Origin of the sequence: Paraburkholderia sp. RL17-373-BIF-A (assembly GCF_046030175.1) — a bacterium.
Lineage (GTDB): Bacteria > Pseudomonadota > Gammaproteobacteria > Burkholderiales > Burkholderiaceae > Paraburkholderia.
Genome location: NZ_JARESO010000014.1, coordinates 57326 through 172226 on the forward strand (window position 1 = coordinate 57326; position 114901 = coordinate 172226).

Below are 114901 nucleotides of genomic sequence, written 5' to 3' on the forward strand. Positions count from 1 at the left end.
GTCCGCTGCCCGTGCAGCGTCGCCACACGTGACTCGCGCCGGCCTCCGCACTCGCTAGTTTGCGCTGGCGCAGCATCCCGCGCATCGGACGCCGGCGGCCCGCCACGCGTCCGCTATACTCGCCGACCCTGAAGTTATCCGCGGCCCGCCGCGGTCTGGAAAGAAAATCATGTCGACAATTCCCGCCTGCCCGCAGTGCGCGATGGAAAACACCTACCCGGACGGCGACAACTACGTCTGCCCCGATTGCGCGCATGAATGGCCGGCGAACGCCGCCGTGTCCGCCGACGACGCCGACGAGCCCGTGGTCAAGGACGCCAACGGCAACCCGCTGGCCGATGGCGATGCAGTCGTGCTGATCAAGGACCTGAAAGTGAAAGGCTCGTCGATCACGCTGAAAATGGGCACCAAGGTAAAGAGCATTCGCCTTGTCGGCGGCGATCATGAAGTGGACTGCAAGATGGACGCCGGCAACTTCATGTTGAAGGCCGCATATCTGAAGAAGGTCTGAGTCTGAACGAACGGCGCTGGCCGGCACGGGCAGCACTCACGAGGAGCGACAGCCATGCTTTCCCACGTTTTCATCGGCATCAGTGATTTCGAGCGTGCCTGCGGCTTTTACGACGTGCTGATGGATACGCTCGATCTGCGGCTCAAGTTCCGCGATCCCGACGCATGCTGGTCCGGCTGGATGGCGGCAGATGCGCCGCGCCCGCTGTTCGTGATCGGCAAGCCTTACGACGGTCAACCAGCGTCGGCCGGCAACGGTCAGATGATCGCCCTGCTCGCCGCCGATCGCGCCACGGTCGATCGCGCGCACGCCGCGGCGCTCGCTCACGGCGGCACGTGCGGGGGGCCGCCGGGTTTGCGTCCGCAGTATCACGCGAACTACTACGGCGCTTACTTTCGCGATCCGGACGGCAACAAGCTCTGCGTGTGCTGTCATGAGCCGCAGACCTCCACCGTTGCAACCGGCACTTAAGCGCCCGGAAAGCGCAACTCGAAACGCACCACGCCCGGCGCCGGACACACCACGCGCGCCGTGCCGCCATGCAGATGCATGATCGCCTTGACGATCGCGAGGCCCAGACCGCTCGATTCGGTGAACGCGCTGCGTGCCGCGTCTGCGCGATAGAAACGATCGAACAGACGGCCTAGTTGCTCGTCGGGAATCGGCGCGCCGTCGTTTTCGACCACCACGGTGGCGCCCGCTTCGTCCTGCGTGCCACGCAGACGCACCACCGTATCGCTCGCGCCGTAACGCACGGCATTGACGACCAGGTTGTTGATCGCGCGGCGGCACAGCATCGGATTGACCGATGCCACGCCTGCGGCCTCGACCACGAAGCGCATGCCGCGTTCATCGGCGAGACCTTCGAAATAGTCTGCGATCCTGACGAGTTCCTCGCGCAGATCGACCCGTTCACGCTCCACTGAAAGCGCCGCATGGTCCGCGTGCGCGAGAAACAGAATGTTTTCCGCGATATGGCTCAGGCGGCTCAGCTCCTCGAGATTCGATTCGAGCACCTGCTGATATTCGTCGGGCTCGCGGGTCCGGGCCAGCGTCACTTGCGTCTGCCCGATCAACGCGCCGACCGGTGTGCGGATCTCGTGCGCCAGATCGGCGGAGAACTGCGAGAGCCGTTGATAACCGTCGGCGAGACGGTCGAGCATGGCGTTGAACGCGTGCGTGAGCTGGCGCAATTCGAGCGGCGCCGCCTCGCTGTCGAGCCGCACGGACAGGCTCGTGGGACTGATCTGCGCGGCGCGCGTGGCAATCTCCCGAACCGGGCGCAACGCGCGGCGCAGCACGTACCAGGCAAGCAGCGTCGCGGCCAGCATGCCGATCAGCGTGGCCAGCACGATGCGGTTGCGGTACGCAGCCAGCATGCGCACTTCCTCCGTCATCGGGTGGCCGGCGATCACTTCGACTTCGGTGCCGTCCTCGCGCGCTTTGGCGGTGGCGATCGCCCAATGCACCGGCACACCGTTGCCCAGCTGTGTCTGGCGAATGTCGGCAAAGGTCGGCAAGCGGTCCTCTACACCGGCTTGCAGCGCGGGCACCGCCACGCCCGCCGGGTTCACGTCGATGAACGGCGCCTCGCCCGGACGGCGAAACAGCAGCACGTCCTGTTCCGCGCCGAGCATGGTCTCGAACAGCAGCGGCCGGCTCTTCAATTCGCTCACTGAATAGAGATCGCGCACGATGCGGCTGAAGTGCTCGACGCGGGCGGTCAGCACCACGTCCGCGCGGCGTTGCAACGACACTTCCGCGGAGTGATAGAAATACGCGCCGAGCGTGCCGATCACCACGCACGCGATCGCCGCGAACAGCACCGTGGTGCGAGCCGTGAGCGAGCGCCCGGTCCAGAATTTCATGAGCTGTCGCCGAACGTGTAGCCGATGCTGCGCACCGTATGAATCAGCTTTTTTTCGAACGGATGGTCGATCTTGGCGCGCAGCCGCTTGATGGCCACGTCGACCACGTTGGTGTCGCTGTCGAAATTCATGTCCCACACTTCGGAGGCGATCTGTGTGCGCGACAGCGCTTCGCCCTGGCGGCGCACCAGCAGATGCAACAGCATGAATTCCTTGTTGGTGAGCGGAATCTCCACGCCTTCGCGCGTCACCTTGCGGCGCAGCACGTCGAGCTTGAGGTCGGCGATTTCGAATACGTCGCTTTCGCGGATCACGCCGCGGCGCAGCAGTGTGCGGATACGCAGCACCAGCTCCGTAAATGAAAACGGCTTGACGAGATAATCGTCCGCACCGAGTTCGAGGCCGCGAATACGGTCGCTGACGTGATCGCGCGCGGTCAGGAAAATCACTGGCAAATCGCGCCGCGCGCGCAGCGCGCGCATGATTTCCCAACCGTCGATACCGGGCAGCATCACGTCCAGCACCACGAGGTCGTAAGCATTTTCGAGCGCCATGTGCAGGCCGTCCGTGCCGGTGCGCGCGAGATCGACCGCATAGCCGCTCTCGCGTAAACCCTTCTTCAGGTAGTCGCCGGTTTTCGGATCGTCTTCGATGACGAGGATGCTCATGGTGCTCGGTGCTCCGATTCGGACGTCCGCTCAGCGGTTCGTTCTGGCGCTCGCTGAAACGCTGAAATGCTGGACGTGGATATGCCGGCCATTTTACGTGGCTGCCGCGCGCCATTCATGACGTTTTTGTCATCTGCCTGTCACTCGCCGGAGCCGGTCCCGGGTCTAATCTGCCCCCATCCGTCACCACCTGGAGCTGATTCATGAAGATCGTTTCCGCGCACGCGTTGCGCGCCTTCGCCGCCCCCGCGCTCGTTGCCGCTGCTTTGCTCGCCGCCGGGCCGGCTGCCCAAGCCCAGAACGCCATGCCTACCGGCGTGCGCGGCACGGTGACGTCGCTGTCGGGCGATCTGCTCAAGGTCCACACGCGCGACGGCAAGGATGTCGACGTGAAGCTCGCCAAGGACACGCCGATTCGCGGCGTCGTGCTCGCCAATGTGAACGACATCAAGCCGGACAGCTATGTCGGCACCGCCGCGATTCCGCAAGCGGACGGCACGCTGAAGGCGCTCGAAGTGCACGTGTTCCCGGCCAGCATGCGCGGCTCGGGCGAAGGCCACCGTCCGTGGGATCTCGGCGGCAACAGCTCGATGACCAACGGCACCGTGGGTTCGCTCGTGGTCAGCAACGGCCGCACGATCACCGTGAAGTACAAGGACGGTGAAAAGAAAATCGTGATTCCGCAAGACGTGCCTATCGTCGCGCTGGAACCGGGTGACCGTTCGCTGCTGGTGCCGGGCGCGAAAGTCGTGCTGTTTGCACACAAGGAAGCCGACGGCTCGATGGCCGCCAACTTCATCTCCGCGGGCGAGCATGGCGTGACGCCGCCGATGTAATACGGCGTTGCCAGCTTTTCTGTTTGCTTGAACAGCCGCGTTCTTCAATGGCGCGGCTTTCCACTTCCTGTTCGCCTCGCGACCCTTGCACCATGCCCGAACCGCAAACGCGCCTGCTCGTTCACCCGCTCGTCGTGCGAATCACGCACTGGATCAACGCATTCGCGATGGTCTGCATGGTGATGAGCGGCTGGGCCATCTATAACGCGTCGCCGTTTTTCCCGTTCAGATTTCCGCTGTGGGCGACCGTCGGCGGATGGCTGGGCGGCTCGATCGCGTGGCATTTCGCGGCGATGTGGCTGCTTTGCGCGAATGGGCTGCTGTATCTTGCGTATGGCATCGGGCGCGGGCATTTCCGGCGCAAGCTGTTGCCGGTTCATCCGCGCGACGTGGTGCATGATGCGAGCCTCGCGCTACGCTTCAAGCTTCCGCACGATACCGGCAGATATAACGCGGTGCAACGTGCGCTATATCTGCTCGTGTTATGTCTTGGTGTGTTGCTGGTGGCGTCGGGCCTGTCCATCTGGAAGCCGGTGCAATTCTCCTGGCTTACCGCACTATTCGGCGGCTTCGACTTCGCACGGCGTGTGCATTTCATCGCGATGGCAGGTGTAGTCGGTTTCGTGGTCGTGCATCTGGCGCTGGTGCTGCTCGTGCCGCGCACGTTGCTGCCGATGCTGACAGGGCGCGCACGGCATTCGGCGCATGAAGGGAGCCAGGCATGAGCGCATCCAAACCCAACGACGACGCGCGCCGGTCCCGCATCGTACTTGCCGATCATCAGCCGCAAATCGAACGGCTGCAACGACGCCTGTTCCTGCGCTCGTCGCTCTCCATCGGCGCATTGGCAATGCTCTCGGGCTGCAACATGCAGGACGGCGATTCGGTCGACAAGGTGCTGTGGGCCATGTCGCGCTGGAACGATCGCGTGCAGGCGTGGCTGTTCGACCGCAACAAGCTCGCACCGACCTATTCGGCACGCGAAATCACCGACCCGTTCCCGTTCAATGCGTTTTATCCGGAGTTCGACGCGCCGGACATCGACGGCTCGACGTATCAACTGGAAGTGTCGGGGCTCGTGTCGGATAAGCGCAGCTGGAATCTCGATCAGCTACGCGCATTGCCGCAGGCTTCGCAGATCACGCGCCACATCTGCATTGAAGGATGGAGCGCGATCGGACAATGGCGCGGCGTGCCGTTTCGCACGTTTCTGGAGCGCATCGGCGCCGATCTGAACGCGCGCTATGTCGGCTTCAAATGCGCGGACCGCTATTACTCCAGCCTCGATATGGCAACGGCCTTGCATCCACAGACGCAGCTCACGCTCGACTTCCGCAACGAGCCGCTACCGGCCAAATACGGCTACCCGCTGAAGCTGCGCGTGCCGACCAAGCTCGGTTTCAAGAATCCCAAGCACATCGCGGCGATCTTCGTGACCAACACGAATCCCGGCGGCTATTGGGAAGACCAGGGGTACAACTGGTTCAGCGGTTTGTAACCTGTAGCGCGGCCCGCTTGCCCGATCACACTGCGGTGACGTAACGCGCCACCGCCTTGACCACGCGCGGCGGCGGTGCATCGTAGACGGCGCGCATGCGCTTCACTTCGTCGACCGGGCTCAGCCCGAACAGACGCTTGAACTCGCGGCTGAACTGCGACGCGCTTTCATAACCGACGCGCGCCGCGGCCGCGCCCGCATTCAACCCATCCTGCACCATCAACAAACGCGCGTGATGCAAGCGCGTGGTCTTCACGTATTGCATCGGCGAAGTGGAGGTGACCGCTTTGAACTGGGCATGAAACACGGCGAGGCTCATGCCCGCTTCGGACGCGAGCGTATCGACGTCCAGTACGCCGTGGTAATCGGCATGAATTCGCCGCAGCGCTTTGGCAATGCGGCCGAAATGATTCTGATGCGTGAGCGCCGCGCGAATCGCGTCGCCCTGCTCGCCAGTCAGCACGCGATAGCAGATTTCGCGCACCACGCCGGGCGCGAGAATGCGCGCGTCGAGCGGCGACGCCAGCGCGTCCATCAGACGTTGCACCGCATTGCATAGCGCCGGGTCGAGCGGCGTCGAATAGATGCCGACGGGTTCGTGCTGCGCGGCGCCGTGCGTTTCATTCAGCGCCATCAACAATTCGGCCACCATGGTCAGATCGACGCGCACCGAGATGGCGAGGAACGGCTCTTCCGGGCTCGCCTCGGTCTCGCATTCGAATGGCAAGGGCACTGAGAGGACCAGGTACTGCTGCGCGTCGTACTGGAACACCTGATCGCCAAGAAAGCCGCGCTTGCGGCCCTGGCAGACGATCACGATGCTCGGCTCGTACATAACCGGCATACGCGGCATGGGACTATTCGCGCGCATCAGGTTGACGCCTTCGAGACTCGTGCGCGTGAGGCCCGGGGTGGGTGCGAGCGCATCGAATAATTCGACCACGCGCTGCTGGGCGGGATCGACCGAGACGGGTTCAGCGGAACGGGTTGACATGACGGTATAGTGACGTGCGAGAGAATAATGCTTGAAATTTATCACCAAACGACCTATCGCGCTCCTCACCAGGAGTTTTAGGCAAATCTTCAAGACATTCAGGTATTCCCGGGCTCCCTCCCCGCTCCTATCATGGGAACCCTGCCGGATCATCCTTTTCCGCGCTGCGCCGGGCTCGGTTGCCAATTCCAGTTTGACGAATTTGCCAGCCACCGCCCGCGCCGTGATCCCGGTTCATAACGAGGTTGGCCACATCGGCGATTTGCGTCGCCCATCGCTGGCGCCTTGCGACTTCACCCTCTTTGCTGGAGCTACCCATGAGCACGACTTATGCCTATGCAGCGACCGACGCTACCGCGCCTCTCGCCCCGTTCGAAATCCAGCGCCGCGAACTGCGCGCCCATGACGTGCAGATGGAAGTTCTGTTTTGCGGTGTGTGCCATTCCGATTTGCATCAGGCACGCAACGAATGGAAGAACACGGTGTTTCCGGTTGTGCCGGGCCATGAAATCGTCGGCCGCGTGACCGCGGTCGGGCCGAACGTGACGAAATACAAGGCGGGCGATGTGGTCGGCGTCGGCTGTCTGGTCGATTCGTGCCGCACGTGTGCGAGTTGCAAGGAAGATCTCGAACAGTATTGCGAGAACGGTTTTGTCGGCACGTATAACGGTGTCGACCGGGTTGATGGTCAGATCACTTACGGTGGCTATTCCACGCAGCTCGTCGTCGATGAAGCGTTCACGCTGCGTGTGCCGGAGAATCTCGATCCTGCTGGTGTGGCGCCGTTGCTGTGCGCGGGTATCACGACGTATTCGCCGCTGCGGACCTGGGGTGCCGGTCCTGGCAAGAAGGTCGGCATTGTTGGCCTTGGCGGGCTCGGGCATATGGGGGTGAAGCTCGCACGTGCGATGGGTGCGCATGTTGTGTTGTTCACTACGTCACCGTCGAAGATCGAAGATGCGAAGCGGTTGGGTGCGCATGAGGTGGTGATTTCGAAGAATGCCGAAGAAATGGAAGCACATTTGAATAGCTTCGATTTCATTCTGAATACCGTTGCTGCTCAGCATGATTTGAATCCGTTTTTGAATCTGCTCAAGCGGGATGGGACTATGACGCTGGTTGGTGCGCCGGAGCATGATCATCCGTCGCCGCAAGTGTTTAATCTGATTTTCAAGCGTCGCCGGCTGGCTGGGTCGCTGATCGGTGGGATTGCTGAGACGCAGGAGATGTTGGACTTCTGCGGCGAACACGGGATTACTTCCGATATTGAGGTGATTCCTATGCAGGGGATTAATGAGGCTTATGAACGGATGCTGAAGAGTGATGTTAAGTATCGGTTTGTGGTTGATTTGGATTCCTTGCGGAAGTGAGTCGGTTTTTTTTAGGCTTGCGCCGTGGGTTTTTTTTGGCCTGCGGCGTGGGGCTTTTTTGTAGTCGTTTTTTCTGACTGTGTGCTTTGGGTGTTGGCCTTTCCTTGAAATCACGGTGGTCTATTAGCGTTGCCCCTGTGCGGGGCGGCACCTACTTTCTTTGCTGCCGCAAAGAAAGTAGGCAAAGAAAGCGGCTTCACACCGCCAATTCTTAAGCGGGTCCCTCGCGCAGTCGCGGCAGTGGTGCATCTGGAATCTGTGCCCTCGCACACTCAGCCCCGGTGACAAGGCCGTCATTCTTCCGGCGGCGCTACGCGCGCCCCACGGTACTTCATTAACCCACCGGCCTTTTTCGGCGTGTCGCCGAGGCGAGGCCCCCACCACGCACAGACGAAATCATTTGTTTTAACCAGACCCTTCCGGCGAGCGCGGAGCGCGAGGCGGGAAGTATGACTGCCGTGTCACTGTGGCGGAATGTGCGAGACGACAGATTCCAGATGCACCACTGCCGTGACTGCGCGAGGGATCCGCTTCTGAGCTGGCGGTGTGAAGCCGCTTTCTTTGCCTACTTTCTTTGCGGCGGCAAAGAAAGTAGGTGCCGCCCCGCACAGGGGCAACGCTAATAGACCACCGTGATTTCAAGGAAAGGCCAACACAAAAAAACCCCACAATCCGCCGCGCAGGCAACAGCAATAGCAAGGCAAAACCCTAAACCCTCGACGGGAGCATGAACCGTGATTGACAGAATAACTGCAATGCGCACATTCATCCGAATCGTGGACACCAACAGCTTCACCCGCGCAGCGGAATCATTGAACATTCCCCGCGCCACGGCGACCACCATCGTTCAGAATCTGGAAGCGCTATTAGGCACCGTCCTCCTCGCCCGCACAACGCGGCGCCTAAGCGTCACGCCCGAAGGCGCGGCCTACTACGAACGCTGCGCGCAAATCCTCGCCGACATCGACGAAATGGAAGCCAGCATCCGTCACGCCACGGATAACCTGACCGGCCGTCTACGTATCGAAATGCCAGGGGCCGTGGCCAGCGCCATCATCCTGCCGGCCCTGGACGACTTCCACACGCGCTACCCTAACCTCGATCTCACCATCGGCATCAGCAACCGCACCGTCGATCTGATCACCGAAGCCATCGACTGCAGCATCCAGCTCGGCGAATTGCCGGATTCGAATCTGGTCGCGCGTCAACTCGGCACCCTCGAGCACGTGACCTGCGCGAGTCCGGCCTACCTGGCCCGCTACGGCACGCCCGCGGACCTCGACGATTTGCGTGGACACGTGGCCGTCAATTGCATGTCGCCGCATAACGGCCGCGAAGTGGACTTCGATTTCGAGGTGGACGGCGAAGCGCAAAACGTCAAGGTAAAAGGATTCGTCAAGGTCAGCGACGAACAGGCCTATCTCACCTGCGGCCTGCAAGGCCTCGGCTTGATCCAGCCCGCACGGATCGCCGCGCAACCGTATCTCGACTCGGGACTATTGCGCGAAGTCATGCCGCAATGGAAGCCCGTGCCGATGCCGGTTTCGGTGGCCTATGTGAAGAATCGCCGCGTGTCGCCGCGCGTGCGCGCGTTCGTGGACTGGCTGGCGGAGTTGTTCGAGAAAGCGGAGCACGTCGATCAGGATCTCTCGCGTGTCCGTCAATTGCTGCGCGGCCTGCATCCCGCCTGAGGCGGGTTGCGGGCACGCAGGCAGCGCGGTAGAAAACCGCGTCAATTAGGTAACTTGACCGGCATCGGCCGCGTCAACAGATCAACATAGAAGTTAAAAAAGTTCGGATTGTCGAAGCGTTTCACCACCGTCATCTTCTGCAATCCCGCCGACGGCGAACTCGTATAACCGGTAGCCTTGCCGTCATTCGCACCGAAGCTCATATCCACGTCCACCCACTCGTCCACGGTCTGCGTGGCGAACGAAGGATGCATCAGATACGCGAGCGTCAGCGTGTCCCAGATGTTCGTCGTGTAGTTCGGGTTGGTCTCGAAGCCATTCTTGCCGTCGAAACCATAACCGTTCAAAGTCTTGAACAATTGCGTGATGATGGTCTGCTTCGTCGGGTCGTGCGCGACACGCTCGTACAACGCCCTGTCCATCTTCACGGTGTCCGTCACATCGAGCGGAACCACCACCTGTTTGATCGGCAAACGCAACACGGCCTTCGCCGCTTCCGGATCGAACCACCAATTGAACTCGGCTGTCGGCGTGGTGTTGCCCGGCACGTCGATCGCACCGCCCATGTAAATGATCTGCTTGATTAGCGGCACGATCTCGGGATGTTGACGCGTAGCGAGCGCAATGTTGGTCAGCGGGCCGATCGCGAGAATCGTCACCTCGCCGGGATACTGCTTCACCGAGTCGACGATGAAATCCACCGCGCTCCTGCTCTGCACCTTGGTGTGTGTCGCGAAACCGTCGGGCGGCGCAACGAGATCGCTATCGGATTTCGGCTCGGGTGTATTCCATGCGCCGAGATAACCGTCGCCGCCGGGGAATTGCTTCTGCTCGGCCTGAATGGTGGCGAAATCGTGAGACAGAGCATAGTTGGCGCCGGCATATACGCCGATCTGATTTTCAACGCCCAGACGTTCAACCGATTTCAACGCATCCGCTACGCCCTGCTTCAACCATTGATTGCCGGAAACCACCGTAATACCGAGCACCTTCAATGAGCCTTGCGCCTGCAATTGCGCGGCCATGACGCCGAGTTGGCCATCGTCGCTCAGTGTGTTGTAGTCGCTGTCGATAATCACCTTCGGCGGGTTCTGCGCATTGATCTCGCTACCACCACACGCCGAGAGTGCCGTGACGGTCGCCACGCTTGCCACACACGTCAATGCCACGAGAAGTCGCTTCACTGATGTCTCCTTTTTTATAGCGCTGTGCCGCGCGAAGGAGGCTCATCATAGACGTAATCCAGATGAAATCAAATCGTCATGTCGAATGGATAATTCACGGAATCAGTTTGCGGCGAATGGTGGAACGCATGCGCGTCGAATGACGCGCATGGCGATTGAATGACGAAGCGCGCCTACGGCTGATGAGCCTGCTGTGCTGAACCCGGACACGCCGGATCCTTGCCCCAATGACCGTCACATACGCGCCAGCGGCACAACTGGTCTTCGAAGAAACCTCGCTGCCCGCACTCTTTCACGCGCTCAGCCAGCTTGGCGTTCCCAGGCGTGGCGGATGCACTGACCTTGGTCGCCGCGTTACCGCCAGCCGCCGGTTTGGCATCCGCGGGTTTGGTCCGCGCAACGAGCGCGGCCAATAGATCGGCATCCGAATCATCTTTCGAAGCATTAGCGCTCGCGCGCGTCTTCTTCGACTGAGCGACCTCGGTCGGCGCGCTCGCATGGCGATTGCTGGCCGTGGCGCTTTCCTTCTTGCCGTGGACCGCGCTCTCGTGCTTGTCCTTGCTGGCCACAGCCGTTGCGCTTTTGCCGTGCCTCGCCGCCGGCACCGTGGCCGCGGAAGCAGCCGTTGCGGATGCAACCGGCGCGGGTGCGCTGCTCGACTCCGCGCCGTCGGCGAGCGCGCGCGACAGCCGGCTGCCGTCGCTGGCGGGCGCCGTAGCGGACGCCGCGGCGGCTTTGCTGTCGCTATCGTCGGCAACGATCGTCGCCGCTTGCGAGGAAGCGGGAGCCGGCGCCTCAGCTTTGGCGACGACCTGTGGCGCGGCGCTCGCGGCAACCGCCGCCGCGGCAGTCTTCTCTCCACTGGCCGGCGCGGCCGCTGCCAGCGACTCGCTCTGCGTACGCTGTTGCATATGCCAGGCACCCCAGCCGCCGGCTGCGATTACGAGCAAGGCGACCAATAGAAGCGGCGCTTTCGACCGGCGTGGTTTTTCCGTAGGCGGCGCAACGCGGCCTTCGAGGTTCGCAAGAATTCGCGAACCATTGCCATCAGCGCCTTTAGCCTTATCGGATAACAGGCTAGGCGGGGCTTTGGAATTCGAACTTTCCGGCGCACTCATTCACTGTCTCATTGAATCCTGGATTATTTCGCCGTGATAATACGTTCCGGCTCGTCTCCGAGCAGGCCTGATTCTAAGAGCAAGCATTACAAAATACAATTGTTTCCAATTTCCGGGGTCGCCTTTGATTGCCGTAGCACTTCTCGCCTATTTCGCCATCGCCGTTGTGATCGCTGCAATGCTGCTATTGCCGACGGTACGCGCCTCTTTATTAGGTGCGGCGCTCACTATTCACGGCCGTGTTATGCGTGGAGCATCGCGCGGCGCTTCGCGCGCTCGCGGTCAATTAGCACGCTCGGCAAAAATTTCGCAATCGACGGCAGTCGATATGCAAAAGTTACTGGTAAAGCGGCGCTTGCTGATTTTTACCACGACAGGTATTCTTGCGACGCCTCCATTGGTGGCATTGGCTTTACGCGGCCGGCAATTATTCCAATTCGATGACACTGCACGGGTTCCGGACGAGAAAATTGCTGCGTTATTGAACGGCGAACAGCTCGTGCCCCCGCCGCCGTTGCCGCCGGAGGTATTCGCAACGCAGGAAGTCGAGCAGATCCGGCCCGCGCTTAAAGACGCGAGCCGCGACTGGAATTTGCTCGATGCCGATTTCAGAACGCGTTTATTGCTCGTGTACAAAATCATGCACGAGCAATACGGGTATGAAATGGCTTTGCTGGAAGGTTATCGCAGCCCGGAGCGGCAAAACCGGCTGGCGCAAATGGGGGGCAACGTCACCAATGCCGCAGCGTTTCAAAGCTATCACCAATACGGTCTCGCCGCGGACAATGCCTTTTTGCGCGACGGCAAGCTCGTCATTTCAGAAAAAGATCCTTGGGCCATGCGAGGTTATCAGTTATACGGGCAGACAGCCGAACAGGTCGGTCTGACGTGGGGTGGCCGTTGGAAAATGATGGATCTCGGGCACGTCGAATATCACAAACCCGGCTTCGTCCTCGGGCGCGGTCATTAAGGCCGAATGGGTAAAACCGGGTAATAAAGAGGTTGACATGGGGCGTTCAATCAATTTTTCTGGCAAAAAGCGGCAATGCCGCACGCATAACGGCATTGCTCCGCTCACTGTCGCCATGGCCGGCTATTGCCGATTTAACAATTCGGCCGCATTCGCTTTCGCCTGAATATGCTTTCGTTTTATTTCAAACGGCGTACGCGCGCCATGCTGCCTGCCACACCACGCGCCACAACACTCATCATCAAGACCTGAACGGCTTATGCGACGCATTCTCAACGTGTTGACCCACACACGCACGCTCTCGATCATCGGCCTGCTCGCGCTCGCTGCTGTCTTATTCATCGGCGCCGATACCTTGCAGATCGACCTGATGTGGCCGGCGATCGTGCTCGGCGCCGTGATCGCGCTGTGGCTGCTGGTGTGGATCGTGCGCCGCCTGCGCGCGCGCCGCGCGAACCGCAAGCTCGGTGAGATGCTCGAGCAGCAGGCGGAGAAGCAGGCCGAAGCCGGTCCCGCGCCTACGCCCGCGCGCCAGGCCGAACTCGACGTGCTGCGCACGCGCCTCGTCGATGCGGTGAAGACCATCAAGACCTCGAAGATCGGCCAGGTCTCGGGCGGTTCGGCGCTGTACGAGTTGCCCTGGTACATCGTGATCGGCAACCCCGCTGCGGGCAAGAGCAGCGCGGTGCTGAATTCAGGCTTGCAGTTCCCCTTCGCGGACAAGAACAACGCGGTGATCCACGGCATTGGCGGCACGCGTAACTGCGACTGGTTCTTCACGACCGAAGGCATTCTGCTCGACACCGCCGGCCGCTATTCCGTGCATGAAGAAGACCGCACCGAATGGCTCGGCTTTCTCGGCCTGCTCAAACGTTTCCGGCCTAAGGCGCCGATCAACGGCATCATCGTCACGGCGAGCATTGCGGAACTGACCAACAACAAGCCCGAATTCGCAATCAATCTCGCGAAGAACCTGCGCCAGCGCGTGCAGGAGTTGACCGAAAAGCTCGAAGTGTTCGCGCCGGTGTATGTGATGTTCACCAAGGCCGACCTGATTACCGGCTTCACCGAATTCTTCAGCGGCAGCGAGCGCCACGAATACGACCGCGTATGGGGCGCCACCCTGCCCTACGAGCCGGATGAAAAGCGCGACGTGGTCGGCCTCTTCGACGAACACTTCGAAGAGCTGTACGACGGCCTGAAAGAGATCAGTGTCGCGCAAATGTCGATCAATCGCGGCAACAAACTCTCGCCGGGCCAACTGAGCTTTCCGCTCGAATTTTCGACCATCAAGCCCGCGTTGCGCGCGTTTCTCGCCACGCTGTTCGAGACCAACCCGTTCCAGTACAAGCCGATTTTCCGCGGCTTCTATTTCACCAGCGCCTTGCAGGAAGGCGAAACCAATAGCGCCGCGGCCACGCGCATCGCCAACCGTTTCGGCCTGAGTTCCGATAGCCTGCCCAAGCCGCATAGCGCGTTTTCGAAGAACGGCTTCTTCCTGCGCGACCTGTTTTCGAAGGTGATCTTCGCCGACCGGCAAACGGTCAAGCAATTCGCGAGCCCCGCCAAGACGCGCATGCGCTATGCGACCTTCTTCGGCTTCGTCGCGGTGCTCGCGTTGGCGCTCGGCGGCTGGACCTGGTCGACGGTCAACAACCAGCAGCTCACGGCGAACGTGCAGGCCGATCTCGACAATGTCGTGCGTTTGCAGCAGAACCGCAACGACCTGCAATCGCGCCTGCAGGCCATGGACGTGCTGGAGGACCGCATCGACCAACTCGAACAGTTCCGCCGCGACCGGCCGCTCGCGGTGTCGCTCGGGCTCTATCAAGGCGATCGCCTCGAACAGCGCCTGCTCACCGAGTACTACAACGGCGTGCGTCAGATCCTGCTCGATCCGGTCTCGCAGAATCTCGCGTCGTTCCTGAAAGACGTCAACGCGCATCCCGATCAGCTCGCGCCGTTGAACCGCGCGCCGGACGCCGCCGCAATTCCTGTCTCCACGCACTCGGCGATGAGCGCGAACAGCCAGGGCGGCCTGTATAGCGACGCCTCGCCGACCAACGTCGAAGACGCGTACAACGCGCTCAAGACCTACCTGATGCTGAGCGACAAGCGTCATGTGGAAACGGCTCACCTCACCGATCAGGTCGCCCGCTTCTGGCGCGGCTGGCTCGAAACGAATCGCGGCAACATGCCTCGTGACGAGATGATCCGCAGCGCCGAACGCATGATCACGTTCTACCTGTCGCGCGTTTCCGACGACGACTGGCCGATGATCGACCAGAACCTCGGCCTTGTCGATCAGACGCGTGAGAACCTGCGCCGCGTGGTGCGCGGCATGCCGGCCCGTCAGCGCGTCTACGAGGAAATCAAGGCGCGTGCGTCGACCCGTTTCGCGCCGATGACGATCGCGCGCATTGTCGGCGAAAACAATACGGCGCTGGTGGCGGGCAGCTATGCGATCCCTGGCACCTTCACGCGTGAGGCGTGGTTCCAGTACGTGCAACCCGCCATTCGCGACGCCGCCACGAAAGAGTTGCAGGCGAAGGACTGGGTGCTCAACACGTCCGCGCACGACGACCTGACGCTCGAAGGCAGCCCCGAGCAGATCCAGAAAGCGCTCGTCGCAATGTACAAGACCGAGTACGCGATGCACTGGCAGAAGTTCATGCAAGGCATTGCGGTGCAGAGTTTCGGCAGCTTCGGCCAGGCCGTGGACGCGATGAACCGTCTGGGCGATCCGCAGGACTCGCCGATCCGCAAGGTGCTCGAAACCGCGTACGACCAGACTTCATGGGACAACCCGTCGCTCTTCAACGCGAACCTGAAGCGCGCGCAAACGGGCGTGACGAGCTGGTTCAAGAACTGGTTCTCGCGTGCGCCGACCGGCCAGCTCAACGCGAACATCGACATCAACGGCAATCCGGTCGAAGTGCCGATGGGTCCGATCGGCCAGGAGTTCTCGGCGCTGGGCCGTATCGTCGTGAGCGGCGACAACGGCTCGATGCTCAAGGGCTATATGGAGACGCTGTCGAAAGTCCGCACGCGCTTTAACGTGATCAAGAATCAGGGCGATCCGGGACCGGGCGCGCGCCAGCTGATGCAGCAGACGCTCGACGGCAGCGGCTCCGAACTCGCCGATTCGCTGAAGTACGTCGACGAACAGATGCTTACGGGCCTCACCGACTCGCAGCGCAAAGCCCTGCGTCCGCTGCTCGTGCGTCCGTTGATGGCGGCGTATGCGGTGGTGATCCAGCCGGCCAGCGTCGAAGTCAACAAGGTGTGGAATGCGCAGGTGTATCAGAGCTTCCAGGGCTCGCTCGCGAACAAGTATCCGTTTGCCAGCGACGCGAAGGTCGAAGCCGGCGCCGGCGAAATCGCCCAGGTGTTCGGCCCGGACGGCGCGATCGCCAAGTTCGTCGGCACCACGCTCGGGCCGCTCGCGGTGCGCCGTGGCGACACACTGACGGCTCGCACGTGGGGCGATATGGGTCTCGCGCTCACGCCTGACTTCACCAACGGCTTCGCGCGCTGGGTAGCGCCGCTTGCAGGCGGCGCGGCCGGCGCAGCGGCCGGTCAAGGCTCGGCTGAACCGCAGACCGTGTTCCAGATCCTGCCGCAGCCGAGCAGCGGCACGACGGAATACACGCTGGCGATCGACGGTCAGCAGATGCGCTACCGCAATACACCGCCGCAGTGGACCAACTTCGTGTGGCCGAATCCGTCGGGTTCGCCGGGCGCGACACTGAGCGCCACGACCTTCGACGGCCGCACGCTGCAACTGGTCAACGAACCGGGCCGCTACGGTCTGGAGAAACTGATCAACTCGGCGCAACGCAAGCGTCGTCCGGACGGCACGTTCGATCTGTCGTGGACGCAAGGCAGCGTGACGGTGGCGGTCAGCATGCGCATCATCAGCACGTCGCAGGCGTCGAGCGCCAGCAGCGATGCGCCGCAACAGCAGAGCCTGCGCGGCTTGCGGCTGCCGTCCTCGGTGGCGGATGTGAGCGCGGCGGCCAATTCGGTCAATGCGACCGCCGCGGGTGCGCCGGGCTCCCTGCCCGCCGCCGCGCCGGCAACGCCCGCGGCACGGCCGGCTACGGCCGCCACCGCGGTTTCGAATACAGGGGGTGCGCAATGACGCAAACCGTGCAGGCGCAAATCGCCTACTTCGGCAAGATCCCGTCGCGCGGCGACTTCGTGAAGAGCGCGCATAACCCGCAATTGCTGGCCACGCTAGACCGCTGGATCGCCGAAGCAATGGAACTGCTCACCGACGATCCGCGCTGGAAGATCGTCTACGAAAATGCCAAGCCGATGCACTTCGCGTTCCTCGGTTCGCGCAGCAAGCTGGCGATCGCCGGGCATATGATGGCGAGCCACGATCAGTCGTCGCGGCGCTTTCCGTTTCTTGCCGCGACCGCGCTCGAAGTCGAAAAGCCGCTGACGTTCCTCGCGCACAGTCCGCTCGCCTTCGCGCGCCTCTGGTCGCGCGTCGCGGCGCAAATGAAGCCGCTACTCGGCGCCAGCGAACCGCCCGGCGCGCTGCAGGCGCTCGGCGAGACGCAGGTTCCCATCGAGATCGGCGCCGGTCCGGGCAATCCGCACGACGGCACCTTCAACGACTTCGTCGAACACCAGACACTCTCCGGGCTCGAACAGATGCTGCTCGCGAGCGGCCATCCGGTGCGTCTGCGTGGCGCGATGCTGGCGCTCGGCTCACTGCTGCGTCCGGTGATGCAAAGCGGCTCGTCGCACCTTGAACGCGGACTGACCTTGCCGCTGCCGAACGATCCGTTCTACCGCAGCCTCGTTGCCGCGTTCTGGCTCGAACTAATTGCGCCGTTCGTCGCGCAGGCGGATTTCGAGCTGGCGATTTTCATCGGCACGATTGCCGAGCGCGAGCGGCTCATCATCGGCTTTAACGGCGCCTCGGCCAAGACGCTGCACAGCGTGGTCGATCCGCAGTCGTACGCGGCGCACAACATCGATATCGACGATCCCGAGTGGATCGACGAACACGCACAAAACGATCATGGCATCAGCAAGCTCGTCAGTTACCTCGATCAACCGCAACTGTCGCTGCGCGTCAGCATCGACACGTTCCGCGAAGCATTCACGGGAGCGTGACACGATGCTGAATCTCTCCATTCGCACGTCCGTGCTGCTCGCCGGTCTTCTGCTGAGCGCCCTCGCGCATGCCGACAACGACGGTCCGGCTCGCGTCACGCCGGTCGACAACAGCGGCATTTCGATTCACACCACGATGCTGCCGCCGGCTTCGTCGGCGCCGGTGGGCAATGCTGGCCCTGCGGTGAATACGGCGGGACTCGCGAGCGGCACGACCGGCTCCGGCACCGGCGCGATTACCGCGGCGCCGCCGCCCGCCAACGCGACGCCGGGCCAGGTCGTGGTCGGCGGCAAGGTGCCGGACGAAGCGACCAAGGCGGCCGTGCTTGCGCGCTTGCGCGACACGTACGGCGCGGCCAACGTGGTCGATCAGATCGAAGTCGCCGATGTGGCCACACCGCCGAACTGGTCCGCGAACGTGCAAAAGTTGATCGGCCCGCAGTTGAAGCAGATCAGCAAGGGCCAGTTGAAAATCGACGGCACACAGATCGACATGAAGGGCGAAGTGCACAACGAATCGCAGCGCCAGCAGCTCGCGAGCGACATGGCGAATGCGCTGAACCCGACTTACACGATCAAGAACGGCCTGCGCGTGAGCGCTTCCGAACAAGGCCTGCTCGATCAGACGCTCGCGAATCGCACGATCGAATTCGAAACCGGCAGCGCGACGCTCACACCGCAAGGCCGCGCGATTCTCGATCAGATGGCCGCCGCGATGGGGAAAATGACGACCAAAACCGTCGCGATCATCGGGCACACTGACAACTCGGGCAACCGCACGTCGAATATCGCGCTGAGCCAGGCGCGCGCGGATGCGGTGAAGGGTTATCTGGTCGCGAAAGGCATCCCGCCGCAACAGATGACGACGACGGGCGTCGGCCCGGATCAGCCGATCGCGTCGAACGACACGACCGATGGACGGGCACGGAATCGGCGTATCGAGTTTCGTGCGGGATCTTGAGTTAGCGCCAGCGTGGCGGTGTGCGTGAAGAAAAACCTGGCTTCGATAGATAACCGAAGGCAGGCTTTTTTGTTTGCTGCGTTGAAGGCTTTGTTCAGCTGTTCTCTTCCGGCTTCACGCCCAGCAACTCGCGAATATGCGCGAGCGATCCGTCGTCTTTCACCACGGTCGATAGCCATTGATGCAGTGGCATATCCGCTGCCTCCGCCGCTTTGTCGGCGAAATACGCGGCAGGGTTATGCGGCTCCGTCGCGCGAAAGAACTTGGCCACCGCACGCAACTGCGCGACGGCCTGCGCACGGCTCTGGATTCCTGCAATCGGGCTCGTCGGCATGGTCGTCAACACAGGTTCCTCGCGTTGCGGTGCGGTCTTGAAAGTAGGCTCGGCACGTTCGACTTCGTTGGGCGCGGGCGTTTTCGCGGGCGGCGGCGCTTCGGCGTTCACGCCCAGTTCGCGTGCAAAGCGCTCGGCCAGGCGGTAGACGCTTTCGTACGCGTCCTTCGCCTGACGGAAACTCGGCGCGGAGTCGGCGGCGCGCCGGTCCAGCTCCTGTTCGAGTGCGAGCATGGCCGCTTCGAACGCTTTCAGATCTAGCAGCAGCGCCGAGTAAAACGCCGGCGGCGTAGCGCGCTTCGACGCCTCGATTTGTTCGATCGACGGCTTGCCGCGCGCGATATCGTCGGCGTGATCCGGATCGCGCTTGACCGCTTGCGCGACGTGCGTGGCCACGTCCCAATCGATCGTGCTGTACGCATTGCCTTGCGACGACGTGAGCGGCATGGCGCGCAGCAGATCGCCGGTGCGGCCGACCAGCCACGCGACGTTGCCGAGACGATACTCGGTGTCGTCGCCTTCCGGCAGCGGATGCACGTGATCCCAGTAGCGCTCGCAAAGCCCTGTCAACAGCGCGTAGCCCTGCGAAAGACCATTGATGCCCTCGTCGATCGCGAGTGCTTCAGTGAGCCACACGGCGAGGCGCAAATCCTTGGTCTGCGTTTGCAGCAGACTGCCCGAACGCTCGACCACAAAAGGCCAATCGGCCTCCTTGATCTCCGTGACCCATTCGCCCTGATCCAGCGACGGGTCTTCGAAACGGCGCGCGTGCTGAATCGCATCGAAATCCGCTGAAAACAGCAGATCTTCGCCACAAGGCGAGGTTTCGCTGAGCGGAGCCAGCAACGTGTTCAGATTGATCGGCATGAAAGAAAGCAATAAGTATCCGGTACGGCATTAAAACAGATTGGGCGTCCGTTCACACCACCGTGTAGTCGAATTCGCCCGCCTCGCTCGCGCGCACGGCAATGCGTTCGATCGCCGCGCCGTTCGCCACACGCTCCAGCACCTGCTGCGCGATTTCGGGCAATAGCGTGCCGTTCAGAATGTGATCGACGTTGCGCGCGCCGGAGTCCACCTCGGTGCAACGCGCGAGCACCGCATCGACCAGCGACTCGTCCCACTCGAACACCGCCTTGTGATTCGCCTCGATGCGGCGGCGAATCCGATCGAGCTTCAACTCGATGATTTCGGCGAGCACGTCGTCGGAAATCGGATAGTACGGCACCACTTTCATGCGGCCGAGAAATGCCGGTTTGAACGCTTTGTACAGTTGCGGACGCAAGGTCTCCGCGAGTTCGTCGGCGTCGGGCAACTCTTCCGCGCTCTTGTTCAGGCAGGCCTGCATCACCGCCTGCGAGCCGACGTTCGAAGTGAGAATGATCAGCGTGTTGCGGAAATCGATCTCGCGGCCTTCGGCGTCGTCCATCGTGCCCTTGTCGAACACCTGGAAGAACATTTCGAGCACATCGGGGTGCGCCTTTTCGACTTCGTCGAGCAGCACCACGGAATACGGATTGCGGCGTACCGCTTCGGTGAGCACGCCGCCCTCGCCGTAACCGACATAGCCCGGCGGGGAGCCTTTCAGGCCGGATACGCTGTGCGCTTCCTGATACTCGCTCATGTTGATCGTGACCATCTTGCGTTCGCCGCCGTACAGCACGTCGGCCAGCGCGAGCGCGGTTTCGGTCTTGCCGACGCCCGACGGTCCGACGAACATGAACACGCCGCGCGGTTTGTTCGGGTCTTCGAGATTCGCACTCGCGGTGCGCACGCGCTGCGCGATCGCGTCGAGCGCGTGGTCCTGGCCGATCACGCGCGCGGCCAGCAACGGTTGCAGGTTCAGCACGGTCTGGATTTCGTCCTTGACCATGCGGCCAAGCGGAATGCCGGTCCACGAAGCGACGATTTCGGCAACCACGTGACCGTCGACCTGCAACGGCACCATCGGTTGGCCGCCTTGCAAGGCGTGCAATTCGGCTACGCGCGTGCCGAGCGTTTCGCGTGCCTGCTGTGCCTTGTCGGCTTGTGCAGGGTCAGCGCTGCTCACGCGCGCCGCGTCGATGTCCGCGCGCAAGCCGACGATCTCCGTCACCAACGCACGTTCCTTGTCGTAGCGCGCTTCGTCTTCGGCGAGATCCTTAAGGTCTTCTTCACGCAGACCGCGCAATTCGGCGAGCCGTTCGTCGTGCAGCGCGCCGCTCGCCACTTCGCGTTCCAGCGCGGCGATTTCAGCGTCGATACGTTCCAGGCGCTTCTTCGTGTCGTCGATTGCTGCGGGTGTCGAACTGTGCGCGAGCGCGACTTTCGCACAAGCGGTGTCGAGCACGCTGATCGCTTTGTCCGGCAGTTGCCGGCCGCTGATGTAGCGATGCGACAGACGCACCGCTTCCGTGATCGCATCGTCGAGCACGCGCACGTTGAAGTGCTTTTCCATCAACGCGGCCATGCCGCGCAGCATGGCCGCGGCGAGCGTCTCGCTCGGCTCCTCGATCTTCACGACCTGGAAACGCCGCGCGAGCGCAGCGTCTTTCTCGAAGTACTTCTTGTACTCGCTCCATGTCGTGGCCGCGATGGTGCGCAATTCGCCACGCGCCAACGCCGGCTTCAGCAGATTGGCCGCATCGTTCTGCCCCGCTTGGCCACCAGCGCCGATGATGGTGTGCGCTTCGTCGATAAAGAGAATGATCGGATGCGGACTCTTCTTCACCTCGTCGATCACGTTCTTCAGGCGGTTTTCGAACTCGCCTTTCACGCTCGCGCCGGCTTGCAGCAAACCCATGTCGAGCACGTGCAGCGCTACGCCTTTGAGCGGCGCGGGCACGTCGTCGACGGCAATGCGCAGCGCGAGACCTTCGACCACCGCCGTTTTACCGACGCCCGCTTCGCCTGTCATGATCGGGTTGTTCTGGCGGCGGCGCATCAGAATGTCGATGGTCTGGCGAATCTCACCCTCGCGGCCGATCACCGGATCGATCTTGCCTTCACGCGCGCGCTGCGTGAGGTTGCTCGTGTACGTGTCGAGCGCGGGCGTTTTCGACGGCGCGCCGGGCGCGGTATCGGTCGGCGTCCCATCGTCCGCGCCGCTTTCCGCGCTTTGCGTCTCATTGCTGCGCTCGACTTCGCGCGAACCCGCGGTCAACTCATCGAACTTGTGCTTCAGGTCGGTCACGCGCACTTCGCGCAGCAACGGCGACATGCGCTCGGCGAATTGCGCGAGATCCGGCGCGGTCAGCAGCGCCAGCAACAGGTGCCCTGAACGGATCCGCCCGATCTGCGAATCGAGCGACGCAATCAGCCACGCCTGTTCGAGCAACTCGATCAGATGCTTCGAAAATACCGGCGTGCGCGTATTGCCGGTTTTCAAACGCTGCAACTCGCGCTCGAGATCCGCGCGCAATGCGTGCATGTCGATCCTGCTCGCGCGCAGCACCAGCGCGACGTCGCTCGTGGGTTCGTCCAGCAGCGCCAGCACCAGATGCTCGAGGTCGACCTCGTAGTGACCGCGTGCAAGACAATTGTTCGCCGCCAGCAAAGCCGCCTGCCGGCAGGTCGGGTTCAGTTTGGCGATCAGGGTATTGAGGGACGTGCTCATGTCGTGCGGTCCGGGTCCGGGTTCTGTCGTTATGGTCAGTGAATCACGTGCAATTCGTAGCGGGCATCCGCGCGGTCACGGTCGGCTTCCTTCGTGCAGAGGAACGCGTCCCAGCCGAGGCGCGCGCCCTTGCTCAACAGGCTCGGTCCGACGGCCTCGCGGCGCAGCACCAGCGACACCTCGTATTCGAGCGTAGCGCCGGCCAGCAGCGTGAGCATGCGTTCGAGCGCCACGGCGCGATCGGCGCCCGGTAAAAACGCTTCATAGTCGGCCTTGTCGAGCGGTCCGATCACGAGACGCGCGCGCATGTCGCGTTGCCAGACGCGCTCGCCCGCCAGCGCGGTCGCGCCGAGCGTCGCGTTAACGCTGCCGAGCAAGGTCAACTGATCGCGTGGCACGTCGTACCATTTGCCGATGAACTGCTCGACGCGCACCGGCACCTTGAAGTACTCCGACAGCGTGCGTTGCAAATAAGCCGCCGATACCGGCCGATGCCGCGCAGCCAGCGCGTAACCGGCAATCGCCTCGTCGAATAGCGCGCCGTCGCCGCTTTGCAGGCTGTTGCGTGTGTCGTCGTCGGAGACGCCGGCGAGCGCGAGCAGCAAAGGCAAATAGCGTTCGTCGCGATCCAGCTCGTAGTGAAACGGTAAGCGGTATTTCTTCCACGCCGCGTAGAACAGCGCCGTCGCACGATTCGAAAACACGTCGAAAAACTCACGCGCGGCGCGATCCCGCTTGATCTGCTCACGCGCGATGATCTGCTCGGTGTAATGCAGCGGCAATGCGCCCTGCCCGCCGAGCAAACCGAAAAAAGCCGGTGTGATATCGACCTTGTCGAGCGAGCCGTTTTCGAGCGCCACCGTGCGTTGTGCTTTTTCCTTCAGCGCCGCGCCCGCGTCGTCGTAAGACTGCGCGCCGTGAATCTCGCTCGGCGGAAACGACATCGACAGCGAATTGCGAAAGGCAATACGCCGCGCGACGATTTCGCCGGGACGTCCGGTGTGGGTTGGCGATTGCTGCGCGAACCACTTCTCGAGAATCCGCACCGCCTGAAAAAACTCGAAGCGATGCGGCTCGTCGAGAAGCTGCTCGACTACGCCAGGATCGATTCGCCGCTGCGCGGTTTGCATCGCAGAATCTCCTCGCCAGTGCGCTTCGACACGACGACCAGTTGCACAAAGCTGTTCAGATGCACGTACAGCCCAAAAAACGTGTCGATCACGCGCACGAACGACGCGAGACTCGTGCCGACGAAATGCTCTTCGTCGATCGTCAAACGAATCTCAATGCCGCGCACGAACGTGGCGAACGGTTTGCCCGGCAGCCATTGCACGGCGGCGCGCTGCTCGATGCCGACCAGGCCGTCGATATGCCGCGCGGACACCGCCGTGCGCCGCAAGTCGTAGAGCACGAGCATTTCCTTGAGCGCCGACAAGCCGCTATTCGCGAGCGATACGTGATTCAACGCCAGATGCGAGATCAGCCGCCAATGCGCGGCGCGTCCGCGCTCGAAGCGCACGCTCGGCGTGGGCCGGCGCAGCATCGAGATGCTGCCGGTCAGTGAGCCGCCTTCGAGAAACAGATCGCCGCCTTCGAGTCCCACCGCGAGGCCCGCGGGCAAATCGCGATTGGTACACGTCAGATCGAGACTCAAGGTATCGGTTTGCGGCGCGGCCGGTTCGAAGTCAATATCGACGATCGAGATTTCAGTCTCGTAGCCGGGGCTTTTCTGCGCGACCCAATCATTGCGCCGTGCGAACCAATAGTGACCCGCACGCGCCGCTTCGCCGTGATGCAATGAATAGAACGGCCGGAATTCAATCACCGATTCTTCATGCGCCTGTTGCCTGACGAGTTTCACCGAATCGATCGAATAGACTTCGTAGGCAAACGCGCGGCGCGCTTCGGCGATCACCGGATACGAAATCGCCTGATGGCTGATACGGATCGGCTCGCCGTGCTGTTCGAACAGATTCACCACCGGCGTGCAAAACAGGCGGAAATGATGCGCGGCCAGTGAATCCAGCAGCCGCGCAATGTGCGAGTCGCTGCGCACTTCCTTCAACACGACATGCAGCGTCAAACGCTGGCAGCGGCCGCTTGCGCGTGTCATCGCCGCCAGATCGAAGTCGGCGAAATTGAATTTCTCGGGAAACGCGAAGTATTCGGTCAGCAACCGGTACGCCGGGTGCGATTTGGCCGGATAGTCGATCAGCGCGTCTTCTTCGTCGAAACCGGCTTGCACGACCGGCGATTCGCGTAATTGCTTCCACACGCCGCGACGGTCGGCTTCCACGTAAGTGGCCATTCCGTTGATGAACAGACAATCCGCCACGGCCGCGATAAAAGACTGCTCGCCGTGCAGATGCGTGCGCAGTGTCCCGACTTTCAGCGCGGAGAGATCGAGTTGCGCCGCCGTCGATTCAAAGGTGATCGACACGATCGCCGTGGCATTGCCCGGCAGTACGGTGGCACTCGGCGCCATCGCCACCGACGTGTATTTCGCCTCCGAGATGCGGATCGGCGCCAGCGTCACGTCGTAGGCGGTACGGAAACGGCATTGCACGCCGCGAATGGGCCGCGACTTGAGTTCGGTGCCGCGTTCGACCCGAACCGGTTCGGTCAGATGACTCAGTGCGGCGGACGTGCCCAACTGCGCAATCGAGCACGACGGAAACGGCCGCAGGTAGTGCGGATACAGCACTTCCAGCAGCGCCTCGGTGAATTCGGGGTAATCGTCGTCGAGTTTCTTGTTGATGCGCGCGCCGAGCAACGCGAACGATTCGATCATCCGCTCGACGTGCGGGTCTTCGCAGTGCTCGCCGGACATGGCCAGACGCGCCGCGATCTTCGGGTAGCGCTCGGCGAAGTCGCGCGAATAGCGCCGCAGAAATGACAACTCGCGCTCGTAATACGGCAGCAATTCTTCCATCGATCTATCCCCGGACCTGAAGCCTCTCCGCCCAAACGATCGCCACCGTTGCGCGTAACGGCTGCGGCAAAGCGGTACACAAAGCAACTGCTAGACAACGCCGCTACGCGAATGCAGCGGTTGAAAATTCTGCTACTACAGCTTCGCGCGTGCGCGCGTCACCGAGTATTGCAACGTGGAAGGCTGCAGCATCGCATCGAAACTCACCGGTTCTTCCGCCGGATGGACCACCAGCAGCGCCTGAATCGAAAAGTTCAACGCATTGGTGGATTGTTCGTTCAATTCGAGCGTGACCGCCACCTGCTGCAAGCGCGGCTCGTGCCGCGCGATGGCCTGTTGAATCGATTTGCAGATGAAGGTGCGGTCGTAATGGCTTGCGAGGCTCAGGCCCGCGAAATCATTCAGACCGTACGTGAGCACCGAGCGCTGGCATTCCGGCAGCGCCGCCAATTCGTGTTCAGTCAGCGCAATGCGCGTATTCAGGATCGCCTCGACGTCGCGCGCGACCGTGCTCTTCAATTCATCCAACGACAATTGCCGCATCGCCGGGGAAGCCGGCAGATGCGGTTCGTCGTCGAACAGCTTGTCGAGAAAGCTGGGTTCGAAGCGTTTCATCAGCGTCCGAAGAAACGGATCGATGCAAGGCACACACCGTGAGCGACAACCCTTTCGAGCCCCGCGCGCCGTGTGCACCCGTGCATCAGACCGCGTACGTCTTGTCGTTCTTCGTCAGGCTCCACGCGCCTTGCGCGTTGCCGCCCTGGTTGCCGCCGATCTTCTGCTGCGTGTACTTCCACTGCACGGCGGCGTACTTCAGCGAGAACTGTTCGGTCGGCAGACCTTCGCCCACCACGCTCGGCGTCACGCTCGAAATAATCACGTACTTGAGTTTGACTTCCAGGTACTTGATGCGATTGCCTTCGCCATCCGAACGCATGAAGTCGATCGTGACTTCGTCGAACGTCGTGCCGCCGGACGCGTGTTGGTAGATCAGCGGGCTGACCACGTCGATGTCTTTCGTGAACTGCATGTCGGCATGTTCGCAGCGCTCGGAGGTGTGACCACCTGCCGTCGAGGCGGTTGCCGAACGCGGTTGCGTGATCGAGTGGCTCCACGAATCGATTTCGATCCAGCCGGCGTGATCCTTATCGGCGGACTCGCCCTTGATCGCCGGATTGCCGAATTTTAAATAGATATCCTTCATAACTCATCGACTCCCCAAAGAGGTGGTTTTAACAGCCAACCCGGGCGGCCAGCGCGGGTTAGCTGACTTGCTTTATGAATTAGCCGGTTTCGGCAGGTCAGCGACAAGTCGCAAAGAGATCGACAGCTCGTCCAGTTGAAAGTGCGGGCGCAGGAATGCGACCGAACGATACGCACCAGGCTTGCCCGGAATCTCCGAGACCTGTATCGATGCCTCGCGCAGCGGGAACTGCGCCTTCTGCTCCTGCGTCGCGTTGTCGTCCAGCAGCACGTACTGCGAGATCCAACGGTTCAGGAATACTTCGACGTTCTGTGCCGATGCGAAGCTGCCGATCTTGTCGCGCATCATCGCCTTCAGGTAATGCGCGACGCGCGATACCGAGAAGATGTACTGCAATTGCGCGGACAACACTGCGTTGGCATTCGCGCTGTCGGTGCTGTATTTCTTGGGTTTCTGCACCGATTGCGCGGCGAAAAACGCGGCGTAGTCCGAGTTCTTGCAGTGCACGAGCGGAATGAAACCGAGGTCGCTCAGTTCCTTTTCGCGGCGGTCGGTAATCGCGATTTCAGTCGGGCATTTCAGCGCGACTTCGCCGTCGTCGGTCTTGAACGTGTGGGTGGGCAGATCTTCCACCAGACCACCGCCTTCCACGCCGCGAATCGCCGCGCACCAGCCGAAGTCGTCGAATGCCGCTGTCAGGCGTGCAGCGAATGCCCATGCCGCGTTACACCACAGGTATTTGCTGTGGTCCGTGCCGTCCACGTCTTCGACGAAGTTGAAACCCTCGGCCGTGGCGCCGTCTTTCGGATTGAACGGCAGGCGGCCCAGAAAACGCGGCAGCGTGAGACCGACGTAGCGCGAATCTTCGGCGTCGCGGAACGACTTCCACTTCGCGTATTCGACCGTGTCGAACACCTTGCCGAGATCGCGCGGCTTGCCGAGATCGGCAAAGGTTTCAAGGCCCATCAATTCGGGCGACGCCGACGCGATGAACGGCGCATGCGCGGCCGCCGCGACGTGTGACATCTGCTCGATGAAGTACATGTCTTCGGGCTGGCGCGTCACTTCGAAGTCGCCGATGATCGTGCCGAACGGCGAGCCGCCGAACGTGCCGAATTCTTCTTCGTAGATCTTCTTGAAGAGCGCGCTCTGATCGAATTCGATCGCCGTCTTGAAGTCGCGCACCAGGTCGCGCTTGGGCGCATGCAGCGCCTTGATCTTGACCGTTGCGCCGGTATTGCTTTCCTTGCACAGATAGTCCAGACCGCGCCACGTGCTTTCCATGCGCTGGAATTGCGGCGCGTGCATCACCGCGCTCAACTGCGCGGAGATCAGACGGTCGAGTTCGGCAACGCGTGCGTCGATGGTAGCCGACAGGTTGTCGGACACCACCACGGTGCCGTCGAGCACCTGATGCACGAGTTCGCCGATCAGGTCTTTCGCGCGCGCGTGCTCGGAATCGGACTTCGCCACGCGGCTTTTCTCGACGATTTCGTCGAGCAGCGTGGATTCCGTACCGCTTTGCGCGGTAGCGAGTTGGGCTGCTGCCGTTTGCTGATTCATCTCACACCCCGTGCTTATTCGCCCTGCTTGTCGTGGTCCGGCGCGCCGCCGTGCTGGTCCGCCGCGTTGCTCTGGTCTTTCGCCAGCGTTTGCAACTGCTGCGTGTTGTTGAGCACTTCGCTCAGCAGGTCTTCGAGTTTGTCGTTGCCGGCCAGCTTGTTGCGCAGATCGGCGAGCTTCGAGCGCGCTTCGAGCAGGCGCCGCAGCGGTTCGATTTGCGCGACCACTTCGTCCGGATTGAAATCGGCCATCGACTTGAAGCGCAGGTCGACGGCGAATTTGCCGCCGGCTTCGCTCAGACGGTTTTCCACCTGAAACGCGGCGCGCGGCTCGATCGCCTTCATCACGTCGTCGAAATTATCGCGGTCGATATTGACGAACTTGCGATCGCGCAGCTTCGGCTGCTCGACTTCAGACTGCCCCGCCAGATCGGCGACCACGCCGACGACGAACGGCAACTCCTTCACCTCGATCGCATCGCCGCGCTCGACCTCATAGGTCAATTGAACGCGGGGCGGCCGCACTTTTTGCAAGCGTTTTTGAATGCTTTCTTTCTTCGCCATCGTCGGCTCCCGGTGCTGATGGATCAGGCGTGTGGATCAGCGCAGCGCGCTGAACGGATCGGACGCGCCGCCGCTTTGCGCGGCTTTGGCGGGTGCGGCAGGCGCTGCCGGCGCGGCGGGAGCAGCCGGCGTGGCGGCGGGCGCCGCGGCGCTGGTGGTGGTCGTGGTGGCTTCCGGTGCATCCACGGCCTTGCCCTTGGCGACGTGACGAATCACGCGCTTCTTCTTCACCGCCTGCTTGTCGCTCGGGTCGGGCGGGAACAGCGTGGCTTCGCCGAGCGTGTCGCGCAGCTGCTTGGCGAGCGCTTGCGCGTCCGACTTCGCATCACCCGCGAGCGACGCGTCCTGACGCAATTCGCCGAGCGATTGCGTGGCGACGCGCAGGCCGGCCACCGCCAGCACGCTCTTTGCCTGACGATCGGTCTGGTCGCGTTGCAGCGCTTCTTGCGCGGCAACGATAGCCTGGCCGTAATGACCTTGTGTGAACTGGATCTGCGCAATACGCGACCACGGTTCTTCACGCGTCGGATCGGATTTGGAAAGTTGCTGATAAAGCGCGATAGCGCGATCCTGATCACCGCCCTTTGCGACGGTATCGGCATCCGCAAGTTGCTTATTAAAAGCCTCCGGTGTGCTCGCCACGTTGCCCTGTGTCGCGCAACCGGCCATCACGCCGCATGCCAACACAACCCCAGATAGTTTTACTAACAGACGCTCATTCATCGTTTTTCACCGACGTGCGAATTTTCTAATTCAAGGAGAAACCGGAGTTTTGCTTTGCTTCAAGTGCGCGGGTATAGTACAGGCCAATTTTCGATAATTCAACTTTCGTGTGAAGAAGGATTGCACGAAAAAAATGCATGTGGATCATTTAAACGAAACAAGCAGAAATTGTTTCCTGATGCAATAGCGGTGATGCGGGTGCCGGAAAAAATTTCCACTCGCCGCTCGCAAACACAGGAGCACCGGTAGTTGCATGCGCTTTGCATAAAGCGGCATTACGCGGCATAGCGTGGCTGCAAATTTGCCGGATTGAATTCGTTATTGGTGTTTTGACGGGGGACGGCGCCGAGCCGGTCGATGTATATGAATTCGCGTGTTATTCGCTATGCATCGCTATTGATTGCCCATGCCTCTGCCTGCGCGCTGCTGGGTGGCTGCGCGGCCGGCGTGACGGTGCTGGGAGCCGCTGCCAACGCGGCTTTGCAGGCGAGCGGCCTCGGCAAGCCGGACCTGCCGGATGCCCAGAAACCGCCGCGCAATGTCGGCCTTACCTTATATGCCGCGCCGAATCTGAATGCCGCGAATGACAAACGGCCATTGGCGCTGGTGGTACGGCTTTACACCCTGAAAGACCCGACTTCATTCCAGCAGGCGCCATTCGACGCATTTACCGATCCGGCCAAGGAAAAAACCACACTGGGCGGCGATTTGCTGGGCGTGCGTGAAGTAACACTGATCCCGGGCCAGCGCTACGTTGTTACCGAAAAAGTCTCGCGTGAAGCGCAGGCATTCGGTATCGTCGCGCTATTCCGTGATCCGGCGATGCAGCGCTGGAAATTCGCCTTCGACCCGGCGAAGTCGGAGAAATCCGGCATAATGATCGGCCTGCATAACTGTGCAATGACGGTGACCAACGGCACTGTGATCCCGCCAGAACAGGGATTGCCCGCGCAACCGCTGAATATGCTTTCTTCGGTAAGCTGCGGATAAAGATGCCGGTCAAATACGATTTAACAGTTTTTAGAGAATTAACAATGCGGCGCTCGAATCGGTTATCTCCGGGTGCGCCACACGCTGAACGCATATAACAGGTTTGAGATGAGTTATTCCGCAAAAGTGCTCTGGGGGGAAGGCCTGTTTCTAAGGCCGCAGCATTTTCAGCGTCAGGACGCCTATCATGAGGCGCGCCTGTTCGAATCGATCCAGGCGATCCAGCCGTACAACTGGGGCGTGCGTTCGGCGCGCTTCGACCGCGACGCGCTCGGCAGCAATGTGCTGCGTGTGAGCGAACTCTCGCTGGTGTTCCCCGACGGCGCGCTCTATTCCGCGCCGCAAGCCGACGACCTGCCGCCGCCCATCGCGCTGGATACGCTGCCCGACGGCATCAACGAATTCACGTTTTATCTCGCGCTGCATCCGCTGCGCGAAACCGGCGCGAACTACGCGCAGGACAGCAACGCCGGTTTCGTGTCGCGTTACGTCAGCGAGCAGACGCCGGTGGCCGATCATTTCACCGACGCCGCCGAAGCCGACATCACCTTCCTGAAGACCAGCGTCAAACTCATCGCGCACAGCGAGCCGCGCGACCAGTTGTTGTCGGTGCCGCTCGTGCGCGTGCGCCGCACGGCCACCTCGGGCTTCGAGATCGACGACAACTTCGTGCCGCCCTGCCTCGCCATCGACGCATCGCCGATCCTGCATCAGCGCCTGCGCCAACTGATCGACGCACTACAGGCCAAGGTCAATGCGCTGTACGGTTTTCACCGCGAGCCGACCAAGAACATCATCGAGTTCCGCTCCGGCGACATCGCTTCGTTCTGGCTGCTGCATACCGCGAGCGCGGCGTTCGCTTCGCTCGCGCATCTGTACCAGCATTCGGCGCTGCACCCCGAACGTCTGTTCCAGGAACTGCTGCGCCTTGCCGGCCAGTTGATGACGTTTTCAAAGGGCTATGCGCTGTCCGACTTGCCGGCTTACCGGCACGACGATCCGGGCCCCGGCTTCGCGCGCCTCGACACGATCCTGCGCGATCTGCTCGAAACCGTGATCTCCACGCGCTACTTCGCGATCGCGCTCGAGGAAGTGCGCCCGTCGTTCCATGCGGGCCGCCTCGACTCGGGCAAGATCGACGACAAGACCATGTTCTATATCGCGGTGTCGGCGGACATGCCGACCGCCGAACTCGTGGAAGCCGTGCCCGCGCGCTTCAAGGTCGGCGCGCCGGACGACGTCGACAAGCTGGTGCTCTCGGCCATGCCGGGCGTGCGGCTCGTCTACACGCCGCAGGTGCCGCCCGCCATTCCGGTTCGTCCGGGTGCGTGCTACTTCTCGTTCGAAGCGCGCGGCGCGCTGTACGACCGTATGTTGCAGGCCCAATCGGCAATGATCTACGCGCCATCGGGCATCAACGATCTTCAACTCGAACTGATCGCCGTCACATCATGAGCTACGCGCCATCCCTCTTTGGCGGCAGCACGCCTACCGCCACGCCCGCACCGATCACGGAGCCGAGCTATCAGGTCCGCTCGCTGCTCGATCTCTTGTACGACGGCTTCTTCATGCTGTTCCTGTTGAAGAACGGTCGCGAACCCGGCGACGCGCAGGAATTCAGCCAGCGCATCCAGCAGTTCCTCGGCGACTTCGAACGCGGCGCGAAGAAGCTTAATGCGTCGGCCGAAGATGTCTACGCATCGAAGTTTGCGTTCTGCGCGGCTATCGACGAATCGGTGTTGTCGTCCACCTTCAGGATCCGCACGGAGTGGGAGCGCCGGCCGCTGCAACTCGTGCTGTTCGGCGAGCAACTGGCGGGCGAGAAATTCTTCCAGTATCTCGAGGAGTGCCGCGCCCAAGGCGCGGCGCGTTTGCAGTCGCTCGAGGTATTTCACATGTGCCTGCTGCTCGGTTATCAGGGCAAGTATCTGCTCGAAGGACCGGAGAAGCTCGCGTATCTGACCGCGCGCATCGGCGACGAAATCGCGCATCTGAAGGGCAAGCGCGCGCAGTTCGCGCCGCATTGGCCGCTGCCCGATCAGGTCGCGCATCGTCTGAAACGCGAGGTGCCGTTGTGGTCGATCGGCGCGGTGTTCGCACTGGTTGGATTGCTGGCTTATCTCGGCCTCAATACCTATCTGCGCGATCAGACCTTGCGCTCGCTCGCGCCGTATTCGCAGGTGGTCAAACTCGGGCCGCAGTCGGCTACGTTGACGATTTCGTTGCCTTAGAGCCGCGTCGATCCATAGGCACTTTGTGGCCCGCCATCGCGCGGGCTTTTCTTCGTCCTCGACGGCCTGGATATGCACATGGAATCGGCCAGTGTAAAACTTCGTCAAGAATAAATCGTCCTATATACAAGCCCGCAAGAGCAATGCTAGAAGGAGTCTTTCTCCACTACGAAAAAAAACGATGCCTGTGTTCTGTAGCTTCACACTCAATCGAAAAGAGACTTCGCAGCTGGTCTGCTCCGGCTTCGGCCAGGTCGAGGCTTACTCAGGGCAGAAGATAGGCCGGGACAACCCGGACGAAGTGGCCGATGTGGATGTCGGCCCGATTCCTCCCGGCACCTACTACATCGTGGATCGGCAATCGGGTGGGCGTTTCGGCGGGCTAAGAGATTTTATTGCCGAGCACGTGGCCGATGAGACATGCACGATTGCTTCGATGGCGCGCTAGCACGCTCGCAGTATGGTTGGCATTGGGCACAGCACTCGCTTGGGGATCGCAACAGCTTTCGTTTGAAATACCGCTATGGCTCGCGGACTTCGTGAGACGCCTGCTGCGTTCGCTGTATCCCGCCTGGATGCCCGATGCCTACGATATCGAGGCGTGGACTAACTTTATCCTCATCGTTTCGGGCTATCTGATCGCGGCCGTCGTTGTTGTATTCACAAGCGTAGTCGCATGGAAGCACCTGTCCAGCAGGCGATAGGCTTCGGGATGCCGATTTTGTGGCCCGCCAGCCAATGCGGGCCATCTCCATCTAGCGCTGAAGCAAAGCTTATTGCGACTCTTCCGCCCACACGGCATTTTCGCGCGCCATCAGCGCCGTGGATGCCGCCGGTCCAAACGTGCCCGCCGTATAACCGCGCGGTTTTTCGCCCGATTTGCCCCAGCCTTCCAGAATCGGTTCGGCCCACGCCCATGCCGCTTCGAGTTCGTCGCGCCGCATGAAATGCGTGAGGCGTCCGCGAATCACGTCGATCAGCAAGCGCTCATACGCTTCCGCGCGACGCTCGGTGAAGGCCTGCTGCAAATCCAGATTCAGATTCACCGGCAGCATATGCATGCCGCTGCCCGGCTCTTTCGCGAGCACCTGTAACTGGATCGATTCTTCCGGCTGCAACTGGATTACCAGACGATTGCCGTAATTGCGACCGCCCTTCGGAAAGATCGAGAACGGCAGTTCGGCGAATTCGATGACGATCTCCGACACCTTCTTCTGCATCCGCTTGCCGGTGCGCAGGAAAAACGGCACGTGTGCCCAGCGCCAGTTGTTGATATGCGCGCGCAATGCGACGAAGGTTTCGGCGCGGCTGCCCGCCGGCACATTGTCTTCTTCCTGATAACCCTTCACGGCCTCGCCATCCACGGCGCCCGCTGTGTACTGGCCGCGCACGGTATCACGCGCGATGTCCTCGGGCGTCATGGGCCGCAGCGAGCGCAGCACCTTGAGCTTTTCGTCGCGGACCGCGTCCGGGTCGAGCGACACCGGCGGCTCCATCGCGACAATGCACAGCAATTGCAGCAAGTGGTTCTGCACCATGTCGCGCAGCGCGCCGGTTTTATCGTAGAAGCCCGCACGGCTGCCCACGCCGACCGTTTCCGCCACCGTGATCTGCACGCTCTTGATATACGGCGCTTGCCACAGCGGGCCGAAAATCGGATTGCCGAAGCGCAGCACCATCAGGTTCTGCACGGTTTCCTTGCCGAGGTAGTGGTCGATCCGGTAGATCTGCGCTTCGCTGAAATGCTTGCCGACCGCCGTGTTGATTTCCTGCGCGGAGGCCAGATCGTGACCCAGCGGCTTCTCGAGCACGATGCGTGAGTTGGCGTCCACCAGTCCCGCCGCCGAGAGGTTGTCGCAGATATTCGTGAACAGATCCGGCGACGTCGCGAGATAGAACACGCGGCGCACGCCTTCACGCGACACTTCTTTCAGGCGCTGATAGTCTTCGACCGAATCGACGTCCATGCGCACGTATTCGAACAGCGCGAGAAATTTGTCCCAGGCGCCGGCATCGAATGCTTTCTTTTCGATGAAGGGCTTGGCCTTCAGCTCCATGAATTCGTTGATGTACTCCTCGCGCGACCAGGGCTTGCGGCCGATCGTGAGAATGCGGGTGTCCGGCGGCAGATTGCAGTGCAGATGCGCCATGTAGAGCGCGGGCAGCAGCTTGCGAAACGACAGGTCGCCGGTGCCGCCGAAGATGATCATGTCGAGCGGCAGGTCGGGAGTGGCAGAAGCGTGGTGGGTCGTCATAGCGCGGTCGCAGCGTCGTGATGGATAAGGCGTCGGTCAACGGGCAGAAAAAAGCAGCAGCGCCGTGCCGGCGGACCGGCACTTTTTCTGGCAAACGCCTATGGTGCAACGTTTTGAGATTGTTTGCACGGCAACATGTGCCTCAGGTTAGCGCAATATGCCAACCGGACGCCGTAAAGGCCTGTTTTCAAGGCCTTTTCGATGTTCGCGAGCCACGCTCGATCCTGTTGCAAAGCACGCCCGCAGGCCGCCCACGTGCCCTCTCACGCACGATTTTTCGCCAAGCCTTCAACCACCTGACAACGCCTCGCGCGCCACGCGGCACGCCGCCAGATCCCACGCCGCACAGCCGACGCTTTTAAATACGACCGGTTTTTTTTGCGGCAACAACGCTGGATTGTCGAGCACCGAGGCGATGCCGCCGACCTGAGCCCAGTCTACGCCCGCCTGAATGAAGTCGCCGGCTTCGTGGCGGGCGCCCGCTTCGTCATCGACGAAAAGCGCGCTGCCGCCGAGGGTGCGCGCGCCGATCTCGACCATCGCCGGCGTGAATGCGCCGACGCCGATCACGAGCCGCTCCGCGCGCGCCGCTTCGTCGTAGATGGGCTGTCTGCTCGTGGTCAGCGCGATCACCACGTCGACCGAATCGGGGATCGTGGCGCTGGGTTGCATCAGCGGTTGAAGATCGCGCGCCTTGTCCTGATGCGCGGCGCAAAACGCCTCGGCGCGCGCGGGCGCACTGCCCTTCACCCACACGCGCGCGTCGGGAAACAGTTCGCCGATCGCCTCCAGATGGTTGAGCGCCTGCGTGCCGGTGCCGATCAACAGGAATTCTCGCGGCGTGCCGGCGGCGAAGGTGTCGACGCCGAGCATCGAGATCGCCGCCGTGCGGCGTCCCGTCACGGTCGGGCCGTCGAGAATGAAGAGCGTCTCACCGGTGTCGGCGTCGAATGCCATCACTTTGCCGTGGATGGTCGGCAGGCCGCGCGCGCCGTTGCCAGGGCACACGTTGACCAGCTTGTGGATCGCGAGGTCGGGCGCGGTGGCGGGCATCGACAGCATGATGCCGTCTTCGTTGAGCGGCACGACAAGCCGCTCGGGACTCGCGATGCGCTGCTGCGCGTAGTCGATCGTCGCGCGCTTGAGTGCGCCGACGAGCGCGGCATAGGGAATCAGCCGCGTGGTCGCGGCGGCGTCGAAAGTCTGCGTGGTCGGGTGGGTCATGGGCAGGTCGTTCCAGTCCTTGGCAGAAGGTTGAGTTCGAATGGGCTAGCAGGCGGCGGGCGTTTCGTTCGGCTGGCGCGACGATTGGATCACCATCAGCAGATCGCCCGCCTCGATTGGACACGGCTCGTCTTCGTAAAACGACAGCACGCGTCCCGCGCGCACCAGGCCAACCACCACCGCGCCCGGCAACGCATTGCTCCAGCGGCCGACTTCCTGCGCCGTCGCCTGACGTTCGACCAGGTTGACGCGGCCGCGTGCCGACAAAAGATCGTTCACGAAGGGCACGATGTATTCGCTGTCGACCGCGTCGGCGAGCAGCAAGCCGCCGATCTTGGTCGACGAGACGATCACGTTCGCGCCGGCCTGGCGCAACTGGCGCTGATAGGTCTGCTCCTGAATCCGCACGACGATCTTGGCCTGCGGCGCGACGCTGCGCACGGTCAGCGTGAGCAGGATCGCGGTGGCGTCGTCGGTGACGGCAATGATGACCGCGCGGGCAATATGCACCTGCGCCTGCTGCAACAGATCCTCGCGCGACGGATCGCCGAGCAGGCCGGCGACGCCGAGCCCCGTGGCCGCTTCGAGCGCCGCTTGCTGCGGATCGATCACGACGATCGATTCCGCGGCGAAACCGCTTTCCAGCAACTCGCGCACCGCGACCGAACCGCTCAATCCGTAGCCGCAAATCACGACGTGATCGCGCAACTGCTTTTGCAGGCGTTTCATGCGGAATTCCTCGATGACGCGTTGAATGACGAACTGATAGGCGGTGCCGAGAAACACGAACCAGATGACGATGCGGATCGGCACGATGAAAAAGGCGTCGATGAGCCGCGCGCGGGCGGTCACCGGCACGATGTCGCCGTAGCCGACGGTGGCCACGGTCACCATCGTGAAGTACATCAAATCGATGATGCCGAGGACTTTGCGGTTAGCGTCGCGCAAGCCGTCCCGATCGATGTAGAGCACGGCGAAGGCGAGCACGCACAGGCCGACCACCAGATAGATGCGATGCAGCAGCATGCGCTGCGGCGACGCCGCGGGCCGCGTGAACAGCGTGCGGGCGCGCGGCGCCTGCCAGGGCGTGCGGGCGCGGCGCGACAAACGGAAGCGCGGCGGACGTGGCTCCGGCTTGGGCGAATCAGGCACGCGGCGGCTCCGGGAGTCGAGGACAAGCGATTCTACGACGCCGCGCGCGCCCTGGGGCCGGATCGGGAAAGCGCGGCGGTAAGTCGCGCGACGACGGGCGCGTTAGCGCGCGGTTGAAGATCGTTTCGACACAGCCTGCTCAGCCGCGCGCGTGGCCATACATTGAAGCCAGGCTGAACCCAAAACCAGCCGCGCCGCCATCACTGCGACGTGTCTTTGTCGCCGCCCTTCTTGCCACCCTTGAACATCGCGCGGCACGCTGGGCTGAGTTCATCGACGTGCTGCTTCATGCAGGCGGTGATCTTGTCTTCGTTGGGAATGTCGGCGGCGCAGAAATGCATGGCGTCGCCACGGCAGGCCTTGGCCTGATCGTCGCGGCTGGCAGCGTCCGCCGAGGCGGCGGAGCCAAGAGCCATCAAGCTGGCGGCAAGGAGGGCGTAGGTTCGTTTCATGGCGGTTCCGGTAGCGCAGAAGTCGGTACCGGCTATCCAGCAGAAAACGGGCCCGAACATCGCGCCCACCGGACGCCCCACCCGCCGCACGTCGCGCCTAGCGCGCGATCCGGCTGAGCGTCATGCCGCGCCCGGCGTAGAAACGCACCATGGTTTCGAACGGCAGATACACATCGGCCTGATGCGGCGCGATGCCCGAGGGATTGTGAAACCACACGCCATCGCGGCCGCGTCCGTGCAGCAGGATCAGATGGCCGCCTTGGCGCTGATTGGGCCGCTCGGGATAGCGGATTTCGGGGCTCACGGAGACGATCGCCAGCGTCTCGGCGTTCAGGCGCGCGGCCATGTCTTCGATGGACGCCTGCGGCAGCACGTCGACCTGAACGCCGAACGCGTCGGCCACCCAATCGGCAAACGGCCGGTAGATCAAACCGTCGACGCCGCCATCCTCGCGCATGCGGTACACGCCATGCCGCAACGCTTCGTCGAGCAGCGCGGCGCGCGGTGCGTGTTCGATGCGCCAATAGTCGAGCGCCGACTCGAGGCACGTCAGGCCGCACAGGCGCTTGGCCCAGAAGCGGTAACGCTCGGGATCGGAGAAGCCGCTGCGCTGCCAGCCGGGATCGGCGCACGGATCGCCGTGCTGCTCGACGATCCGACCAACCCAGTCGGGGCTGCCCCATTGCGTGTAGTACGGCACGCCGGCGTGGCGCAAGGTCGGTTCGTTCATTGGTTGGTGCGGGAGGAAGATTGAGACAGAAGCGTTTTACAGCATGCTGCGAGGCCGTTGCATCGTGCCGTCGAAGAAACGCTGCAGGCGGAACGCCGACAGATCGAGCGACGCCTGGCCGCCATCGTTCAATTCCGCGAGCAGCTTGCCGACGATCGGCCCCATCGCGAAACCGTGACCGCAAAAGCCGGTGGCGATCGTCAACCCGCTGACCTGCGGCGGCGCGTCGATCACCGGAATGCCGTCGGGCAGCACGTCGATCAGACCGGCCCACGATTCGACCACCTGCGCGTCTTTCAACGCGGGGAACAAGGCGCGCAGTTTTTTCAACGCCCGGGGCGCATGGCCCACGTTCGGCTGCGGATGCGGATCACGCGGATGCAGCACACGTTCGTGTTTCGACACGCCGCCCGGCAAACGCTCGCGCAGATCACGCAGACATGCGCCGTTCAGGTGGAAGCTGAACTTCTCGCGCTGCGCCCACAACTCGGGCAGGAACCACTTGAGCGCGCGGAAATGGCCGAGCGTCATGTCGACGTCGACCTGCATGTCGTCGGCGAGATTGATCGCGCCGTTCGCGCGCTGCCGCACGCCGAGGCCGTGGCCCCAGAACGTCGACGCGCTGATGCGCGGCAGCGGATTGGTGCGCATGCAGGTGCCGCGCACCGCCTGCTGCGGCAGTTCGAGCCCGAGCGTTTTGAGCAGACGCCAGCTGCTGGCGCCGGCCGCGCAGATGAAGCGCGAGGTGCGCAGCGTACCGCGCTCGGTGACCACGCCGGCAATCGCACCGCCCGCGCGCTCCACGCCGATCACGCCGCAGCCTTCGAAAAAGAGCGCGCCGGCCTCCGCCGCCCGCGCCGCGAAAGCAGCCGCGGCGCGACGCGGTTCCGCCTGGCCATCGCTCGGCGTGTAGAGGCCGCCGAGCGCCGGAGCGTGCATGCCGGTCACGACCGTGTCGATCTGCTTGCGGTCGAGCGTGCGCGTGTCGAGCCCGTGCTGACGAGCGACGTCCATCCATTGCTGGAACGAGGCCCAGTCCTCCTCGCCGGTCGCCACGTACAGACAGCCGCCCTGACGCCATTCGAGATCGAAATTCAGCTCGCTCTCGAGTTTTTCCCACATCGGGATGCCGGCCATCATCAGCGGCACTTCGGCGGATTCGCGGCCCTGCTGGCGCACGAATCCCCACGCCCGCGACGACTGCTGACCGGCGATCCGCGATTTGTCGAGCACCACCACCGAAAGGCCACGGCGCGCCAGGTAGTAAGCGGCGGCGCAGCCCATGATGCCGGCGCCGGCGATCACCACATCGGCATGGTTCGGGAACACCTGGTCGGCGGAAGTGAGGCTCGCGTGCAACGGGTAAGTCGTGGTCATCGGGCGGGCAGGTTTTAAGTGTGGGCGTAATCTTCGCAGGCGGCCCGGTTGTCCGCAATGCCGCTGTGCCTGAAGACCGACGGTGCAAGCGCGTTGAAGCGCGTCCGCAGGGGCTCGCATGCCATTCGCGCTGTTTATTCGCCACACAGATATCTGCATTTTATTCGCCAAACAGATATACGTAAAATATGCGTCACACGAATATTTGACAAATATTCGTGTGACGCATAAAGTGCATTTATTCGTGTCGCGGATAATCTGCCATGCTCCACCTCATCGCCACACCGGACCAGATGGCCCAGCTGCTTGCCGCCAGCCGGCGGCAAGCCGGCCTCACGCAGGCCGAGGCCGCCGCGCGGATCGGCGTCAGCCAGAGCCGCATTTCGGCCTTCGAAACCGACGCCGCCGCCCTCACCCTCGCACAATTGCTGGCCTTGTGCGGCGTCTACGGCCTGCAATTGCAGTTGCGCGACAAGAGCCAGGCGCTGCCGGGCCCGGCGCCGTTGATCGAGTGGTGAGCATGGGCCGCCAAACTCACTCACGTGCGCTATCGGTATGGGCCAACGGCGAGCGCGTCGGCGTCTGGCGCCTGCCCGCTCGCGGGCCCATGGAGTTCGCCTACGATCCCGCGTGGGTCGCCTCGCCCGCGGGACGGCCGCTGTCGCTGTCGCTGCCGTTCACGCCGGGCAACCTGGCGCAAAAAGGCCCACGCGTCCTCAACTATTTCGACAACCTGTTGCCGGACAGCGAGGCGATCAGAAAACGCATCGGCCAACGCTACCAGACCGAGACGCTCGATGCGTTCGATCTGCTGCAAGCCATCGGCCGCGATTGCGTGGGCGCCGTGCAGTTGCTCGCCGAAGACGACGCGCCGCAAGGCGTCGAACGGATCGAGGGCACGCCGCTCACGGACAGCGAGATCGAGACCATGCTGGCGCGCACGGTCAGCAACCCCGCGCTCGGCGCTCCGGACGAGACGGACGACTTCCGCATCTCGCTCGCCGGCGCGCAGGAGAAAACCGCGCTGCTGTGGCACGACGGCAAGTGGCAGCGGCCGCATGGCGCCACGCCCACCACGCACATTTTCAAGTTGCCGCTCGGCCTCGTCGGCAACAAGCTCGCCGACCTCAGCACCTCGGTTGAAAACGAGTGGCTCTGCCTGCGGATTCTGCGCGCCTATGGCCTGCCGGTCGCCAATACGGAGATCATGACGTTCGGCAAGCAGCGGGTGTTGAGCGTCGAGCGCTTCGACCGGCAAATGCATTCGAGCGGGCAATGGCTGCTGCGTCTGCCACAGGAAGATTTCTGCCAGGTGTACGGCGTGCCGTCGCATCGCAAATACGAAAACGAAGGCGGCCCGGGCGTGCTCGACCTCGCGCGAATTCTGCAGCAATCGGTCGAGGCGCGGCAGGACATCGAAACGTTGCTGGCAAGCCAGATTCTGTTCTGGATGCTGGCGGCGCCGGACGGCCACGCCAAGAACTTCAGCATCCGCCTGCTGGCGGGCGGCCACTACCGCCTCACGCCGCTTTACGACGTGATGTCGATCTGGCCGGTGGAAGGCAGCGGCCCGAACCAGTGGTCATGGTTCAAGGCGAGGCTAGCCATGGGCATGTGGTCGCGCAGCAAGCACGACGCGTTTCGCGACGTGCAGCGGCGCCACTTCAACACCATGGCGCTGAAGTGCTCGTACGGCGCGGACGCGGAACCGCTGATCCAGCGGTTGATCGAACAGACGCCCGGCGTGATCGAGCGGGTCTCGGCGGAATTGCCCGAACGCTTTCCGGCCAAGGTCGCCGAGCGGATTTTCAAAGGCCTGAAAAACTCGGCGGCGAAGCTCGGCACGATGTCTGCTGGTTAGAGGTTTTCGGGCGGCTGGCATCGGGCGACATATTTCTCTTCAGATGCAGCGAGGTTTCATCGGTAAAATACATTGATGCTCAATGCATAAAAAGATCGCCAAACCGGTCCTTGCCGACTCTCGCGCGGACGGGCTCGACGGCGGTCGTACAAAACTACAGATTGCGATACTTTTTACGGTACATTTGCTGTCCCCTGCGACGCCGCGTCTTTGCGCATTGAATGTGCATGGCCGCGCTGCGCCTGTCGTATCGCACTCCCCAGTACCCTTTAAGACGGCGGATTCTCACGCAGTATGGCCAACGAAACAAACTCACCTGACTCCATCGCAGTCGCCGAGCGCGTGCGCGAGTTGATGAGCCGGCACGGAATCGGCAAACGCCAGCAGACCACGGAGCTGTGCCGCATCCTCGATCTGAGTTTTTCACAGGGGCACCGCAAGTTGCGCGGCAACAGCCCGTGGACGCTCTCGCAGATCAAGAAGGTCGCCGAGGTGTTCGGCGAACCGGCCGCCCAGCTGTTCGGCGCGCAATCGCTCGATCCGGGCATGGTCGGCGCGATCGCCCAGGAAGCCGTGTTCAGCATCGGCGCGATCGAACTGGCCTGCACGGCCTGGGTCGGCGCCGCGCTCGAGGCGGGCAGCCGCCCCGAATTCGTCGCGTACTCCCGGCTCGGTCAATGGCGCGTGGCGCGCCACGACGGTACGCTTTACCAGAGCGCGTACGAAGTTCACAAGATCGAGATCTATCCGCGCCGCGCCGAAACCGACAAGCCGACCATCGCCGTGGTCGACGACGATCAGGCCAGCGCCGACAACCTGCGCGACTATCTGGAGCGCAGCGGCTTCGCGGCGGTGGCGATCTACGGACTCGCGGCCTTTGCCGACCAGTTGCAAAGCCAGGTGTTCGACGGCATCGTGATCGACTGGCTGTTCGGCGCTCAGACTTCGGCGAACGCGATTCGCGCGGTGCGCGCCTCGGAAAATCCGGACGCGCCGATCTTCGTGCTGACTGGCGAATTGCTCACCGGCAAGGCCAGCGAATCGGAGATCAGCCAGGTGATCCGCAATTACGACGTCGCGTGCTATGAAAAGCCCGCGCGCATGGCGATCCTGGTCGCCGATCTGTCGAAGCGGCTGAACCGGCCCTAAGCGGATCCACTCGCGCCGGCAAACGGCTGAAGGCGTGTGCTCAGGTTGATGCCCACCTTCGCCCGGCCGCCACGCTTCGCATCACACCGTATGCCGCGAAGCCAAAGCCCGCTGCAACGCGCTGCGGAGCTCCTCGTAATGTACCGGCTTTAATAACGCCTCGAAGAACGGCTGCGAGCCGGCTTCTCCTTCTCCCGCCCCTCCGGCTACTTCCTCCTCCGGCGCATACGCGCTGACCACGATCACCGGCACACCCGCGGACGGCCCGCCCCGCGTGGCGAAGTCCGCGAGAAACGTATAGCCGTCGCGCTCGGGCATGTGCAGATCGAGCAACACCACGTCGCAACGGCGCGTGTCGAGCCAGGCGAGCGCATCGTCGGCATTGGCGACGGCGTGCGCGTCGAAATTCATGTGCGCGATCATTTCGCTGAGCGACTCGCGGATCAGACGGTTGTCGTCGACGATCAGCACGCACGGGCGCGCGCCACCACCTGGCTCGGCGCGCGCCGCCACACTCTGCGGCAGCGCAGCCGCGACCGGCGTAACCGGAATCGTCACGGTGAAGGTGGTGCCCTCGCCGACCTTGCTCGCCACCTCGACGGTGCCACCGAACAGTTTGACCAGCCCCTGCACGATCGTCAGCCCCATGCCCGCGCCTTCGAAGCGACGCGTGCGCGACGCGTCCAGTTGAGTGAATTCCTGGAAGATGAGCGGAATCTGCGCATGCGGCACGCCAGGCCCCGTATCGCTGACGACGAAAACCAGCATCGCCGGCCGCTGCCGCAACTGCACGCGCACCGTGCCGGTCTCGGTATAGCGGATCGCGTTGGTGACGAGGTTGTTGACGATCTGGCGGATGCGGTGCGGATCGGAATCGACGAGTCCGCTCATGCCGCTCGCCTCGCTCTCCAGTTGCAGACCGCGCGCGGCGGCCGACATAGCATGTTCATCGACGATCGACGCCAGCAGTTCGCGCGGCTCAAAATGCTCGTGACGCAACTCGAGCTTGCCGGCGCCGAGGCGCGCGTAGTCGGTCAGATCTTTCATCTGTGCCTCCAGATGCCGCGCCGCCGTTTCGAGCCGCTGGATCACCTTGCGGTCTGCCTCGGAGTGATAGTTGAAGCCCAGCAATTCGATCGACGACACGATCGCATGCAACGGCGTGCGCAGTTCGTGGCTGATCATGCCGAGAAACGCGTCCTTCGCATGACTCGCCTCGCGCGCGGCGCGGCTCGCCTGGTGCTCGGCTTCGAGCGCCGCATGCTGCTGATGCATCAGGCGCGTCCGGCGCCGTCCGTTCAGCACGAGCAGCAGCGTCGCCGCCGCCGACAGCAACAGCAGCAACATGCCGCCAGCGAACAGGATGCGGCGCTTGTCGATGAAGTCGCGGTTCATCGCTTCGCGATCGGCGACATCGGCGAAACGGCGGCTCAGCGCGAGATCGTTGACCTCGTTCCAGTGCTGACGCAGTTGCGCGACGATCCGGTTGGCCTGGCTGCGGTCTTTCGGCAGCGCGTCGACTTCGGGTTCGATGCCGCCCAGCAACTGATCGAGCGCATGGATTTCGTCCAGTTGCCTTTGCAGCAGCGAGAGCTGGGTAGTCAGCCGGCGCGTCGAGCCGGCCATCACGTGCAGCTTGGATTGCAGCAACTGGTAACGCAGCATGAGCCGCTGATAGTCGTCGTCGACACCCGACTGATACAGCAGCAACTGATTCTCGAAGCGCGCGTAAGCGATTTGCAGTTGCGCGGCGTCCCAGTAGAAGCCGTCGTACGAGCCGGTCAACTGCTCGGTGGCGCGCGGGTTGAGCAGATTCGCGTACAACAGATAGCCGATCGCGCCGACCGGCGCCGCGAGCGCGGTCAGCCAGATCAGCACGTAGAGGGCACGGCGCCACGGATGGCGCATTATTTGACGATGAGGGCCTTGATCTGCCATACGAATTTCGAATCGCCCGAGGCGCCCGTGAGTTCATCCGGGAACGCATCGCGCGGATAGATAAGGAACAGCGGCCCGAAGTCGCTGATCTTCAGACGCCGGCCGTTCATGCTGTACGCAACGACCACGCCATAGCGATCGCAGTCCGACACCGGAATGGTGTAGGTATAGTCGTCGAGCGTATGGATCTCGACCTGGGTGCCATATGCGCCGACGGTCTTCAGAATATCCGCCAGCAGCGGTCCTGTGAAGGTGGAGCGCGGCGTCCACGTGGTCGAGGTCGTGATCGAATGGACCGGCAGCGCGAGCAGTTGAGCTTCGGTGAGGCGGTATGTCTTGTGCGCGGCATCGGTGGTCTTGCCGATCTTGCCTTGCACATCGAGCGCTAAAAGCGGCAGCTCCGACTGAGCCTGCGCGCTCCACGCGGCCAGCGCGAGGACGAGGCCCGCAGCCCAGCGTGCGCCCGTGACGGCGCGTTTTCGGTCATTCACCCTGGTGGTCGAGTTGGTCATCTGCTTTTTTATTCCGTTATCTATTTTCTTGCGGGCGGCCTGACAGTCGCCGGCTCGGTCTGGTGCCGGCCCGCCGCCCCTCGCCCCGGCCGCGGTCTCGCTTCGCGCGTCGGGGTGCCGCGCGTCACCCCGACGCGCGATCTTTGAACCGCATGCATAATATCGCCAAAATTCTTTGTCTCAAAAACGAGGTCCCTCGGCCGCGCCAGAGACGCTCGCCCCACCCGCGCCACGCGACGCCCTACGAGTCATGAACAAGCCGGTTTTGCCCCTGACGTACGAACAACTCGATCACTGGATCGAATCGCTGCAGCCTGCCTTGCTGGCGGAGCGCTTCACGATCGCGATCGGCATTCTGCGCGGCGGCGCGCCGCTCGCGCTGATGGTCTCGCATGCCGTCGGCACGCCGGTCGCCTTTCTGCGCTACGATCGCCAGGCGCGCACGGTGGCCTGGGATTCGACGCTGCCGATGCCGCCCGCGGGCTCGACCGTGCTGCTGTGCGAGGACATCGCCGGGCGCGGTTTTACGCTGACCGATTGCATCGCGTTTCTTCAGCAGCACGGTCTCGTGGTCAGGACGCTGACCGGCGCCGTCGACGACCTGAGCCGCACGCAACCCGACTATGCAATCGACGCGCGCGGCTACTTCGCGCTGTTTCCGTGGGAGCGCCAGGCGTACACCGAGCGTTATCGCGACGACTGGGCGCGCGTCGAATCAGGCGCCGCGCCCGCGATGGCCGACGATCACGAATACGCCACCTACGCGATAGACCTCGACGGCATTCTGCTGCCCGACGTGCCGCTCGCGCGTTACGACGAGGATCTGGCCGGCGCGCTAGCCGAACGCGATGCACTGCTGCCGTTCGAGGTGCTGCCGGAGATCGACTTGCAGCGGGTTCGCACGATCATCACCGGCCGGCCGGAAGTGGATCGCGCGCGCACCGAAACGTGGCTCGCGCGGCACGGCTTCGGCCATCTGCAACTGGTGATGCGCACGCCCGACACGCACGATGAAAGTCCCGCCGGCAGCGCCGCGCACAAGGCCGCGGCCGCACTGCGCGGCGGAGTCACGCATTTCATCGAGAGCGATCCGGTGCAGGCGCTGCTGATCGCGCAGCAAGCGCCGCTCTTGCGCGTGATCTGGTGGGACGCAGCCACGCAAACCGGCATGCTGGTCGGCGCGCGCGCGTGGACCTGAGCGCTTGGGCGCCTGGGCGCCTGGGCGCTAGACTTCTTTCGCTTCCTTGATCTCCTTGCCGTCGCGCAAGTGTAGATGCCGCGCGGCCCGCTGCGACGCGACGACGATCAGCTTCATCGTTGCGCGCGTGGCGCCGACGAACAGCTTGCGCGCGATGCGTTCGTCGAAGGTCTCGAAGTCGACCTCGGTGAATATCACGCACGGCGCCGCCTGTCCCTTGAAGCGGTAGATCGACTCGAACAGCACGTCGCCTTCGCGGTATTCGGGGTTGCCGAACAGATCGTACTTGCCCGTGAAACTGCGCAGCCGATGCGGCCCAAGGTGATCCAGCGCGCTCATCGCCGAGCCCTCGCGGCCGCGAAACGACAGCACCACGATGTCCTGCTTGCGAAAGCCGAGCGAGAGCGCCTGCGTGATCGCACGCTTGGTGGCCTCGATGCTGCCTTCGGCGGCATTCGCTTCGTCGTAGACCGAGAGGGAAATATCGGAGCCGTCGAACGGACTGCCCGACGCGAGCGCCGCGGCGACCGGCACCGAAGCGCCGACCACGTCGCGCACGTAATCGAGAATGTCGCGCGGGCTGCGATAGTTGGTGGTTTCCTTCAGCGTGGTCCAGCCAGGTAGCGCGACGGGTTCACGCATGTACAGATTCTGCAGCGGGTCTTCGAGCCACCACCACGCGGCGCCGGGGCGCAACAGACGTTCGAGCGCGGCGACCCACGGCTGCTGGAAGTCCTGGCCTTCGTCGACGATCAGCACGTCGAATTGCCAGCGCGGATCGATCGGCGTATCGGCGAAAGTCGTTTCGAGCTGGTCGAACACATCGCCCGCCTGGAAATCGGGTTCGCGGCCCGCGTCGCGCGCGATCCAGTCGCAGAGCTGGTGATAGTTCGCTACCTTCGCCTCAGGCGGCGCGACCCGTGCGATGTGATCCGCCAGCGGCCGGTTGAAGCACACGTATAACGGACGCTGGCCGCGCGCCACCGCGTCCTTCATGACCTGCACCGCGAGTTGCGTCTTGCCGGAGCCGGCCGTGCCGATCACGCGCAGCCGGAACGGCGCGAACTCCAGCCGCCGCGCCCATGTCGCGAGACCGCCCGCGAGCCGCGTGACGAGCGTGCCTGCTTGCCCGACCAGCGCGCTCGCGTCGGGCGTGAGCGCCAGTTCGTCGGCGAGAAAGTGGTGGATTTTGGGCGCGCAGGCAAGGCGCGGTTCGTCGGCCGGCAAGGCTTCGCGGATGATCGCCGCGAGCCGGTCTTTACGCGTTGCATCGACGATCCGCGCGGGATTCACGCCGGCGATCGCCGCGTCCTTGACGATGTGATCCGGACAGTACAGCAGTTCCTCGACGAAATACGTGCCCGCGCCAAACGCCGCGGTAAAGCGCCGATGCAGACTTTCGATGGTGTGCGCGAGCGCGATCGCCACATTGCGCTCGGTCTGCAGATAGACCTTGACGAGCCCTTTCGGCGTTTCGCGCAGAAAGCCGGTTTTCTGTTCGACGATCATCACGCGCCCAGCCGGGCTGACGATCACGAAATCGGCTTCGCCGAACACCGAGAAGTTCTGGTTCAGGCGCGTCCAGTGCACGCCGTGATAGACGGTGTAGCCATCCGGCAGGGCCTCTTCGAGCAACGCCAGCGTTTCGCGTTCGCGGGCCGCCGCGCCGGTGGCGGCGAGGCTCTTCCAGTCGTCGGGAACAATGCGGGCCATGCGTGCCTCGTCGGATTCGGGTGGGCTCATTGTACGCAACGCGCGCGCATTGCCGAATGCCTGCCGGGGCGTCGCTTTCAGACGCGCTTCCCGTTATGTTCGGCCCGGCCGGCTGCCGCCCGGCGGCGCGCAAAATCACGCGCATCGTGTATCGTTACTGGCTGAACGCCGCGCGACCGGCGCGGCTTACCAACGTAAAGAAAAGGATTTACCGGATGATTACGATCTGGGGACGCGCCAATTCGGTCAACGTCCAGAAAGTGTTGTGGTGCTGCGATGAGCTGGTGCTGCCGTATGACCGTATCGACGCCGGCCTGCAATTCGGCCGTAACAACGAAGCCGACTATCTCGCGATGAACCCGACCGGCAAGATCCCGACGCTGGTCGACGACGACTTCGTGCTGTGGGAATCGAACTCGATCCTGCGTTATCTCGTGACGCAGTACGGCGAAGGCAGTCTGTTGTATCCGTCGGAGCCGGCATCGCGCGCCAGCATCGACCGCTGGCTGGACTGGTCGCTGTCCACGCTGCAACCCGCCGAACGACCAGTATTCTGGGCGCTCGTGCGCACGCCGGCCGCCGAGCGCGACGCCGCCAAACTCGCCACCGACTTCGACGCCGTCACCGCGCTGTGGCGCATGCTGGACACGCATCTGCAAGGACGTTTCTTCCTTGAAGGCGAGAAGTTCACGCTGGCCGACATCGTGATCGGCGCTTACGCCAAACGCTGGTTCGGGCTGGACGGCGTGGCGCGGCCGCCGCTGCCGAATCTGGAGCGCTGGTATTCGCGTATTGCGACGCGCACGGGGTTCAAGAAGTACGTCGACTTCCCGCTGACTTGAGCCATCGGGCCGCGCGCGGCCCGTGCTCTGGCCACGCGCGCTACCGCTCGATCATGCCGCGCATAGCCAAGGCGGCGGCCACGCGCTTCGCGCGCCGGCACGGCAAGACGCGATGGCCTTTATAATCGACGCATGAAGACCGCCAAGCCCGCCGCGACCGCCGACAAAGCCACCTCTGCCGCCTCCGCTCATTCCGATGAGCCGGGGCACACGCACGGTGTTTCGCAGGAAGCCGCACTGACACTCGCGGAAGAATATTGCCGCGAACGCGGCGAAAAACTCACGCCGATCCGTCGCAAAGTGCTCGAATTGCTGCTGAATTCCGGGCGCGCCACCAAAGCGTATTCACTGCTCGACGAGATGCGCCAGATCCATCCCGGCTCGGCGCCGCCCACGGTGTACCGGGCGCTGGACTTTCTGCTCTCGGCGGGGCTCGTGCATCGGATCGAATCGATCAATGCCTTCACCGTCTGCCACGATCTGACGCAATGCCAGCACGGCATCCTGGTGGTGTGCCAGCAATGCGGCAACGTCACCGAATTGCATCAGCCAAAACTGCGCCAGGCACTCGTCGCACAAATCGAAGACTCGGGCTACCGTCTCGCGAGCGATGAAATCGAATTGAAGGGATTGTGTTCTGCCTGCCAGGCGTTGGAAGCGGCGGCGTCGAGCAAGGATTCGGGAACGCCTGTCGCCGTCAAGTAGCGGTAACGAACGGCAACGTGCGCAAACCGCACTCGACCCCGCTTTGCCATCAAGCCAGGCATCTGAGGATGCAGGCGTCTCACGGCGCGGCTGTCAAGCCGTGCCGCGAATCCGTGGGTTAGCTCGAAGCCCTGATTCAGCCCGCCGCGCGAGCGTGGATCGCGTCGTGCAGCAGCGTCACGAGGTCATCGGGCAAAGCCGGCTTGGTCATGAAATGCTGGAAGCCTTCGCCGATGCTGCGTAAGCGGTAAGCGTCGTCAGTGTGGCCGGTGAGCGCCACCGCCACCGACGGCGGGTGGTCGCCGCGAATCTCGTGGTCGCGCAGGCGCTGGATCAGGTAGAAACCGTCCATGGCGGGCAGTTCCAGATCGCACACCACGGCGTCGGGCAATAACCGCAGCGCCGCCTCCACGCCCTCTTCCGCATCCGCCACAGCGACGACATGCGCGCCTTCCGCTTCGAGTAATAGGGTCAACGATTCCCGGCTGTCCGGGTCGTCTTCTACGAGCACGATCGTGGCCTGATCGAGTCTCAATGCTCCGTTCATTTTCCGTTGTTGCTCTAAAAAACCGGTTAGGCCGTCCGACTTGGCCAACGTTTCGCCCTGCTGCTTGCCGCCGATTTGCGCGGCTGCGATATTGCTGTTCATGGTTCCGACTCGATTTCGTACGCCGAGTTGCACACAGGCCCAAGATTGTAAAACATGGCCCGAGCACCAACGCGCGCACAGTAACGCGCCAAAATTGCACGCCAATGAAAAACCGGCCCTCGGCGCCACAGTCATGGCTGACCGATGCCGACTCCCGATTCGCCGCGGCGGCTCGTGCAAACCCCATTGGCACGGCCCTTCCCGCCTGGCGCCTCTATTCACATTCCTGTTCTTTTGCAAAGCCGGCGACCTGTGTTGATGCCGCCTGCATTTACATCCAACCCATCAGTAGCACGTTGCGTGCCTCGCCGGCTTCGGCGTCGGACGAATGCGGCGCGGCGCGGGGCCTTGCTGAACTGGCTGCGCGGGGCGCTATCATCGTGGGCGCACCGCATCGGGCATTGCGCCGTTGCGGCGCCGCGCGTCATGGGCTTGCCATGCCCCGTTTTCCGCTTCCCACCTTGAGGCCGCCCGACACCATGTTCGATCTCGACTCCGCCACGCTCGAAGCCCTTCGCCAGGTCAGCACCGCCACGCTGACGACTCAATTGTTCAAGCGCGGCCTGCGCAATACGTTCATGCAGGGCGTCGCGCCGCTCGCCGCGCACAGCGGCGCGAACCTGGTCGGGCCGGCGTTCACGCTGCGCAACATTCCGTCGCGGGAAGACATCGACGTGCTCGAACTCTTCGCCGATCCCGAGTACGCCCAGCGCAAATGTGTCGAAACGATTCCGGCCGGCCATGTGCTCGTGCAGGATTGCCGCGGTGAGCGTGGCAGCGCGTCGTTCGGTTCGATCCTGACGCAACGCTTGAAGGTTCGCGGCGTGGCGGGCATGGTGTCCGACGGCCCGGTGCGAGACAGCACGACGATCGCGGCGCTCGGCATCCCCGTGTTCTGCGCGGGCGCGAGCGCGCCGCCCAATCTGATTCGCCATCACGCGGTGGATATCAATGTGCCGATCGGCTGCGGCGGCGTCGCGGTGTTTCCAGGCGACGTGATCGTCGGCGATGCGGACGGTGTGGTGGTGATTCCTTTGAAAATGGCGGTAGAGGTCGCGCAAGCCGCTGCCGAACAGGAGCAACTCGAAGCGTTTCTCACCGAGCGGATTCGTGACGGTGCCGCCTTGCCCGGCACTTACCCGCCGAACGAAACGACCAAAGCCGCTTATGAGGCGTGGAAGGAAAAACGCAAAGCGTAAGGCGGGGTGATCGCGTTCCGCGTGACGCCGGCGCGGCTCAGCGAGCAGCGGCCATCAATCGGCTATCAATCGGCTATCAATCGGCCTTCTTCGGACCAATGCCCTGCAGCAGCAAGGCCACGGCATGCCGCGCAATCTCCTCGCCGCCGATATTACGACGCACGGGATCGTTGCACCACAGCTTCGACGTGGCCAGCGGCAAAATCGTCAGCCCTAGCAGCGTGACGAATACGAGCGCGGGTTCCAGTCCGGCGTTCAAGCGCCCTTCTTTCTGCCAGCGGGCAATGGCTGACAGCGACGCCTTCTGATGCGCGTTGCCGAAGCGCTCGTGCATGCGCTGACGCAACAGACCGCCGTCGCTGATCACTTCGCGCACCCACAGCGACGGAAACCACGGATGGTCGGCCGCCACCTGCACCAGTCGCTGTGCGAGTTGCGTGATCGCCGCGACCGGATCGTCGGGATTTTCCTGGAACGGCACGCCGAGCCCCGCGCGCAGCGGCGCGAAACGTTCGTCGATCAGCACGTCGAGCAGTTGATCGCGCGTCTTGAAGTAGTAATGCATCATCGCCGGCGTGAAACCGGCCTCGCGGGCGATCTCCCCAAGCGTGGTGTCGACGATGCCCTGCCGCGCGAACAGCACGAGCGCGGCATCGAGCAAGCGGTTGCGCTGCTCCGGTCCGCGCGCGGTGCCTGAAGGCCTGCCTGGCCGCCGCGCGGGTGCGGCGGCGGCCTCAGGTTTTACCGACAGCGCGCCTGCGTGGGTTTCAACAGCCTGGCTCGGCGCGGAGCGCGCCTTGCGAACCTTCACGGCAGCCGTGTCAGGCACCGTGTTTTTCACCCTTCGACCATCGGACGGAATCCTTGCCATTGCCTTCAAATTGACTGGTGACGCGATGTCGCATATATTAATCTCCGAATTAATTAATTTCAACCCGTGATGCCATGGACCAATCGACCACGACACAACCTGCCGAGCTGACGCAGGCCCACGCGCAGGCGAGCGCGCAGGCAGCCGCTCACCCGCCGATCCGCCTGCTGTTTCCGGCACTGCTGCTGGTCATGCTGCTCGCCGCGCTCGATCAGACGATCGTCTCGACGGCGCTGCCGACCATCGTCGGCGAACTGGGCGGGCTCAATAATCTGTCATGGGTGGTGACCGCCTACCTGCTCAGCTCTACCATCGTCGTGCCGCTGTACGGCAAGTTCGGCGACCTGTTCGGCCGCAAGATCGTGCTGCAGACAGCGATCATCGTGTTCCTGGTCGGCTCCGCGCTGTGCGGTATCGCGCAGGACATGACGCAGCTCATCGTGCTGCGCGCACTGCAAGGTCTCGGCGGCGGCGGTTTGCTGGTGGTGACGATGGCCGCCATCGCCGACGTGATTCCGCCGGCTGAACGCGGTCGCTATCAGGGCGTGTTCGGCGGTGTGTTCGGTCTTGCGACCGTGATCGGCCCGCTGCTCGGCGGCTTTCTCGTCGAGCACCTGACGTGGCGCTGGATCTTCTACATCAATCTGCCGCTCGGCATCATATCGCTCGTCGTGATCGGCGCGGTCTTCAGGCCGCACGTTCGCCACGTGAAGCACACCATCGACTACATGGGCGCCGCGTTTCTCGCCGGCGCCCTCACCTGCATCATCCTGTTCACGAGCCAGGGCGGCACGATCCTGCCGTGGTCGTCGCCGCAACTCTGGTTCACGCTGGGCATGGGCCTCGTGGCGATCTGGGGTTTCATTCACGAAGAACGCAGCGCGGTCGAACCGATCATGCCGCTCGAACTCTTCAAACAGCGTACGTTTTTGCTGAGCAGCCTGATCGGCTTCATCATCGGCGTATCGCTGTTCGGCTCGGTGACGTTCCTGCCGCTGTATTTGCAGGTGGTCAAAGGTTCGACGCCATCGGAAGCCGGCATGCAAATGCTGCCGATGATGGGCGGCCTGTTCCTGATGTCGATGGTGACCGGCCGGGTGATCAGCAAGATCGGCAAGTACCGCATGTTCCCGATCGCGGGCACGTTTCTCGTGGCGGTCGCAATGCTGTTGCTCGCACGCCTGCAGATCAGCACGCCGATTCATGTGATGTATCTCGACATGGGCATTCTCGGCTGCGGGCTTGGCATGGTGATGCAGGTGCTGATTCTCGCGGTGCAGAACACCGTGGAGTTCAAGCATATGGGCGTGGCGACTTCGGGCGCGACGCTGTTCCGCTCGATCGGTGGTTCGATCGGCGTGGCGAGCTTCGGCGCTGTGTTCTCCAACGGTCTCGCCGCGCGCCTCGAAAAGCTGATCCCGCCCGACACCGAATTGCCGCACGCGCTCGGACCTGCCGCGATCCACGAGTTGCCGCAAGCGTTGCGCGACGATTATCTGCAAGCATTCGCGGGCGCGTTGCACACGGTGTACCTTTCGGCTGCGTGCGTGGTGGTGCTGGCGTTCGCGCTCGCATGGCTGCTGAAGGATCATCCGCTACGCAAGCACTGATTATTTTCCCGCTTTTCTCAGGCGCTTGATGCAAGCGCTTAAATGACGAGGTCGGACGCCACGCGCGCCGACCTCGTTCTATTTTCAGCGCCCTTCGAATGGTGTGAAAAAACCGTCACGCCCGTTCGTCCTGCCGATATAGGGGGTATTTCGTCGTACCTGCAAATGTGCGCTAGCGCACATAACCTAGGTAGCAACGGCGATTGACGTTCTCACTGAAACGCCACATATTGCAACCAGCGGCATCGCAAGCGTGGCCTTGCCGCAATGACTCTCCGGCGCATGTGGATTGTGATTTCCGCGGACATTGCTCCCGCTTCAACATGATCCGGAACATGCCGTAATGGCATCGTTTTCCAAAGGTGGGTCCACAGCATGTCCACCCAGACACTACTCGGACATAGTTTTCCAACGCCTTGCAAGCGGTGTGGCGGCGCACTGTACCGGCAAGTCGACTATTGCCCATATTGCGGCGCGGTCCATCCACTCGACGCGGGTCCGCACAAGCGCACAGTGATTCCCGGCAGCCGCGCCAGCGCCATGAATAAAGCCGCGCAAAAGAACAGCCTCGAGAACAGCCTCGACGCGGCGACAGCCGACGAGACCGACCCCACGACGCGTGCCGCGTTCGCGAGCGAACCCGCTCGTGGCGAGGCAGTGATGCCTGCGTCCGCACTCGTTTCACCGGATGCGCCGATTCCGCATCTTCATGCGCTGCCCAATGCGGCGGCTCACGGCGCAATCCCGCTTCGCAAGGTGCTCTATGCCATCGGCGCAGTTGTCGTAATCGGCCTGGCGTATGTCGGATATGCGCTATTCAGCGATCGCGATTCATTGAGCGGCAGTAGCGACCAGTCGGCTGAAACCGAAACTACTCAGGACGCCAGAACGACGACGGGCACGATCGCACTGTATTCGCCGGCTCAGTCCACCAACCAGGCTGCCACCGCGGGCAAACCCGCCGTGCCCGTCAATCCCGCCAGGCCGGTACAGGCGATGCCGGCGACGCCCATCGCGCCACCGGTGGCCGCTGCGCCCGCCAAACCCGCGCCACAGTTCCGCGATGCCGCGCAAGCTTTGCAGGCGGCGCGCCTCGCTTTCCGCGCCAACGATCTCTCCGCGGCACAAGCCGCGCTCGGCGCCGCGCAAACGATGCAACCGGGCAGTTCCGACGCACAAGACCTCGCGGCAGAATTGAAGTCGCTGGCCGCCCGCCGCGACGCCGCGTTGCAAGCAGCGCAAACTTGCGCCGCGCAGCAGTCGTGGCCTTGCGCACGTCAACACGCCAACGAAGCGCTCGCGATCGATACCGGCAACGACACGGCGAAGTCCATTCTTGAACGCGTGATTCGCGAGACCGGCTGGGCGCCGCTCAACCCGCGCGCCGCGGCAGGCACGCCGCCACAAGCCAAAGCGTCGGCGCAAGCGCAAGCCGCAGCCTCGTCGCAGCAGGCGGTTCAGCTACAGACGCCGTTGCCCAAAGGCACGCCCCCGAACAGCGAAGTCGTGGTGGGCGCCCCGCGTTCCGCCGCCGCGACGCCGGAGGGCAACAGCGTCGAGGCACGCGAACGCGCCATCAAGGACTCCGGCTGGAAACGTCCGGCGACGAATGCCGCGAAGCCCTCCGCGGGTGGTTCACCGAGCCAGTGACAGATAATCTGGATACCGAATCGTATAAACAATCCGCCCGAAAATCGCGCACGTCAGCGCGTATCGTTTGAGAGGTAACAGACGGACGTGGCGGGCGCGGCACATAGAACATGACATGGCAATCCGGCTCACTGGTGCTTCACGCGCGTCGACGCGCGAAGTCGTACGAACCTGACCGATAGGTAGATAGACCATGCTGAAGAGACTTCTGGCGGGATGGCTGGGGCTGGCGCTGATGGTCGCATCTTCACTGGCCTGTGCGGAGCCGGCGCACTACAAGATCGTCACCGGTCCGGAACGGGGTACGTATATTCAGATCGGCCAGGATCTGTCGAAATGGGTTGCGCAACCAGCGGGCATCGACCTGGAAGTAATGGCCTCTAAGGGCTCCGCTGAAAACGTGCAACGCATGCGCTTCGAGCCGGGCGTGAAACTGGCGCTCGTGCAATCCGACGTGTACCAGGCTTACATCGACATGGCCAACGCCGGCAATGCCGATGCCGGCACGGCAATCCGGCCGCTGCGGCTCATCATGCCGCTCTACGACGAGGAAATCAACGTCGTGGTGCGCGCGGACTCGCCGCTGAAAACCCTCGCTGATATCAAGGACAAAAGCATCAGTGTCGGCCTGATCGGCAGCGGCACCGCGCAGTCGGCCACGACGCTCTATCACCTGATGTTCGGTCAGGCAATTCCTGAGCAGAACATCCAGCATCTCAGCAACGAAGACGCGCTGGCCGCGTTGATCGTCAAGAAAGTGGACGTTGCGATCATCGTGGTCGGACAGCCGGCGAAACTGTTCAACGACATGAACCCCGACCTGTTGCAGCAGATCCGCCTTCTAAGGGCCGATCCGGCCGCGCCCGAAACCACCCGCGCCAAACAAACCTATTTCCCGACGACGATTCGCGCGGCCAGCTATCCGACCTGGCTGAAGGAAGACGTGCCCGCGCTGACCGTCAAGGCGTTTCTCGTCACGTACGACTATGGCCTGCGCGATACCGTCGGCAATCTGAATCGCTTTGCTGATTCGCTATGCGCCAACTTCGACAATCTTCAGGAGCACGGGCATCCGAAATGGAAGCAGGTGAAGCTGGAGTTGCCGCCTCTCGTGCGCGGGTGGAAATACTACTCACCGGTCGAGAAGCATCTGCGCGCGTGTCTCGTGAACAAGAGCGCCGCGATGAACGCCACGGCGGTCCAGCAGGCCGCGCCGAAACCGCGTCCGACGTGTACGGATCAGGAACGCTTGCTTCTGCTGTGCAAGTAAGTTCGGCACATTGGCAAGCGAATGTTCAGGCGCGCCATCGGCAACGACTGAACTAGCCGGCAGCCTGACCAGCCGGCTTCGGCGGCATTGGGCCGAAGAACATCGCCATGAACTTGTCACGGCCGATCACGCGGACCAGTTCGGCGATCACGCAATAGCTGGCGACCAGCGTCACCAGCAAGATCTGGATGGCCCAGAAATGCGGCCAGTGCAGATCGGCGAGCAGCTTCTGGTTGGCGGCGGCGAGACTCGGCGCCTCTTTCCAGTATTCATAGAGATGCTCCAGATAGTGCACGATCAAGGCCACCAGCGTATAAATCGCCGTCTTCCAGCCGATATTCCAGATCAACGGTTTCCGGGGAAAACGGTTGATGAACGGCAGCATGTTGGCGATCAACACCGACTTGCCGAGAATCAACGCGGCGATGGTCACGGAGACCGACGTTGGCAGCGTGACGTCGTAGCCTCGGTTGATCAGCGCGCGCATGATCGCGACAATATGCAGGATGACGAAGAAATAGATCGTCGGCGGAAGCATCTCCACAAATTCGTGCTTGATCTTCGCGGTCAGTTTGCTCATGTTCGTCTCCGGTGTCGATCAGAGTTAGCGCTTTAGCGCTTACTTTGATCCCACGCAAAGCGGGACCTCACCACGCCCAACGAACGCCCGCGTTGCCGATGATCGTCCGTTGATGTTCGCCACCAAGATTCGTGACGTAACTGACGGTGGCGAACGCGCTGCCCTGCTTCGTAAGCTTCGCCACGACTCCCGCGCCGATCTGCCCGGCGGTTTGGCCCACCGTCGTCACGATCGGCGTCACGCCGGCGAAGGTCGCCTTGTCGTCGCTGCCGAACGAACGCAATACGCTCAGGCGCAAGTAGGGTTGCAAAGTGGTGTGCTCGACATCGTAGTGCCCCGCGAGCCGCACTCCGAAACGGCCGACGAAGGTATTGCCGTTGTTGAACGTCACCGTCGAGATGCCGTCGTTCAGATCGTTGATCGACAGATGCTGCCAGATCAGTTGCGCCTGCGGTTCGAGCGTCAGGCCGTAGCCGATGGCAATTGGCAGGCCGCTTTCGAGCGAGCCGGTCACCGCATTGCCGTGCGTCGTCGTCGCGATGCCGTTGCGTGACGAGGGATCGACCACCAGCGAGCTGCCCATCACGACCGCGTCGGTGTACCAGCCGCCCGCGCCGACATGCGTCCAGTATCCGCCGAGGCTGTATGCGTTGATCGCGAGATGACCGACGTCGGCGTTCGGCGTGGCGTCAGCCAGACCGCTGACGTCGCCCGTTGCGCGCGCGAAGCCGATAAAGAAGCCGAAATGGTTGCGTTGGCCGCTCGCCGTGGTGTCGGCGTAAATGTCGTGGCCGGCCTGCACGCCGACCACGGAGCCGTCGAATTCAGGATTCACATCGCCGCTTTCACTCAGCGTGCTATGGCCGCCCCACACGCGGCCCCATGCAGCGGGCAACGTGCCGTTTTCGGAGAGCAACGACTGCTCGCCCTGACGGTCGTGAAAGTTGTCGACCTGCAGAATGCCGAGCTGACGCGCGACGCTTGGGACCTCGGCATAGATCGCAACCTCGGGGCGGTATAAGGGCATGGGTGCGGCGCTCGGCGACAGGCTTGGAAGCGGCGGCGTGCCGGCCGCGGCGATTGGAAGGTTCGGTTGGATGCCTGTTGGTGTCCCAGGCGGCGTACCGGTTGGCGGCGTGCCCGTCGGCGTCCCACCTGGTATTCCGGTCGGGGGCGTTCCCGTTGGCGTTCCCGTCGTCGTACTCGGCGCGGGCGGCACCGTATTGCGCAAATACCAGCTCTCCGACGTGCCGTTCGTGACGCCGCCTTTAGCGAGGTAATAGTCATACGCACCGGCCGCGACCACGCCGCCGGACAGTCTGAACGCGGATAGGTCCGTCGTCGCGCCGTTCGCTGCCTGCACGATCTGAATGCCGTCAGCGAGCGTCGGCGCGCCTGCGCCTCCGACATTAGTGACCTGCAACGTCGACGAACCCGTGGCCTTGCCGCCGTTGACAACAAGTTTGTCGGATGCCGAGTTGTCACCGGCAAGCACGGCACCCAGCGAAATCGTGCCGTTCTGGCCGACGTAGTTGCTGACCGTCAGCGTGTTGCCGACGCTTCGGGCGTTGCCGATTTGCGCGAGACCGGCGTTGACCAACTGGCCATTGATGGTGAACGCGCCGTTAGGCTGATCGTCGAACTGTGCGAGCGCGTTGGCGACGCTGATCGTGCCATTGTTCGTGACGTCGCCGGTTACACTACCGTAGCCGCCGAGCGTCGCACCGGACGCGACCGTCGTCGCGCCGCCGCCGAGCGCGGCGCCCGGGCTCGCGGCATCGCCTACTACCAACGTGCCCGCGCTGACGGTCGTGCCACCGGCGTACGAGTTCGCGCCGTCGAGAATCAGCATGCCGGTGCCGACCTTGTTCAACGCGCCCGCTCCTGAGATGTTCTGCGTGATCGTCGACTGGAAGTCTTGCGTGTCGATGGTGCCGCCGCCGGCCGCAATCGTGATGGCCCGCGTCGCGGCGAGGTCGAAGCTGCTACCGAACTGCAGCGTGCCGCCGTTGAATGTCACGCCGCCGTTCGCCGCGCCAAGCGCGTTGTCCGCCGACGCCGACAGCGTCCCTTCAGTTAGCACGGTACCGCCCGAATAGCTGTTGCCACCCGCTGCGGCCGGCGCAAGCGTCAATGTTCCTGCCCCGGCCTTTTCGACCGAGCCGGTGCCCGAGATCAGGCCGCCATAAGTGCCCGCGCTGTCTTGCGCAAAGCGGACCAGTCCATTGTCCGTGACGTTCTGCGGCAGGGTCTGCGCATTAGCTTGCAGCGTCGAGCCGGCATCGACGAGCGCCGCCGCCGATGTGCCGAGTGTCCCGGTGAGGTTCAGTGTGCCGGTCTGCACGTGAGCGAGCGTGAAGGTGCCGGTGCCGGTCCAGTTCCACAGCGTGCCCTGCATGAGCAAGGTCTGGAAGTTCGTGAATGCGTTCGATGCCGTCCCGCTCCCTTGCAAGGTCACCGTGTTGGAGCCGGCGCCGCCGTTCGCACTCCCGTTGATGACCGAGCCGCTTTGCAGGATCAGCGAGTCGTTGCCATTGCCCATCGTAATGGCCGTGCCGATACCGCTTTGCACGAGCCCCGCGTTGATGATCGTCGAATTGCCGTTCAGCGTGCGGATACCGGAGCCGTTCTGACTGATGATCCGGCCGCCCGCGCGGTTCTCGATCAGCGCCGTGAAATTCGAGCCTGCGGTGTTGGAGAACACCGCGTCAGCCGAAGTACCGCCGGCAGTCGCGCCGCTCGCGGTAATCGTCCCCGTGTTGATCAGGTGATCGGCGTTCCCTTGCATGTAGACGGTCTGCCCCGCCGCGCCGGTCGTGGACAACTGGCCGCTGTTGTTGACGGTGCCGCTTCCGCCGAGTATCGATGCAGCCCGGGCATTGCTGCCGGAGGTGGACACCGTGCCGGTATTCACGATCATGTTGCCGGCCTGTCCGAGATTGGTCTGCCCCCACGCCGCGGATATGCCATAGGCGTTGGGGCCGCTGGTGGTAATCGAACCGTTGTTGGTCAGCGTGTTGTTGCTGCCGTTCGCGGCCATGCCGTCGTTGAATGCGCCGGTTGTGCTGATCACGCCCGCTGACGCATTGGTGAGCAGGTTTGCGCTGCTCACGCCGAGCAGCACCGCCCCGCGCGCGCCCCCACTACCGCCGCCACCGGTGAGCGAAAGATTGCCGCTGCTCGTGATCGCGCTGCCGGTGTCGACGCTCAGCGCCACCGGCTGCGCAGCCCGCGCAAAATTGCCGACGGCGGTCGAGTCGACATTGATCGTTACGCCCGTGCTGCCCGTCTGGGCAGCCACTGCAGGGATGCCGGCTCCCGTACATGCCACAGTTGTCCCGCTGGGCGGGGCAGTACCGGTGCATGACGCCACTGCAGACGGAGCAAACGCCCGGTACAGCAGCACGGCAAAACCAAGCCTCGTTCCAAGCGTTTTCAGCATGTGTCTTGTCCCTTTCCCTGATGCTTCATGCGGACAAACTCGCTGAGTTATAGCATTCGAAACAGGCTCTTACCAGGTTGGATTCCTGGCGGGACTTTAGGCGTGGGCCTGTTTCGCCTTGCCACGAGCCGGTCGCCGTGACGAGCACATCGCCAGCCATGTGACCGCTGTACCGCCCCATTCCTCGGTACAGTTTGGACGATTTGCACCGATCCGTACCTTACCGTCCCTGCCCAGATAGCGGATGCTATGAGTCTCGTTCCCCACGCACGCGGACCTTCCCAATGGACAAAACGACAAACGGCTGGCTGAGCGGCTTCATCGGGGTGTTGATCTTCAGCGGCTCGCTGCCGGCCACGCGCGTCGCCGTGCAAGGCCTCGACCCGCTATTCGTCACAGTCGCCCGCGCGACGATCGCCGGTACGCTCGGTCTGCTGCTCCTGCTCGTATTTCGCCAGGCGCGGCCGTCCCGCCGCGAGCTGATTCCGCTGCTGATCGTCGCACTTGGCGTGGTGGTCGGCTTTCCGCTGCTGACGGCGCTGGCGCTGCGCCACGTGAGCGCGGCGCATGCCATCGTGTTCGTCGGCCTGTTGCCGCTCGCCACCGCGATCTTCGGCGTGCTGCGTGGCGGCGAGCGTCCGCAACCGGCGTTCTGGCTGTTCTCGGCGCTCGGTAGCGGCGCGGTGGTGGCGTTTGCCTTGCGTCACGGGCTCGATGCCTCACCGATCGGCGACGCGCTGATGCTGGCCGCCATCGTCGCATGCGGGCTGGGGTATGCAGAAGGCGCGCGACTGTCGCGCCACCTCGGCGGCTGGCAGGTGATTTCGTGGGCACTCGTGCTGTCGCTGCCGCTCATGCTGCCGCTCGCGGTGTGGACGCGGCCGGCATCATTCGAGGGTGTCAGTCACGCGTCGCTCTGGGGCCTCGCCTATGTGTCGCTCTTCAGCATGCTGATCGGCTTTGTGTTCTGGTATCGCGGCCTCGCGCTCGGCGGCATCGCGGGCGTCGGGCAGTTGCAGTTGCTGCAGCCGTTCTTCGGCCTGCTGCTTGCGGGGCTGCTGCTGCACGAACAGGTGCCGCTGGCGATGATTGTGGTCTCCGTGGTCGTGGTGGGCTGCGTGGCGGGCGCGCGGCACTTCTCGCGGGCACCGGCGTCGGCGCGACCGGCCATCTGACGCGCGTCTCGACTGCGGCTGACCTGGGTCTCGCTTGCATCAAGCTTTCGTCTCGCTTTCGTCCGGTATCCGACTAGCATGCGTCTCATCGACATTCGAGCCCGCGCGGCGCGGGTGGCCAGTTGAATATGTCATCATTCCCATGATCGACTAACCACTGCCCAGCGCCGCGACTACGATGCCGACCGCTTTTGCTCAAACCGTCGAAGCCCGCTTTGCCGAACTTACGCCCACCTCCAAGCGCGTCGCCAGCTACATGCTGGCCAACCTCGACCGGCTCGGCCTCGAAACCGCCGATCAGATTGCCCAGCAAGCCGGCACGAGCGGCATTTCGGTCGGCCGGTTCCTGCGCAGCGTCGGCTATCAGAATCTTGACGACCTGAAGCGCGAACTGCGCGGCGCTCAGGAGCGTCCGTGGCTGATCACGGACCGGCTCGACGCGTTCCGCCGCGCTGCCGGCCAACACGACGAAACCACGCCGGACGCGAGTTCGACTGCCGAGCCCAACCCCGCGCTCGCCCGTTCGCTTGAACTCGAAACCAGCGCGATCCAGCATGTCTATCAACTCGCGCAGTCGCCGGTGTTCGCGCGCGTGGCTGAGCGCATCTCGAACGCGGACGCCGTCTACATTCTCGGCATTCAGTCTACGCGCGGCATCAGCAACGCGTTTTACAGCTACCTCGAATACATCCGCCCACGCGTGTTCTATTCCGACGGCATGTCGGGCTCGTACGTCGATTCACTGAACTCCGGATTCGAATCGCCTTATCTGATCGTCACCGACACGCGCGCTTACTCGAAGGTCGCGCGCCGCTATTGCGAAGCCGCGACGCGCCGCAGCCTGCCCTTCGCGCTCATCACCGACATCTATTGTCCGTGGGCGCGCGAATTCGATGGCGATCTGCTGCAGGTGAAAACCGACGTCGGCCAATTCTGGGATTCGCTCGCGCCGCTCACGTGCCTCTTCAATCTGCTGATTTCGGCGATCGTCGAAAGACTCGGGCCGCGTATCGACGAACGTGTCGCGCGCAACCGGGAACTGCAAAGCGAATTCGATCAGTTCGACGACCTCTGATGCACGCCACGTCCTTCGCCTCATGACCGACCATCGACTCATCGAAATCACGTCCGCCACACATGGCGTCGACATCGACCTCGTCTACGCCACCGCGCGCAATCTCACCGGCAAACCGATCTACAAGACGGCGCATTGTCTGCTGCTCGAACCGGCGGAGGCGGCGTTGCGCCGCGCGGTCGAACTGGCGAGTCAGATCGGCACGACGTTGCGCATTTTCGATGCGTACCGGCCGCCGCAAGCGCAGCAAGTGCTGTGGGATTTTCTGCCCGACCCGACTTACGTGGCGGACCTGACGCGCGGCTCGAACCATAGCCGCGGCACGGCGCTCGACCTGACATTGCTCGACGCACACGGCGAGGAACTCGACATGGGCACCGGCTTCGACGCGATGACGATCGAATCGGAGCACTTTCACCCGGGCTTGCGGCTAGAGGTGCAACGCAATCGCATGCTGTTGCTGGGTGTGATGCATGGCGCGGGCTTCACGCACATCAAGAGCGAATGGTGGCACTACGAGTTGCCGGGTTCGCGCGCGTTGCCGTTGATCGACAACAGCGCAAGCGGGCCGCTGCGCCTGATGTGATCGATCGACTGCCAGGAAAACGGGTATCCTCACGGGCTCGTTCAGAAGGAGGATCCATGAAGTTTTCAATTTGCCTGGCGGTTGCCGCCCTGACGCTGTCTGTCGGCGCGTACGCCCAGACCTCGCAAACCTTCCGTTTCGGCGAAGGCCAAAGCTCGCTGCCATCCGGTCATGCGCAGCCCGCTCCCGCGCCTCGCGCGCAGGCCCAACAGGCCCCGGCTTCGCAGCAATCCGCCGAACAACATGCGCCTGTATCCGAGGCCAAGCCGAAACATAAGGCGAAGTATCATCGGCATCATCGTGGGCATGTGACGCAGCCGGATACGTACTCGCATAGCTGAGCGGTGCCAGGCGGGTGACCATGAGCGTGCGTCGTCTTCGCTAAAGCTTGCTGACGCGCGCATGGGCTAAAGCGAAATACCCGCCATACGTCGTGGTGATTTTTGACTCGCTTCAAATTCGCGCGCGCGGCGGGCATAGTAAAACGTATCCGCCGATTTTTCGCCACGACAGGAACATGTATGAGCACCACCCATCCCGCGCCCAGCACCTCCGGATCAGCGAATGCAACCGCCCCGCTGATCCGCGACGCCATCGAAGCCGATCTTCCCGCGATTCAGGCGATTTACGCGCACCACGTGCTGACCGGCGTCGCCTCGTTCGAAGAGATACCTCCCTCCGTCGATGACCTGCGCACGCGGCTCGCGTCGGTACGCAGCCACGGGCTGCCGTACATGGTGGCCGAGATCGACGGCGAAGTCGCCGGCTATTGCTACGCCACGCCTTACCGGCCGCGCGCCGCGTATCGCAACACCATCGAAGATTCGATCTATGTGAACGACGCCTATCGCGGTCGAGGCCTGGGGCGCGTGCTGCTCCAGGCGCTGATCGAACGCTGCGAAACCGGACCGTGGCGCCAGATGGTCGCCGTGATCGCGGATGGCGGCAGCGGCGGTTCATTGTCACTGCATACGCAATTGGGATTCGAATTGACAGGCACCTTGAAGGCGGTGGGCTTCAAACACGGCCGGTGGCTCGATACGACGTTGATGCAGCGAACGCTCGGCAAGGGTGACTCGAGCATGCCGGACGATGAGGCGTCAGGGCGCGACTGAAGCGCCGTGTCTTATATTCGACTCAGCGCGAGTTGCGCAGTACCGCGGTGTAGGTGACCGGCCAGTCGTCCGAGGGCACAGGCATACGGCAACCGCCGCTGACGTAGTGCGATTCGGTTGCCATATGCAGACAGTGAGTAGCCCAAGCGCGAGACCGGAAATATAAGCGAAGCCACGTGAAAATTTCCATCGCGGGCCTGCATCGGGCGGCGCACTGGTAGCCGCACGCGCCGCCGCGTTAGAATCCCTCCCATGCCCAACACGCCGCCTCCTGTCCCGCCCTTGGCCGCCGACTCGCACGACCCGGCCGGTACCACGCCGCGCAACGAATACACCGTCGACGAACTCGCGCGCGTCACCGACACCACCGTGCGCAACGTGCGCGCCTATCAGGACCGCGGCCTGCTCGCGCCGCCGGAAAAACGCGGCCGCGTCGGCGTGTACGACGACACGCACGCTTCGCGTCTCAAGCTGATCAACCATTTGCTCGCCCGCGGCTACACGCTCGCGAACATCCAGGACCTGATCATGGCCGTCGACGAAGGCCACGATCTGCGTTCGATTCTCGGTCTGGAAACGGCGATCGGCGGCCGCTGGTCACGCGAGCGGCCGAAAAAATACTCGCTGATCGAACTGCTGCAAATGTTCGACGACAAGGCCTCGCCGAGCGCGCTCGGCAAAGCAGTCGACCTCGGTCTGCTGGAGCGCGACGGTCTCTCGTTCGTGTCAGGCAGCCCGACGGCGCTGGCCGCCGGCGCGACCATGGCGAAGGAAGGCATTCCGCTTGCCGATCTGCTCGACGCCGTGGGCATCGCGAGGCCGCATTTCAATGCGGTCGCCAAAGCGCTGGTCGATCTGGTGGTCCGCCAACTCGACCGCTACGACGCCGACGCGCTGCCGCCGCCCGCCGATGTGCCCGCTCTGGTCGACGCCATCTGGCGCCTGCGGCCGCTGGCGATGGTGCTGGTGGAAAGTGAAATGAACCGGGCGCTAGAAGAAGCCTCGGGCGATTATCTTGGCGACCGTGTCGCGGCCATCATGGAAAAGAAACTGGGCCATCCTGCTGAAGGCGCTGCGAGTACGGCGAAGAAGGACAAGACGAAGAAGTAGCCCGTGCGCGTAGTCTCGCTCTCGCGTTGACCTTCGCGTTGCTATCGCCTTCGCATTTTGTCCTTGCGTTCGCCCCTGCCGTGACGTTCGCGCTCGCATTCGCTTTTTGCCTTCGTTCGCGCTCGCCTTCGCATCCGCTCTTGCTTTCGTTCGTCCTCGCCTCGCCTTCAACCTCGCGCCCACTTTCTCCCGCGTCTAAGCCTTCGCCTTCTCGCGCTTATGCGCCCACCCGCTTGCGCAGCTAGACGAACACACCAAGACCCACGCCATGTTCCGCCGCGCGTCATATTCAAATCTGCATTGCTTCGTTTGAACGGCGGGACGTCCATGCGACGATCCCCGAACGTCGCCGCAACGCGTTTTCAGTCGCCTCCGCGGGCCCGCGCCATGCCATTCGCGGACTCGAACGAATCACGCTGACAACACGCGGCGGCCACACCAATCGAACGCAATGGAGATTCGCAGGATGGCCCGTCACGCCCGTTATTCGCTTCAACTCGCCGCCGCTTTGCTGGCGGCATTCACGACCTTGAGCGCCGCCGCGCAGACCAGCGGCAGTAGCAACGAGCCGGCCAAAGTCTTGCGCATTGGCTATCAGAAATCGGGCCTGCTCGCGGTGCTCAAGGCACAAGGCTCGCTCGACGAAAAACTCAAACCGCTCGGCTACAGCATCAAGTGGTTCGAATTCCCGGCGGGACCACAACTGCTCGAAGCGTTGAACGCGAACAGCATCGACTTCGGCTACACGGGCGCACCGCCGCCGGTGTTCGCTCAAGCTAGCGGCGTGCGCTTCGTGTACGTGGGAGCCGAGCCTTCGGGAAGTCATGCCGAAGCGATCCTCGTCAAAAGCGATTCGCCACTGCGAAACGTGGCCGATCTGAAGGGCAAACGCGTCGCGCTGCAAAAGGGCTCGAGCTCGAACTATCTGATACTCGAAGCGCTCAAGAAAGCGGGCCTGCGCTACGAGGATATTCGTCCGGTGTATCTGCCGCCCGCCGACGCGCGCGCCGCTTTCGAAAGCGGCAGTGTCGATGCATGGGTGATCTGGGATCCTTACTATGCATCCGCGCAGCAGGCTCTGAAGGCGCGCACACTCGCCGACTACACCGAGCTCAACGCCCCGTACAACTTCTACGAAGCGACGCGCGACTTCGCGCAGCAGCATCCCGACGTGATCGGCGCGATTCTCGGACAGTTGCGCACTGCCGGGCTGTGGGTCAATGCGCACCCCGTGGAAACCGCCGCGCTGATCGCGCCGAAGGTCGGCCTCGATCAGAAGCTGGTCGAAACGTGGGTGCGCCGGTATCCGTACGGCACCACCGCCGTCACCGACGAGATCGTGCGTTCGCAGCAGATCGTCGCCGATGCGTTCTACGGCGCCAACCTGATCCCACAGAAAATCACCGTGAAAGACAGCGTCTGGCAGAACCGCGAAGTCACGTCGGCCCTCGCCGCGAAGTAACTCCCGGCGGCCCTCCGCGCCTAGAGGCGGGCGTCTAGCCGCCCGCTTGCGTCATCCGTCGCCAGCCTCTATTGTTACATCGAACAATGTAACAGTTAAGAGCGTAAAAAGGAGACGGATCGGATGAACGCACGCATGATGCCCCACGACGCCGCGACGCCCGGCGCATCCGCGCCTATCGAGACCGATATCGCCATCATCGGGTCCGGGTTCGCGGGCCTCGGCATGGCGATCCGCCTGCGCCAGGCCGGCGTGACCGACTTCATCGTCGCCGAAAAGGCCAATTCCGTCGGCGGCACGTGGCGCGACAACCATTACCCCGGTTGCGCCTGCGACGTCCAATCCCACGTCTACTCGTTCTCCTTCGCCCCGAATCCGCGCTGGACCCGCATGTTCGCGCGCCAACCGGAAATCCACGCTTACCTCGAGGACTGCACGCAGCACTTCGGCATTCAGCGGCATCTGCGTTTCGGCCATGAACTCGCGACCGCGATCTACGACGAGACGCGCCACCGCTGGCAACTGACCTTTGCAAATGGCCAGCAATGGTCGGCACGCGTGCTGATTTCGGGCATGGGCGGCCTCTCGCGCGCGGCGGTGCCGAACATTCCCGGCCTTGAAAAATTCAAGGGCAAATCGTTCCATTCACAGCAGTGGGATCACGGCTATTCGCTCGAAGGGAAACGCGTCGCCGTGATCGGCACCGGCGCGAGCGCGATCCAGTTCGTCCCGCAGATCGCGCCGCGCGTCGCGCATCTCGACCTGTTCCAGCGCACGCCGCCGTGGATCATGCCCAAGGCCGACCGTGCCGTGACACCGCTCGAACAGTGGCTGTTCAAACACCTGCCGTTCACGCAGAAGATCATGCGCTCGGCGCTCTACTGCATGCTCGAATCGCGCGCCTTCGGTTTTGCGATTCATCCTTCGCTGATGAAGACCGCGCAGAAAGCCGCGGAGCGGCATCTGCGCCGCCAGGTGCGCGATCCGCAATTGCGCGCCACGCTCACGCCCAACTACACGATGGGCTGCAAGCGCGTGCTGATCTCGAACGACTACTTCCCCGCCCTGTCGCGTCAGAACGTGTCGGTGACGACCACGGGCATCGCCCGCATCGAGGAAGACGCGATCGTCACCACCGACGGCGCGCGTCACCTTGCCGACTGCCTGATCTTCGGCACTGGCTTCCAGGTGGCCGATCCGTTTCCGCGCGGCGTGGTGCGCGGGCGTGGCGGCGTCGATATCGTCGATACATGGCGCGACGGCACGCATGCATATCTCGGTACGACATTGCCTGGCTATCCGAACTTCTTCATGGTGGTCGGACCGAATACCGGTCTCGGCCATAACTCGATGGTGTTCATGATCGAGTCGCAGGTGGAGTACATCCTGCGCGCGCTGAACAGGATGCGTGCGGAGCGCGCCGATGCCATCGAAGTGCGTCCGCAAGTGGAGCGCGCCTACAACGAGCGGATTCAGCAGAAACTGGGCCGCGCGATCTGGTCGACGGGCGGCTGCAAGAGCTGGTATCTCGATCCGGCAACGGGCAAGAACACCGCGCTGTGGCCGGGCTTTGCCTACAAATTCCGCCAGGCCACCAGCACGTTCAGCATGGGTGATTACCTCGCGTATTCGCCGGCGCCGCATGCGGCCGGCGCGCCGACGGGTTCGGCGCAGGGCACGCATGCGCACGGCGGCGCAGCTTCGGCGCCTGTGGAAGCAGCCTGACGAAACATAACGACAACGACGAGGCACCGTTCAGGGAGAACTGGAGATAAGCCATGAAAAACTTCACCGACAGAGTAGCCGCGATCACCGGCGCAGGCTCAGGCATGGGCCGCTCGCTCGCGATCCAGTTGGCGCGCGAGGGCTGCCACCTCGCGCTTGCCGACCGCAATTCCACGAGCCTCGCCGACACCGCGCAGTTGGCGCAAGCCGCAGCGCCACGGATCGTCGGCTCGCCGCTGCGCATCACCACGCGTGTGCTCGATGTCGCCGACCGCGCCGCGATGTTCGACTGGGCCGCCGAAACGGCCGCGCAGCATCAGCGTGTCAATCTCGTGTTCAACAACGCGGGCGTCGCGCTGTCGAGCACCATCGAAGGGATGGATTACGCCGATCTGGAGTGGATCGTCGGCATCAATTTCTGGGGCGTGGTGCACGGCACGAAGGCATTTCTGCCGTATCTCAAGGCCTCCGGCGCGGGCCATATCGTCAATACGTCGAGCGTCTTCGGTCTCTTCTCGCAGCCGGGCATGAGCGGCTACAACGCGACCAAATTCGCGGTGCGCGGCTTCACCGAAGCGCTGCGTCAGGAGCTCGACCTGATGAAGTGCGGCGTCTCGGCGACCTGCGTGCATCCGGGCGGCATCCGCACGGGCATCGCGCAATCGAGCCGCATCGCCTCGAACATGGTCGGCTTCATGCTGGAAACCGAACAGCAAGGCAAGGACGACTTTGAGAAGTTCTTCATCACCACCGCCGATGAAGCCGCGCGCGTGATCCTCGACGGCGTGCGCAAGAACAAGCGACGCGTGTTGATCGGACGCGACGCGCGCGCCGCCGACTGGTTGGCGCGCACGTTGCCGGCGGCCTATCAGGCGCTGGTGGTGATGCAAACGCGCCGGATGAAACGCATCGCGGAAAAACGCGCGCGGCGCGCCGCGCACCTGGACGGAAAGCGCGCCTGACATCGCCGCCGCGCCCATAGGCGCCACGCACGTGATCCGATCACGCTCAGCAACACATCGAGAATCACAAGGAGAAAGGCCATGATGCCGATTCGCCGCGACCTCCGTTTCAACTTGCCGCAGGAACGCGCCTGCGATTGGCACGTGCAAGGCTCGCATGTGACACACTTCTTCAACGCGCTTTCGCTGCTCTTTCCGGCCGGCGAGCGTTTTTTTATGGACAGCGTGCGCAACTACCGTGATCAGATCGACGACCCTGAGCTGAAGAAGCAGGTGCTCGGCTTCATCGGCCAGGAAGCCATGCATACGCGCGAGCATGTGGAATACAACGATCTGCTGCAGGAAGCCGGCCTGCCCGCGCACAAGCTGGACAAAAGGCTGTGGGCGATTCTCAACTTCGGCCGCAAGATCTTGCCGCATTCGTACCAACTCGCCGTCACCGTCTGCCTCGAACACTACACGGCGATGCTTGCCGGCCTGCTGCTGGAAGACGCGTCGCGCATCGGCGGCTCGGTGGAAGGCTATACGCAGATGTGGACCTGGCATGCGCTCGAAGAAACCGAGCACAAGTCCGTTTCATACGATGTATGGAACGCCGGGCTCAAACCCGGCCTCGGCCGTTATCTGCTGCGCACCGGCACCATGCTCGCCACGACGGTGACGTTCTGGCTGATCGTGTTCGATTACCACGTGCGGCTCATCATCGCCGACCGCAAACGCGGCGGCCATCTCCGCGGCATGTGGCGCGTCGTGAAGTATCTGTACGGCCCGCGTCATGGTGTGTTTCCGCGCATCGCTGGCGAATGGCTGAGCTTTTTCCGGCCCGGCTTCCATCCGTGGGATCACGACAACCGTGCGCAACTTGCGCGCATCGACGGCCTGGTTGCCGCGGTCGATGCCACCAACGCGGTCACGCCGAGCGCCCGCAAGGCCGCGCGGCGCGGCGTGCAGGCGGCCGCGTGATACGCGACACGCTGTCGGTCGAGGCCGGCGACGTGCGGCTCGCGGTCTACGTGAGCGGACCGCGCGACGCGCCGCCGATCGTGCTGGTGCATGGTTATCCCGACTCGGCGGCCGTGTGGGAACCGGTACGCGCGCAACTGGACGCGCGCTACCGCGTGATCGCCTACGACGTGCGCGGCGCCGGCTCTTCCGAGGCGCCGGTCACGCGTCGCGCTTACCGGCTCGAGCGCCTCGCCGCTGATCTCGCGTCGGTCGCGGACGCGACCTGCGGCGCGCGGCCGTTTCATCTGGTCGGACACGACTGGGGCTCGATTCAAAGCTGGGAAGCGGTGACCGACCCTGCGTTCAAAGGCCGCATTGTTTCGTACACGTCTATCTCGGGACCGTGCCTGGATCACGCGTCCTTCGGCTTGCGCGACGAGAGCGAGGGTAACGGCGACGACGACACTCAAACCGCACATCCCATAACGAAGCCCCCATTCGGCAGTAGCGTTCGGCAAACGCTCAAGTCCTGGTACATCTTCTTCTTTCATCTGCCGTGGCTGCCGGAACTGATGTGGCGCGCGGGCGGCGCACGCCTGTGGCCGCTCTGGCTGCGTGTGACGGAACGCGTGCGCCCCGCGCCCGATCCGGCGCAGATGCGCAACGCGATCAATGGTCTGAACCTCTACCGCGCCAATTTCATCGACAAGCTGCTGCGCCCACGCGCGCGTCATGCGCACGCGCCGGTGCAATTCATCGTGCCGCTGCGTGACCGCTACGTCGGGCCGCCGCTCTCGCTCGGACTGGAGTGCTGGCTGGGCGCGTATGAGCGCACCGAGATCGATGCGGGCCACTGGGTCGTGTTGCGCGAACCCAACCGGATCGCGGCGAGCATCGAACGCTTCGTAGAGCGGCACCGCACGGATTGCGGCGGCTGCGCAGCGCCAACGCTCAACGCTCGCGGGGCAGGCGTGTGAACAGCGTCGGATAGTCGATTACGAGACCGTCTTCGTCCACCTTCATGTCGGCCGCGAAGTTGCGGAAGATGCCCTCGTAGCGATACTCGCGATGCAGCTCGATGCACGAATACGCTTGCTCGACGCGCGTGACCTGCAAATCAGGCGTCGAAATATACGCCACCGAAATCGGCTGACGCTCGCCTTCGGCCAGTTGCAAGCGGCGGATCGGCAGCGTGTTGGTGAACGGCGTAGCGGCGATATCGATGTCGATGCAGCCTTCGATCGCGCTCAGCGCGAGGCCGTGCCCATCGTGCCAATGGCCGGCGCCGTCGCCATGCAACTCCAGCTCGCCAGCGCCGACGATCTTCAGCCACGCATAGCGCGTGCGCCATTGCGCGTCGCAGCGCACCTTGTAGTGCAGCCCATATGGCTTGCCGTAGCGCTGCCCGACCACGACGCTTTCCACCGCGAAGCCGTCCTCGTGCGCGTCGAACGCCAGATGTTCGATGCCGTCGCCCTCTTCCGATGCCCACCGTAATTCACGCATGTGCCTGTCTCCTCGTGAGGCGGCGCAGCCGGGTTCTGCCGGGTTCCGCCGGGCTCATATCGTAGCGCGAATGCTTTCGACTCGCCGACTCCTGGACATCGCGGGCGTGTGTCGCAAATAGCCACTATCAACGCGCAGCGATGCCCGGCGCGGCCTGGCTGGCCTATGCTCGCGGTTCGCAGTCATCCGACCGGCGCGCGCCCGACGCTCGCGCGGCGAAATTGCGCATCATCGAAATCACCCGCCTTCCCATCATGCACGCCGCCGCGACCGAAGCTCAATCCGCCGCCTTGCGCACGCTGCTGCGCAGCCTCGGCCAGATCGTGCTGCAACCGAACGCCTTCACCGGCGCGTGCCTGCTCGCCGCCTGGCTGCTCTACGACCCGCGCCTCGCTTGCGCGGCGCTGATGGGCGCGGTCGCGGCCAATGTGAGCGCGGTATTGGCCGGCTATCGCGAGGACGATACGCGCGCCGGATTGCACGGTTTCAACGGCGCGTTGGCGGGACTCGCCGCCTTCAACTTCATCGCCGACAATGCGACAGCGGGCGCGGTGGCGATTCTCGCCGCCACGTGCTCGGCGTGGTTCGTGGAGCCGTGGTCGCGCTGGCTGCGGGCGCGCGGACTCGGCTTCTTTTCGAGCCCGTGCCTGATCGTCACGTGGCTTTGGCTGCCGATGGTCACGGTCAACGCGCCATCCGCTAGCGTGCCGCCGGCGCATGCGCTGGGCGCGACGCAAGTGGGCAGCGGACTGCTCGCCGGCTTCGCGCAAACCGGCTTTGCATCGGACGCGTTGCCCGGATTGCTAGTGTTGGTCGGGATTGCAGCGGCGTCGCGCAGGCATGCGCTGCGGGCGCTGATCGGCGCCGGATTCGCCAGCGCTGCGCATCTGCTGCTCGGCGCAACGATAACCTCCTTCGACGCGGGCCTGTTAGGATTCAACGGCGCGCTGACCGCGCTTGCGCTGGCCGACTGCGGCCTCGTCGCGATGCTCGGCGGCGTGGCCGTGTCGGTCGTGCTGCAAGCGCCGGCGGCGCACTTTGGCTGGCCGGTTATGACGGCGCCCTTCGTCCTCGCGACGTGGAGCGTGCAGTGGCTCAAGCAACGCTTGGCCCACGGCGTGAGCGCGGCCGCCGCCGAACCCGCGCAACCTGTGGACGCCGCACGCGGCGCGACGACGCCGGTCCAGGCCAGCCGCGCGAGCTAGTTACGCCGCCGGGTTTCGTCACAAGCTCGCGCCACACGTTTCGGCGATCATGCAACTTCAGGAGACAGACATGTCGTTCACTCACAGCCCTGCCGGCCGCGTCGCCGAGGCGGGGCCATTGTCCGATGCCGAGCGGCAGACCCGCGTCGACCTGGCCGCGGCCTACCGGCTCGCGGCGCTCAACGGCTGGGACGATCTGATCTACACGCATATCTCGGCGAGCGTTCCGGACGAACCCGGCCACTTCCTGATCAACCCATTCGGCCTCGCCTTCGATGAAGTGCGCGCATCGAATCTCGTGAAAATCGATATTGCGGGCAACATCGTCGGCGCGAGCGAACATGCGGTGAATGCGACCGGCTTCGCGCTGCACGCAGCGGTCCACGCGGCACGCGCCGATGCCTTCTGCGTGATGCATCTGCACAACACGGCGGGCGTGGCGGTTTCCGCGCAACCGGCCGGCTTGCTGCCCGCCTCGCAACACGCCCTGCGCTTTTACGGCCAACTCGCGTACCACGATTACGAAGGCCTCGCGTTCACGCCGGCGGAAGGCGAGCGACTCGTCGCGCATCTCGGCGACAAGCCCGCCATGCTGTTGCGCAATCACGGCACACTGACCACCGGCCGCACGGTCGCCGAAGCCTACGTGCTGATGGCAACGCTGCTCAAGGCCTGCGAGATCCAGTTGCAGGCGCAAGCATGCGGCGCGGAACTCGTCGTGCCAAGCGACGCAGTCGCCGCACGCACGGCGGAACAACTGTACGATGGCGGCGCCATTGAAGGCGTGCTCGAATGGCCTGCCTTGCTGCGCAAACTCGACCGCCTCGACGCCAGCTATCGCGATTGAATTCGCGCCACGTTCACTTCAATCCCAATCTCGTTCTTAACGGAGTCACACCATGCCCACGTTTCATATCGAACTCTTCGAAGGCCGCTCGGTGGAACAGAAACGCCAGTTCGTCGAAGCCATTACCAAGGCGACTTGCGAATCGCTCGGCGTCGAACCGAATTCGGTGGATATCATTCTGACCGACGTGAAACGCGAAAACTGGGCAACGGCTGGGCGTTTGTGGTCCGACGCCTGAGGCTGAAGCGTGCGGCATGGCTGACGACGCTGGCCGTGCATTGGCGCTTCAAACCCGCGTTACCAAGGGTTCCCACCTTGAGCTGCGCGCGTTGCGCGCGCAGCTTGTGATGCTCAACGAAGCGTATTTACAACGCATCGCCGTGGCGGCGTAACAACACACCGCCACCAAGTTACGCCATCAGAACTTGTGGATGATGCCCACACCGGCAGCAAACTGGCTGCGTGACGAGGACGGCGCGCTGTTCTGGCCGTCGCCGATATCGGCCGTCGCGTTGATGATGCTCACGCCGTTCGTGCCCAGGGTCTGACCGCCTGCGCGTTGATACGCCTCGAGCGCATACAGACCGGTGCGCTTGGAGAGGCTGTAGTACTGCGAGAGGTTGAACTGCTGGTAGCTAGCCGAGCTCGTGATGCCGTTCGCTTTGGTAGCACGCGTATAGCTGTAGCCCGCAGCCAGGTCCAGTGCCGTCAAAGGCTTGAAGTGCAGCACGGCACCGCCCGTGTTGAAGATCGCGGTGGTGTGGAACGGCGAGTTGATACCCGGAACGTATTGCACGTTCGAGTACGAGAACGACACGTCCCACTGCGGAGTGAACGCATAGCCGCCCGTTACCGCCACGCGCTGCTGTGCCTGGGCGCGCTGATAGCCGTTGTTGATGCCCGACACACCCGCCTGGGCGCCGTTGTTCGACGTCGTGGAGTCAGCGCCCCATGCGCCGCCGCCAGGCGTCGAGTTGTTGATGCGCTGGAAGCCCGCCGCAATGCCGAACGGACCATTCAGGTACTGCAAGGCCGCGCTCCACGTCGAACCGGCGTTGAAGCTGCCCGGCACGCCGCCCAGCGCATACGAGCCGCTAGCCGTCAGCCCATAGAAGTTCGGCGACGTGTACACCAGCGAGTTATTGACGCGGTACAGCGTATCCAGAGAGTCGATATCGCCCGGGTGTGCGCCGTATGCGCCCGTCAGCCAGGTGGTCGGGCTGTACGGCGAGAGCAGCGTGTAGTACGACGTATATTGGCGGCCTGCGGTGAACGTACCGTAGCTGGCATTCGCCACACCGACGTAAGCCTGGCGGTTGAACGCGAGACCGGAAACCGACTGCGCGCCAGTTGCGCTGTTAAAGCCCTCTTCCAACTGGAAGATCGCCTTCGTGCCGCCACCCAGGTCCTCGGCGCCTTTCAGGCCGAAACGGCTGCCGGCCCAGATGCCGTTGACCATCTTCACGACCGAACGGCCACCGCTGGTCGAACCGAGCGACGTTTGGCTACTCTGATAGCCGATCCCCGTATCGACGATCCCGTACAGCGTCACGCTGCTCTGAGCGTGCGCGCCGAGGGCGACCAAGCCAAGCGCCGAAGTTGCCAATGCCTTTTTCATTTCTGCTCCTCTTTAAAAGATTATTCTTTGATCGCGGCACCCTTCGAGGGCCGCGGAGTGTGGATATTTTTCGAATGCTCCGGCATTAATTAAGGATTTCAAAATACCGGATGACCATTGATCAGGCTAGGCAACCATGTCGAGAACATCGGTACGTAAGTCACGATGTTGATCGCGCTGAAGATAGCCAGGTAATAAGGCCACGCCACCTTGGTAGTTTCACCAATCGACACATTGCCGATCGCGCACCCGATAAACTGCACCGAGCCGATTGGCGGGTGCACCAGACCCAATGCGCAATTCAGCAGGATCATGATCCCGAACTGCACGGGACCGACGCCGGCGTGCATCGCCATCGGCAGGAACAGCGGCGTGGTGATCAGGATGTGCGCCGCCATGTCGACGAACGTGCCGAGGAAAATCTGGATCAGGTTGATGTACAGCAGCATCAGCCACGGCAGGCTGGTCGCGCCGTCGAGCATATGTTCGATCGCATCCGGAATCTCCAGATAGGCCATCTGGTAACGCAGCATGTTCGACACGCCGATCAGCAGCAGCACCACGCCGGTGGTTTTGGCCGCCTTGGACAATGCGTGGAACAGCTTCTTCATCGTCATCGAGCGATAGACGACGATCGTCAGCACCAGCGAATAAAACACTGCGATAGCGGCGGCTTCCGTCGCCGTGGCAATGCCTTTTGCCACGCAAACCAGAATGATCGCAATCACCATCAAGCCTGGCAACGCGCCAAGGAACGTGCGGGCCACGGCGTACCAACCCGGGAATTTTTGCAGTTCCGTCGACCCATCGGCACGACGCGGATAACCGTACTTGACCGCTTGCCAGTACGCGGCGATCAGTACGAAACCCATCACCCACAACACCGGCAGTAGACCGGAAAACAACAGATCGCCGATCGACACACCGCTCATTGGGTGTCCGTTCAACGTGCCCGTGATGCCCTGGGCCGCAAATGCATAGATGATCATATTGGTCGACGTCGGCATCAGCGCACCCGCCAGCGACGAGTGCGTCGTCACGTTGACCGCATAGGCCGCGCTATAACCTTCACGCTTCATCAACGGAATGACCACGCCGCCCATGGCCGACGTATCCGCCGAGGGCGAACCGGAGACCCCGCCGAACAGTGTGCAGGCGACCACGTTAGCCATACCGAGGCCGCCGCGGAAATGCCCGACCGTGGCTTGCGCGAAACGCAGAATGCGGTCCGCGATGCCACCGTGCAGCATCAGCTCACCGGACAGAATGAAGAACGGCACCGCGAGAAACGAGAAGCCGTTGATGCCCGAAATCATCGACTGCATGGCGGTGGCCGCCGGCAAGCCTTCGTACAGATAAGTCAGGACACACGAGAGCCCGAGCCCGAAGGAAACAGGAACGCCGAGAAGGAGAAAAACAAGAAAACTAACGGAGAGGATGGCAAGTTCCATGATTGCTCTAGTTTTGTTTCTGTGCGAAAAGCGCGAGCAGGTTCTCAATCGAGAACATTGCAATGCAGACGCTGGCAATAACCGGAATGCAGTAACGCAACGATTCAGGCAAGCCGATAATTGGAATCCGGTCTTCGGCGGTGGCCTCCACCATCTGCAGACACCCGAAGAAAACCATCACCGCAAACGCGATCAGGCAAATATGCTGAAACGCCGTGGCGATGAGTTGCCCTTTCGGCGGCAATTTCTTGACGAGCGAATCGAGCCCGATATGACCGCCCTCCCGCACCTTGAGCGCGGCGCCGAACATGGCGATCACGATCACCAGCAAAAGCGCGATGGGCTCGACGAAATCCGGCGCATCGCTGAAAACGTAGCGCATCACGACGCTGTAGATCACCAGCAGGCTCAGCACGGCGAGACTCACCGACGCCAGGATAACCAGCGCGCGGAACAGAAAATCATTTGGGCGTTTCATGAATCTCATTGAACCCATCCTTGCATACGACCGACCTGTCTTTAATAGTCAGCAATCCTGTTCGACTTATCGATTCAGGAAGCACGCAGCGGCAGAGCCCGCGAATCTTCTCGCAGGCTCTGTGCGCCGCAACTGTGCCTCCGTTCAGGCGAACCTTATTTGACTGCCTGAATCTCGTCGACGAGCTGCTTCATTTGCGGGGTCTTTTCGTACTTCGCCCAGACCGGCTGCATGGCCTTGACGAACGCGGCGCGATCGATCTGCGTCGAGGCGACGATGGTCGCGCCGCCCTTCGTGACCGTCTTGCCCGCGTCGGCTTCACGCGCCGTCCACAGCTTCTGGTAGTACGGCACCGAGTCGGCGGCAGCCTTCTTGATGATGTCCTGCTCTTGCGGCGTCAGCGTGTCCCACACTTTCTTCGAGAACACCAGCACTTCCGGCGTCATCGAATGCTGGGTTTCGGAGTAGACCGGCGCGACTTCGAAGTGCTTGGTCTCTTCGTACGACGGCAGGTTGTTCTCAGCGGCATCCACAAGACCCGTCTTCAGGCCCGTATAGACCTCGGCGAACGGCATCGGCGTGGGCGTGCCGCCCATTGCGCGGATTTCGTCGACCATCAGATCGGACGGTTGGACGCGAACCTTGAGGCCCTTCATGTCAGCCGGCGTGTGAATCGGCTTCTTGGTGTAGATGGAACGCGCGCCGCTCTCGTAGAACGTCAGCGCGATCATGCCCTTCGCCTTGAATGCGTCGAGAATCTTCTGGCCTTCCGGGCCGTACATCACTTTGCGGAAATGGTCGATGTCGCGGAACAGGAACGGCAGCGACGGGATCATCGATTCGGGCACGATCTCGTTGAAAGCGGCACCGTTGGCGCGCGCCATGTCCAATGCGCCGATGCGCACCTGATCGATCGTGTCGTTTTCGGAACCCAGCGCGCTATTGCCGAAGACCTTCACGGAATCCTTGCCGCCGGTTGCCTTGTTGATCTGTTCCCCCATGTATTTCACGGCCATGTTGGTCGGATAGGTGTCGCCGTGCACGTCGGACACGCGGAACACACGCGCTTGTGCCGACACGGTGCTGAAGGCCAGCAGCGAGGCTGCGACGATCATCGAAACACGGGAAGAGGCAAACTTCTTATTCATCGTGAAATTCCTTGAAAAATTGACCATCCAATCGATTGCGGAGGGCCCGCTTGCGGTGGCCGCCCGCGGATGCGACATGGTTTGCTGCGTCTCCCGGCTCGACGCTCGCCACCGCTTGCGGTCACGAGCGCTTTGCCATGCTGGTCTGTGCAACGTCCCCGGCGCAGATGCTCAGCACTCCTGTCAGACAACTCGACTCTTTTACTTTTGCTTCACCTGCATCGGCTTGCGTCGCGCGTACGAGTAGTCGCGCGCGTCGACGCCGCCTCGTTCAGACCGAAAACTTGAAAATTCACAGAAAGGAATTCGTTTGGGCTTATACGTTGTACGACGACATATGAAGTCTATAAAACGAAGTTTGAGTTGTACAGACGGTATTTACCCGCACCGCGAAGGCATCCGGCACGGACGACCGATGCATCGCACGGCGAGTCCCTACGCCAACTGGCGCGGCGCTCCCGGGGTAAAACCGGCATGCCCCGGAGACGCGGTTTTTCGTAGCGAAATGTGACGAGACCGTAGTCTTTACACCACAATGTTGTACGACGACCTATGAATATCGAGCAGACAAACAAAGGGCGCCGGAGCATGACGACATGCCCGGCGCCCTTCTCATGCGGGCTTCGCTTACAGCTCGCCGGCGAACTCCGGCTCGGGCAGTCCGGTCACGCTAGGACGCACGGCGAACAGATGGCCGTCGTGCTCGCTCGCGTTCGCTGCGGGACGAATCGACGTGACGAACAGCGTGTCCAGATCGCGTCCACCGAAGGCACACATGGCCGGCTTGATGGCCGGCACGGCGATCTGCCGGTCCAGCTTGCCTTCGGGCGTGAAGCGCAGCAACAGGCCCGCGTCGTTCGCGCAGATCCAGTAGCAGCCGTCGGCGTCCACCGCGGCGCCGTCCGGACGGCCCGCATGGTGGTTCAGATCAGCGAACACGCGACGGTTGCGCGGCTCGCCAGTCTCGACGTTGTAATCGAAGGCCCAGATCTGCCTGCGCAACGGATGCGAGTCCGACAGATACATGGTCGTGCCGTCCGGCGACCACGCGAGGCCGTTCTGCGTAATGAGCGCGTCGACGACCGGCGCGGACAGCACGCCGCGCGCATCGAAACGATAGAGCGCACCGGCCGGCTTGGCCGCCGCCATGTCCTGCACCATCGTGCCGGCCCAGAAGCGTCCTTGCCGGTCGCAGCGGCCGTCGTTGAAACGCATGTCGTCGCAAGCGAAATCCGGGGCGGCGAGCTTGCGCCCTGTCACCTGCACGGGTTCGCCGTTCGCCGAGGGCGCGGTCAGCGTGACCGCAAAGAGCCCGGTCTCGCAGCCGGCCAGCACCGTGCCGCGATGATCGAACGCGATGCATGCGACTTTCTCCGGCAGCAACCATTCAGAGCGCTCGCCCGAATCGATCCGCAGCCGCACGATCTTCTGCGCCGGAATATCCACCCAATACAGGGCTTGCTCCGCGACGCGCCACACAGGACTTTCACCGACTGAGGCCGGCGCCTGCCCCGCTGCCTCGACTCGCTCCACTCGCGGGTTCGCCGCGGCGCTCACCGTTTCGGCTCCATCGGACCGGCGAGCACAAATGGGCCGCCCTGGAAACGCTGCGTCGGATCGTCGAGTTCGGCGGTCGGTGCCGTGACCGGAAAGAGATGCTCGAATTCGACCGAACTGTCTTGCGGGCGAAAACCGAGGAACGCGGCCTTCGTGTTGTCCACCCACTTGGTCCGGTTATCCGAGACGCCGTAGACGATCGCGTGACCCACGCGGTTGGTGAACAGCGAGCAGCGCACCAGCTCGATGAAGTCGCGATAGCTCAGAAAGGTCACGAGCATGCGCGGATTCTTCGGCTGCTCGAACGACGAACCGATCCGCAGACACACGGTCTCCAGACCGAAGCGATCGAAGTAGTAACGCGACAACGATTCACCAAAGCATTTCGTCACGCCGTACAAGCTGTCGGGACGCAGCGGCGCATCGATATCGACCACCTCCGTCACCGGATGAAAACCCACCGCATGATTCGAGCTCGCATACACAATGCGCTTCACGCCCTGCTTCTGCGCAGCCGAATAGAGGTTGTACAGGCCACGGATATTCGCTTCGATCAGATCTTCGAACGGCGCCTCGACGGAAATGCCGCCGAGGTGAATCACCGCGTCCACGCCTTCGAGCAGCGCGTGGACCGCGGCTTCGTCCGCGAGGTCGACGGTCGAAGCTTCCTCATGCGCCGCCACCTCGCCAAGCGGAGCGATATCCGTGACGCGCACGATATCGGCCCACGCGGCGAGCGCGCCGCGCAACTGCTTGCCGAGGTTGCCCGCCGCGCCGGTGAGCAGCAGGCGGCGAAAGGGTTTCTGTGCCGCGCCGCGGTCAAGGTTCGAGTCAGTCATGTTTCTATAGTGGTGTGAGTGCGATCAGATCAGGCAAGGCAGCCAGCCGGCCCATCAGGTCACCGGCGCCGGATTGAACAGCGTCAACGCATTGTGGAGCTTGAGCTTTTCAGCGCAGGTCTCCTTGCGCCCGCTGGCGACGTCGAGCATCAGACGGAACAGTTCCCAGCCCACCTCTTCGATGGTCGCCGCGCCGGTCGCGATGGTGCCGGCGTTGATGTCCATCAGGTCGTGCCAGCGGCGCGCCAGATCCGAGCGCGTCGCGACCTTGATGACGGGCACTTCGGCGAGGCTATACGGTGTGCCGCGGCCGGTGGTGAAAACGTGCAGGTTGATACCCGCCGCGACTTGCAGCGTACCGCAGATGAAGTCGCTAGCCGGCGTGGCCGCGTAAATCAGGCCTTTCTGGCGAACCTTCTCGCCCGGCGACAGCACGCCGGAAATCGCCGAATTGCCCGACTTGATGATCGACCCCATCGCCTTTTCGACGATGTTCGACAAGCCGCCCTTCTTGTTGCCCGGCGTGGTGTTGGCGCTGCGGTCCGCGCCGCCGCGCTTCAGATAATCGTCGTACCACTGCATCTCGCGGATGATCGCTGCGGCGACCTCCGGGTTGGCCGCGCGCGCCGTCAATTGATCGACGCCGTCGCGCACTTCGGTGACTTCGGAGAACATGACCGTGGCGCCGGCACGCACCAGCAAGTCGGTCGCGTAGCCCACCGCGGGATTCGCGGTGAGGCCGGAGAACGCGTCGCTGCCGCCGCATTGCACGCCGATCACGAGATCGGACGCAGGGCACGTCTCGCGACGGCGATTGTTCAAACGCTTCAGATGACCATCGGCCATTCGCATGATCGACTCGATCATCGACTGGAAGCCGACGTGCGCTTCGTCTTGCAGTACGACGACGTCGCCGTTCAGATCGGCCTCGATATCGCCGATGTCCGCGACTTCGGCCACATTCGCGGCCGCGGCGATCGGAATCGTGCCGGGCGGCATCAGGCGCTCGGGCTGCAGCTTCTCGCAGCCGAGGCTGACCATCATCACCTCGCCGCCGAAATTCGGATTAAGGCTGATGTTGCGCACGGTGCGGATCGGCACCATCGCGTCGGGTGCGTCGATCGCAACGCCGCAACCGTAGGTGTGGCCGAGGCTCACCACGTCGTCGACGTTCGGATAGTTAGGCAGCAGTTCGGCCTTGATGCGGGTGACCGCGTGCTGGACCACATCGGCGACGCATTGCACCGTGGTCGTGATGGCGAGAATGTTGCGCGAGCCAACCGAGCCGTCCGCGTTGCGGTAGCCCTCGAACGTGTAGCCCTCGAGCGGCGGCATCTCCGGCGCCTTGATCGTGGCGATCGGCAGATCCTCGAGTCCCGGCGGGCTCGGCATGCGGATCACATGTTCGTTGATCCAGCTGCCCTTGGGCAGCGCCTTGAGCGCATAGCCGATCACCACGTTGTAGCGGATGACCTCGTCGCCCTCGGCCAGATCCGCCAGCGCGACCTTGTGCCCTTGCGGTACGCGCTCGCGCAGCGCCAGGCCATCGGGAAATACCGCGCCCTCACCCAGGCCGCCGTCGTTGACGACGATCGCGACATTGTCATTGGGGTGAACGCGAATGTAGAGCGGAGATTGTTCCATTGCATCGATCCTTATGGCGATGTACGCCTGCTGCGCCAGCTATTCATACGTCATCCTACAACACGAGAGATTGCACAGACGTTCCGTATTTACCCTAGGAGAAGCATTATGCCGCGAAATGCCCGTTGAGTTAGCCGTTTTGTTGTTGTACGATGACGTATAAGAAATCTCAATTTCTATCTGAACGAACCACCCGCGAACCATTCCGACGCTCTGGATACTCATCATGACGACACCGCAGGAACTGAAGCAGATCGTTTCCGAAGGCCTCCTGTCCTTCCCCGTTACCGACTTTGACGAACAAGGCGATTTCCGCGCCGACACCTATGCTGAGCGCCTCGAATGGCTCGCTCCTTACGGCGCGTCGGCGCTGTTCGTCGCCGGCGGCACGGGCGAATTCTTCTCGCTCACGCACAACGACTATTCGAACGTCGTGAAGACGGCCGCCGAAGTCTGCAAAGGCAAGGTGCCGATTCTCGCCGGCGCGGGCGGCCCGACGCGCGTCGCGATCGCTTACGCACAGGAAGCCGAGCGCCACGGCGCGAACGGCATTCTGCTGATGCCGCACTACCTGACGGAAGCCTGCCAGGAAGGTATCGCCGCGCACGCGGAAGAAGTCTGCAAGTCCGTGCCGAACATGGGCGTGATCATCTATAACCGTGCGAACTCCAAGCTTAACGCCGATATGCTCGAAGGGCTGGCCGAGCGCTGCCCGAACCTGATCGGCTTCAAGGACGGCGTGGGCGAGATCGAGAACATGGTGTCGATCCGCCGCCGCCTCGGCGACCGCTTCTCCTATCTCGGCGGCTTGCCGACCGCGGAAGTCTATGCCGCGGCGTACAAGGCGCTGGGGGTGCCGGTGTATTCGTCGGCAGTGTTCAACTTCATTCCGAAGACCGCGATGGACTTCTATCGCGCCATCGCCGCGGACGACCACGCGACCGTCGGCAAGCTGATCGACGAATTCTTCCTGCCGTATCTGGCGATCCGCAACCGCCGCGCCGGCTACGCGGTCAGCATCGTCAAGGCGGGCGCGAAGCTGGTCGGCCACAGCGCCGGTCCGGTCCGCGCGCCGCTGACCGATCTGACGGAAGAAGAAATGAGCAAGCTGGACGCGCTCATCAAGACGCTCGGTCCGCAGTAATCCGGCTGGCCTATTAGTAGCAATTGACACCCGCCGGCCGTGCGAACGATGGCTGCGTAGACGGCACCGCAAAGAGCGCCCGGGACGGCAACGTCGCCGGGCGTTTTTGTGCCGCACGAATGTATCGACGAAGCGTCGTAGCCGCTTTTTGCGCCACGACGCCTCGGGAGCCCACTCCTCCCGCGCAAAAGAAATTCAGGAGATGACCATGGAAATGAGCCGCACCGTCAGTGCCGCCCACGTCGCAAAGCGCACCCGAGTCCGCTACGGAATCCTGCTGCTGATCTTTCTGATCACGACCTTCAACTATGCAGACCGCGCCACGCTGTCGGTGACCGGCTCGGCCATGCGCGCCGAGTTCGGCTTCGACGCGATCCGCATGGGCTACATCTTCTCCGCGTTCAGTTGGGCCTACGTGCTGTCGCAACTGCCGGCCGGCTGGCTGCTGGACCGCTTCGGCGCACGGCGCGTCTACGCGGCGAGCATTTTCTTCTGGTCGCTCTTCACGCTGCTGCAAAGCTCGATCGGCTTGCTGGGCAGCGCGGCGGCCGCCGTCACCGCGCTGTTCGTGCTGCGCTTTGCGATGGGCGCGGCCGAATCGCCGGCATTTCCGGCCAATGCGAAGGTCGTGGCGAGCTGGTTCCCGACCAACGAACGCGGCACGGCGTCGGCCATTTTCAATTCGGCGCAATACTTCGCGGCGGTCGTGTTCACGCCGTTGATGGCGTGGCTTACCCACGCGTTCGGCTGGCACATGGTCTATGTCGTGATGGGCGTGATGGGGCTCCTGCTCGCGCTCACCTGGCTGAAGGTGATGAAGAACCCCGCGGATCATCCGCGTGTTTCGCGCGCCGAGTTGGAGTACATCGAACAGGGCGGCGGCGTGATCAGCGGGCAGAAGCAAGCCCGATCCGCCGACAAGATCGAAAGTACCGGCGGCTGGTCCCTGGTTCGCCAACTGCTCAGCAACCGCATGCTGGTCGGTGTCTATCTCGCGCAGTACTGCATCAACGTGCTGACCTACTTCTTCCTGACGTGGTTTCCGATCTACCTCGTGCAGGCGCGTGGCATGACGATTCTGCAAGCAGGTCTGGTCGCTTCGCTGCCGGCGATTTGCGGATTCTCGGGCGGCGTGCTCGGCGGCATCCTGTCCGACGGACTGATCCGTCGCGGCCATTCGCTCACGATCGCGCGCAAGGTGCCGATCGTCGGCGGCATGCTGCTGTCGGTGTGCATCATCGGTTGCAACTATGTGTCGACCGACTGGGTCGTCGTCGCGCTCATGTCGCTCGCGTTCTTCGGCAAAGGCATCGGCGCGCTCGGCTGGGCTGTCGTCGCCGATACGTCGCCGAAAGAAGCGCTCGGTCTCTCCGGCGCGATCTTCAATATGTTCGGCAACGTCGCCGGTATCGTGACGCCGATCGTGATCGGCTATCTCGTGGCGAAGACCGGCTCGTTCAACGGCGCGCTGGTGTTCGTGGGCATCAATGCCCTGCTCACGGTGTTCAGCTATCTCGTGATCGTGAAAGACATCAAGCGGGTCGAGTTGCGCCCGCGCTGATCGCGCGGCGGTTATCGTACTTCTCTGCGGACGGCGAAATGAGCGCCGTCGCAGCGTGAAACGCAGGCTACAAAGGGAACCCGGCGCCGTATCGGGCGCCGGCCCGCAAAATGATATGGCGTGGTTATAATCAGTCGTCAGACGACGGTATAATGAAACGCATGAAGTGTCTGCAACTATCTGATTCAAGGGGCGTTTTCGATGGCTACACCACTGGCATCCGCGGCACCGCCACGACGCGCTCGTAATCTTGCCGAGTTCGTCGTCAGCTACGTCACCGAGCAAATCGCGTCCGGCGCGCTGAAGCCCGGCGACAAACTGCCGACCGAATCGCAACTCATGGTCACGCTGAGCGTGAGCCGCACCGTCATTCGCGAGGCGATTTCGCGTTTGCAGGCGGGCAAGATCATCGAGACGCGGCACGGCATCGGCAGCTTCGTGCTCGAGCCGCAGCGCGAAAAGCTGGGCATCGACATGGTGCCCGCCACCACCCTGCGCGACGTGTTGTCGATCCTGGAACTGCGCATCAGTCTCGAAACGGAATGCGCGGGTCTCGCGGCCCAGCGCGCCAAGCCGGACGACCTCGCGCGCATGCGCGGCGCGCTCGACGCAATCGAAGCCACGCGCCATAACGGGCTGGACAGCGTCGACGCCGATCTGCAGTTTCATATCTCGGTGGCGCGCGCCACGGGCAACCGCTATTTCGTCGACATCCTCACGCAAATGGGCAGCGCGCTGATTCCGCGGAACCGGCTCGATTCGGCGGGCATTGCGCGCGCGGAACCGGACGCGTATCTGTCGCTCGTCAACCTCGAGCACGAAAGCATTCTCGAAGCAATCACGCGGCACGACGCGGAAGGCGCGCGCGCGGCCATGCGCATGCATCTGTCCAACAGCCGCGAGCGTCTGCGGCGCGCTAACGAAGCCGCCGAGGCGAATAGCTGATTCGGCTCGCTTCTGATTCGGGTTCGCTAAGGCGGACGCAATAGAAAAATGGCCGGGATATCCCGGCCATTCTTTTATCTCACTCGATTACCCGCCACTTAACTGCGCGTGATCTCGCCATCGCGACGACGCCACAGGTCCAGCGGGTTGCCGTCGGTCAGCGCTTGCGGCAGCAGATCGGCCGGGAAATCCTGGTAGCACACCGGACGCAGGAAGCGCTCGATCGACGTCGTGCCGACCGAAGTCGCGCGGCTATCGGACGTCGCCGGAAACGGGCCGCCGTGCACCATCGCGTGCGACACCTCGACACCCGTCGGGAAACCGTTCACCAGAATCCGGCCGGCCTTGCGTTCGAGAATCGGCACCAGCTTCTTCGCCGCTGCCAGGTCGGCGCTGTCCATCTGCACCGTGGCGGTCAACTGGCCGGCAAAGTGCTCGGCGACCGCGAGCAGTTCCCGCTCGTCCTTGCAACGGACGATGGTCGACGCCGGGCCGAACACCTCGTCTTCCAGTGCCGGCGTGGCGAGGAACGTCTGTGCGTCGGTCACGAACAACGCCGCGCGCGCCTGCGTCGGGCCGGTTGTATCGACACCGCGCGCTACAGCCTCGACGCCCTTGATCGCCGCCAGCTTGCCTTCGCCTTCTTCATAAGCAGCGCAGATGCCGGACGTCAGCATGGTCTGCGCGGGCTTGCCGCTCAGCGCGTCCGACGCCGTGGCGACGAAAGTCTTGAGCGCGTCGCTGTCGACGGCAATTGCGAGACCCGGATTGGTACAGAACTGGCCGGCGCCAAGCACCAGCGAATCGACGAAACCGCGCGCGATGCTCTCGCCGCGCGCAGCCAGCGCATTCGACAGGAGGAACACGGGATTGATGCTGCTCATTTCCGCGTAGACCGGAATCGGCTCGGCACGCGCCGCCGCGACGCGCATCAGCGACGTGCCGCCCGCGCGCGAACCGGTGAAGCCAACCGCCTTGATCGCGGGATGCGCAACCAGCGCCTCGCCGACGGAATTCCCCGCGCCGACGATCATCGAGAACACGCCTTCAGGCAAGTCCATCTCTTGCGCGACGCGCTGGATCACGCGGCCGACCATCTCGGACGTGCCGAGATGCGCGCGGTGCGCCTTCACCACGACCGGGCAGCCGGCCGCGAGCGCTGCCGCCGTGTCGCCGCCCGCCACCGAAAACGCGAGCGGGAAATTGCTGGCGCCGAACACCGCGACCGGGCCGAGCGGAATCTTTTGCATGCGCAGGTCAGAGCGCGGCAGCGGCTTGCGCTCCGGCAGCGGCGAATCGAGCGTGGCGGCGAGCCACTGGCCGGCGCGCACGACTTGCGCGAACAGCTTGAGCTGGCCCGTGGTGCGGCCGCGTTCGCCTTCGAGACGCGCCTTCGGCAGACCCGATTCCTGGTGCGCCCGTTCGATCAGCGCGTCGCCCAACGCCGTGATGCCGTCGGCGATACGCTCGAGAAACTCGGCCCGCACCGTGAGCGGCAGTTGCCGGTACGGATCGAACGCTTGCTGCGCCAGCTCACACGCCTGCCCCACGACGGCCACCGAGCCGCTACCGAAAACCGGCTCCGCGATATCGGATCCCGTGGCAGGATTGAACCCATGCAATGGTTTTTCCTCGCCGCGCACCGCTTGGCGGCCGATCAGCATTTCGCCGGTAATAGACATTTGCTTTCCTTGAGTGAAGGCCTAAGATATAGGTCATCCTACAACATTACGAGGTATGCGCGCAACCTGAAACGCTTGCCTGGCGAGGAATTCGGGTTAACGTGACCGTTACAACCGGCGAGGCCGGTGCTAATCTGCAATCAAGACATACGACGACCTATAACTGGTGTTGAGCCGTCGTCGGAACTTGCCCGATCCATTACCGTTCGAGGAAAACAGCCGATGCCAGCCGTCACGCCTTACCAGCCCTTACCCAACAGTTTCCGCCGAGCAGTGTGCGGCGGTGAAACCCTGATCGGCTGCTGGGCGTCGCTCGCCAGCCCGATCGTCACCGAACTGCTCGGCATTATCGGCTTCGACTGGATGCTGCTGGACGCCGAGCACGCGCCGAACGACGTCCTTACGCTGATCCCGCAGTTGATGGCGCTCAAGGACAGCGGCAGCGCGCCGGTCGTACGGCCGCCCGCTAACGACAGCGTGTTCATCAAGCGGCTCCTCGACACCGGCTTCTCGAATTTCCTGGTGCCGTTCGTGGAAAGCGCCGACGACGCGGCGCGCGCCGTTGCCGCCACGCGTTACCCGCCGCAGGGCATTCGCGGCGTCTCGGTGAGCCATCGCGGCAATCGTTACGCGACGGTGCCCGACTACTTCGACGTCGCCAACGACAACGTCTGCGTCATCGTGCAGATTGAAAGCCGCAAGGCCGTCGACGCGATCGACGAAATTCTCGCCGTTGACGGCGTCGACGCCGTGTTCGTCGGGCCGTCCGACCTCGCGGCCGCATACGGCCATCTCGGCAATGCGAATCATCCCGACGTGCAGGCGGCGATCGCGCGCGTGTTCGAACGCGCGCAAGCCGCGGGCAAGCCGAGCGGCATTCTCGCGCCGGTGCAGGCCGACGCCGAGCGCTACATCTCCATGGGCTGCCGCGTCGTCGCGGTCTGCGCGGATATGGGGCTGCTGAAAGCGGCCGCGCAGACGGTTCAAAAACACTTCATGCAGAAACAGGCGGGCCAGCAATAACCCGGCCGCCATGACATCTTCGGAGCATTCCATGCAAAAAGCAGGCTTTATCGGACTCGGCATCATGGGCAAGCCCATGGCCGCCAACCTTCTCAAGAACGGCGTCGCGCTGGCAGCGTTCACACGCAGCGGCGTGCCCGACGATCTCATCCAGGCGGGCGCTGTCGCGTGCGACAGCCCCGCTGCCGTGGCCGCGCAGGCCGACGTGATTTTCATCATGGTGCCGGATACGCCCGACGTCGAGCGCGTGCTGTTCGGCGAACAAGGTCTCGCCGGATCGTTGCGCGCGGGACAAACCGTCGTCGACATGAGCTCGATTTCGCCGATGGCCACCCGCGAGTTCGCGGCCCGCGTGCGCGAGACCGGCGCGGACTATCTGGATGCGCCGGTCTCCGGCGGCGAAGTCGGCGCCAAGGCCGGCTCGCTGACCATCATGGTGGGCGGCGAAACCGCGACCTTCGATGCCGTCAAGCCGCTGTTCGACATGATGGGCAAGAACGTCACGCTGATCGGTGGCGTCGGCGCCGGCCAGGTGTGCAAGGTGGCCAACCAGGTGATCGTCGCCGCGACGATCGAGGCAGTCGGCGAGGCGCTGCTGCTCGCCTCCAAGGCCGGCGTCGATCCGGCGCGCGTGCGGGAAGCGCTGATGGGCGGGTTCGCGTCCTCGCGCATTCTCGAAGTGCACGGCGAACGCATGACCAAACGCACCTTCGATCCGGGCTTCCGCATCGAGTTGCACCAGAAGGATCTGAACCTCGCGCTCTCCACCGCGCAATCGCTCGGCGTCTCCCTGCCGAATACGGCCACCTGCCAGGCGCTGTTCAACGCCTGCGTCGCGCACGGCGGCAAGGCGTGGGACCACTCGGCGATGGTGCGCGCGCTCGAATTCCTCGCCGATCACGAGATTGGCCAGAAAACCGCTTAAGCCGCACGCCGCTTTTAAATGCGCCGCTCCGCTTGCCCTATGCAGATAGGCAGGACGGAGCGGCGCATACGTGCGTTCGCCGGCTTCGCAGCGAGTTGACGGAAGTCGTGTCACTTCCACCGCTAAAGTTTTTTTTACAAACATTAAGGATACCTTACGTTAAGAAAACAGGTTCGACGAGCTGCATTCCCCAAAGTGGCAACGATTATTGACAACGCCCGCAAAGGGCAAGGAGACATCCGTGGCAACCATAGATAAAACCAACGGCAAGCGGGCAACATCGAAAACGCCCGGCCAGGCTGAACCGAATTCGCCCGCTCGCCGCGCCTTTATCGTGCTGGCGGGTACGTCAGCCGGCGCGACGCTGCTAGGCGGCTTGTCCGCCTGCGGCGGCTCTGTCAACGGCGGCCCATCCACGCCGCCCGTGGTACAGGATCCGATCTGGGGCACCTCGGGCGCCGCGACGCAGATCATCGCTTCCTTGCAAGGCATCACCCAGTCGATGTTTCCCACACGCGACTTCCTGGTCACGCAATACGGCGCCACACCGTGCGCCGTCGTTGCCGCGGCTAATCCGTACACGGGCTCGGCGTCGGTCGCGAGTCCCGGTTCCAACCTGACCAACGCCGCTGCCTCGTTCGACTCGCGCCCCGCGTTTCTCGCCGCCATCCAGGCCTGCAATGCCGCAGGCGGCGGACGCGTGGTCGTGCCGGCCGGCACGTGGTACTGCGCTGGCCCGATCGTCCTGCTGAGCAACGTGAACTTTCACCTCAGCGCGAATTGCACGATCTATTTCAGCCCGAACCCCGCCGACTACGCGAAGGACGGCCCGGTCGCCTGCGGCGCCAATGGCAATCTGTTCTATAGCCGCTGGCAGGCGAACGACTGCCTGAACTACGGCTCGCCGGTCTACGCGCGCAACCAGACCAACATCGCGCTGACCGGCGAAGACGCGACCTCGGTGCTCAACGGCCAAGCCATGACACCGTTCGCCGGCAGCGGCAACACCGCCACGTGCTGGTGGACTTTCAAGGGATCGAATGGCGCATACGGCTGCGTAAATTCATCGACGCCTTCGCAGGCGTACCTGAATCCGAAGAACGTCGATCTGAAAACCGCCGCACCCGGCATTTCCGATGCGCTCTATGCGCAACTGACCAGTCCCACGACACCGTGGCAGGAAGACCAGAACTACCTGCCCGCTCTCTCCGAAGCCGGTGTGCCGATTGCGCAGCGCGTCTTCGGTGTCGGCCACTATCTGCGTCCGTGCATGGTCGAGTTCATCGGCTGCACGAATGTGTTGATGGAGAACTACAGCACCAACAACACGCCGTTCTGGCAGCATCATCCGACCGATTGCAAGAACGTCGTGATTCGCGGCGTGACGACCAACAGCATCGGCCCGAATAACGACGGCTTCGATCCGGACGCATGTAACAACGTGCTGTGCGACAGCGTCACGTTCAACACCGGCGACGATTGCATCGCGATCAAGTCGGGCAAGGATCTGGATACGCAATACGGTCCCGCGCAGAATCACGTGATCCAGAACTGCATCATGAACAGCGGTCACGGCGGCATCACGCTCGGCAGCGAAATGGGCGGCGGCGTGCAGAACATCTATGCGCGCAATCTGCAGATGCTGAATCAGAACTGGGCGACCAATCCGCTGAACATCGCGATTCGCATCAAGACGAATATGAATCGCGGCGGCTTCGTGAAGAACTTCTACGTCGATACCGTCACGCTGCCCAACGGCGTCGCCCTGAAAGGCGGGGGTTACGGCAGCGCGTTGCTGAGCGGCAGCCCGATCAACGCCACGGTGCCGCTCGGCGTCGTGACGGCGAGCGCAGCCAATCCGTCGGCGGCGCAGGGCGGCCTGATCACGTTCGACTGCGACTATCAACCGGCGAACGACGCCATTCGAATCCGTCCGGCGGTCGTGCAGAACGTGAACATTTCGAACGTGACGGCGAGCAACGTGACGCTTAACGGCGTGACCGGCTCGTGCTTTCAGGCGATCGTCGCTCAAGGGCCCGTCGCGTTCGACTACAACGGCGCGGCCCCGACGCCGACCATTCCGCCGATCAGCGGCGTGACGATCTCGAACTGCAATCTGGGCACGGCAGTCTCGGCCGGGCCAGCGAGCGCGACTACACCTGGACCGATCTACGCGTACAACGTCAACGGCATTACGTTGAACAATGTGGTGATCGGCGCGACGACTTACAACACGACGGTCGTCGATAAGCGTTAAGCAGTTAGCGGTTGAACGGCTGGGCGAAGCGCGAGCTTCGTTCAGCCGTGGAGATTCAAGAAACGCAGGGAACAAAGCAAAAATGGCGGCGCCCGAAAGCGCCGCCATTTTCATTTCCGGCTCGACTGATCGGCGTCCGGAATTCATCGCGACCTGGCCTGACTCACTTGACCACCGCGCTCGCCGGTGTCCAGCGCGGCTCGGGCGTCTTGTCGGCGCTCTTCGCCAGCAGACACACCACGGCGGCCGCGATGATGTCGAACACCGCCAGCACCACGAACAACGGGCTGTAGCCGATCTGCGTGACCAGCACGCCGAACAGCGCCGTGAACGCAGCCGCGCCCAGGTAGCCTGCCATACCGCCCATGCCGGTCGCGGTAGCGACTTCGTTCTTGCCGAACATATCGGACGTAATCGCGTACAGCGCACCCGACAAGGTCTGATGCGCAAAACCGCCGACGCACAGCAGCGCCACCGCCACATAAGGACTCGCCACCAAGCCGACACAGGCCGGTCCGATCATGAACAGCGCGCCGACCACGAACACCATCTTGCGCGACGTGAAGAGCGACACCTTCGCGTACTTGTGAAACAGCGGACTGAGATAGCCGCCCAGCACGCAGCCGATGTCGGCGGCCAGAAACGGCATCCATGCATACAGCGCGACTTCCTTCAGGTTCATGTGACGCTCGGTCATCATGTACAGCGGAATCCACGCGTTGAAGGTCTGCCAGGCCGGCTCGGAGAGCATGCGCGGAATGCCGATCGCCCAGAAATCGCGGCTGCCGAGCATGGCGAGCCAGCTGCGCTTGGCGGCGCCGGCGTCGCTGTGCTTCGCTTCCTGGCCGCTGAGAATGTAGTCGCGTTCAGCGTCGCTCAACAGCTTCTGGTTGCGCGGGTGCTTGTAGAGCACCATCCACAGCACGCTCCAGATAATCCCAGCCACGCCGACGATCACGAAGGCCAACTGCCACTCGCCGCGCAACAACGCCCACACCACCAGCGGCGGCGCCAGCAACGCGCCGATCGACGAGCCGATGTTGAACCAGCCGATCGCCACCGAACGCTCCTTGGCGGGGAACCACTCGCTCGTCGCCTTGACGCCGGCCGGAATGCCGGCCGCCTCGGCAATGCCGAGCAGGCCGCGGAAGAACGCGAGGCTGCGCCAGCCCGTCGACCACGCCGCCGCCGCGCAAGCCAGCGACCATGCCAGCGCGAACGCCGCAAAGCCGATCTTGGTGCCGACAGTGTCGAGCAGGTAGCCGGCGACCGGCTGCATGAATGCATAGCAAAGCTGCCACGCCACGACCACGTGCGAATACTGCTCCGTGGTGATGTGGAGGTCCTTCATCAACGTCGGCGCCGCGACTGACAGCGTATTGCGCGCGAGGTAATTGATAATGAGCCCGGCCGCGACCAGACTGACCATCCACCAGCGGATGCCCTTGATTTTCATTGCTGCGTCTCCTCGTAATCCTGAACGGCTCAAACAGGCCGCGTAGTGGAAGCGGCCGAGCCGTCCGGAGCGGCGTCATCGCGCGAATAATCGATACCCACAAAGCTGCCGCCCTGGAAGCGCTGGCCGAGCGCGTCGAGCGGATTCGGCCGCGCGAGGATTTCCTCGGCGTAGACCTCGGCATCCTGCGTCGGCTGATAGCCCAGACGTTCGGCGCCGCTGTTGTCCCACCAGCTGCGTGTGTTGGCCGACACGCCCCAGATGGTCAGGAAGCCCACGTTCTCCGCTTCGACACAGCGGTCGAGGAAATGCAGCAGATCGCGATGACCGAACCAGGTGCTCAGGTGCCGGGGCTCGGTCGGCCGCTCGAGGCAACTGCCGATGCGCACGCAAACGCTCTCGATGCCGTGCTTGTCCCAGTACATTCTGGCGAGCGCTTCGCCCCACACCTTGCTCAGGCCGTAGAAGCCGTCCGGGCGCAGTTCGCAGTCGAGGCTGAGATGCTCGGTGACCGGATACATGCCGATCGCATGATTGGAGCTCGCGAACACGATGCGCTTCACGCCTTGCCGGCGCGCGCCTTCGTACACTTCGACCAGCCCGCGCAGATTGTTTTCGATGATCTCGGGCAGCGGACGCTCCACGCTCGTACCCGCGAAATGGATCAGGACGTCCACGCCTTCCAGCAGACGATCCACAATCGCGGGGTCGCGCAGATCGCCGTGCATCACGTCCTCGCCTTCCACGAGCGGCACGAGGGCCTTCGAGCCCGCGGCCGAACGCAACGGCGTGCCGCGTGCGATCAACGCAGCGCGTACCACCGAGCCAAGCTGGCCACCGGCTCCACTCAGAGCAATCTTCTTCATAAGGTTCCTTTCCTGCGCCGCGCGCGATCGAACTTGGGTACAGCCGTCGCTTCTGTCATGCCGGCAGCGTCTGCCGATTCAGCGATAGTTGTACGATAACGTACTATCGACGATACCAGACCGTATTTCAATTAGGCACTTACCCTTATCTCAATGAGCTGCCCGCCAGATTTCTCTTAATAAACAAGCGAATAGGCGGACACTATTTATGTGACATCGTATAACTAGAAACGCGTTTTTGCTCCAGAGTCCGGGATGGGAAGGACCTCGTCGGCCGGCTCCGCGCAGACGCACACAAGCGCGTAGACTTGATGCGCTCACGCGCAAGCCGGACTGCCGCCATGGCCCGGCGCAGCGCCCCTCTTCGATTGATTTTTAGCGCCGCACGCCACCATGCTCACTGCCCACTGTTCCGTGCAGTCCGTTGCCCTTCCGGCTGAATCGAGCGTCGCGCGTTTGTACGACGCGCCGGACCTGGCCGACGCCTATGCGGTCCGCCTGCCCGAGAACGCCATCGACGATCCGGAGTTGCTGGCGCGCTTTGTGTTCGCGCATCAGGCGGGATGGGTCGCGAGGTTGATGGGATTGCGCGATGCGATCGTCGCCCGTTTCGGCCTGAAGACCGCGGCGCAGTTACGCAGCATCAAGGATCCCGCCGCCGCAAGGGAGCGCCTCGACATCTTCAGGATCTACACGCGTAGCGCGCACGAGATCATCCTCGGCGAAAACGACCGTCATCTCGACTTCCGGGTTTCAGTGCTGCAGCAAACTCGCGGCACGCAGGAAGGACGCTCGCGCTATCTGATCCTGTCCACCGTCGTGCATTGCCACAATCGACTCGGCCGTTTCTATATTCTCGCGATCGCGCCGTTCCACCGGATGGTGGTGCGCTCGTCATTGCGGCGAGCGGCGCGCATCGGCTGGCCGACCGCCTGAGCGGTTCGACACGCGGGCGCGTGAACGATCACGGCCCGCGGTTCGGGTTCAAGTGCAACTGGGCGTGCTTGCTTACCCGCAGCCCACCGCACTCGCGACATCGACGCATCAACACGTCACCGCATTACGACCCGATGAACTCCAGCAGATCGCCGTTCACCTTGGCGGCCTCGACGGTGCACATGCCGTGCTGGCCGCCCGGATAGACCTTGAGCGTGGCGTTCTTCACGATCTTCGCGGTCAGACGGCCGGCCGCATCGATCGGCACGATCTGGTCGTCGTCGCCGTGCAGCACTAGCGTCGGCACGTCGATCTTCTTCAGGTCTTCCGTGTAGTCGACTTCGGAGAACTGCTTGATGCAGTCATACAGTCCCTTGATCGAGCCAGCCATGCCCTGGACCCAGAACGAATCGATCACGCCTTGCGACACCTTCGCGCCCGGACGGTTGTAGCCGTAAAACGGCAGCGCCAGATCCTTGAAGAACTGCGAGCGGTCGTCTTCCACGCCTTTGCGGATGCCGTCGAACACGTCGATCGGCGTGCCGTTCGGATTGCTCTCCGTCTTCAGCATCAACGGTGGCACCGCGCCGATCAGCACGGCCTTCGCGACGCGTTGCGTGCCATGCCGGCCGATGTAATGCGCGGCTTCCCCGCCGCCCGTCGAATGGCCGACGAGCGTGGCGTCCTTCAGATCGAGTTGCTCGATCAGCGCGGCGAGATCGTCGGCGTAGGTGTCCATGTCATTGCCGTCCCACGTCTGCTCCGATCGGCCATGCCCGCGCCGGTCATGGGCGATCACGCGAAAGCCTTTGTTGCCGAGGAACATCATCTGCGCGTCCCAGGCGTCCGCGCTCAACGGCCAACCGTGCGAGAAGACGACCGGGCGACCCTTGCCCCAGTCCTTATAGAAAATGGTCGTACCGTCTTTCATCTTGATCGTGCTCATCTGCTGACTCCTGTTAGTTGAAGTCTGCCGTCGCCGGCAGGTGGATGAAGCGTGTTCTCTTGAACCATTCGCGTGGCACGCGACACGACGCCCATTCGAGGCACGGCATGCCTCGCACCACACGTTGATGACGGATTCGCGACGCGCCCAGGCGATTCAGCCGGTGCGTCGGCGATGACTATTCGAAGCGAATAACGGGAAAAAATACTGGACTGGCTATACGGCGTGCATGCGTGAGTAGCATGCGCTCATTTGAAAAATGCTGCCGTTTGGCTGCCTGCATGGTATGGGCAATCGAGCCCGTTGGCTAGCCGCCGGGCGCATGGAAAGTCCGTTCCGACGGAGTGATTGTCGGTTGATGACAAGCCGATCCCAATTGCAGAACATCGCCTTGTGGATCGAATCTGCGGGCGGCGGCCTTAACTTGCTCCAGACCGATGCCGAGCCCGGCTCAAAGGCGTTCGAATCCGCCCGCGCGACAATGCTGCAGCGCGGTCGATTGCCGCAGTCGCGCCGTCGGCGCACCGAAACCGTGCCCGGCGCGCCCACCAAGGCGATCAGGAAAACTTGATATCCATCAACGACTTGCCGTCTCAAAATAAAAAAACGCCGCAAAACAACGTGGTTTTTTGACGCACGTCGCGTCGCAGCAAAGAATTTCCTCATCCCCTACTCTTGCGCCATCTGCCCAGTGCAGTGCGCACCGACAACGGTCGACGCGCGTAGTCCGCCCTCGCGGCCATCACGCACTTCACGCTCATGAACTCCGCTCTCTCGGCCTTCGATCTCGCCCGCATCCAGTTTGCGTTCACCGTCTCGTTCCACATCGTTTTTCCGGCGCTCAGCATCGGCCTCGCCAGCTTCATCGCCGTGCTCGAATGGCGCTGGCTGAAAACCCGCAAGGCGTACTACAAAGACCTTTGCCTGTTCTGGTCGAAGATCTTCGCAGTGGCCTTCGGCATGGGCGTGGTTTCCGGCGTGGTGATGAGCTATCAGTTCGGCACCAACTGGTCGGGCTTCTCCAGTTTCGCCGGCCCCGTCACCGGCCCTCTGTTGATGTACGAAGTGATGACCGCGTTCTTCCTCGAAGCGGGCTTCCTCGGCATCATGCTTTTCGGCTGGCAGCGCGTCAGTCCGCGCGCGCACTTCGGCGCCACGCTGATGGTGGCGATCGGCACGCTGATTTCGACCTTCTGGATTCTCGCTTCCAATAGCTGGATGCAAACGCCGCAAGGCTTCGAAGTCGTGAACGGCCGCGTCGTGCCGCTCGACTGGTTCAAGATCGTGTTCAATCCGTCGTTCCCATACCGGCTCGCGCATATGGCGCTCGCGGCGTTCATCGTCGCGGCGCTGGTGGTGTCGGCGGTGGGCGCGTGGCATCTGCTGCGCGGACGGCGCGATCCGGCCGTCAAGAAGATGTTCTCGATGGCGCTCTGGCTCCTCTTGATCCTCACGCCGGTCCAGGCGTTCGTCGGCGATCAGCATGGTTTGAACACGCGCGAATATCAGCCCGCCAAGATCGCGGCGATCGAGGGTCTGTGGGACACCGAAAAAGGCGGCACCGCGCTGAACCTGTTCGGCATTCCCGACATGCAGGCGGAAACCACGCGCTACGCCGTGTCGATTCCGCACCTGGGCAGCCTGATCCTCACGCATAGCTGGGACGGCGAAATTCGCGGTCTCAAGGAATTTCCGCCGCAAGACCGGCCGAACTCGACGGTGGTGTTCTGGAGCTTTCGCATCATGGCCGGCCTCGGCGTGCTGATGATCCTGATGTCGGTGGCCGCGTGGATGCTGCGCCGCCGTGGACGCCTGTTCGAATCGAAGTGGTTCCAGCGCGTCGCCGTGGCGATGGGGCCGACGGGTTTCATCACGCTGCTGGCCGGGTGGGTCACGACTGAAGCGGGTCGTCAGCCGTGGGTCGTGTACGGCGTGATGCGCACTTCGCAGGCCGTGTCGCCGCTCAGCACGCAGCAGGTCGGCATCTCGCTGATGACCTTCGTGGTCGTGTATTTCCTCGTGTTCGGCACCGGCGTCTACTACATGCTCAAGCTGATGCGCGCGGGTCCGGCGCTGCCTGGACACACGCCGCACGAAGCGCCGGAGCGCCTGCCGAACCAGACCGCGCGCCGCCCGCTTTCCGCCGCCGATCACATGATCGACGCCGCCTGAATCCAACCTTCTTCGCCAGCTACTTGCGATAGAGAAAGAACATGGACGTAACCGTAGTGTGGGCCGCGATCATCGCGCTGGGCCTTTTCATGTATGTGGTGCTGGACGGCTTCGATCTGGGCATCGGCATCGTCTTCCCGTTCTTCCCCGATGAGAAGGAACGCGACCTGATGATGAACACCGTCGCGCCGGTGTGGGACGGCAACGAAACCTGGCTGGTGCTCGGCGGCGCAGGGCTCTTCGCAGTGTTCCCCGCGGTCTACTCGACCGTACTGTCCGCGCTGTATCTGCCGCTGATCTTCATGCTCGTGTGTCTGATCTTTCGCGGCGTGTCGTTCGAGATTCGCGCCAAGGCCAATCGCACGAAGCATCTGTGGGACCTCGCGTTCATCGGCGGTTCGGCGGGCGCGACGTTCTTTCAGGGCATCGCGCTGGGTGCATTCCTGCAAGGCATCCCCGTGATCGACGGCGCGTATGCCGGCCACGCCTTCGGCTGGCTCACGCCGTTCAGCCTGCTCACGGGCCTCGGACTCGTGGTCACTTATGCGCTGCTCGGCTGCTGCTGGCTGGTGGCGAAGACCGAAGGCGATCTGCAACGCCGCCTGCATCGCGTAGTCTGGCCGCTGACGATCGTGCTGCTCGGCTTCGTCGCGATGGTCAGCCTGTGGACGCCGCTGCAGGATCCGAATATCGCGCAGCGCTGGTTCCACGACGGCCTCTTCTACCGTCTGCTGCCGGTGCCCTTCCTCGTGGCGGTCGCGGCGTTCTTCATGCATCGCGCGGTGCGTGAGCGGCATCACAACACGCCGTTCGCGCTCGCGCTGCTGCTGGTGCTGCTCGGCTACGCGGGCTTGCTGGTGAGCTTGTGGCCGTATGCGATTCCGTCGAGCATGACGCTCTGGGAAGCGGCCGCGCCGCGCTCGAGCCAGATGTTCACGCTGGCCGGCGCAGCGGTGATTCTGCCGATCATCATCGCCTACACGACGATGGGTTATTGGGTATTTCGCGGCAAGGTGCGTCATGGCGACCAACATCACTATCACTAAGCAGACCAACCCGGACGCAACGCTCGGCGCATCGAGCGCGCCGGCGCGCAAAGTGCCGGGCTGGCTCTGGTTCATCGCGCTGTGGTGCTTCGGCGTGGGCTCGGCGATGTCGCTCGGATTCGCATTCAAGCTTCTGATGAATGCGACGTTATTTGCAGTCAAATAGAGACTGCTTCAGCGCGCTTCGATCCGGCGCGCATAACCTTCGGAATCCTGCGGGGACGCCTTTAAAAAAGGACCGTTCGGCTCGTCTACCAAGCAAGCCGTAAACTATGCGCGAGAGACCTGCCTTGGACATCATGCGGTGCATCGGAGCAGACGGCGATTTAACAAATAAACGGTCACACAAGCGGTTCGCCGGAAGGTGCGCCGCGCCACCGATCAGGCATATGATCGCGGGGTGGGCGGCAATGATGCGATTCACGAGGCTAGAAGTAAAACGAGACCCTATAACGGCGGTAGCCCACATCGGGCAGGCCCGACTCGCGGAGACATCATGAAGTTTCTTGTAGCCGACGACCATGAACTGATTCGTCAAGGCGTCAAAGGCATGCTGCGCGGCCTCGATCCCGACGCCCAGTTCGACGAAGCCGACAACTGGGAGACGCTTGCCCTGCTCGCGCGTCCCGACGCCGATCACGATCTTGCCATCGTCGATCTGCATATGCCGGGCATGAGCGGCGCTTCGTCGCTCGAAGTGCTGTTGAAGGCGAACCCCGCGCTGCCGCTTGTCGTCCTCTCCGCCGAAGAATCGCCCGACGAAATGCGCGCGGTGCTGGCCGCCGGCGCGCTCGGCTTCGTGCCGAAGCGCCAGCCCGCCAGCGTCATGCTCAAAGCGATCGAACTGGTGCTTTCCGGCGGCGCTTATGTGCCAATGGAAGCGCTCAGCCTGCTGGGTTCGCGCGATGCGCAGGCCGCGCCCATGCCCGCTCGTGCCGAAGCGCTCGCTGATCCGTCGCAGCAACATGCGGCTCCGGTCGGCGCGCACGCGCCAAGCCAGGGCGGCGCCACGCTCACGGAACCGCTCACGCAGATCCAGGCACTGCAGCCGCACCAGCAGCATCTGCTGGAGAATCTGTCGCCGCGTCAGCAAGACATCATGCGGCTCGTGCATCGTGGCTGGACCAACAAGATGATTGCGCGCGACCTGGGCGTTGCCGAAGGCACGGTGAAGGTGCATCTGTCGGTGATCTTCCGGGCGCTCGGCGTGCATAACCGGTCGACGGCGATCGCCGTAATCAACGGCTGGCTGGAAGCCGGGAAAACCCTGTAGCACGCGATCGATGACAGGCGGCGTTCACGCCGCCCGTTCGCCTCTACTTTTGCGGTGCGCTCTGCGACTGGGTGCTTTGGGTCTGGCTTTGGGTCTGGCTCTGCACTCCGATTCTCGCTTCGCCTTGCGGCACGATCTCAGCAACCCGCGTCACCCCACTGACCGGCCGGCCGCCCGCTTCATGTCCCGTTTGGTCCACGCGCAATTCCAGCGCGGCGCCCGCCCGCCCCTTGTCCTGCTCGGCCTGCTGCCACAGCATCTCCAGCGTGCGCCGCAAGCGCGCCGGCGTGACCGGTTTATGGAGCACCGGAATCCCCTGCAAGGCGAGCGCCGCCAGTTCCGCCGACGCCATGTCGCCCGTGATCAGCAGCGTCACCACGTTGTCGTGCCCCGCGCGCGCGAGCACGTTGCGCACGGCAGTGAGCGCCTGCGCGCCGGTGCGGTGATTGGCCAACTGGTAGTCGCATAGCACGGCATCGGGCACGAAGCCGCCTTCGAGCGCGGCCAGCGCATCAACTTCGTCGCGCGCGCCGAGCACGCTGCAACCCCAGCGGCCCAGCAGACTGACGAGGCCTTCGAGAATCGACGGATCGTCGTCGATGCACAGCACGCGCCGCCCTTGCGCCGACGGACCGCCGGCCACCGCTTCGTTCAGGCTCGCGACGATGCCGCCGGGATCGCCCGCCTGCACCGGAAAGCGGAACACCGACCCGCGGCCCGGCGCCGAGCGCAGTTGCAACTCGCCGCCGAGCATGCTGACCAGCCGCTTCACCGTCGGCAAGCCGAGGCCGTGACCCTGGCGCGCGTCGCGTTGCGGATTGGCGACCTGATAGAACTCCTCGAAGATGCGCGCGTGTTCCTCCACGGGAATGCCGATGCCCGAGTCGCGCACTTCGATAAAGCCGCCCGTTTGCCGCCCGGCGCGGCGCAGGCCCAGCCAGATCGCGCCGTCTTCGGTATAACGCACGGCGTTCGACAGCAGATTGCTCAGCACGCGTTCGAGCAGCACCGGATCGTCGTGCACGACCATCGTGGTCGGCGCGATGCGTAGCGCCAGCCCTTTGGCGGCCGCCTGCGGACGATACTGGCTGCCGACCCGCTCGAACAGTTCGGACAGCCGGAAATGCAGCCGGATCACCTGGGTCACGCCGCTTTCGAGCCGCGCCAGATCGAGCACCTGGTTGAACAACTGGTTCAACGCCTCGACGTTGTAGACGATGTGCTCGGCGGTCTTCGCGTGCTGCACGGGCGTCGCCGCCGTGTCGTTGAGCGAGGCCGCGAGCAGGCCGATTGCATGCAGCGGCTGGCGCAAGTCGTGACTGGCAGCCGCGAAAAAGCGCGTCTTGGCGAGGCTCGCCTCTTCGGCCACCCGTTTCTGCGCGGCCAGCGACTCCGCAAGATACTGCTGATCGACGCGCGCCTGCACGACCTGCTGGAACAGCTTGCGATAACTCAACGCGTAGACGTTGATCGCGCAAAAGAAAAACGCGAGGACGATGGCAAGAATCGTGCGGTCGAACGTATGCGTGCCGAAATGCATGACGATCGACGGAAACAGCAGAAACGGAATCGAGGTCGAGAAATTCAGCAGGTCGAAGCCATTCGACATGAACACGCCTGCGGCAAGCGTGACGAGCATGACCGTGTGCAGCAGCGGCAGGTCGGACTGCGGGCTCTGGAACGCGAACCACACGGCGATGCCCGGCCCGCTGTAAAGCAGCATGCCGCGCACCGCGTGCAGAATAATCCAGCCGCGCGGCGAGACGAGTTTCGGGTAACGGCGGTTGCAGACCCAGAGCGCGAGGCCGGCGCAGTTGGCCGCGGCATAGAAACCGAAGCACGCAATGAACAGCGGCGGCGACGGGATTTTCGGCCAGTAAATCGCCACCAGCACCGCGATCGAAAACCAGTGCGAAAAGAACGCAATCGGATCCTGCGCGTACAACACGCGCACCAGGTCTTCGTCGATGGCACGCTGGATCGGGTCGGCCCGCATCGCGCGGTCTCCTTTTGTCGATCGGAGTTAGCGCCTGAGCTGTCGATCGGGGTTCGCGCGTTAGCGCGTTACTCCGATCCCATGCAGAGCACTTACTCCGGTCCCATGCACCGCGCATTGCACGGCAAATTCGGTTATGTGGATCGGAAGCGCGGCGACGCAAGCGGCGTGAACCGCATCGGACACTTCGGATACGGCGTGGCTCTACGTCTGCGATGCAACTGCGTAGCCGCAGTGCGATGCAATGGTCCAATGCATCCCGTTTCTCTTCAGACGAATAAGATGCACTTTGTCGGATGGTTTACCCGGCAGTTTACCCATCAGCTACCACTTAATCCATATAGGCGAAGCCGCCGTTGGAAACCATACTGGCTTCACATTCCAGCGCGGCCTCACCGCTTCAACATCCACATCCCGCCTGCAGTTCAGGCTCACCGCGCTCCCTGGCCTTTCCCCTTATGGAGGTTTTCATGGGCGCAGTTCCGAGCCACGAGTTCGTCCGCAATCTCGACGATGCGATCCTGCCGGATTTGTGGCGCCGGCGTACCCGGTTGTCCGGCGACGAAATGGTGTCGATGGTCGAACTGGTCAAGCGGGCCTTGCGGACCTATCACCCGCTCGAGCTGCAGGCGCTCGGCGAGGACAAGGAAGAACTGGTCGCCCAGTTCATCTACGCGAAAGTGCTGCGCCTCGCGCCCGGCCATACGGAAACCCATGCCTGCGCCGACAGCGCGCCGTCCAACGGCTACGCATTGTGCGCGTATTTCCGCCGCTACCTGATCGACTGCCTGCGCAGCGCCGGCCATCAGCGCAACGTATCCATGGAAAACGACGGCATGGCGCAGGAAATCGATCTGCACGCGCAAGCGCTGGAAGATCCGGTGGAAAGCGTGCTGCTGCAATACGGCCTCGACGAACACCGCGTACGGTGCTCGGCGCGCGCCTTTATCGAAAGCCTCGACGAACCGGAGCGGATCGTGCTGGCCGGCAGCCTCGGCTGGTGCTCGGAAGGTAAAGGCGGTCTGTCGGCAGTCGCAGCGCAGCATCGTGTGCCCTCGTATCACTATCGCGCCGTCAAGCTCGGCGTCACCATGAAGAAGACGGCCGGCGCCGAAGATTTTTCCAATACCAAGATCGGCCGCTGGCTCACGGACGTGCTCGGCATCGAGATCGACGTCGACAATCGCCCGGCGATTCTGCTCGCGCTGAACCTGCTCGCCGCCGAATCGAGCGACAGCGAAATGAATGAAGCGGCCGCGTAATAGCACGTGGCTGGGCCAGCGCCGGCCGCTCGCGCCGCCTCACGACGCCGCGCACGCGGCACAGCAGGCCCGCGCGCCACATACGATGCGCCTTTTTTTGTGCGCGCGCACCGCCTAGGATAAAAAAGCCGTCGCCGCACGCCGTCTTGCTTCCGAAGTCCCGGTTGTCTCTCCCCGCATTCCATTCCAGACGAGGTGGTCGTGATGAACCGCTTATCGAGCGTCGTAACTGCAATCCAATCGCACTACGACGTGGTTGTGGTGGGTTCCGGCTACGGCGGCGCGATTGCCGCGTCCCGCATGGCGCGCGCCGGGCGCCGGGTGTGCGTGCTCGAACGCGGGCGCGAATTCATGGCCGGGGAATTTCCCCGCACGCCGTTTCAGGGCACCGAGGAGGTGCAATACAACACGGCGCTGGCACATATCGGCTCACCGCTGGCATTGCTCGAAGTGCATGTGAACGACGATGTGAACGCGGTAGTCGGCTGCGGTCTCGGCGGCACCTCGCTGATCAACGCAAACGTCGCGCTCGAAGCCGACCCGCGCCTGTGGGATGACCCACGCTGGCCGGCCGCGTTGCGCGCCGACAAGGCGGGCCGCGACAAAGGCTATGCGCTCGCCCGTGAGATGCTGCAACCGTCGCCGGTGCCCGACAGCTATCCGACACTGCCGAAACTGCAGGCGCTCGAACTGTCGGCGCAGGCGCTCGGTATGAAAGCCGAGTTCTCGCGCCCGGACATCACCGTCACCTTCCAGGACCGCACGAATGCCGCGGGCGTCGAGCAGAAGGCTTGCGTCGGCTGCGGCGACTGCAATTCCGGCTGCAATTACGACGCGAAGAATTCGACACACATGAACTATCTGCCCGACGCCGTCGCCCACGGCGCGCAGATTTTCACCGGTACCGCCGTCCATTCGGTGCTGCGCGACGCGGCCACCGGGAAATGGATCGTGGGATACCAGCTGGTGAGCCTCGGGCGCGAAAGCTTCGGCGCGCCCGATCTGTTCGTGAGCGCCGATATCGTCATCGTGTCGGCCGGCACGATCGGCTCGACCGCGTTGCTGTTACGCTCGCGCAAGCAGGGGCTGAGCGTCTCCGGCATGCTCGGCAAGCACTTCACCGGCAATGGCGACGTGCTCGCCTTCGCCTACAACACCGAGCCGGTGATCAACGGCGTCGGCTGGGGCGCGCACGAAAAGGGCGAGATTCCTCCGGTCGGGCCGACCATTACCGGCCTCATCGACCATCGCGGCACCCCCAACGTCAGAGACGGCTATGTGATCGAAGAAGGCTCGCTCGCCGGCCCGGTGGGCGCGGCGCTGGTCGGCCTGCTCGGCGCCGCCGCGCCGCTCGAAGGCGTGGATGTCGCGCCGCGCTCCGTCGCCGAACAGCTCGCTTACGACGCCCGCGTGGCCACCAGCTTTCTGCGCGGCCCGTATCACGGCGCGCTCCATCACACGCAAAGCTACCTCGTCATGGCGCATGACGACGAAAACGGCGAGATCGACGTGGACGACAAAGGCCAGCCGCGCATTGTGTGGGAGAACGCCGGCAAGCAGCCGATCTTCCTGGCGGTCGAAGAAGTGCTCAAGCAGGCGACCGTGCCGCTCGGCGGCAAATACATGCGCAATCCCATTTCCACCGATATTCTCGGCAACCGCACCGTCACCGTGCATCCGCTCGGCGGCTGCGGCATGGGCGAGGACGCCGGGCACGGCGTGGTCGACCACATGGGCCGCGTGTTCAGCGGCGCCACGGGCAACGCGGTGCACGACGGCCTGTACGTGATGGACGGCGCCGTCATGCCGATGTCGCTCGGCGTCAATCCGCTCCTGACGATTTCCGCGCTGGCCGAACGTAATTGCGAACTGCTGCTGGCCACGCATCCGCTGAACGCCGCGCCGGCCGAGGGCGCGCCCGCCACGCCGAGCTTGCCGCCCGCGCCGACGCCGCAGGCCGCGTCCTCATCCCTGACGCCGTCCTCGCCGCAGAAGATCGGCCTGCACTTCACCGAAACGATGGTCGGCACCTACACGCCGATCGTGGCGGGCGAAGCAGCCACGAGCCCGATGAAGTTCACGCTGACCGTCGAATCGGAAGATCTCGCCGACATGATCAGCAATCCGCAGCATCTGGCGCAAACGGCCGGCACGCTGACCTGCCCCGCGCTCTCCGCGCAGCCCATGACGATCTCCGACGGCACCTTCAATCTGTTCGTGGTCAACGAGTCGGACGTCGACGAGCGCAACATGAATTACCGCATGACGCTCAACACCACTGAAGGCAAGACGTACTTCCTGAACGGCAAGAAGATCATCACGCGCACTTCGCCGATCAATCTGTGGGAGCAGACCAACACGCTCTACGCGGAGGTTCGCGAGTCGGCGCAAGCGGATGCGCCGCTGCTCGGCAAGGCGACGCTGATCATCACGCCCGAGAATTTCCTCAAGCAGCAACGCACGCTCGAAGTGACCCACGCGCCCGATCTCAAGACCCGTCTCGAATGGACCCTGAAGTTCGGCAAGTTTTTCGCGGGCGTGCTGTTCACCGAATACGGCGGCGTGGCCGCACCCTTGCAGTATTTCGACCCGAAAGCGGAGCCGCGTCTAAAGCGCGCGTTGCGTGCGCCGGCGCCGCAAATCGTTTTCTTCGACACGCCCGATGGCACGAAGCTCAGGCTCACGCGCTATCACGACCCCGCGCGCAAAGCGGCGCGCCCGGTGCTGCTGATTCACGGTTCAGGCGTATCGAGCCGCATCTACTCCACCGACCTGATCGCGACCAACATGGTCGAGTATCTTTTCGCCGCCGGCTACGACGTGTGGCTCGTGGATCTGCGCGTCAGCATCGAAATGCCGAGCGTGTTCGTGCCGACCAACGTCGACAAGGTGGCGCGCGAGGACATTCCGTCGGCGGTCGCCAAGATCCGCGAATTGACCGGCGTGCCGGAGATTCAGGTGCTCGGGCACTGCATGGGTGGCGTGGCGCTGAGCATGTCGCTGCTGTATGGACTCGAAGGCGTGCGCTCGGTGTTTATTTCACAGGTGTCGGCGCATCCGGTGCCCGGCACGCTGGAGAAGATCAAGGCCGGCCTGCATATTCCCGACATCATGCAACATCTCGGCGTACTCGACGTGACCGCCTATACGGAACACAAGTCATGGCCGCAGAACCTGCTCGATGAAGCGCTCAAGTTCTACCCGCTCAATCACAAAGAGGGTTGCGGCAATCCGATCTGCCACCGAGCGACCTTCCTGTACGGCCTGCTCTACGAACACGAGCAGTTGAACCAGACGCTGCATGCGAATCTGCAGGAAATACTCGGCGTGCACGACGTCGGCGTATTCAAGCATCTGGCCGCGATGGTGAGAGCACACAAGTTGGTCGATGCCGAAGGCAAGGATGTCTATCTCACCGGCACCGATGGTATGAAAGGACTGGAAGGCATGCGCCTGCCGATCGGGTTCATCCACGGCGATAAAAACGAAACCTATCTGCCGGTCAGCACGCAGCTCACGTATGAGATGCTGGTCAAGCATTTCCCCGAGCAGCCTTACGAGCGGACCATTATTCCCGGCTATGGACACATCGACTGCATCTTCGGGAAGAATGCCGCGGTGGATGTCTATCCGGTGATCGTGAAGTATCTGGACGCGCATTGAGGTAGCGCTAGGCGGTATCTGAAAGGCGCGCGCGAGCCACGCGCGCCTTCCTTACGTCTCGCTCACACGCCGGGTTTCAACAGCATTCGGCGGGTTCTCGTTTGGCTGCCGTTCATGTATGGTCAATACCCTGCAACGCTATCGTGCACGTTAGACCTTCATGCTTACGCCAATGAAAACATTCCTTCTGTCCGTATTGACTGCCGGCTTGCTGGGCAACGCGGTTGCCGCCTCGCAGGTGCAGGCGGCGGAGCTTCATGTCATGAGTTCGGGTGGCTTCACCGCCGCCTATAAACTGCTCGGTCCCAAGTTCTCGGCGTCGACGGGCAATACGCTCGACACGATACTCGGGCCGTCGATGGGCCAATCGCCGGAAGCCATTCCGAACCGCCTCGAACACGGCGAACACGCGGACGTGGTCATCATGGTCGGCTACGCGCTCGACGATCTCATCAAGCAAGGCAAAGTGATGCCCGGCTCGCGCGTCGAGCTGGCGGACTCGCGCATCGGCATGGCCGTGCGCGACGGTGCGCCGAAGCCGGCCATCGGTTCGGTCGATGCGCTGAAAGAGACCTTGCTGCATGCGAGATCCATCGCTTACTCGGACAGCGCCAGCGGCGTCTATATCGAGCGCGAGCTTTTCAAGCGGCTCGGCATCGAAGATCAGGTGAACGCCAAGGCGAAGATGGTGCCGAAGATTCCGGTTGCGTCGGTCGTTGCCAACGGTGATTACGAAGTGGGATTCCAGCAGGTCAGCGAATTGCTGCCGGTCGCGGGCGCCAGCTTCGTCGGGAAGATTCCGGAGTCGGTGCAATCGGTCACGCGCTACGCCGCGGGGATTCCGGTCGGTGCACAGCATTCGAAAGAAGCGAAAGCGCTGCTCGACTACCTCGCCTCTCCCGACGCTCAAGCTGCTGTCAGATCGACCGGGCTGGATTCCGTCGCCACGCATTGAAGCTGGTGGCGGCGTAGCGCGGTCAAAACAGCTTGCCTGGATTCAGAATGCCGTGCGGGTCGAGCGCATGTTTGATCGCCGCCATTGCCGCCAGCTCCGCCGGCGAGCGCGAGATCGGCAAGAACTCGCGCTTGAGCAAACCAATGCCGTGTTCCGCGGACACCGAACCATGTAACGGCCCGAGCATGTCGTAGACGAACGCGTACACCGCGTGATGATCGACGCCGGGGATCGAATGGCCGTCCACCGTGACATGCAGATTCGAGTCGCCGATATGCCCGAAGAAGTACGACGCGTTGCCCGGCCAGCGCTGGTCGAGTGCCGCACGGCAGCGGTCCACGAAGACGCCGATCTCGCCGATCGGCAGGCTCACGTCGAAGTTGATCGCGTCGAGCCGCACCGGAAACTCCGCGGTGCATTCGCGAATCGCCCATAGCGCGCGCACGTCGGCCACCGACTGCGCGATCACCGCGTCGCGGATCGCGCCCGCGTCGAGCGCTTCGGTCAGCGCGGCGGAGAAACGCTCGCCGTCGTCGGCCGAATCGAAGCTGGCGTGTTCGATCAGCGCATAGAGCGGATGCGCGTCATCGAATGGCGAGCGCGTGCCGGTCAGCTTCACGCCGAAGTCGTAAAAGTCTGGCCACATGATTTCGAACGCGCCGATATCGTTGCCAAAGCGCGTCGACAAACGGCGCAGCAGATTCACGGCGGCGTCGTAGCCGTCGAGCGCGACCAGCGCCGTATGGCGCGCGGCACGCTGCGGATGCAGTCGCAATACCGCGCGCGTGATCACGCCGAGCGTGCCCTCTGAGCCGATGAACCAGTGCTTCAGGTCATAGCCGGTATTGTTCTTCACCATCTTGCCGAGCGACGTGAGCACGTCGCCATTGGCCAGCACGACCTCGAGACCGAGCACCTGGTCGCGCGCGGTGCCCGACTGAATCACCCGGTTGCCGCCCGCGTTGGTCGCGAGATTGCCGCCGATCTGGCAGGAACCGCGCGCGCCGAGATCGAGCGCGAGTTCGAAGCCGGCTTCAGCCGCGGCTTCCTGCGCGGCTTGCAACGTGGTGCCGGCGCGCACGGTCAGCGTGGCCGACGCGGCATCCACTTCTTCGACACCGTCCAGCCGTTCGAGTGACAACGCAATATCCGTGGCGCGCGCGATCGCGCCGCCCGCGAGGCCGGTCATGCCGCCCTGCGGCACCACCGGCTGATGAGCCGCGTGGCAAATAGCGAGCGCCCGCGACACCTGCTCCGTGGTGCGCGGCAGCAGCAAGGCGGCGGGTCGCGTCGGTTCGTGACGCGTCCAGTCGGTCATGGCGCGTTCGCCGATCTGCTCGCCCACGCGTACGCTGTCTTCACCGAGCGCGGCGCGCAGCGCGTCGAGTGTCGCGGAAAGCGGCGCTGCGTGATTCGCCGTTCTGTTGTCTGTCATGCAGTGGTTCCTTGCGCGCCTTCAACGGCGTGTTTCTTCCGATAGCCCATCGAGTCGTTGATACGCCCGAGAATATAGTCGCCTGCGGCGACCGGCTGATACTTGAGATCGGCGTTACTCGTGCCGAGATCGCGCGGATCGACCAGCGCGCCGTACGTCGGATCATAAAACGTCGCGATCGAATAACGCTCGCGTCCCGATGTGTTGATCACACGGTGCAAGGTGGAGCGGAAGCGGTCATTGGTCCAGCGCGCCAGCAGATCGCCGACATTGACCACGAAGCTGCCGTCGACCGGCGGTGCATCCACCCACGTATCGTTGGCGATTTCGCGCACCTGCAGGCCGCCCACCTGATCCTGCCACAGCAGGGTGATGCAGCCGTAGTCGGTATGCGGCGCGACGCCGAACTGATCTTCGTCCGATCGGGGCGGCTGCGGCGGATAGTAGACCATCTGCGTGCGCTGCATCCGTTTCGTATAACGCGGCGCGAAGAATTGCTCATCGACGCCGAGGCTCACCGCCACCGCGCGCAGCAGATCGGCGCCGCATGCGGCGACCGCCTCGTAGTAGCCATACAGCGCAGGACGCAACTCCGGCATGAAGTCCGGCCAATTGTTCGGTCCGCGCAACGCCTGGCCGGCCAGCACGTCGGCGTCGTCCTCCGGCAGCTCGAGGCCGATGCTGAAAAACTCCTTGTAGTCGGGACGCTTGGCCTGGTACATGGTCGCGTCGCCGAGCGCGTTGAAGCCGCGGTGCCGCTGATTGACCGCCGCGCGCCGCTTGGTCTCCACCGGAAACGCGAAGAAGTTGCGCGCGGCCTGCGCGGCGGCATCGATCGAGCCCTGCGGCACGCCGTGATTGATGATGTAGAAGAAGCCGATCGTCGTGCACGCTTCACGGATTTCCCGCGCCACGCGCTGCAAAGCCTGCGGATCGCCCGCGCGCACGCCGGCGAGATCGATGATCGGAATGCGGGTCACGGGCATCGTGCTGCTCCTGAAGGTCCGAATGAATCGGCTGATGAAAGTGGCGCTCGAATCGTCTGCGGGAAGACGCGTTCCCGCCTCATGCATTGCAGTTGTATATACCGCCAAAAGCGTACCCGCAAGTTGCTTTGCAGCGCTTCGTATAAGGGCTTTTCTCTACTCGCGCGTTTATTTATTTCGCGCGAAAACTGCGGTATATACTGCCTCGCATGACTCGCGCCGAATCCGAAAGGACTCGTTTCGTGCACCATTTTCGCGCGACACCGCTTTGCCAACCGGAGAATCCCATGAGCATCCTTGCAGGCTGGAAGTGTCGTTTGGTCATGCTGGCGTTGTGCGCGGCAAGCGTCACCGCCCACGCGGAAGACCAGCTCGCCAAAGTGAAGAAAGCCGGCGAACTGGTGGTCGGCACCGAGATGCAGTTCGCGCCCTTCGACTTCCTCGAAAACGGTCAGCAAGCGGGTTTCAACAAGGATCTGTTCGCCGAGGTCGGCAAGGAAATGGGCGTGAAGGTGCGCTTTATCGACTTGCCGTGGCCAAGCGTGCTGCCGGGTCTGGAAGCCGGCAAGTTCGACATGGTCGGCGGCCCGCTCACCGTCACCAAGGCGCGCATGGAGCGCTACACGTACACGCTGCCGATCGCGGACGCCACCGACGCGCTGCTCAAACGCGCGAACGATACGTCAGTCAAGCAATCGTCGGATATCGCGGGCAAAACGGTCGGCGCGGGCAAGGGCTCGGCGCAGCTCGACCAGTTGAAGGCCTATGTCGCCACGTTGCCGAAGCCGCCTGAAATCCGCGAATACGTCGACAACAATCAGGCTTACGCCGATCTCGCCGCCGGTCGCATCGCGGCGGTCGCGAACTCCATGACCAACATCGCGTACGTGGCCAAGCAGCGCCCGGAGACGTTCGCCGTAGTGCAGCCGCCGTTCGGCGCAAAGGTGTACTTCGCTTACTGCCTGCGTAAAGACGCGGACAGCAAGCCGCTCGCCGATGCCTTCAACGCCGCGCTCGTGAAAATGCATAGCGACGGACGCCTCGCCGCGTTGCAGAAGAAATGGTTCGGTGTCGCAATGGACGCGCCGACGACCATGCCCGCGCCGAACTATTGATCGACTGATGTTGCACGTGTCTTGATGCACGCGATGCGGCCTTTGCCACGAGCCGCATCGCCCTCCCCGTTCCAGCGAGTGCGACGCTTATGTTCAGCACGACCGTCTTCCTCCAGGGCTTGCCGCTGCTGCTGCACGCGGCGCTCGCCACCATCGGCATTTCGCTGACTGGTCTCCTGATCGGGTTCTTCGTCGCGATCGGCGTGTGCGCGGCGCGGCTCTCGCCGAACCGCGCGGCGCGCATGTTCGGCGGCGCTTATGTGTTCTTCTTTCGCGGCGTGCCGATGCTGGTGCAGTTGCTGCTCGTGTATTACCTGTTGCCGTTCGCGGGCATCAACGTGTCGCCGATCGTGGCGGCGCTCAGCGCGGTGTCGTTGTGCTCCGCGTCGTATATCGCCGAAATATTGCGCGGCGGCTTTCTCAGCGTTCCGCCGGGCCATCTCGAAGCCGCGCGCATGCTCGGGCTGTCGCCGTTCGACATGCTGCGCCGCATTCTCGTGCCGCAAGCGTTCCGTTTGACGCTGCCCTCGCTCGTCAATGAAATGGTGCTTCTGATCAAGGCTTCGTCGCTGATCTCGGTGGTGGGCGTGGCCGAGTTGACACGCACTGCGCAGAACATTGCGGCCAGCACCTATCGGCCGCTCGAAGCCTACGTCGCGGCCGGGCTGATCTACTTCGTGATCTGCGGTGCGCTCGCGCTCGTCGCGCACGCCGCCGAATACCGCTTGCAGCACGCCTGAGTTCGACATCGACACCACGCCATGCAAAAGCTCGATCCCACCGTCATCACGCACAACCTGCAGCCGATCGCCGCGGGCCTCGCCACGACGCTCGGCACCTGGGCCGCGGGCGTCGCGATCGGCATCCTGATCGGCTTTCTGATTGCCGTGCTGCAACTCTTTTGCGGACGCTGGGTGCGCGGCATATTGCGCTTCTATATCGAACTGTTTCGCGGCACGCCGTTTCTCGTGCAACTCTTTTTGCTGTATTACGGCGGCCCGTCCTTCGGGCTCACGCTCGAACCGATGACCGCCGGCGTGCTCGGTCTGGGCCTTTACGGCAGCGCGTATTTCGCCGAAGCCTTTCGCTCCGGCTTTCAATCCGTGCCGCCGGGTCATCTGGAAGCAGCGTCGTGTCTTGGCCTCACGCGCTGGCAGGCGGTCGTGCGGATTCAGGTGCCGCAAATGCTCGTGCTGATCGTGCCCGCGCTGACCAATCTGATTATCGTGCTGAGCAAGGAGACGGCCGTGCTGTCCATCGTCACCGTGCCCGAACTCACGTTCGTGCTGACCGGCATCGGCTCGGCCACCTTTGCTTTCGTCGAAACGCTGCTGGTGCTGTGTGTGTGCTATCTCGCGCTGGTCGAACTGACTTCGCGCGCGGGCATGTGGGCCGAGGCCCGCATCGCGCGCTTCATGGCATGAACGGAAACGGGAGCCTCTTATGAACGCCATCGCCGACATGCCCTCTTCCGCATCCACTGCTACCGTCGG

Annotated in this window: 101 protein-coding genes (1 of these 101 only partly in view); 59 read left to right on the forward strand and 42 right to left on the reverse strand. The window is 63.1% G+C overall.

The genetic code is table 11. The annotated features are described in order from the left end of the window. The first annotated feature begins 169 nt into the window (after positions 1 to 169). Together P0D80_RS18915 and P0D80_RS18920 are read left to right on the forward strand one after the other, a co-directional pair. Positions 170 to 511 (forward strand): zinc ribbon domain-containing protein YjdM, encoded by a 342-nt coding sequence (locus P0D80_RS18915; protein ID WP_408285980.1) that lies wholly within the window; start codon positions 170 to 172, stop codon positions 509 to 511. Between the two features lie 54 nt (positions 512 to 565). Then, positions 566 to 982 (forward strand): VOC family protein, encoded by a 417-nt coding sequence (locus P0D80_RS18920; RefSeq protein WP_408285982.1) that lies wholly within the window; start codon positions 566 to 568, stop codon positions 980 to 982. Here P0D80_RS18920 and P0D80_RS18925 read toward each other — a convergent pair. Together P0D80_RS18925 and P0D80_RS18930 are read right to left on the reverse strand one after the other, a co-directional pair. Beyond that, positions 979 to 2379 carry a heavy metal sensor histidine kinase gene (locus P0D80_RS18925; protein ID WP_408178374.1) on the reverse strand — a complete coding sequence of 467 codons (1401 nt, stop codon included), beginning with the start codon at positions 2377 to 2379 and terminating at the stop codon, positions 979 to 981. The two genes, P0D80_RS18920 and P0D80_RS18925, sit on opposite strands and share 4 nt — an antisense overlap. Beyond that, positions 2376 to 3047, reverse strand: a complete 672-nt coding sequence (locus P0D80_RS18930) for a heavy metal response regulator transcription factor (protein WP_408178375.1) — start codon at positions 3045 to 3047, stop codon at positions 2376 to 2378. Before P0D80_RS18930 ends, P0D80_RS18925 begins: the two co-directional genes overlap by 4 nt. 203 nt (positions 3048 to 3250) lie before the next feature. On the opposite strand from P0D80_RS18930, the gene P0D80_RS18935 reads away from it, so the two are divergent. The 3 genes from P0D80_RS18935 to P0D80_RS18945 all read left to right on the forward strand — a co-directional run bounded on the left by P0D80_RS18935 (position 3251) and on the right by P0D80_RS18945 (position 5381). Continuing rightward, entirely contained in the window at positions 3251 to 3883 is a 633-nt protein-coding gene (locus P0D80_RS18935; RefSeq protein ID WP_132382959.1) for a hypothetical protein, read from the forward strand. A 92-nt stretch (positions 3884 to 3975) separates the two neighbouring features. After that, positions 3976 to 4608 carry a cytochrome b/b6 domain-containing protein gene (locus tag P0D80_RS18940; protein WP_408285983.1) on the forward strand — a complete coding sequence of 211 codons (633 nt, stop codon included), beginning with the start codon at positions 3976 to 3978 and terminating at the stop codon, positions 4606 to 4608. Then, positions 4605 to 5381, forward strand: a complete 777-nt coding sequence (locus tag P0D80_RS18945) for a molybdopterin-dependent oxidoreductase (RefSeq protein ID WP_132382956.1) — start codon at positions 4605 to 4607, stop codon at positions 5379 to 5381. Before P0D80_RS18940 ends, P0D80_RS18945 begins: the two co-directional genes overlap by 4 nt. A 25-nt stretch (positions 5382 to 5406) precedes the next feature. On the opposite strand, the gene P0D80_RS18950 is transcribed toward P0D80_RS18945, so the two are convergent. Then, on the reverse strand, positions 5407 to 6375 hold the full coding sequence (locus tag P0D80_RS18950) for an AraC family transcriptional regulator (RefSeq protein WP_408285985.1): 969 nt from the start codon (positions 6373 to 6375) through the stop codon (positions 5407 to 5409). A 317-nt stretch (positions 6376 to 6692) separates the two neighbouring features. On the opposite strand from P0D80_RS18950, the gene P0D80_RS18955 reads away from it, so the two are divergent. Both P0D80_RS18955 and P0D80_RS18960 read left to right on the forward strand, forming a co-directional pair. After that, positions 6693 to 7745, forward strand: coding sequence for an NAD(P)-dependent alcohol dehydrogenase (locus P0D80_RS18955; protein WP_132382952.1), 1053 nt, complete (start codon positions 6693 to 6695; stop codon positions 7743 to 7745). A 734-nt stretch (positions 7746 to 8479) separates the two neighbouring features. Then, entirely contained in the window at positions 8480 to 9436 is a 957-nt protein-coding gene (locus tag P0D80_RS18960; protein WP_408285987.1) for a LysR family transcriptional regulator, read from the forward strand. Positions 9437 to 9477: 41 nt separating this feature from the next. On the opposite strand, the gene P0D80_RS18965 is transcribed toward P0D80_RS18960, so the two are convergent. Together P0D80_RS18965 and P0D80_RS18970 are read right to left on the reverse strand one after the other, a co-directional pair. After that, entirely contained in the window at positions 9478 to 10620 is a 1143-nt protein-coding gene (locus P0D80_RS18965; protein ID WP_408285988.1) for a nucleoside hydrolase, read from the reverse strand. Between the two features lie 173 nt (positions 10621 to 10793). After that, the gene (locus P0D80_RS18970) at positions 10794 to 11738 is read right to left on the reverse strand and encodes a hypothetical protein (protein ID WP_408285989.1); all 945 of its coding nucleotides are present in this window, start codon (positions 11736 to 11738) and stop codon (positions 10794 to 10796) included. Positions 11739 to 11862: 124 nt separating this feature from the next. Here P0D80_RS18970 and P0D80_RS18975 point away from each other — a divergent pair, with 124 nt between their 5' ends. From P0D80_RS18975 to P0D80_RS18990, 4 genes are all read left to right on the forward strand, one after another. Continuing rightward, positions 11863 to 12708 carry a M15 family metallopeptidase gene (locus tag P0D80_RS18975; protein WP_408178382.1) on the forward strand — a complete coding sequence of 282 codons (846 nt, stop codon included), beginning with the start codon at positions 11863 to 11865 and terminating at the stop codon, positions 12706 to 12708. A gap of 259 nt (positions 12709 to 12967) precedes the next feature. Then, positions 12968 to 16852 (forward strand): type VI secretion system membrane subunit TssM, encoded by a 3885-nt coding sequence (gene tssM / locus P0D80_RS18980; RefSeq protein ID WP_408285991.1) that lies wholly within the window; start codon positions 12968 to 12970, stop codon positions 16850 to 16852. Then, complete coding sequence (gene tagF, locus P0D80_RS18985; protein ID WP_132382940.1) at positions 16849 to 17841, forward strand: type VI secretion system-associated protein TagF; 993 nt, start codon at positions 16849 to 16851, stop codon at positions 17839 to 17841. Before tssM ends, tagF begins: the two co-directional genes overlap by 4 nt. Before the next feature lie 4 nt (positions 17842 to 17845). Continuing rightward, positions 17846 to 18802, forward strand: coding sequence for an OmpA family protein (locus P0D80_RS18990; protein WP_408285994.1), 957 nt, complete (start codon positions 17846 to 17848; stop codon positions 18800 to 18802). A 94-nt stretch (positions 18803 to 18896) separates the two neighbouring features. On the opposite strand, the gene tssA is transcribed toward P0D80_RS18990, so the two are convergent. The 9 genes from tssA to P0D80_RS19035 all read right to left on the reverse strand — a co-directional run bounded on the left by tssA (position 18897) and on the right by P0D80_RS19035 (position 29716). Continuing rightward, positions 18897 to 20003 (reverse strand): type VI secretion system protein TssA, encoded by a 1107-nt coding sequence (tssA, locus tag P0D80_RS18995; RefSeq protein WP_408286128.1) that lies wholly within the window; start codon positions 20001 to 20003, stop codon positions 18897 to 18899. Positions 20004 to 20055: 52 nt separating this feature from the next. Continuing rightward, positions 20056 to 22731 carry a type VI secretion system ATPase TssH gene (gene tssH / locus P0D80_RS19000; protein WP_408285996.1) on the reverse strand — a complete coding sequence of 892 codons (2676 nt, stop codon included), beginning with the start codon at positions 22729 to 22731 and terminating at the stop codon, positions 20056 to 20058. A gap of 35 nt (positions 22732 to 22766) precedes the next feature. After that, positions 22767 to 23861, reverse strand: coding sequence for a type VI secretion system baseplate subunit TssG (gene tssG / locus P0D80_RS19005; protein WP_408285999.1), 1095 nt, complete (start codon positions 23859 to 23861; stop codon positions 22767 to 22769). After that, entirely contained in the window at positions 23825 to 25663 is a 1839-nt protein-coding gene (tssF, locus tag P0D80_RS19010) for a type VI secretion system baseplate subunit TssF (protein WP_408286001.1), read from the reverse strand. The genes tssG and tssF overlap by 37 nt, the downstream gene beginning before the upstream one ends. 135 nt (positions 25664 to 25798) lie before the next feature. After that, positions 25799 to 26278, reverse strand: a complete 480-nt coding sequence (gene tssE / locus P0D80_RS19015; RefSeq protein ID WP_408286003.1) for a type VI secretion system baseplate subunit TssE — start codon at positions 26276 to 26278, stop codon at positions 25799 to 25801. Positions 26279 to 26363: 85 nt separating this feature from the next. Further along, positions 26364 to 26867, reverse strand: a complete 504-nt coding sequence (locus P0D80_RS19020) for an Hcp family type VI secretion system effector (RefSeq protein ID WP_020070381.1) — start codon at positions 26865 to 26867, stop codon at positions 26364 to 26366. A gap of 72 nt (positions 26868 to 26939) precedes the next feature. Then, positions 26940 to 28430 carry a type VI secretion system contractile sheath large subunit gene (tssC, locus tag P0D80_RS19025; RefSeq protein WP_132382930.1) on the reverse strand — a complete coding sequence of 497 codons (1491 nt, stop codon included), beginning with the start codon at positions 28428 to 28430 and terminating at the stop codon, positions 26940 to 26942. Positions 28431 to 28444: 14 nt separating this feature from the next. Continuing rightward, complete coding sequence (gene tssB, locus P0D80_RS19030; RefSeq protein WP_106280696.1) at positions 28445 to 28993, reverse strand: type VI secretion system contractile sheath small subunit; 549 nt, start codon at positions 28991 to 28993, stop codon at positions 28445 to 28447. Positions 28994 to 29029: 36 nt separating this feature from the next. Then, the gene (locus tag P0D80_RS19035; protein ID WP_408178388.1) at positions 29030 to 29716 is read right to left on the reverse strand and encodes a tetratricopeptide repeat protein; all 687 of its coding nucleotides are present in this window, start codon (positions 29714 to 29716) and stop codon (positions 29030 to 29032) included. A 363-nt stretch (positions 29717 to 30079) separates the two neighbouring features. On the opposite strand from P0D80_RS19035, the gene tssJ reads away from it, so the two are divergent. The 4 genes from tssJ (at position 30080) to P0D80_RS19055 (ending at position 33385) form a co-directional block, all read left to right on the forward strand. Next, positions 30080 to 30706, forward strand: a complete 627-nt coding sequence (gene tssJ / locus P0D80_RS19040; RefSeq protein ID WP_408286130.1) for a type VI secretion system lipoprotein TssJ — start codon at positions 30080 to 30082, stop codon at positions 30704 to 30706. Positions 30707 to 30814: 108 nt separating this feature from the next. Continuing rightward, positions 30815 to 32161: a type VI secretion system baseplate subunit TssK gene (tssK, locus tag P0D80_RS19045; RefSeq protein ID WP_408178390.1), complete on the forward strand. Its 1347-nt coding sequence runs from the start codon at positions 30815 to 30817 to the stop codon at positions 32159 to 32161. After that, positions 32158 to 32937 carry a type IVB secretion system protein IcmH/DotU gene (icmH, locus tag P0D80_RS19050; RefSeq protein ID WP_408178391.1) on the forward strand — a complete coding sequence of 260 codons (780 nt, stop codon included), beginning with the start codon at positions 32158 to 32160 and terminating at the stop codon, positions 32935 to 32937. The genes tssK and icmH overlap by 4 nt, the downstream gene beginning before the upstream one ends. Positions 32938 to 33118: 181 nt before the next feature. Then, complete coding sequence (locus P0D80_RS19055) at positions 33119 to 33385, forward strand: tlde1 domain-containing protein (RefSeq protein ID WP_408286005.1); 267 nt, start codon at positions 33119 to 33121, stop codon at positions 33383 to 33385. A gap of 325 nt (positions 33386 to 33710) precedes the next feature. On the opposite strand, the gene zwf is transcribed toward P0D80_RS19055, so the two are convergent. The 6 genes from zwf to P0D80_RS19085 form a co-directional block, all read right to left on the reverse strand. Continuing rightward, a complete protein-coding gene (gene zwf, locus P0D80_RS19060; RefSeq protein WP_132382920.1) occupies positions 33711 to 35192 on the reverse strand; it encodes a glucose-6-phosphate dehydrogenase in 1482 nt (493 codons plus the stop codon). A 288-nt stretch (positions 35193 to 35480) separates the two neighbouring features. Then, positions 35481 to 36416 carry a bifunctional Delta(1)-pyrroline-2-carboxylate/Delta(1)-piperideine-2-carboxylate reductase gene (gene lhpI, locus P0D80_RS19065; protein WP_408286007.1) on the reverse strand — a complete coding sequence of 312 codons (936 nt, stop codon included), beginning with the start codon at positions 36414 to 36416 and terminating at the stop codon, positions 35481 to 35483. Between the two features lie 45 nt (positions 36417 to 36461). Beyond that, entirely contained in the window at positions 36462 to 37568 is a 1107-nt protein-coding gene (locus P0D80_RS19070; RefSeq protein ID WP_408178395.1) for a potassium channel family protein, read from the reverse strand. A gap of 200 nt (positions 37569 to 37768) precedes the next feature. Beyond that, positions 37769 to 38020 (reverse strand): hypothetical protein, encoded by a 252-nt coding sequence (locus P0D80_RS19075; RefSeq protein WP_132382914.1) that lies wholly within the window; start codon positions 38018 to 38020, stop codon positions 37769 to 37771. A 97-nt stretch (positions 38021 to 38117) separates the two neighbouring features. Continuing rightward, positions 38118 to 38750 (reverse strand): cysteine peptidase family C39 domain-containing protein, encoded by a 633-nt coding sequence (locus P0D80_RS19080; RefSeq protein WP_408286010.1) that lies wholly within the window; start codon positions 38748 to 38750, stop codon positions 38118 to 38120. Positions 38751 to 38786: 36 nt separating this feature from the next. Beyond that, positions 38787 to 40127 (reverse strand): NAD(P)/FAD-dependent oxidoreductase, encoded by a 1341-nt coding sequence (locus tag P0D80_RS19085; protein ID WP_408286011.1) that lies wholly within the window; start codon positions 40125 to 40127, stop codon positions 38787 to 38789. A gap of 263 nt (positions 40128 to 40390) precedes the next feature. Here P0D80_RS19085 and P0D80_RS19090 point away from each other — a divergent pair, with 263 nt between their 5' ends. From P0D80_RS19090 to P0D80_RS19100, 3 genes are all read left to right on the forward strand, one after another. After that, positions 40391 to 40645 carry a helix-turn-helix domain-containing protein gene (locus tag P0D80_RS19090; RefSeq protein WP_310815576.1) on the forward strand — a complete coding sequence of 85 codons (255 nt, stop codon included), beginning with the start codon at positions 40391 to 40393 and terminating at the stop codon, positions 40643 to 40645. Between the two features lie 2 nt (positions 40646 to 40647). Beyond that, positions 40648 to 41988: a type II toxin-antitoxin system HipA family toxin gene (locus P0D80_RS19095; protein ID WP_408178398.1), complete on the forward strand. Its 1341-nt coding sequence runs from the start codon at positions 40648 to 40650 to the stop codon at positions 41986 to 41988. 294 nt (positions 41989 to 42282) lie between these two features. Then, entirely contained in the window at positions 42283 to 43137 is an 855-nt protein-coding gene (locus tag P0D80_RS19100) for a helix-turn-helix domain-containing protein (RefSeq protein WP_132382904.1), read from the forward strand. 81 nt (positions 43138 to 43218) lie between these two features. Here P0D80_RS19100 and P0D80_RS19105 read toward each other — a convergent pair whose 3' ends face one another. Both P0D80_RS19105 and P0D80_RS19110 read right to left on the reverse strand, forming a co-directional pair. Then, positions 43219 to 45075 carry an ATP-binding protein gene (locus P0D80_RS19105; RefSeq protein WP_408286012.1) on the reverse strand — a complete coding sequence of 619 codons (1857 nt, stop codon included), beginning with the start codon at positions 45073 to 45075 and terminating at the stop codon, positions 43219 to 43221. Then, positions 45045 to 45587: a putative pterin-binding protein gene (locus tag P0D80_RS19110; RefSeq protein ID WP_408286014.1), complete on the reverse strand. Its 543-nt coding sequence runs from the start codon at positions 45585 to 45587 to the stop codon at positions 45045 to 45047. The genes P0D80_RS19105 and P0D80_RS19110 overlap by 31 nt, the downstream gene beginning before the upstream one ends. Before the next feature lie 250 nt (positions 45588 to 45837). Here P0D80_RS19110 and P0D80_RS19115 point away from each other — a divergent pair, with 250 nt between their 5' ends. Continuing rightward, positions 45838 to 46785, forward strand: a complete 948-nt coding sequence (locus P0D80_RS19115) for a phosphoribosyltransferase (RefSeq protein ID WP_408286016.1) — start codon at positions 45838 to 45840, stop codon at positions 46783 to 46785. Positions 46786 to 46812: 27 nt separating this feature from the next. Here P0D80_RS19115 and P0D80_RS19120 read toward each other — a convergent pair whose 3' ends face one another. Then, entirely contained in the window at positions 46813 to 48498 is a 1686-nt protein-coding gene (locus P0D80_RS19120) for an ATP-binding domain-containing protein (RefSeq protein WP_408286018.1), read from the reverse strand. A 215-nt stretch (positions 48499 to 48713) separates the two neighbouring features. On the opposite strand from P0D80_RS19120, the gene P0D80_RS19125 reads away from it, so the two are divergent. Together P0D80_RS19125 and P0D80_RS19130 are read left to right on the forward strand one after the other, a co-directional pair. Next, the gene (locus P0D80_RS19125; RefSeq protein ID WP_408178402.1) at positions 48714 to 49340 is read left to right on the forward strand and encodes a glutathione S-transferase family protein; all 627 of its coding nucleotides are present in this window, start codon (positions 48714 to 48716) and stop codon (positions 49338 to 49340) included. 132 nt (positions 49341 to 49472) lie between these two features. Then, positions 49473 to 50045 (forward strand): Fur family transcriptional regulator, encoded by a 573-nt coding sequence (locus P0D80_RS19130; RefSeq protein WP_408178403.1) that lies wholly within the window; start codon positions 49473 to 49475, stop codon positions 50043 to 50045. 136 nt (positions 50046 to 50181) lie between these two features. Here the strand turns inward: P0D80_RS19130 and P0D80_RS19135 are convergent, their stop codons facing one another. After that, the gene (locus P0D80_RS19135) at positions 50182 to 50694 is read right to left on the reverse strand and encodes a response regulator (RefSeq protein WP_408286020.1); all 513 of its coding nucleotides are present in this window, start codon (positions 50692 to 50694) and stop codon (positions 50182 to 50184) included. 479 nt (positions 50695 to 51173) lie between these two features. Here P0D80_RS19135 and P0D80_RS19140 point away from each other — a divergent pair, with 479 nt between their 5' ends. Then, the gene (locus P0D80_RS19140) at positions 51174 to 51893 is read left to right on the forward strand and encodes a ribonuclease activity regulator RraA (RefSeq protein WP_408286132.1); all 720 of its coding nucleotides are present in this window, start codon (positions 51174 to 51176) and stop codon (positions 51891 to 51893) included. A 76-nt stretch (positions 51894 to 51969) separates the two neighbouring features. Here P0D80_RS19140 and P0D80_RS19145 read toward each other — a convergent pair whose 3' ends face one another. After that, a complete protein-coding gene (locus P0D80_RS19145) occupies positions 51970 to 52764 on the reverse strand; it encodes a TetR/AcrR family transcriptional regulator (RefSeq protein WP_408286022.1) in 795 nt (264 codons plus the stop codon). Positions 52765 to 52838: 74 nt separating this feature from the next. On the opposite strand from P0D80_RS19145, the gene P0D80_RS19150 reads away from it, so the two are divergent. The 3 genes from P0D80_RS19150 to P0D80_RS19160 all read left to right on the forward strand — a co-directional run bounded on the left by P0D80_RS19150 (position 52839) and on the right by P0D80_RS19160 (position 57294). Next, complete coding sequence (locus P0D80_RS19150) at positions 52839 to 54374, forward strand: MDR family MFS transporter (protein WP_408178406.1); 1536 nt, start codon at positions 52839 to 52841, stop codon at positions 54372 to 54374. Between the two features lie 375 nt (positions 54375 to 54749). Then, on the forward strand, positions 54750 to 56024 hold the full coding sequence (locus tag P0D80_RS19155) for a zinc ribbon domain-containing protein (RefSeq protein ID WP_408286025.1): 1275 nt from the start codon (positions 54750 to 54752) through the stop codon (positions 56022 to 56024). Between the two features lie 193 nt (positions 56025 to 56217). Further along, on the forward strand, positions 56218 to 57294 hold the full coding sequence (locus tag P0D80_RS19160) for a TAXI family TRAP transporter solute-binding subunit (protein WP_132382882.1): 1077 nt from the start codon (positions 56218 to 56220) through the stop codon (positions 57292 to 57294). A 52-nt stretch (positions 57295 to 57346) separates the two neighbouring features. On the opposite strand, the gene P0D80_RS19165 is transcribed toward P0D80_RS19160, so the two are convergent. Together P0D80_RS19165 and P0D80_RS19170 are read right to left on the reverse strand one after the other, a co-directional pair. After that, the gene (locus P0D80_RS19165) at positions 57347 to 57874 is read right to left on the reverse strand and encodes a hypothetical protein (RefSeq protein ID WP_408286027.1); all 528 of its coding nucleotides are present in this window, start codon (positions 57872 to 57874) and stop codon (positions 57347 to 57349) included. A 67-nt stretch (positions 57875 to 57941) separates the two neighbouring features. Further along, positions 57942 to 61316, reverse strand: coding sequence for an autotransporter outer membrane beta-barrel domain-containing protein (locus P0D80_RS19170; protein WP_408286029.1), 3375 nt, complete (start codon positions 61314 to 61316; stop codon positions 57942 to 57944). A gap of 284 nt (positions 61317 to 61600) precedes the next feature. Between P0D80_RS19170 and P0D80_RS19175 the strand changes: the two genes are divergently transcribed. The 11 genes from P0D80_RS19175 to P0D80_RS19225 all read left to right on the forward strand — a co-directional run bounded on the left by P0D80_RS19175 (position 61601) and on the right by P0D80_RS19225 (position 72448). Beyond that, a complete protein-coding gene (locus P0D80_RS19175; RefSeq protein WP_408178410.1) occupies positions 61601 to 62491 on the forward strand; it encodes a DMT family transporter in 891 nt (296 codons plus the stop codon). Positions 62492 to 62669: 178 nt separating this feature from the next. Beyond that, on the forward strand, positions 62670 to 63566 hold the full coding sequence (gene sapR, locus P0D80_RS19180; RefSeq protein WP_408286031.1) for a sap1 transcriptional regulator SapR: 897 nt from the start codon (positions 62670 to 62672) through the stop codon (positions 63564 to 63566). Between the two features lie 22 nt (positions 63567 to 63588). Continuing rightward, positions 63589 to 64152: a D-alanyl-D-alanine dipeptidase gene (ddpX, locus tag P0D80_RS19185; RefSeq protein WP_408178411.1), complete on the forward strand. Its 564-nt coding sequence runs from the start codon at positions 63589 to 63591 to the stop codon at positions 64150 to 64152. A 56-nt stretch (positions 64153 to 64208) separates the two neighbouring features. After that, a complete protein-coding gene (locus P0D80_RS19190) occupies positions 64209 to 64493 on the forward strand; it encodes a hypothetical protein (protein ID WP_408178412.1) in 285 nt (94 codons plus the stop codon). A gap of 180 nt (positions 64494 to 64673) precedes the next feature. After that, the gene (locus P0D80_RS19195; protein ID WP_408178413.1) at positions 64674 to 65267 is read left to right on the forward strand and encodes a GNAT family N-acetyltransferase; all 594 of its coding nucleotides are present in this window, start codon (positions 64674 to 64676) and stop codon (positions 65265 to 65267) included. 252 nt (positions 65268 to 65519) lie between these two features. Continuing rightward, on the forward strand, positions 65520 to 66377 hold the full coding sequence (locus tag P0D80_RS19200) for a MerR family transcriptional regulator (RefSeq protein WP_408178414.1): 858 nt from the start codon (positions 65520 to 65522) through the stop codon (positions 66375 to 66377). Positions 66378 to 66843: 466 nt separating this feature from the next. Then, complete coding sequence (locus tag P0D80_RS19205) at positions 66844 to 67839, forward strand: sulfonate ABC transporter substrate-binding protein (protein WP_408286034.1); 996 nt, start codon at positions 66844 to 66846, stop codon at positions 67837 to 67839. A gap of 123 nt (positions 67840 to 67962) precedes the next feature. Further along, positions 67963 to 69564, forward strand: a complete 1602-nt coding sequence (locus P0D80_RS19210) for a flavin-containing monooxygenase (RefSeq protein ID WP_408286036.1) — start codon at positions 67963 to 67965, stop codon at positions 69562 to 69564. 53 nt (positions 69565 to 69617) lie between these two features. Next, on the forward strand, positions 69618 to 70526 hold the full coding sequence (locus tag P0D80_RS19215) for an SDR family NAD(P)-dependent oxidoreductase (protein WP_408286038.1): 909 nt from the start codon (positions 69618 to 69620) through the stop codon (positions 70524 to 70526). Between the two features lie 81 nt (positions 70527 to 70607). Beyond that, complete coding sequence (locus P0D80_RS19220; protein WP_408286040.1) at positions 70608 to 71489, forward strand: metal-dependent hydrolase; 882 nt, start codon at positions 70608 to 70610, stop codon at positions 71487 to 71489. Next, the gene (locus tag P0D80_RS19225) at positions 71486 to 72448 is read left to right on the forward strand and encodes an alpha/beta fold hydrolase (protein WP_408286041.1); all 963 of its coding nucleotides are present in this window, start codon (positions 71486 to 71488) and stop codon (positions 72446 to 72448) included. The genes P0D80_RS19220 and P0D80_RS19225 overlap by 4 nt, the downstream gene beginning before the upstream one ends. Here the strand turns inward: P0D80_RS19225 and P0D80_RS19230 are convergent. After that, positions 72423 to 72977: a putative glycolipid-binding domain-containing protein gene (locus P0D80_RS19230; protein WP_408286043.1), complete on the reverse strand. Its 555-nt coding sequence runs from the start codon at positions 72975 to 72977 to the stop codon at positions 72423 to 72425. The two genes, P0D80_RS19225 and P0D80_RS19230, sit on opposite strands and share 26 nt — an antisense overlap. A gap of 254 nt (positions 72978 to 73231) precedes the next feature. On the opposite strand from P0D80_RS19230, the gene P0D80_RS19235 reads away from it, so the two are divergent. The 4 genes from P0D80_RS19235 to P0D80_RS19250 all read left to right on the forward strand — a co-directional run bounded on the left by P0D80_RS19235 (position 73232) and on the right by P0D80_RS19250 (position 75421). Next, positions 73232 to 74182, forward strand: a complete 951-nt coding sequence (locus tag P0D80_RS19235) for an urea transporter (RefSeq protein WP_408286134.1) — start codon at positions 73232 to 73234, stop codon at positions 74180 to 74182. 70 nt (positions 74183 to 74252) lie between these two features. Further along, entirely contained in the window at positions 74253 to 75029 is a 777-nt protein-coding gene (locus tag P0D80_RS19240) for a class II aldolase/adducin family protein (RefSeq protein WP_408178421.1), read from the forward strand. 52 nt (positions 75030 to 75081) lie between these two features. Continuing rightward, a complete protein-coding gene (locus tag P0D80_RS19245; protein ID WP_106280598.1) occupies positions 75082 to 75267 on the forward strand; it encodes a 4-oxalocrotonate tautomerase in 186 nt (61 codons plus the stop codon). Positions 75268 to 75283: 16 nt separating this feature from the next. Next, positions 75284 to 75421, forward strand: coding sequence for a hypothetical protein (locus P0D80_RS19250; protein ID WP_408178422.1), 138 nt, complete (start codon positions 75284 to 75286; stop codon positions 75419 to 75421). 26 nt (positions 75422 to 75447) lie between these two features. Here the strand turns inward: P0D80_RS19250 and P0D80_RS19255 are convergent, their stop codons facing one another. The 7 genes from P0D80_RS19255 to garD form a co-directional block, all read right to left on the reverse strand. Continuing rightward, positions 75448 to 76647 (reverse strand): porin, encoded by a 1200-nt coding sequence (locus tag P0D80_RS19255; RefSeq protein ID WP_132382860.1) that lies wholly within the window; start codon positions 76645 to 76647, stop codon positions 75448 to 75450. Between the two features lie 98 nt (positions 76648 to 76745). Then, positions 76746 to 78098: a TRAP transporter large permease gene (locus tag P0D80_RS19260; protein WP_095420608.1), complete on the reverse strand. Its 1353-nt coding sequence runs from the start codon at positions 78096 to 78098 to the stop codon at positions 76746 to 76748. Between the two features lie 7 nt (positions 78099 to 78105). Continuing rightward, positions 78106 to 78585 (reverse strand): TRAP transporter small permease, encoded by a 480-nt coding sequence (locus P0D80_RS19265; RefSeq protein ID WP_132382858.1) that lies wholly within the window; start codon positions 78583 to 78585, stop codon positions 78106 to 78108. 146 nt (positions 78586 to 78731) lie between these two features. Further along, positions 78732 to 79724 (reverse strand): TRAP transporter substrate-binding protein, encoded by a 993-nt coding sequence (locus P0D80_RS19270; protein WP_132382856.1) that lies wholly within the window; start codon positions 79722 to 79724, stop codon positions 78732 to 78734. A 627-nt stretch (positions 79725 to 80351) separates the two neighbouring features. Beyond that, a complete protein-coding gene (locus P0D80_RS19275; protein ID WP_408286046.1) occupies positions 80352 to 81281 on the reverse strand; it encodes an SMP-30/gluconolactonase/LRE family protein in 930 nt (309 codons plus the stop codon). Beyond that, positions 81278 to 82120: an NAD-dependent epimerase/dehydratase family protein gene (locus P0D80_RS19280; RefSeq protein WP_408286048.1), complete on the reverse strand. Its 843-nt coding sequence runs from the start codon at positions 82118 to 82120 to the stop codon at positions 81278 to 81280. Before P0D80_RS19280 ends, P0D80_RS19275 begins: the two co-directional genes overlap by 4 nt. Positions 82121 to 82174: 54 nt before the next feature. Further along, entirely contained in the window at positions 82175 to 83764 is a 1590-nt protein-coding gene (gene garD, locus P0D80_RS19285) for a galactarate dehydratase (RefSeq protein ID WP_408178425.1), read from the reverse strand. A 226-nt stretch (positions 83765 to 83990) separates the two neighbouring features. Between garD and kdgD the strand changes: the two genes are divergently transcribed. From kdgD to P0D80_RS19300, 3 genes are all read left to right on the forward strand, one after another. Next, complete coding sequence (kdgD, locus tag P0D80_RS19290) at positions 83991 to 84908, forward strand: 5-dehydro-4-deoxyglucarate dehydratase (RefSeq protein WP_132382848.1); 918 nt, start codon at positions 83991 to 83993, stop codon at positions 84906 to 84908. Positions 84909 to 85056: 148 nt separating this feature from the next. Next, positions 85057 to 86469, forward strand: coding sequence for an MFS transporter (locus tag P0D80_RS19295; protein ID WP_408286050.1), 1413 nt, complete (start codon positions 85057 to 85059; stop codon positions 86467 to 86469). Between the two features lie 201 nt (positions 86470 to 86670). Next, entirely contained in the window at positions 86671 to 87414 is a 744-nt protein-coding gene (locus tag P0D80_RS19300; RefSeq protein ID WP_132382844.1) for a FadR/GntR family transcriptional regulator, read from the forward strand. 98 nt (positions 87415 to 87512) lie between these two features. Here the strand turns inward: P0D80_RS19300 and P0D80_RS19305 are convergent, their stop codons facing one another. After that, positions 87513 to 89096, reverse strand: coding sequence for an aldehyde dehydrogenase (NADP(+)) (locus tag P0D80_RS19305; RefSeq protein WP_408286051.1), 1584 nt, complete (start codon positions 89094 to 89096; stop codon positions 87513 to 87515). A gap of 222 nt (positions 89097 to 89318) precedes the next feature. Between P0D80_RS19305 and garL the strand changes: the two genes are divergently transcribed. The 3 genes from garL to P0D80_RS19320 all read left to right on the forward strand — a co-directional run bounded on the left by garL (position 89319) and on the right by P0D80_RS19320 (position 93301). Beyond that, positions 89319 to 90119 (forward strand): 2-dehydro-3-deoxyglucarate aldolase, encoded by an 801-nt coding sequence (gene garL / locus P0D80_RS19310; RefSeq protein ID WP_408286053.1) that lies wholly within the window; start codon positions 89319 to 89321, stop codon positions 90117 to 90119. Positions 90120 to 90150: 31 nt separating this feature from the next. After that, entirely contained in the window at positions 90151 to 91044 is an 894-nt protein-coding gene (locus P0D80_RS19315; protein WP_408178429.1) for a 2-hydroxy-3-oxopropionate reductase, read from the forward strand. 250 nt (positions 91045 to 91294) lie between these two features. Next, complete coding sequence (locus P0D80_RS19320) at positions 91295 to 93301, forward strand: glycoside hydrolase family 28 protein (RefSeq protein WP_408286136.1); 2007 nt, start codon at positions 91295 to 91297, stop codon at positions 93299 to 93301. Positions 93302 to 93464: 163 nt separating this feature from the next. On the opposite strand, the gene P0D80_RS19325 is transcribed toward P0D80_RS19320, so the two are convergent. Further along, a complete protein-coding gene (locus P0D80_RS19325) occupies positions 93465 to 94757 on the reverse strand; it encodes an MFS transporter (RefSeq protein WP_408178430.1) in 1293 nt (430 codons plus the stop codon). A 29-nt stretch (positions 94758 to 94786) separates the two neighbouring features. Beyond that, positions 94787 to 95623, reverse strand: a complete 837-nt coding sequence (locus P0D80_RS19330; protein ID WP_408286055.1) for an NAD-dependent epimerase/dehydratase family protein — start codon at positions 95621 to 95623, stop codon at positions 94787 to 94789. Between the two features lie 393 nt (positions 95624 to 96016). Between P0D80_RS19330 and P0D80_RS19335 the strand changes: the two genes are divergently transcribed. Beyond that, a complete protein-coding gene (locus P0D80_RS19335) occupies positions 96017 to 96559 on the forward strand; it encodes a DUF2867 domain-containing protein (protein WP_408286057.1) in 543 nt (180 codons plus the stop codon). 124 nt (positions 96560 to 96683) lie between these two features. Here P0D80_RS19335 and P0D80_RS19340 read toward each other — a convergent pair whose 3' ends face one another. Continuing rightward, the gene (locus tag P0D80_RS19340) at positions 96684 to 97505 is read right to left on the reverse strand and encodes an alpha/beta fold hydrolase (protein ID WP_408286058.1); all 822 of its coding nucleotides are present in this window, start codon (positions 97503 to 97505) and stop codon (positions 96684 to 96686) included. A gap of 376 nt (positions 97506 to 97881) precedes the next feature. Here P0D80_RS19340 and P0D80_RS19345 point away from each other — a divergent pair, with 376 nt between their 5' ends. The 5 genes from P0D80_RS19345 (at position 97882) to P0D80_RS19365 (ending at position 101996) form a co-directional block, all read left to right on the forward strand. Then, a complete protein-coding gene (locus P0D80_RS19345) occupies positions 97882 to 98076 on the forward strand; it encodes a hypothetical protein (RefSeq protein WP_408286060.1) in 195 nt (64 codons plus the stop codon). Between the two features lie 188 nt (positions 98077 to 98264). Continuing rightward, positions 98265 to 99677: a cytochrome ubiquinol oxidase subunit I gene (locus tag P0D80_RS19350; protein WP_408286062.1), complete on the forward strand. Its 1413-nt coding sequence runs from the start codon at positions 98265 to 98267 to the stop codon at positions 99675 to 99677. Positions 99678 to 99718: 41 nt separating this feature from the next. Further along, positions 99719 to 100723 carry a cytochrome d ubiquinol oxidase subunit II gene (gene cydB / locus P0D80_RS19355; protein ID WP_408286063.1) on the forward strand — a complete coding sequence of 335 codons (1005 nt, stop codon included), beginning with the start codon at positions 99719 to 99721 and terminating at the stop codon, positions 100721 to 100723. Next, complete coding sequence (locus P0D80_RS19360; RefSeq protein WP_408286065.1) at positions 100698 to 100889, forward strand: hypothetical protein; 192 nt, start codon at positions 100698 to 100700, stop codon at positions 100887 to 100889. Before cydB ends, P0D80_RS19360 begins: the two co-directional genes overlap by 26 nt. 330 nt (positions 100890 to 101219) lie before the next feature. Next, positions 101220 to 101996 (forward strand): response regulator, encoded by a 777-nt coding sequence (locus P0D80_RS19365; RefSeq protein ID WP_408178437.1) that lies wholly within the window; start codon positions 101220 to 101222, stop codon positions 101994 to 101996. Between the two features lie 43 nt (positions 101997 to 102039). Here P0D80_RS19365 and P0D80_RS19370 read toward each other — a convergent pair whose 3' ends face one another. Beyond that, the gene (locus P0D80_RS19370; protein WP_408178438.1) at positions 102040 to 103992 is read right to left on the reverse strand and encodes an ATP-binding response regulator; all 1953 of its coding nucleotides are present in this window, start codon (positions 103990 to 103992) and stop codon (positions 102040 to 102042) included. A gap of 470 nt (positions 103993 to 104462) precedes the next feature. On the opposite strand from P0D80_RS19370, the gene P0D80_RS19375 reads away from it, so the two are divergent. The 3 genes from P0D80_RS19375 to P0D80_RS19385 all read left to right on the forward strand — a co-directional run bounded on the left by P0D80_RS19375 (position 104463) and on the right by P0D80_RS19385 (position 109872). Next, the gene (locus P0D80_RS19375; protein ID WP_408178439.1) at positions 104463 to 105254 is read left to right on the forward strand and encodes a hypothetical protein; all 792 of its coding nucleotides are present in this window, start codon (positions 104463 to 104465) and stop codon (positions 105252 to 105254) included. A gap of 204 nt (positions 105255 to 105458) precedes the next feature. Next, positions 105459 to 108917 (forward strand): alpha/beta fold hydrolase, encoded by a 3459-nt coding sequence (locus tag P0D80_RS19380; RefSeq protein WP_408286067.1) that lies wholly within the window; start codon positions 105459 to 105461, stop codon positions 108915 to 108917. 172 nt (positions 108918 to 109089) lie between these two features. After that, positions 109090 to 109872, forward strand: a complete 783-nt coding sequence (locus P0D80_RS19385) for a substrate-binding domain-containing protein (RefSeq protein WP_408286068.1) — start codon at positions 109090 to 109092, stop codon at positions 109870 to 109872. 22 nt (positions 109873 to 109894) lie between these two features. Here the strand turns inward: P0D80_RS19385 and P0D80_RS19390 are convergent, their stop codons facing one another. Both P0D80_RS19390 and P0D80_RS19395 read right to left on the reverse strand, forming a co-directional pair. After that, positions 109895 to 111307 carry an FAD-binding oxidoreductase gene (locus P0D80_RS19390; RefSeq protein WP_408286070.1) on the reverse strand — a complete coding sequence of 471 codons (1413 nt, stop codon included), beginning with the start codon at positions 111305 to 111307 and terminating at the stop codon, positions 109895 to 109897. Continuing rightward, a complete protein-coding gene (locus P0D80_RS19395) occupies positions 111304 to 112293 on the reverse strand; it encodes an isopenicillin N synthase family dioxygenase (RefSeq protein ID WP_408286071.1) in 990 nt (329 codons plus the stop codon). The genes P0D80_RS19390 and P0D80_RS19395 overlap by 4 nt, the downstream gene beginning before the upstream one ends. 287 nt (positions 112294 to 112580) lie before the next feature. On the opposite strand from P0D80_RS19395, the gene P0D80_RS19400 reads away from it, so the two are divergent. The 4 genes from P0D80_RS19400 to P0D80_RS19415 form a co-directional block, all read left to right on the forward strand. Then, positions 112581 to 113408 (forward strand): transporter substrate-binding domain-containing protein, encoded by an 828-nt coding sequence (locus P0D80_RS19400; RefSeq protein ID WP_132382805.1) that lies wholly within the window; start codon positions 112581 to 112583, stop codon positions 113406 to 113408. An 89-nt stretch (positions 113409 to 113497) separates the two neighbouring features. Next, positions 113498 to 114148 (forward strand): amino acid ABC transporter permease, encoded by a 651-nt coding sequence (locus P0D80_RS19405; RefSeq protein ID WP_106280544.1) that lies wholly within the window; start codon positions 113498 to 113500, stop codon positions 114146 to 114148. 21 nt (positions 114149 to 114169) lie between these two features. Continuing rightward, positions 114170 to 114832, forward strand: coding sequence for an amino acid ABC transporter permease (locus tag P0D80_RS19410; protein WP_132382801.1), 663 nt, complete (start codon positions 114170 to 114172; stop codon positions 114830 to 114832). Positions 114833 to 114851: 19 nt separating this feature from the next. Next, on the forward strand, positions 114852 to 114901 hold the start of the coding sequence (locus tag P0D80_RS19415) for an amino acid ABC transporter ATP-binding protein (RefSeq protein WP_408178444.1). It continues 820 nt past the right edge of the window; 50 of the gene's 870 nt are visible here — the first part of the coding sequence; it begins with the start codon at positions 114852 to 114854; its stop codon lies off the right edge, out of view.

Excerpts from the sequence above, each read along its gene's own strand:
- P0D80_RS18915 (WP_408285980.1), top strand. The coding sequence starts at position 170 with ATGTCGACAATTCCCGCCTGCCCGCAGTGCGCGATGGAAAACACCTAC.
- P0D80_RS18920 (WP_408285982.1), top strand. The coding sequence starts at position 566 with ATGCTTTCCCACGTTTTCATCGGCATCAGTGATTTCGAGCGTGCCTGC.
- P0D80_RS18925 (WP_408178374.1), bottom strand. The coding sequence starts at position 2,379 with ATGAAATTCTGGACCGGGCGCTCGCTCACGGCTCGCACCACGGTGCTG.
- P0D80_RS18930 (WP_408178375.1), bottom strand. The coding sequence starts at position 3,047 with ATGAGCATCCTCGTCATCGAAGACGATCCGAAAACCGGCGACTACCTG.
- P0D80_RS18935 (WP_132382959.1), top strand. The coding sequence starts at position 3,251 with ATGAAGATCGTTTCCGCGCACGCGTTGCGCGCCTTCGCCGCCCCCGCG.
- P0D80_RS18940 (WP_408285983.1), top strand. The coding sequence starts at position 3,976 with ATGCCCGAACCGCAAACGCGCCTGCTCGTTCACCCGCTCGTCGTGCGA.
- P0D80_RS18945 (WP_132382956.1), top strand. The coding sequence starts at position 4,605 with ATGAGCGCATCCAAACCCAACGACGACGCGCGCCGGTCCCGCATCGTA.
- P0D80_RS18950 (WP_408285985.1), bottom strand. The coding sequence starts at position 6,375 with ATGTCAACCCGTTCCGCTGAACCCGTCTCGGTCGATCCCGCCCAGCAG.
- P0D80_RS18955 (WP_132382952.1), top strand. The coding sequence starts at position 6,693 with ATGAGCACGACTTATGCCTATGCAGCGACCGACGCTACCGCGCCTCTC.
- P0D80_RS18970 (WP_408285989.1), bottom strand. The coding sequence starts at position 11,738 with ATGAGTGCGCCGGAAAGTTCGAATTCCAAAGCCCCGCCTAGCCTGTTA.
- tssM (WP_408285991.1), top strand. The coding sequence starts at position 12,968 with ATGCGACGCATTCTCAACGTGTTGACCCACACACGCACGCTCTCGATC.
- tagF (WP_132382940.1), top strand. The coding sequence starts at position 16,849 with ATGACGCAAACCGTGCAGGCGCAAATCGCCTACTTCGGCAAGATCCCG.
- P0D80_RS18990 (WP_408285994.1), top strand. The coding sequence starts at position 17,846 with ATGCTGAATCTCTCCATTCGCACGTCCGTGCTGCTCGCCGGTCTTCTG.
- tssA (WP_408286128.1), bottom strand. The coding sequence starts at position 20,003 with ATGCCGATCAATCTGAACACGTTGCTGGCTCCGCTCAGCGAAACCTCG.
- tssH (WP_408285996.1), bottom strand. The coding sequence starts at position 22,731 with ATGAGCACGTCCCTCAATACCCTGATCGCCAAACTGAACCCGACCTGC.
- tssG (WP_408285999.1), bottom strand. The coding sequence starts at position 23,861 with ATGCAAACCGCGCAGCGGCGAATCGATCCTGGCGTAGTCGAGCAGCTT.
- tssF (WP_408286001.1), bottom strand. The coding sequence starts at position 25,663 with ATGGAAGAATTGCTGCCGTATTACGAGCGCGAGTTGTCATTTCTGCGG.
- tssE (WP_408286003.1), bottom strand. The coding sequence starts at position 26,278 with ATGAAACGCTTCGAACCCAGCTTTCTCGACAAGCTGTTCGACGACGAA.
- P0D80_RS19020 (WP_020070381.1), bottom strand. The coding sequence starts at position 26,867 with ATGAAGGATATCTATTTAAAATTCGGCAATCCGGCGATCAAGGGCGAG.
- tssC (WP_132382930.1), bottom strand. The coding sequence starts at position 28,430 with ATGAATCAGCAAACGGCAGCAGCCCAACTCGCTACCGCGCAAAGCGGT.
- tssB (WP_106280696.1), bottom strand. The coding sequence starts at position 28,993 with ATGGCGAAGAAAGAAAGCATTCAAAAACGCTTGCAAAAAGTGCGGCCG.
- P0D80_RS19035 (WP_408178388.1), bottom strand. The coding sequence starts at position 29,716 with ATGAATGAGCGTCTGTTAGTAAAACTATCTGGGGTTGTGTTGGCATGC.
- tssJ (WP_408286130.1), top strand. The coding sequence starts at position 30,080 with ATGAATTCGCGTGTTATTCGCTATGCATCGCTATTGATTGCCCATGCC.
- tssK (WP_408178390.1), top strand. The coding sequence starts at position 30,815 with ATGAGTTATTCCGCAAAAGTGCTCTGGGGGGAAGGCCTGTTTCTAAGG.
- icmH (WP_408178391.1), top strand. The coding sequence starts at position 32,158 with ATGAGCTACGCGCCATCCCTCTTTGGCGGCAGCACGCCTACCGCCACG.
- P0D80_RS19055 (WP_408286005.1), top strand. The coding sequence starts at position 33,119 with ATGCCTGTGTTCTGTAGCTTCACACTCAATCGAAAAGAGACTTCGCAG.
- zwf (WP_132382920.1), bottom strand. The coding sequence starts at position 35,192 with ATGACGACCCACCACGCTTCTGCCACTCCCGACCTGCCGCTCGACATG.
- lhpI (WP_408286007.1), bottom strand. The coding sequence starts at position 36,416 with ATGACCCACCCGACCACGCAGACTTTCGACGCCGCCGCGACCACGCGG.
- P0D80_RS19075 (WP_132382914.1), bottom strand. The coding sequence starts at position 38,020 with ATGAAACGAACCTACGCCCTCCTTGCCGCCAGCTTGATGGCTCTTGGC.
- P0D80_RS19080 (WP_408286010.1), bottom strand. The coding sequence starts at position 38,750 with ATGAACGAACCGACCTTGCGCCACGCCGGCGTGCCGTACTACACGCAA.
- P0D80_RS19085 (WP_408286011.1), bottom strand. The coding sequence starts at position 40,127 with ATGACCACGACTTACCCGTTGCACGCGAGCCTCACTTCCGCCGACCAG.
- P0D80_RS19090 (WP_310815576.1), top strand. The coding sequence starts at position 40,391 with ATGCTCCACCTCATCGCCACACCGGACCAGATGGCCCAGCTGCTTGCC.
- P0D80_RS19095 (WP_408178398.1), top strand. The coding sequence starts at position 40,648 with ATGGGCCGCCAAACTCACTCACGTGCGCTATCGGTATGGGCCAACGGC.
- P0D80_RS19100 (WP_132382904.1), top strand. The coding sequence starts at position 42,283 with ATGGCCAACGAAACAAACTCACCTGACTCCATCGCAGTCGCCGAGCGC.
- P0D80_RS19105 (WP_408286012.1), bottom strand. The coding sequence starts at position 45,075 with ATGGCAGATCAAGGCCCTCATCGTCAAATAATGCGCCATCCGTGGCGC.
- P0D80_RS19110 (WP_408286014.1), bottom strand. The coding sequence starts at position 45,587 with ATGACCAACTCGACCACCAGGGTGAATGACCGAAAACGCGCCGTCACG.
- P0D80_RS19115 (WP_408286016.1), top strand. The coding sequence starts at position 45,838 with ATGAACAAGCCGGTTTTGCCCCTGACGTACGAACAACTCGATCACTGG.
- P0D80_RS19120 (WP_408286018.1), bottom strand. The coding sequence starts at position 48,498 with ATGGCCCGCATTGTTCCCGACGACTGGAAGAGCCTCGCCGCCACCGGC.
- P0D80_RS19125 (WP_408178402.1), top strand. The coding sequence starts at position 48,714 with ATGATTACGATCTGGGGACGCGCCAATTCGGTCAACGTCCAGAAAGTG.
- P0D80_RS19130 (WP_408178403.1), top strand. The coding sequence starts at position 49,473 with ATGAAGACCGCCAAGCCCGCCGCGACCGCCGACAAAGCCACCTCTGCC.
- P0D80_RS19135 (WP_408286020.1), bottom strand. The coding sequence starts at position 50,694 with ATGAACAGCAATATCGCAGCCGCGCAAATCGGCGGCAAGCAGCAGGGC.
- P0D80_RS19140 (WP_408286132.1), top strand. The coding sequence starts at position 51,174 with ATGTTCGATCTCGACTCCGCCACGCTCGAAGCCCTTCGCCAGGTCAGC.
- P0D80_RS19145 (WP_408286022.1), bottom strand. The coding sequence starts at position 52,764 with ATGGCAAGGATTCCGTCCGATGGTCGAAGGGTGAAAAACACGGTGCCT.
- P0D80_RS19150 (WP_408178406.1), top strand. The coding sequence starts at position 52,839 with ATGGACCAATCGACCACGACACAACCTGCCGAGCTGACGCAGGCCCAC.
- P0D80_RS19155 (WP_408286025.1), top strand. The coding sequence starts at position 54,750 with ATGTCCACCCAGACACTACTCGGACATAGTTTTCCAACGCCTTGCAAG.
- P0D80_RS19160 (WP_132382882.1), top strand. The coding sequence starts at position 56,218 with ATGCTGAAGAGACTTCTGGCGGGATGGCTGGGGCTGGCGCTGATGGTC.
- P0D80_RS19165 (WP_408286027.1), bottom strand. The coding sequence starts at position 57,874 with ATGAGCAAACTGACCGCGAAGATCAAGCACGAATTTGTGGAGATGCTT.
- P0D80_RS19170 (WP_408286029.1), bottom strand. The coding sequence starts at position 61,316 with ATGCTGAAAACGCTTGGAACGAGGCTTGGTTTTGCCGTGCTGCTGTAC.
- P0D80_RS19175 (WP_408178410.1), top strand. The coding sequence starts at position 61,601 with ATGGACAAAACGACAAACGGCTGGCTGAGCGGCTTCATCGGGGTGTTG.
- sapR (WP_408286031.1), top strand. The coding sequence starts at position 62,670 with ATGCCGACCGCTTTTGCTCAAACCGTCGAAGCCCGCTTTGCCGAACTT.
- ddpX (WP_408178411.1), top strand. The coding sequence starts at position 63,589 with ATGACCGACCATCGACTCATCGAAATCACGTCCGCCACACATGGCGTC.
- P0D80_RS19190 (WP_408178412.1), top strand. The coding sequence starts at position 64,209 with ATGAAGTTTTCAATTTGCCTGGCGGTTGCCGCCCTGACGCTGTCTGTC.
- P0D80_RS19195 (WP_408178413.1), top strand. The coding sequence starts at position 64,674 with ATGAGCACCACCCATCCCGCGCCCAGCACCTCCGGATCAGCGAATGCA.
- P0D80_RS19200 (WP_408178414.1), top strand. The coding sequence starts at position 65,520 with ATGCCCAACACGCCGCCTCCTGTCCCGCCCTTGGCCGCCGACTCGCAC.
- P0D80_RS19205 (WP_408286034.1), top strand. The coding sequence starts at position 66,844 with ATGGCCCGTCACGCCCGTTATTCGCTTCAACTCGCCGCCGCTTTGCTG.
- P0D80_RS19210 (WP_408286036.1), top strand. The coding sequence starts at position 67,963 with ATGAACGCACGCATGATGCCCCACGACGCCGCGACGCCCGGCGCATCC.
- P0D80_RS19215 (WP_408286038.1), top strand. The coding sequence starts at position 69,618 with ATGAAAAACTTCACCGACAGAGTAGCCGCGATCACCGGCGCAGGCTCA.
- P0D80_RS19220 (WP_408286040.1), top strand. The coding sequence starts at position 70,608 with ATGATGCCGATTCGCCGCGACCTCCGTTTCAACTTGCCGCAGGAACGC.
- P0D80_RS19230 (WP_408286043.1), bottom strand. The coding sequence starts at position 72,977 with ATGCGTGAATTACGGTGGGCATCGGAAGAGGGCGACGGCATCGAACAT.
- P0D80_RS19235 (WP_408286134.1), top strand. The coding sequence starts at position 73,232 with ATGCACGCCGCCGCGACCGAAGCTCAATCCGCCGCCTTGCGCACGCTG.
- P0D80_RS19240 (WP_408178421.1), top strand. The coding sequence starts at position 74,253 with ATGTCGTTCACTCACAGCCCTGCCGGCCGCGTCGCCGAGGCGGGGCCA.
- P0D80_RS19245 (WP_106280598.1), top strand. The coding sequence starts at position 75,082 with ATGCCCACGTTTCATATCGAACTCTTCGAAGGCCGCTCGGTGGAACAG.
- P0D80_RS19250 (WP_408178422.1), top strand. The coding sequence starts at position 75,284 with ATGGCTGACGACGCTGGCCGTGCATTGGCGCTTCAAACCCGCGTTACC.
- P0D80_RS19255 (WP_132382860.1), bottom strand. The coding sequence starts at position 76,647 with ATGAAAAAGGCATTGGCAACTTCGGCGCTTGGCTTGGTCGCCCTCGGC.
- P0D80_RS19260 (WP_095420608.1), bottom strand. The coding sequence starts at position 78,098 with ATGGAACTTGCCATCCTCTCCGTTAGTTTTCTTGTTTTTCTCCTTCTC.
- P0D80_RS19265 (WP_132382858.1), bottom strand. The coding sequence starts at position 78,585 with ATGAGATTCATGAAACGCCCAAATGATTTTCTGTTCCGCGCGCTGGTT.
- P0D80_RS19270 (WP_132382856.1), bottom strand. The coding sequence starts at position 79,724 with ATGAATAAGAAGTTTGCCTCTTCCCGTGTTTCGATGATCGTCGCAGCC.
- P0D80_RS19280 (WP_408286048.1), bottom strand. The coding sequence starts at position 82,120 with ATGACTGACTCGAACCTTGACCGCGGCGCGGCACAGAAACCCTTTCGC.
- garD (WP_408178425.1), bottom strand. The coding sequence starts at position 83,764 with ATGGAACAATCTCCGCTCTACATTCGCGTTCACCCCAATGACAATGTC.
- kdgD (WP_132382848.1), top strand. The coding sequence starts at position 83,991 with ATGACGACACCGCAGGAACTGAAGCAGATCGTTTCCGAAGGCCTCCTG.
- P0D80_RS19300 (WP_132382844.1), top strand. The coding sequence starts at position 86,671 with ATGGCTACACCACTGGCATCCGCGGCACCGCCACGACGCGCTCGTAAT.
- P0D80_RS19305 (WP_408286051.1), bottom strand. The coding sequence starts at position 89,096 with ATGTCTATTACCGGCGAAATGCTGATCGGCCGCCAAGCGGTGCGCGGC.
- garL (WP_408286053.1), top strand. The coding sequence starts at position 89,319 with ATGCCAGCCGTCACGCCTTACCAGCCCTTACCCAACAGTTTCCGCCGA.
- P0D80_RS19315 (WP_408178429.1), top strand. The coding sequence starts at position 90,151 with ATGCAAAAAGCAGGCTTTATCGGACTCGGCATCATGGGCAAGCCCATG.
- P0D80_RS19325 (WP_408178430.1), bottom strand. The coding sequence starts at position 94,757 with ATGAAAATCAAGGGCATCCGCTGGTGGATGGTCAGTCTGGTCGCGGCC.
- P0D80_RS19330 (WP_408286055.1), bottom strand. The coding sequence starts at position 95,623 with ATGAAGAAGATTGCTCTGAGTGGAGCCGGTGGCCAGCTTGGCTCGGTG.
- P0D80_RS19335 (WP_408286057.1), top strand. The coding sequence starts at position 96,017 with ATGCTCACTGCCCACTGTTCCGTGCAGTCCGTTGCCCTTCCGGCTGAA.
- P0D80_RS19340 (WP_408286058.1), bottom strand. The coding sequence starts at position 97,505 with ATGAGCACGATCAAGATGAAAGACGGTACGACCATTTTCTATAAGGAC.
- P0D80_RS19350 (WP_408286062.1), top strand. The coding sequence starts at position 98,265 with ATGAACTCCGCTCTCTCGGCCTTCGATCTCGCCCGCATCCAGTTTGCG.
- cydB (WP_408286063.1), top strand. The coding sequence starts at position 99,719 with ATGGACGTAACCGTAGTGTGGGCCGCGATCATCGCGCTGGGCCTTTTC.
- P0D80_RS19360 (WP_408286065.1), top strand. The coding sequence starts at position 100,698 with ATGGCGACCAACATCACTATCACTAAGCAGACCAACCCGGACGCAACG.
- P0D80_RS19365 (WP_408178437.1), top strand. The coding sequence starts at position 101,220 with ATGAAGTTTCTTGTAGCCGACGACCATGAACTGATTCGTCAAGGCGTC.
- P0D80_RS19370 (WP_408178438.1), bottom strand. The coding sequence starts at position 103,992 with ATGCGGGCCGACCCGATCCAGCGTGCCATCGACGAAGACCTGGTGCGC.
- P0D80_RS19375 (WP_408178439.1), top strand. The coding sequence starts at position 104,463 with ATGGGCGCAGTTCCGAGCCACGAGTTCGTCCGCAATCTCGACGATGCG.
- P0D80_RS19380 (WP_408286067.1), top strand. The coding sequence starts at position 105,459 with ATGAACCGCTTATCGAGCGTCGTAACTGCAATCCAATCGCACTACGAC.
- P0D80_RS19385 (WP_408286068.1), top strand. The coding sequence starts at position 109,090 with ATGAAAACATTCCTTCTGTCCGTATTGACTGCCGGCTTGCTGGGCAAC.
- P0D80_RS19390 (WP_408286070.1), bottom strand. The coding sequence starts at position 111,307 with ATGACAGACAACAGAACGGCGAATCACGCAGCGCCGCTTTCCGCGACA.
- P0D80_RS19395 (WP_408286071.1), bottom strand. The coding sequence starts at position 112,293 with ATGCCCGTGACCCGCATTCCGATCATCGATCTCGCCGGCGTGCGCGCG.
- P0D80_RS19400 (WP_132382805.1), top strand. The coding sequence starts at position 112,581 with ATGAGCATCCTTGCAGGCTGGAAGTGTCGTTTGGTCATGCTGGCGTTG.
- P0D80_RS19405 (WP_106280544.1), top strand. The coding sequence starts at position 113,498 with ATGTTCAGCACGACCGTCTTCCTCCAGGGCTTGCCGCTGCTGCTGCAC.
- P0D80_RS19410 (WP_132382801.1), top strand. The coding sequence starts at position 114,170 with ATGCAAAAGCTCGATCCCACCGTCATCACGCACAACCTGCAGCCGATC.